Here is a 115,343-nt window from a genome sequence, read left to right as displayed (position 1 = left end):
GTCGACGCCTCGATCGGGGTCACGCCGCTGCACGCGGGCGACACCCGCACTCCGGAGGCCGTCCTGCACGATGCCGACGTCGCGATGTACCAGGTCAAACCCGCCGCACACCACGACGGTCCCGGCTCGATGCGCCGAACGGACAATACGCACGCCTCGTGAACTCGCGTTCACCTGCGGTTACAGCGAGTCACCCCAACGCCAACTAGACTCGACAACTCCGTTTTCCCTTCGCATGCGGCCTCGTCCGGCCGATTGTGGTGACAAGGAGTTCCGTCTTGCCCGACCGCCTCACCGAGGATCTCCCGGCGACCGGCCACGCCGCCGAACTGGCACGCGAACAAACCAATCTGACAACGCTGTACGAACGCCTGGACGCGATGCGCGAATACGCCCAACGACGTCTGCGCACGGTGCTGCTGGAAACCGGCGGCACCCCGCAGGCCCGCAGCGAGCGTGAATCGTTCACCCAGCTGTACAGCGAGGATCTGGCCAAGTACGACGCCGCCGAGCACGGATTGTGCTTCGGCAGGATAGATCTGTCGGCCGGATCGGACGGCGTCGCCGAACAGCGTTACATCGGCCGGCTCGGCATTCTCGACGAGGACGACGACTACGCCACCCTGCTGCTGGACTGGCGCGCACCGCTGGCGCGGCCGTTCTACCTGGCCACGACCGCGACGCCGGACGGGGTCACCCGGCGTCGCCACATTCGATCCCGCAATCGCCGGATCACCACGGTCACCGACGAATACCTGGACCTGGATCTGGCGCAGGCGGAGGGCGCGATCGAGTCCGACACCGGGGTGGGCAGCGAGAGCGCCCTGCTGTCCGCGTTGAACGCGGCGCGCACCGGCCAGATGACCGACATCGTCGAGACGATCCAGAGCCAGCAGGACGCCATCATCCGGTCCGAGCACAAGAGCGTGCTGGTGGTGCAGGGCGGCCCGGGTACGGGTAAGACGGCCGTCGCGCTGCACCGCGCGGCATATCTGCTCTACACCTACCGCAAGCAGCTGGACAAGGCCGGTGTGCTGATCATCGGCCCGAATTCGACGTTCCTGGACTACATCGGTCAGGTGCTGCCCTCGCTGGGCGAGACCGGGGTGCTGCTGTCGACGATCGGCAATCTGTATCCGGGAGTCCGAGCGACACTGGAGGATTCGCTGCGCGCGGGCGAGCTCAAGGGTTCGCTGGACATGATCGACGTCCTGAAGAAGGGGGTGCGCGACTGGCAGCAGACGCCACCCGAGCCCATCCGGATGACCTTCGACGGGTACGAGATCACCCTGGACCGCAAGATCGTCAGCAAGGCGCGCGGGCGGGCTCGTTCCTCGCGGCGGCCGCACAATCTGGCCCGGCCGGTCTTCGCCGCCTCGGTGGTGGACGCGCTCACCGATCAGCTCGCCCAGACCATCGGCAAGGACCTCACCGGCGGCCAGAATCTGCTGAGCCAGGCGGATCTGACCGAGATCCGCGACGAGATGCGCGCCGACACCGAGATCCAGCGCGCCATCGCCGGGCTGTGGCCGATCCTGACGCCGCAGGAGGTGCTGGCCGGGCTGTGGGCCGATCCGGCACGCCTGGCCCGCGCCGCCGACCGATTCTCACCCGAGGACCGCAAGGAACTGTTCCGTCCCGACGACGGCAATTTCAGCGCGGCCGACGCACCCCTGCTGGACGAGCTCGCCGAACTCCTCGGCGTGGACGACGCGGAGGAACGCGAACGTTCCCGGCGTCGCTGGCGCGCCCAGCTGGCCGAGGCCCAGGACGCGCTGGACATCCTGACCGGTTCGGCCCCACAGGATCTCGAGGACGATCTGGATCCGGAGATCCTGATGGCTTACGACCTGATCGACGCCTCGCAGCTGGCCGAGCGACAGAACGTGCGCACCCACCAGACCACCGCCGAACGCGCGGCCGGGGATCGCACCTGGACGTACGGGCACGTCATCGTCGACGAGGCGCAGGAACTTTCGGAGATGGCCTGGCGAATGGTGATGCGGCGCATCCCGAATCGCTGGGTCACCATCGTGGGCGACGTCGCCCAGACGGGCGATCCGGCCGGTGCGTCGTCCTGGCAGCAGATGCTGGAACCCTATGTCGCCCAACGCTGGAGGCTCACCGAACTGACTGTCAACTACCGCACCCCCGCGGAGATCATGGCCGTGGCCGCGGACGTTCTGGCGGCCATCGACCCCGGCGCCACAGTCCCCCGCTCGGTGCGCGAATCGGGTTGTCCGCCCGAGGCTCTGCACGTATCCCACAGCGAATCGGTCGCCACGGTCGCCGATCTGGTGGCGGCCGAGGCCGATCGCCCCGGCATCACCGCGATCCTGGCTCCACACGCCGTCCTCGGCGATTACACCGACCTGGCGAGCGAGACGGTCCGCGTCCTGACCGTCGCCGAGGTGAAGGGCCTCGAATTCGACGCGGTGATCCTGGTCGATCCCCAGGACATCCTCGACGAATCCCCCCGCGGCCTCAACGACCTCTACGTCGCGCTCACCCGAGCCACCCAGCGCCTGTCGGTGGTCTACTCGGGCGAACTGCCCGAGGTTCTCACCGCATTGAACTGAATAGTCGTATGGCCGTGTCGATGCGTCGCATCGACACGGCCATACGTGCATCCACACTCACGACAACACTTCACACACCGCAACCAACCTGATGTGGCAGCGCAGCCCGCACAAAAAGTGGGGTACCGCGCCACCAGCCCACCTCGAACGTGCTCAGCGGCGAAGCGTCTCTGTGCGCCGGAAGAGTCAGGCCAGCAACGACGAGCCATTCGGACGCCGAAAAACCCGCCGGAGCGAAGCGGAGGCCAGAATCACCGCACGGTGTGGACGATGAGGACATCGGAGCGGGACTTGCGGGCGACGTCCGAGGGAACCGAGCCGAGCAGGCGACCGGCGAGAGTGTTCAGTCCGCGGTTACCGACGACCAGCAGGTCGGCCTGGACCTCTTTCACCAAGGACAGCAGCGATTCGACGGGCTCGCCGACGATCGCCTTCTCCTCCACCTCGGTGGCGCCCGCCGCGTGGGCCTTGTCCCGGGCGACGCGCAGGATCTCGTTCGTGGGCGCCGAGCCGCGGACCTGGTACGCCTCGTCCTTCAACACATCGGTCGCGGCGGCCACGTCGCGGTCGTCGGTCGGGTAGTAGGCGCAGGCGACATACAGGGTCGCGCCCGAGGCCCCGGCCAGGGCAGCGGCCTTCTCGACGGCGACGTACGACGAGTCCGAGCCATCGGTACCGACGACAATGGACCGGTAGGCGGTGGTCATCTCTCCTCCAAACGTACAAGTGGTCGGATGCCGGCGCATTACGTCCGCGACTGCGGGCGCCGCGCGGCAACTGCGCTAGACCATAACCGCTACCGAGTCGGAAAAATCCGAAATTGCATCACATCACATCCGGCTGCCGGGTATCGCATGCCACACATTCGCCGGTGTCCCTCGCGAGGGCCTGAACTACCAGCGCGAATCCGGACACCGCCGACCATCGCGGCGACGTACGACGCAATCGCGAACGGTCTTGCGGCCCTGGGATTCTCATCACAGTCGCGCTGTCGGGCGCACGGTCGGGGCCAGTGGCTGCGGGTACGTCCGGTGAGCGCGGACCCGGTCGGGAGTGAACGGCATTTACCTGAGCGCCCGACAACCGCTGGTAGTTCGCCCGGAAATCCCGGGTAATTGTCGTGAATTGCACCAAAGTTTCGTCATCTCGGCCGATGCTGGGCGATAACGGCCGTCGTGGTGGACAAATGCGTCGTGCGGCGGTCAATCCACCGATCGCGCGTATTCCAGGGGCGCCATTCCGACCTCCAGGGCGAACTCACGAGAGAAGTGCGCCTGATCGAAGTAGCCGAGGTCCAACGCCAGAGCCGCGAGATCCTCGGTCCGGCCGTCGGCGAGCAGCTGCGCACCGTCCTGCAGGCGGTAGCGGCGCAGCACCCACTTCGGATTCGCGCCGACATAGCGCCGGAACAAGCGTTGCAGGGTGCGGATCGGCACATCGAAGCGTTCGGCGACCTGATCGACGCGCAGCAGATCGCGGTCGGACTCCATGGCCGCGATCATTCGCAGCAGCAGCCGGTAGTTCTCGTCGACGACGGCCGTGCGCGCCCGTTCGGCGAAGAAATCCTCGACCACATCGCGGCGCTGCTCGGTAGCGGGCACGGCGAGCACTCGCTCGGCCAGGCCCGCCGCCTGCGGCAGCACCTCCACCAGGTCGATCGCGGCGTCTCGGAACGAGGCCACATCGAGTCCGGTGAACGCACCGAAGCCGCCCGGCCGGAACTTGACCGCGAATGCCTCGCCCTCCTCGGCCAGCTCGCGGGTGAACTTCGTGGTGCACACGCCGTTGACGAATCCGCCGATGCTCGCGGTCGATCGTTCGAAGGTCAGATTGACGCTCGGGAACGGCAGCACCTCGGCCACGAACGGCGGACTACCGCGCAGATCCCACCGCACTTCCCAGTACCACTCCACGAACCGGGACATCTGCGGACCCGCGGGCACCCTGGTCAGGGTGCGGTGCCGAGCCTGCGCGCGGGGGTGCAGAATCCCCTTGGCGATCTCCGGCGGCGGTATCGGAACACGTTCCAGCGCAGGATCTTTCGCATCCTCCCCGACCGCGTTCACCGGTTCGCCCCGCACGCTCGGGCACGCTGTCGCGTTCTTACAAGATCCACCGCGGGCGAACCGGCAGAGTCGTGCCCATGACGAACACCGTGAATCCGATACCCGAGGGCTACCACTCGATCAACTGCTTCCTGGCCGTACCCGATGCCAATGCGGCCATCGAGTTCTACGGCGCGGTCTTCGGCGCGGAGGTGCTGAGCCGCAACGACCTTCCCGACGGTCAGGCAGCGCACGCCGAACTGAAGGTCGGCGATTCGACCTTCCAGATGGGTATGCCGATTCCCACCGAGGGAGTGCAGGCTCCAGCGGCCGACTGGGTGCACACCAGCATCGTGCACTACTGCCCCGATGTGGACGCCGTGGTCGCGCTCGCCCGCGAGCACGGCGCCAAACGCGTGGAGGACCCGCAGACCTTCGTCACCGGCGACCGATACGGCCTGGTCATGGACCCGTTCGGACACCGGTGGGTGGTCATGACGCGGGTCGAGGACGTCTCCCGCGAGGAGGGCGAGCGCCGCGTGAACGAGTGGATGGCGAGCCAGCAGAGCTGATCCGCAGCACCGGGCACGGCCCACGCCGCCACGGCGGACACCGGAACCCAGGCACACCTTCCCTGTGTGCACAATCTCGTGCACGTGTGCCTGGGCCCCGGACTCCGCCGGGACGACCGAGTCGAAACCCAGTGGAACGGTACTCATTTCAACCCGGCCGCGTCCATTCCGCGCAGTTCCTTCTTCAGATCGGCGATCTCGTCGCGCAACCGACCGGCGAGCTCGAATTGCAGCTCACGTGCGGCGTTCATCATCTGATCGGTCATCTCCTTCACCAGATCGGCCAGCTCGGCACGCGGCATGGACTTGACGTCGCGGCCCTCGTAGACGCCCGCACTGACCGCCCGGCCGGGCTCCCCCTGGGCGCGACGGCCACGGCTGGCATTGCGACCCGAACCGCCGATCTCGACCTCCGTCTCGTCGGCCTCGCGATACACCTGGTCGAGGATGTCGGCGATCTTCTTGCGCAACGGTTTCGGGTCGATCCCGTTCGCCTCGTTGTAGGCGACCTGTTTGGCGCGACGCCGCTCGGTCTCCCCGATGGCGTTGCGCATCGAATCGGTGACCTTGTCGGCATACATGTGCACCTCGCCCGAGACGTTGCGGGCGGCGCGGCCGATGGTCTGGATCAGGCTGGTGGTACTGCGCAGGAAACCTTCCTTGTCGGCGTCCAGAATCGCCACCAGCGACACCTCGGGCAGGTCCAGGCCCTCGCGCAGCAGGTTGATGCCGACGAGTACGTCGTATTCGCCCAGGCGCAGCTGTCGCAGCAGTTCCACGCGACGCAACGTATCGATCTCCGAGTGCAGATAGCGCACGCGCACACCCAGTCCGAGCAGATAGTCGGTGAGATCCTCGGCCATCTTCTTGGTCAGGGTGGTGACGAGGACCCGTTCGTCCCGCTCGGCGCGCACTCGGATCTCGTGCACCAGATCATCGATCTGCCCCTTGGTCGGTTTGACCACGACGTGCGGATCCACCAGACCGGTCGGCCGGATGACCTGCTCGACGAATTCACCGGAGGTCTGCCCGAGCTCGTACGGGCCCGGCGTGGCCGACATGTAGATCGTCTGGCCGATGCGATCCGCGAATTCCTCCCAGGTCAGTGGGCGGTTGTCCACCGCGGACGGTAGCCGGAAGCCGTATTCGACGAGGTTGCGCTTGCGCGACATATCGCCCTCGTACATGCTGCCGATCTGCGGCACGGTGTTGTGCGACTCGTCGATGATGAGCAGGAAATCCTCGGGGAAGTAGTCGATCAGGGTGGCCGGGGCCGATCCGGCCGCGCGGCCATCGATATGGCGTGAATAGTTCTCGATGCCCGAGCAGAAGCCGACCTGCCGGATCATCTCCAGGTCGTACTGGGTGCGCATGCGCAGGCGCTGCGCCTCGAGCAGTTTGCCCTGGCGCTCGAGTTCGGCCAGGCGATGTTCGAGCTCCACCTCGATATCGGCCACGGCTCGTTCCATCCGCTCCGGACCGGCCACATAGTGCGTCGCCGGGAAGATCCGGACCATATCCACCTGCCGCACCACATCGCCGGTCAGCGGATGCAGATAGTAGAGCGCCTCGATCTCGTCACCGAAGAACTCGATGCGGATCGCGAGCTCCTCGTAGGACGGGATGATCTCGACCGTATCGCCGCGCACCCGGAACGAACCCCGGGTGAAGGACATGTCGTTGCGGGTGTACTGCACATCGACCAGCAGCCGCAGCAACCTGTCCCGATCGACCTCGCCGCCGACCTCCAACTGCACGGACCGGTCCAGATAGGACTGCGGGGTGCCCAGGCCGTAGATGCAGGACACCGACGCGACCACCACCACGTCCCGGCGGGACAGCAGGCTCGACGTGGCCGAATGGCGCAGCCGCTCGACGTCGTCGTTGATCGAGCTGTCCTTCTCGATATAGGTGTCGGTCTGCGCGATGTACGCCTCGGGCTGGTAGTAGTCGTAGTACGAGACGAAGTACTCGACCGCGTTGTTCGGCAGCATCTCGCGCAACTCGTTGGCCAACTGCGCGGCCAAGGTCTTGTTCGGGGCCATGACCAGCGTGGGGCGCTGGGTGCGCTCGATCAGCCAGGCGGCCGTCGCGGATTTACCGGTGCCGGTGGCGCCGAGCAGGACCACATCGCGCTCCCCCGCCTGCAACCGGCGGTCGAGCTCCTCGATCGCGGTGGGCTGATCACCGGCGGGCCGGTGCTCGCTGATCACCTCGAACCGCCCGTCGGCCCGCTCGATCTCGCCGATGGGCCGGAACTCCGAATGCGCCAGCGGTGTGTTGCCCTCGGCGGGCAGCTCGGATGCGAAAGCCATGGTTCACAGCGTAGGACCACCCACCGACAACAATCACCGCTCGATGCCGCCCCGCCTGCACCCCCGCCCGCGCCGCGCGCCCCGATGGCCGCCCGCGGTTATCCGCCGGGGATCACCGAATGTCCGAATTGTCCGGTGCCACAAGGGAGTTCGTGATTCGTGGCGAATTCGTCACGACGCGCGAGAAGTGTGTTTACGGTCCCACGCGCCAGGCAATCCCGGTGTACTGTCGGTCCGGTTTCCAGGAAGTTCCAGATAGGGGCAGTGCAATGACGAGTCTTCACCCATTGCGCAATGCAGCACGCAACCTGCTCTCCACCGTGCACGCGCACGGCACGCCGCAGCATCCGAGCCCTGCCGCCACACCGGCGCGCACCCCGCGCAAGCCGCCGATCGAGTACTTCGACATCGCCGACTGCACCAAGACCGACGCCCGCGGCTTCGTCCACGCGGTGGAGAGCTACCACGCCGAGCCGTGGGGCCTCTATCTGGTGCGCGCGGCCGACACGCCGCCCGATCGTTTCACCGAGACCTGGCTACTACCCGCTCCGGCGGTGCGGATCACCATGAGCCACCCCAACAACGCACACGACCGGGATCCGATCTACCACGTCCACGTCGGCGAGTACGCGCGCATCGAGCCCAAACGCTGGCGCGCGATCCACCACTACCTCGACATCGTCTCCCGCAACGGCCACACCCCGGAACTACACGGCCTGGACGACCTGTTCGCCGCGCACGACGCGGGCTATGTCGACGCCGCCGAGGCCCAGCGCATCATCGAGCGTGCGAATACGGTGGTCTCCGGCATCGTCGCCCACGACCGCCACCTGGAACGCTGGCTCGGTTCCCAGGGCATCACCCTCACCTGGTTGTAGAAGCAATCCTGGACTGCCGGGCGATGCCCGGTACATTCTGAGGGTATGACCCAGGTGCCCGCGGTTCATCTGCATCGACCCAAGATCGAATACTTCGATATCCGTGAGCTCACCAACACCGATCCGAAGGGGTTCGTGCGAACCGTGGAGCGGTATCACGTCGAGCCGTGGGGGCTGTACATGGCCCGCACGGCCGACCATCGCGAATTCCACTTCCTGGAGTCCTGGATCCTGCCCGCGGTGTCGTTGCGCGTCACCGTCTTCCACTACACGCCCGCACACCGCCGGGATCAGGACTACTACATCGATATCGGTGAATTCGGCGAGATCGCACCGGGCCGGTGGCGATCGATCGACCACTATCTGGACCTGGTCGTACGCACCGGCCGGGGTGTCGAACTGCTCGATGTGGACGAGTTGCTCGCCGCGCACGCCGCCGGATACCTCGATCTGCCCCAGGCACAGCAGGCGATCGAGGTGGCCACGGCCGCGATCGACGGCATCGCCCGGCACGGATACGACTTCGGCCGCTGGATCGAACAGTCCCAGGGCGTCACGCTGACCTGGCTGTAGCCGGTCAGCCCGCCTGTTCGGCCCAGGCCAGCACGCGGGGATAGACCTCGTCGAACCACGGGGTCTTCACCTCGAGGTACGCCTCCGTCGCCGCGGCGCCGGTCAGCCCGGCGGCACTCGCCTCGGCCTTGCGCTTCACCGCCAGATATTCCTCGCGCGCGGCGGGCTCGGCGCGCAGCCAGTCCCGGAAGGCGAGCGCGAAGCGCTGTCCGGGCCAGCCGTCGACCCGGATGTGCACATGGGCCGGTCGGCCCGGATCGGCATTGCAATGTATTCGTTTGGCCCACATCGCCGGATCGGTCCCGGCCTTCGGATCGTCGGTGAGATATGGCGCACGCGGAAATCCCGCGTTCTCCAACGCATCTCGCAGCCCGTCCGCGGCCTCCAGATCCGCCACGGTGATCTGGATGTCGATGACGTCCTTGGCGGGCAGGCCGGGCACGGCCGTCGAGCCGATGTGATCGATGCGCAGCGCGGCAGCGCCGCCGGTCAGGGCGAGCCGGGCGATGATCCGTTCCGCCTGCGCGGGCCACGCGGGATCCGCGGCGACCAAACGGACCGCACCGCGCTCGGGCAGGCTCCGGGTGCGCAGATTGTGCTCGAACGGCACCAGCCGCTCGTCCCACAGCGCACTCACCTGCGGTTCCAGATCCTCCGGAACCCCCGAATTGTCCAGCAGCACATCGGCTGCCGCCCGCCGCTGCTCATCGGTCGCCTGAGCCGAGATCCGCGCCAGGGCATCCGCGCGGGCGATCCCGCGGAACTCCTCGAGCCGGTGCACGCGCGTCTCCAGCGCCGCCTCGACCACGACGACAAGATTGGTCATCGCCCCGACACCGTTCTCGACCAGCAGCGGAATGTCCTGCACCACAATGCCGTCCGCGGGCGCGGCGGCGATGATCTCCGCCGTGCGCGCACCGACCAGCGGATGGGTGATCGAGTTCAGCGTGCCCCGGGCCTCGTCGCTGGCGAATGCCTTGGCCGCCAACGCGGGACGATCGAGACTGCCGTCCGCGGAAAGGATGTCCGCCCCGAATGCCTCGACCAGCGCCGCCAGACCCGGTGTGCCCGGCTCCACGACCTCGCGGGCGATCGCGTCGCTGTCGACCAGGACCGCGCCCCGCTCCACCAGCAGCCGCGCCACCGTCGACTTACCCGCTCCCATGCCTCCGGTGAGACCGATACGCAACATCGGACCAGTCTCGCATCCGGCCGGCGCGCCGACCTGCCCGCCCCGGCTCCGCCCGTCGGCGACATCGGCGCAAACGTGCCGAACACCCACACCCGCAATATCTTTCACGCCGCCACGAACACATTTCCCATTCCGTGACGGCAGCGATATCAATTCGCAACTTCTTCCGGTCGATACCGACCTGTGGTCCGAGAATTTCCGACACGAAAGGACACAAGTCGATCAAAATCGACGATCACACACTTTCGTTCCGCTAATGTTTCGCCGCAGGCGATCCAGGCCGAAGACGAGCAAGCGAAGGAACAGCATTGGGCATCCGAAACATCCAGACGGGTCGCCACCGACTGGGCATGCAGGGCGGTGTGCACTGCCTCGAAATCCCCGCCGTGGCGACCGCACTGGCCGCATACCGGCGCACCTGGCTCACCGCGCTGATCAATCCGGCCCGGCACAGCTGGGCCGCCATGCGGCGACGCACTGCCCTGGCCGCGGCGCCCTGGGTTCCCGCGACCGCTATCGGCTGACGAATCCGGCTCCCGCCGTTCGCTTTTCCGATCCGCGACCGTCGCGAACTACACCCGCCCGCTCGGTCGCCGTCTGGTGCCGGGTTCTTGTGTCGGCATCGCATTGGGCGGCACCGGGTAGGGAGTCCCTTTGTCGGCCGTGCCGAGTGCCATATTCGGGCCGCACTGCGCCAATGCCGCGGCCGTGCGGGCATTCGGATCGGAGATGCGCGGCGGGACCTTGTCGGGTGCGGACGCGAAATCGAAGGCCGAGGTCATATCGCCGGCGACCCGGCGCCGCCAGGCCGTCAGATTCGGCACGTCGACACCGAAACGGCGCTCCAGCAAACGCAATTGGGACGTGTGGTCGAAGGTCTCCGAGGCGACCAGTCCGCCGCGCGAGTACGGCGAGATGACGAAACACGGTACGCGGTAACCCAATCCGATGGGCCCGGCGACGCCCTTCGCCGCGGGCACCCGCTTCAGATCGGCGGAGAGGTACTCTCCCCGGGTACCGGGCGGGGCCGTCGGCGGGGTCACGTGATCGAAGAATCCGCCGTTCTCGTCGTAGCTGACGATCAACGCCGTCTTCTCCCACACCTTCGGATTCGAGGTGAGAATGTCCAATACCTGCATGATGCCGACCGCGCCGAATGCGGGCGGCAACGCCGGATGCTCGCAATTCATCAGCGCCGGGATCACCCAGGACACCGAGGGCAGCTTGTCCGCGGCCACGTCGGCGGCGAAATCGCTCGGATAGACCGGGGCCTTGCCGCGCCGCGCGAGTTCGGAAGTCGGGTCGGCGGCCTGTTTGAAGCAGCTCAGCATGCCGTCCAGGAAGACCGACGAGACCGGCCCGGCGTCGCGGTTGTTGTACATCTTCCAGCTCACCCCCGCTTCGGAGAGATTCTCCGGCATGGTGCGCCAGCTGTAGACGTTCTGCGGCAGGACCGTCGGCGTCTCCACCAGCGGGCCACCGGCGACACCCTCGGGATCGATGTGCGCGGACATCCAGTACAGCCGGTTCGGATCGGTCGGACCCAGGACCGAGCAGTGGTAGTGGTCGCAGATCGTGAACGCGTCGGCCAGTTCGTGATGGATCGGGATGTCCTCGCGGGTGTAGTAACCCATTGCGGCAGGGCCGTTTCCGGCGCCGACGCTCGCGATGGACATCGGCATCCACCGATCGTTGCGACCACCGTGCCAGGACTCGTGCATCCCCTGCCAGCTGTGGTCCGGATCGTTGATGCATTCCCCGTCCAGGCTCGCACCGCGGGTGGTATCGAGCCGGAACGGCAGGATGAATCCGTTCGCACTCGGTCCGACGCCCGGCGCGTAGCCGTACTGCCGCCAGGCCGCCGACTTGTCGGCGAAACCCCGGACCCCGGACATCGTCCCGAAGTAGTGGTCGAACGAGCGGTTCTCCTGCATCAGCAGCACGATGTGCTCGATATCGCCGAGCCCGCCCGTACCGGCCGGATCGGCCGCGTACGCGCGCTCGATGATCGGATTCGCCAGCGAGGCCAACGCCGCGACCCCACCCGCGGCCATCGCCTTGGCCAGGAAATCACGCCGATTGATGCCGTCGAAGAGACCCATGCCGCCCCGAACCCTTCCGGAATTGTGAAATTTGCTCAGTTTCAATACAGCCGATGAGGCTACGGCACAACCTATCCCGTCGCAGGCCGTCCCGTGCACACGGTCCACCGGCCGACGGCCGTGTCCCGATCGAATGGTTCGGACGCGGTACAGAATGGGCGAGGGCCCCGGTTCCAATGAACCGGGGCCCTCGCTCAGCTAGGCGAATTACGCGTTGCCGGACAGCTTCTCGCGCAGCGCGGCGAGCTGCGCATCACTGGCGAGCGAACCACCGGCCGACTCCGAAGAGGAGGAGGACGACGACGCGTTCGACTGCGCGCCACTCTCGGAGGAGTAGTTCGACGAACCACCGTTCGCGGCCTCGGCGGCGGCGTCGGCGGCCATCTTCTCCATCTGCGCGGTGTGCATCTTGTGGCGACGCTCCGCCTCGGCGTAGCGGCCCTCCCACTCCTCACGCTGCTTCTCGAAGCCCTCGAGCCATTCGTTGGTCTCGGGGTCGAAGCCCTCGGGGAAGATGTAGTTGCCCTGCTCGTCGTAGCTGTCGGCCATGCCGTACTTCGACGGGTCGAACTCGGCGTGGTAATCCTCATTCGCCTGCTTCAGCGACAGCGAGATCCGGCGGCGCTCCAGGTCGATGTCGATGACCTTGACCATCGCGTCGTCGCCGACCGCGACGACCTGGTCCGGCACTTCGACGTGACGCTCGGCCAGCTCGGAGATGTGCACCAGGCCCTCGATGCCCTCCTCGACGCGCACGAACGCACCGAACGGAACCAGCTTGGTGACCTTGCCGGGCACGATCTGGCCGATGGCGTGGGTGCGGGCGAACTGACGCCACGGGTCTTCCTGAGTCGCCTTGAGCGACAGCGAAACCCGCTCGCGGTCCAGGTCGACGTCGAGCACCTCGACGGTGACCTCCATACCGACCTCGACAACCTCGGACGGGTGGTCGATGTGCTTCCAGGACAGCTCGGAGACGTGCACCAGACCGTCGACGCCGCCGAGATCGACGAACGCGCCGAAGTTGACGATGGAGGACACGACGCCCTTGCGGACCTGGCCCTTCTGCAGCTGGTGCAGGAACTCGCTGCGGACCTCGGACTGGGTCTGCTCCAGCCAGGCGCGACGGGACAGAACCACGTTGTTGCGGTTCTTGTCCAGCTCGATGATCTTGGCCTCGATCTCCTTGCCGACGTACGGCTGCAGATCGCGGACCCGGCGCATCTCGACCAGCGACGCCGGCAGGAAGCCGCGCAGGCCGATGTCCAGGATCAGACCACCCTTCACGACCTCGATGACGGTGCCCTTGACGGCCTCGTCCTTCTCCTTGAGCTCCTCGATCGTGCCCCACGCCCGCTCGTACTGCGCGCGCTTCTTCGACAGGATCAGGCGGCCTTCCTTGTCCTCCTTGGTGAGAACGAGGGCTTCGACCTCATCACCCACGGAAACGACCTCGTTCGGGTCGACATCGTGTTTGATGGACAGCTCGCGGGAAGGGATGACGCCTTCGGTCTTGTAACCGATGTCGAGCAGGACCTCGTCGCGATCGACCTTGACGATGGTGCCTTCGACGATATCGCCGTCGTTGAAGTACTTGATCGTCTTGTCGATTGCGGCGAGGAAGTCCTCGGCGGAGCCGATGTCGTTGACGGCTACCTGCGGCGAGGTGACGGTGGTGGGCATATGTTGGGTTGCTCCGGACGGATTGTGGTCGGTAGTGGACATTGGAACTTTCGGTTTTGCTGCTAACTCACAGCCACGGGAACTACGTTGGACCTGCACAGCACATCGCCGCGACACAGCACAACGCTGTACTCATTACCTGGACTCACAGCTCACGAGTGGCATCAGCGTTCACGTACCGGGTACGCGAGCACGGAAGACACTCGCGGGAAACAGCGTACGCGACGTTCGTTGTACCAAGCAAACAAGGGTCCCCCGGCAGGTCGATACCCTTCCATCATGCCTCGAGACCGACCCGATTTCTCGTCCGAAGATCGTCACGCGCAAGCCAATACCCTGCTCCGCACGACCGGAGTGAGCCGTACCCGCCTCGACTCCCACGCCAGCGAGCGGGCGAGCCGGGCCTGGTGGGACGCGGACGCCGCACAGTATCACGACGAACACGCCGAATTCCTCGGCGTGGACTCTCCCGACGGCGAATTCGTCTGGTGTCCGGAGGGTCTGCACGAGGGCGACTGGCATCTGCTCGGTGACATCTCGGGTAAGCGAATCCTGGAGATCGGCTGCGGATCGGCCCCGTGCTCGCGGTGGCTGGCCGCGCACGGCGCGCATCCGGTCGGGCTGGACCTGTCCCGCGGCATGCTCGAACGCGGGCGCGCCGCGATGACGCGGAGTGGTCCGCGGGTGCCACTGGTACAGGCCGGCGCGGAGGAGTTGCCGTTCGCCGACGAATCGTTCGATCTGGCGTGTTCGGCATTCGGCGCGGTGCCCTTCGTCGCCGATTCCGCCCGGGTCATGCGCGAGGTGGCACGGGTGCTGCGGCCCGGCGGGCGCTGGGTGTTCTCGGTGAATCATCCGATGCGCTGGATCTTTCCCGATGATCCGGGGCCGGACGGGTTGCGCGCGACCATGCCCTATTTCGACCGCACCCCGTATGTCGAGGTCGACGACGAGGACAACCCGACCTACGTCGAACATCACCGCACCGTGGGCGACCGGGTGCGCGAGATCGTGGCGGCCGGGCTCGTCCTGGTGGACCTGCTCGAGCCCGACTGGCCGGAGTGGCTCGACCGCGAATGGGGGCAGTGGAGCCCCCTGCGCGGCGAAATCTTCCCCGGCACAGCCATTTTCGTGACCGAGAAGCTCCCCGGCTGCTGCGCGTCTTCAGCGGGTCGTTGAGCGCGTATTTCCTTGTGCGCCTTACGACTTCGGGATCGGCATCGTCTCCGGCGAAGCGGGAGCGGACGCGATCGGCATGGCCTCGGTGGGCGCGCTCTCGCTCGCCGCGGCGGTCGTCGCCGCACTGGAGCCGGAGCTGCCGCTCGCCTCGGCCGCGCCGCTCGCGCCGGCGGCGGACGGGCCGGTGAAGGCGGGAAGGGCGGCATAGCGGGGGTCGATCTTGGCGGTGCGGCTGGCGTGCACGATCCAGGCGCGGGCGCGGGTGAGGGCGTGGCCGGGGAACATCGAATCCCAGCGCATGTCGTCGGCGGCGTTGTAGGGCAGTTTGCCGCGGACCTCGGGAGCGTACGGGTGGGGCGGGAACATGTTCGGGAAGCCGACCTTGGGCACGACCGCCGCCTCCCGGGCGCCGGGCCGCCCGTTCTCCGGGCACATGATCTTCAGGATCGCGCTGCAGGTGGCCTTGGGCACCACGATGCCGGCGGTGAATCCGAGGCCGGACTCGCGGTCCGGCAGCGGGAACTTCTCCAGCCGCAACAGCGCGGGCTGACCGTTCACCGTGATGGAATGCGCCTCGAGCAGACAGCCGAACTCGGCCTGCAACTCGGTGAGCCGGCGGCGCAGCGTGTCCTCGTCCTCGAGCGGCGCGGGCAGGTCGGGCACCGCATCGATGTAGGTCAGCGTGATGATGTCACGGGTCTTCGGATCCCCCCAGGTGTTCTGGTCGAGCTGTTGCAGTCCCCCGGTTTCGAACGAGATTGGCACGCGACCACGCTACCTATCCGTGATGTACACGCATGTCCTGGGGCGTTTTGTGCTCAATACGTGACGTGTTGGTAACCAATCCTGGACAAAACCGACGTTTAGTTTGTTTCGCCCCGGGCAGCGCAGGAAAACGGCAGCGGGCCGCGGTTCGTGAACCGCGGCCCGAGCCCCTTTCCCGCACCCGCGCCCGGTCAGTCCGGGCCCGGCGCGGCGCGCGGCTTGGGCGGCCGGCCCGCCTGCTCGAGGGCCTTTCGCAGCGCGTACTCGATCTGGGCGTTCACGCTGCGCAGATCGTCGGCCGCCCACTTGGCGATAGCCTCGTGGACGGCCGGATCGAGCCGCAACAGCACCTTCTTGGGCTCGCGCGCAACCATCAGGAGTACAAAGTACCGGTGTTGACCACGGGCTGTGCGGCGCGATCACCACACAGCACCACCAGCAGGTTCGACACCATCGAGGCCTTGCGTTCCTCGTCGAGATCGACCATGCCCTCGTCGGACAGCCGCTGCAGGGCCATACCGACCATGCCCACCGCACCGTCGACGATGCGGCTGCGCGCCGCGACCACCTGACTGGCCTGCTGGCGCACCAGCATGGACTGAGCGATCTCCGGCGCGTAGGCCAGGTGGGTGATCCGGGCCTCGAGGATTTCGATACCGGCCATCGCGGTGCGCTCACGCAGTTCGGCGGTCATCTCCTCGGCCACCTCGGCGCCGTTGCGCAGACTGGTGCGCGATTCGGGAGCCTCGGCCCCGGAAGCGGCGGCCTGCGTCACCGCGTAGTGCCCCACGGACGCCGTGTCAGGTGCGGCATCGTAGGGGTGCGTGGTCGCCAGATGCCGGACCGCGGTCTCGGACTGGGTGCGCACGTACTCCTCGTAGTCGTCGACCGAGAAGGCCGCCTTGAAGCTGTCGACCACGCGATAGACGACCACGGCCGCGATCTCGACCGGATTGCCGTCCGAATCGTTGACCTTCAGCTTCTGGGTCTCGAAGTTGCGCACCCGCAACGAGATTCGCCGCTTGGTCGTCAGCGGCACCACCCAGAAGAAGCCGGCGTCGCTCACCGAGCCGATGTACTTGCCGAAGAACTGCAGAACCTTCGCCTCGTTCGGCCCGACGGTCGTCAGCCCGGTCAGCGCCAGCACCGCGATGCCCAGCACGACATACCCGACCACGGCTCCGGCGCCCGCCCCGGCGCCGCCCCCGTTCGCCGCCGAGCCCGATCCCGCGACCCCGCCGATCAGCCCGGCGATCCCCACGACGAGCAACACCACCAGCATCAAGAACCCGTTGCCCCGAAAGGCTCGCCGCAACTCCATGACATCCTCCCAATATTGAAGTGATATCACGACAATATCCTTCTGATGTCGCGGGTGTCCAGGGGCAGCCGTGCCCCGAATCGCGGGGGCAATCACATCCGTGCGAGCCGCAAATGGGCAGGCCGCCACTGAATGTGGCCCGGGCGAAGACGCTCACGTGCGAGCCGGGCGGATGTTGCGGTTGTAGCGGAACAGGTTCGCCGGGTCGAGATCCGACTTCAGGGCGGCCAGGCGGGCGAATGTCGCGGGACCGTAACCGGCGCGGGTCTGGGACTCGTCGGCTCTCTCACCCGCACCGTAGAGGAACGTGGGGCTCTGGCCGATGGTCCAGGCGGACAACGCTTTTGCGATCAGATCGTGGTGGTCGCCTACCACAGTGCCGCCGGTTTCGGGGCCGGTGATGAATCGGGCGAGGTATTCCGCGTCGCGGTGATCCACCGCGACATTCGCCGGGCCCGGACGACGCAGCGCACCGCCGAGATGGCGGAGACCGGCGACCACCGTCACCGGGCCGTCGGGTCCGGTGACGTCCAGAAACGCCTCTGCCGCATCGGCGGTCAGTTCCGGCAGCAACGCGTTGGTCGCGGTGTAAGCGTGCGGGAAAGGCGGGTCGCTGTAGATCGTATGGGTGTCGCTGTAGGGCATCACGCGCAGATCGTCGATCAGGCGGGGGCCGATCGAGCGCAGCGGGCCGACGAGGCGTTCACCGGCGCGATCCGAACCGGTGTACGCGATGTTGACGGTGGCGATGTACCTGCCGCGCAACGGTTCCGGGATCACCGGAATATCGGGCATGGTCATCATGGTGATCGCCGAGGTCATCTCCTCGGGCAGGTCCCAGGTCCACTGCCGCCATCCCTCGAGGGCCGGTTCCACGAGTCCGGTGTCGAAGATCAGCCGACCGCCGTAGACCGTGGTGATCGGGAAGAGTTCGAGCTCGAGCGCGGTCACCACGCCGAAATTGCCGCCCGTGCCCAGGACAGCGCCGAACAATTCCTCGCCCAGGGTGAACCGGCGCAGTCTTCCGTCCGCGGTCACCAACTCGATCGCCCGGACATGGTCGGCGGCATAACCGAAGGTCCGAGCCAGGATGCCGAGGCCGCCGCCGAGGTGATAGCCGATCACTCCGACGCTCGGAGACGACCCGTTCAGCGGTGCGAGACCGTGCGCGACGGCCGCCTCGATCAATGCCTCGGCCTGCACACCCGCGCCCACCCGGGCGGTGCGGGCGACCGGGTCGACGGTGATCTCCCGCATTCGCCGGGTACTGATCAGCACCCCACCGTCGGCGGCCACCGACAGGCCGTGCCCGGTCGCCTGCACCGCCACCGGAAGTCCTTGCCGCGCGGCGTATTCCACCGCACTACGAACATCCTCGGCATGCAGTGCGCCGACCACCACGGCGGGCCGGTGGGTGTAGGCGGTCTGGAAGCCCGCGATCTCCTCGTCGTATCCGCGCGTGTCCGGAAGAAACAGCGGACCGGTGACCACGGGAAGTTCGGGATTCGAGTACGTAGTCGTCATATTTCGAACTCTGCCCGCGCACAAATCAGAAGTAAAACAGATAGATCTTCTCATCAGTATAATTATCAGTTATGGAACTGCGGCAGCTGCGTTACTTCGTCACCGTGGTCGAAGAGGCCAATTTCACCAGGGCCGCCACGCGGCTACATCTGACCCAACCCGGGCTGTCCGCCCAGATCCGGCAGTTGGAGAAAGAGGTGGGCCAGCCACTGCTCGAGCGCTCCGGGCGATCGATCACCCCGACCGCGACCGGCGCCGCGGTGCTGCCGCACGCGCGCGCGGCATTGCAAGCGGCACAGCGGATTTCGCATACCGTGGACGAGTTCACCGGTCTGCTGCGCGGCCACGTCCGGATCGGGCTCATCTCCGGCGCGGCCCTCGGCGAGGTGGACATCGCGGCGGTGCTGACGACCTTCCACCGAGATCATCCGCAGGTCGGGATCACCCTGACCGAGGATGCCTCCGAACGCATGCTCGACGCTGTGTGGCGCGGCGATCTCGATATCGCACTGGTCGCGCTGACCGGGGCCGAACTCGATCCCGGCCTCGGCGCGGACATCGTCCTCGACACCCGCGTCAACGCCGCCGTCGCCGCGAATGACCGGGAATTCGGCTCCCGGACAACACTTTCGGACCTGCGCGACCGTCCGCTCATCTGCCTGTCCCGCGGCACCGGCATCCGCGGCGTCCTCGAACGCGCCTGCGCTGCCGAGGGTTTCGAACCACGGGTCGAATTCGAGGCTGCCGCACCACCATTGCTGATCCGCCTGGCCGCCGGCGGCCTGGGCGTCGCGGTGGTCCCAGACCTCGCACCCGAACAGGCAGCGGCCGCGGGCGTGCGCATGGTCGAGATCGAACCCGAACTACGCGGCCGCCTGGCCCTGATCTGGCGCGCCGACCGCGCCGCCGCCCCCGCCGCGAAGGTACTGCTCGGCCAACTCCGCATCGCCCTGGCCGCGCCGCATTCGCACCCACGCTGAGCCGGGCTCGGAGCACATTTCACCGAGCCGAACGCCCTCGAAGTGCCTCACGAAAGTCGCCATCGCGCAACAGACCTCGGCCACCTCGCCCGCCGGAACGAGCCACACGATCCGCAGCCCGACATCCTCCGACTGTGCGGCCTCGAGGCCGCACACCTTCCGCTGCGCGCCAGTGGCGCTACGCGAACCAGCCGGTTGCCTCGAACTCCGGTGCCGCGCTACAGGATTCGGGACAGGAACGTCTTCGTGCGCTCGTGCTGCGGATCGGACAGGACGCTGCGGGGATCACCCGACTCCACCACGATGCCGCCATCCATGAAGACCAGCTGATCGGCGACTTCGCGGGCGAAACCCATCTCGTGGGTGACCACCACCATGGTCATCCCCGACGCGGCCAGCTCACGCATCACGCCCAGCACCTCGCCGACCAGTTCGGGATCCAGTGCCGAGGTCGGTTCGTCGAAGAGCATCAGCTTGGGGTCCATCGCCAATGCCCGCGCGATCGCGACCCGCTGCTGCTGACCGCCGGAGAGCTGCGCCGGGTAGGAACCCGCCTTGTCCGCCAAGCCGACTCGGTCCAGCAGTTCCTCGGCGCGGGCGATCGCGTCGGCCTTGCGGATCCTCTTCACCTGGGTCGGCGCCTCGATGATGTTCTCCAGGGCCGTGCGGTGCGGGAACAGGTTGAAATGCTGGAACACCATGCCGATATCGCGGCGCTGCCGCGCGGCCTCGCGCGGATGCAGCTCGTAGAGCCGTCCGCCCTTCTCGCGATAGCCGACCAGATCCCCGTCGACGTACAGCCGTCCGGCATTGACCTGTTCGAGGTGGTTGATGCAGCGCAGGAAGGTGGACTTGCCCGAGCCGGACGGACCGATCAGGCACATCACCTCCCCGCGCGACACCTCGAGCGAGATGCCCTTGAGTACCTGCAGCGAGCCGAAGCTCTTGCACACCTGCTGTGCGCTGATCATCGAAGTGTCCTGAGCGCGGGCGTAAGCGGTTGTGGCAGAGGTCATTTGCCTGGCTCTTTCACGACTGTGGTCTCGGCCAACGCGCGCAACTGCCGGGCGGTCAGCCGCCGGGTCGCGCCGCGCGAATAGTACCGCTCGAGGTAGTACTGCCCGACCATCAGCACACTGGTGATCACCAGGTACCAGGTCGCCGCGACCAGCAGCAGCGGCACCGGCCGGAAGTTGACGCTCGAGATGTCGTGCGCCCGGCCGTACAGATCGGTGGTCAGCGGAATGGCCGTCACCAGCGACGTGGTCTTGAGCATGCTGATCAGTTCGTTGCCCGTGGGCGGGATGATCACCCGCATCGCCTGCGGCAGCACGGTGCGCCACATGGTCCGCGACCACGACATGCCCAGGGCGTAGGACGCCTCCCGCTGCCCCTCGTCCACGGAATTGATTCCGGCGCGGACGATTTCGGCCATATACGCCGACTCGTTCAGGCCGAGACCGATCATGGCGAACAGGAAGGGCGCCTGCCACTGCTGCACGTTCCAGTGCGTGAAATGCGGTCCGCCGAAAGGGATTCCGAGCTCGATGACCTTGTACAGCGACGGGAACAGGCCCCAGAAGAGCAACTGCACATAGACCGGCGTCCCACGGAAGATCCACAGGTACCCCCACGACACCGAGCGCAGCACGGGATTGGGCGACAACCGCATCACCGCCAGGGTGACGCCCAGTACCACGCCGATCACCATGGCCAGCACGGTCAGCTCGAGGGTGACCAGTGCGCCCTCGGTGATCCGCACATCGAACAGGTAATCGCGGTAGGTGCTCCACTGGTAGCCGTCGTTGGTGGCCGCGCCGTAGACGAACAGGGCGAACAGGACCGTGATGACGACCGCTGCCACCCACCGGCCCGGCCGCCGCAGCGGCACCGCCTTGATCGGCGCGGGCTCGGCGGGTGCGGCGACCGCCCCGGCGGCGCGCGCGTTGTCCGGGTCCGGTGAACTCACTAGATCAGCCCTTGGCTCCATTGATGACCGACTTGGTGATCGCGCCCTGCTCGACTCCCCAGTTCTGGCAGATCTTGCGATAGTCGCCGTCGTCCATCAGATGTTGTACCGCGGCCTGCAGCACAGGTCCCAGCGCCGAGCCCTTGGCCACCGGCCAGCCGTACGGCGCGGAGGAGAAGATCGGGCCGTCGGTCTCGATCTTGTCCTGGTTCTGCTTGACCGCGTAGGCGGTCACCGGCGAATCCGCGGAGAAGGCGTCCACCTGCCCCAGCACCAGCGCGTTCGCCGCGGCGGCCTGATCGTCGAAGGCCACGATATCGATCTTGGCCTTACCGGCGTCCGTGCACGCCTTGCTCTTGGCCGGGAGCTCGTCGGTCTGCTGCACGGTCGTGCGCTCCACCGCGACCTTCTTGCCGCAGGCGTTGTTCGGGTCGATGGACGCGCCCTTCTGCTGGGCCCACTGACTGCCCGCGGAGAAGTAATCGACGAAATCGACCGACTTCTCGCGATCGGTGTTGTCGGTGAACGAGGACATGCCCAGGTCGTACGTGCCCGCCTGAATGCTGGGAATGATCTTCTCGAAATCGGCCTGCTGATAATCGGCCGTCAGCCCCAGCGTCGTGGCCACCGCGTCCATCAGATCCACGTCGAAGCCGACGATCTTGCCCGAGGACGGATCCCGGAACTCGTTGGGCGAGTAGGGAACATTGACCCCGACGACGAGTTTGCCTGCCTGCTTGACCTTATCGGGCACCTGTGCCGCGAGGGCGTCGACCTTGCTGACCTTGACCTTGGCCACCGCGGGGGCGGTGCTCTCGGTGTTCTTGGCACAGCCCGTCAGCAGCAACGCACCACCGGCGACAACACATGCGGCTCGCAGAATGTACCCGCGAGCTCCGGATCGAACAGACACAGCAGCCCTCCATGTTTGGGTGAGCGATAACACGACATCGCCCGCCGTTCGAAATGTATGCGATTCGGACCGGCTGCGCCGGTTGGTTACCGAAGGTTAATCCTCGCCGAGTGCGACGACCTCCCATACACGCCGAGTCCGGGACCCTATCACCACCGATGCACGCGTGCGCGTACTTGCTCTGTGAACTCGCTGGTAGAAGCGAGCCCGCCCAGGTCGGCCGTGGCGATACCGGCCTCGAAGACCGCCGCCACCGCGCGTTCGATGCGTTCGCCCGCCCGCGCCAGCGTCGGCTCCGCGCGATGAGATCCCAACCAGCGCAACAGCATTGCCGTGGACAGTTGCAGCGCAGCCGGATTGGCTCGGTTGCGTCCGGCCAACGTCGGCGCCGCGCCGTGCACGGCCTGGGCCATCGCCTGGGTGCGTGAGCAATTGAGCGAGGCGGCGGTACCGAGCGAGGCGCCGAGTTCGGCGGTCAGGTCGGACAGGATGTCGCCGAACAGGTTCTCGGTGACCAGCACGTCGTAATCGCCTGGCGCGCGGACCAGATGAGCGGCGGCCGCGTCGACGTGCTCATCGTCCACCCGAACGTCCGGATAGCCCGCGGCCACCTCGTAACACACGTCGCGGAACAAGCCCATCGTCATGGGCAGCACATTGGCCTTGTGCACGATGGTCAGATGTCTGCGCCGAGCCGACGCAAGCGCGCACGCCTCGTGCGCGATCCGGACACTGGCGTCGCGGGTGATCACCCCGACCGACATCGCCACATCGGGCGTCGGCCGGAATTCACCCGAACCAGCGAACATATTGCGATCGGCGTAGAACCCCTCGCTGTTCTCCCGCACGATCACCAGATCCGTCTCCGGCGCGACCGCCCGCACCCCCGCGAACGCCCGCGCGGGACGGATGTTCGCGAACAGGTCGAACCGCTTGCGGATCGCCCCGCCCGGCGGTGCGAGCGTGCGGAATTCCGGTGGGTACGAGGCGTTGTCGTGCGGACCGAGAATCCAGCCGTCCAATCCCGCCAGCGCCTGGAGCGTCACCAGCGGCAGCGGATCATTGAACTCGTCGATCGCACTCAGTCCCATGGGCAGCCGCACCCATTCCACAGCGGGCCCACCCGCCGCCGCCAACGCCTCGTCGGCCACCTCCCGGGCAGCGCGCACCACCTCCGGCCCGATGCCGTCACCATTGATCAACCCCAGCCGAACCGTCTCCGAAGTCACCACCCCATCCTCAACTTCCATCCCACCCGGCCCACACCCGGGTCACCTCTCCCCCTTCCAAGCAACCTTCCAGCGCAACGCTCCACCATGTCTTCATTGCCCCACGCCACCCACACTGCCCACGTCATCCCCGCCTTCCCGACCGCCCGCCACCGCCCGCCCACCACCGACTACCGACCACCGACCACCGACCACCGACCACCGACCACCGACCACCGACCACCGAGGGTGACTACCAGGCAAGAGCCTGCGATAGGCGTTCCCCATTCGACAGCGTGCCCTAGCGGCGCTAGCCGCCCCCGCAACGATTGATCTCGCAAGCACCTGGGTAACTTGCCGGGAACACCGAAACCCGATCACATCCCAACCGCCGCCCCGAAGCCTCACTCCCGAGGCAGCCGACGACACGCTGAAGGCGCGGAGAGACGGGGGAGCGGGGAGCGGGGAAGGTAAGTGCGGCGTCCTGTGTTGTACAGGGCGTTACCGACAGGAGAGGACCCCATGGCCACCCAGACATTGACCGCTCAGAACTTCGATGAGGTCGTCACCGGAAACGACGTCGTGCTCGTCGATTTCTGGGCCGACTGGTGCGGACCGTGTAAGCAGTTCGCGCCGACCTATGACAAGTCCTCGGACAAGCACCCCGACGTGGTGCACGGCAAGGTCGACACCGAGGCCGAGCAGAGCCTGGCGGCGGCGGCCAACATCCGCTCGATCCCGACGATCATGGCCTTCCGTGAGGGTGTACTGGTGTTCGCGCAGCCCGGCGCACTCCCCCCGGACGCCCTCGAGGATCTGGTCACCCAGGTGAAGGGACTCGACATGGACGACGTCCGCAAGCAGATCGCCGAGCAGTCCGCGCCGCAGGGCGAGTGAGGCTCGGTCCCCGTCACAACACGCATCTCGCCCCCGCCGCGTCGTTCGCGGCGGGGGCGAGTCGTACGGGTATCAGTTGGCGAACGAGTTGACGCCCGAAAGCATCGCCCGCACAGAGGATTCCGCGCCATCGTCGGCGAGGGCGGCACCCCAGCCGCAGCGGCCGTTGAACTCGCACCGCACGAAAGTCGCTATGCCCGAAGCGGTCTGCCGCTGGTGGAACTGCAGGATCTCGATCGGATAGCCCTCCTCGTAGAGAGCCGAGGTGAGCGCGCCCACCGGATTGCCGGTGGACACGACGGTCCGCAGGTGGTCGTTGAATTCGAGGGTGGCGGTGTAGGTAGCCGAGGCATGCGGCTGCCCGGCGGGTATCCAGTCGCCGAGTTTGACCGGGCCCGCAAGATCGCAGTACCGCTCGTGGAACTCGGCGGGGGTCAGTCCGGCGCTCTCGGCGCGCAGGGCGCGGGGGGCGGCGGTGATGAAGGCAGTGTCGATTGTCAGTGTCATTTGACTAGGTCTTCCCGAGGCGTGTCGTATCCGATTGACAGAGGGGACCAGCGCAGTGAAAAGGTTCTACGGCCGCAGCGAGGGGCCGGTCCGAATCAGACCCCGCTACGGCGGAGAACTACGAGAAGTCGACCGGTAGCCACCATCGCGGTCAGCGGCATTAGCGCCGCACAGTCGCGGTCGGCGACATTGCGAGCGGCGCTGTGGCTAGCGGCGGGATTCGGCACGGCTTCGAGAATATGGACTGTTACCTCCGATGGCAACCACATCGGCGCGTAACCGATGGGTAACTTCGTCACAATCGTCCGTAAACGGCACACCAACGGCCGACAACGACCCCAGCAACTCGATCGACGTGCGAAAACCAACGCTCGAGGCCCCACCAGAGATAACGGCAACCTTCAAGCAATCGCGACGCAGTGTCTGTTCAGCCCAGATTCGTCACACCGATTCGCGCGACGGATACATCGTCGTTATCGCCGCGCGATCACGTTCTCAGGCTTCTCGAAGGTCGCTATCATCCGGCCCTAAGCCGGGCAACGCACGATTGGTCAGGTAAGAGCCACATCGGGGCGGGTCCACCGGCCCGAACGGACACGGCGCGCGCCATGCGCCGACCGACTCCGTGGCCGCCGGGCGTCCCCCTCATCCGACCGGCGGCCACGGTTTTCTACTGTCGCTAGTGCGCGGCGGCATCCCAGCTGCGCCCGACTCCCACCGAGACCTCGAGCGGCACCGACAGCTCGATGGCCTTCGACATATGTTCGCGCGCAAGGGCTTCCAGCTGCTCGCGCTCACCCGGAGCCACCTCGAAGAGCAGTTCGTCGTGGATCTGCAGCAGGGTGCGCGAGGCGAGCCCGGCCTCCTTCACCGCGCGCTGCACGTTGATCATGGCCACCTTGATGATGTCGGCCGCGGTGCCCTGAATCGGCGCGTTGAGGGCCATCCGCTCGGCGGCCTCGCGACGCTGGCGGTTGCTCGAATCCAGATCGGGCAGATAGCGACGACGGCCGAACAACGTCTCGGTGTATCCGACCTTGCGGGCCTGCTCGACCGCCTCGTGCAGGTAGTCGCGAATCGCGCCGAACCGGGAGAAGTAGACCTCCATCTGCGCCTTGGCCTCCTCGGCGCTGATCTTGAGCTGCTGGGACAACCCGTAGGCGGACAGTCCGTACGCCAGACCGTAGGACATCGCCTTGATCCGGCGGCGCATCTCCGGGTGCACCTCGGTGATCGGGATGTCGAACGCCTTGGAGGCGACGAAGGTGTGCAGGTCCTCCCCCGAATTGAACGCCTCGATCAGCCCCGCGTCCTTGGACAGGTGCGCCATGATCCGCATCTCGATCTGGCTGTAGTCCGCGGTCATCAGCGACTCGCAGCCGGGCCCGACGACGAAGGTGTCGCGGATGCGGCGGCCGGTGTCGGTGCGGATCGGGATGTTCTGCAGATTGGGCTCGGTCGAGGACAACCGGCCCGTCGCCGCGATGGTCTGATTGAAGGTGGTGTGGATGCGGCCGTCGTCGGCGACCGATTTGAGCAGGCCGTCCACGGTCACCTTCAGCCGGGTCGCGTCGCGATGGGCGAGCAGATGCTCCAGGAACGGATGCTGGGTCTTCTCGAACAGCGACTCGAGCGCATCGGCATCGGTGGTGTATCCGGTCTTGGTGCGCTTGGTCTTGGGCATCTCGAGTTCCTCGAACAGCACCACCTGCAGCTGCTTGGGCGAGCCGAGATTGATCTGCTTGCCGATCACCTCGTAGGCCGCGCTCGCGGCGTCGGCGACGCGATCGGCGAATTCGGATTGCAGCTGCTCGAGTTCGTCGACGGCGACGGCGATACCCGCCTCCTCCAATTCGGCCAGCACACCCAGCAGCGGCAGTTCCATCTCGGTGAGCAGCCTGGTGGATTCGATGCGCTCCAGCTCGACGTCGAGGGCCTGCGCCAGATCGGCCACCGCGCGGGCACGCAGGATCTCGGCCTGGGCCAGCTCGGCGTCGACCTGGCCCTCCTCGTCCAGCAGGGACAGCTGCGGCTGCGCGTCCGATTCCACGCGCAGCTCGCGGGACAGATAGCGCAGCGACAGATCGTCCAGGTTGAAGGTGCGCTGGCCGGGGCGGACCAGGTAGGCGGCCAGCGCCGTATCGCTGGCGAGCCCGGCCAGGCGCCAGCCACGCCCGCGCAGCGCGTGCATGGCCGCCTTGGCCTCGTGTACGGCCTTGAAGGTCTTCGGATCGGCCAGCCATGCACCCAGCGCCGCCTCGTCCTCCGGAGTCAGCGCGACCGCGTCGAAATAGCCGCCCTCGCCGTCGGCCGCGGAGATCGCGATCGCGGTGACATCACCGTTCACCGGAGTTCCGGTGCCGACGACCGAAATACCGTGGCGCACACCGGCCTTGGCATGCTCGGTCAGCCAGTCGGCCACGCCGCCCGGTTCGATCGCCCCGCCGCTGATCTCGAATCCGCCTTCGGCCTCGGGCTCGGGCGCGGCGAGGGTGTCGAACAGCCGATCGCGCAGCACGCGGAATTCCAGGTCGTCGAACAGACGGTGGATCCGGTCCCTGTCCCAGGGCTGCTGGGCGAGCTGATCGGGGGTGTACGGCAGCGGGACGTCCTTGACCATCTCGGTCAGCTGACGGTTGAGCACGACGCTGGACAGGTTGGCGCGCAACGCATCACCCACCTTGCCCTTCACCTGGTCGACCCGATCCACCAGCGTGTTCAGATCGCCGTATTCGCGCACCCACTTGGCCGCGGTCTTCTCCCCCACGCCCGGAATACCGGGCAGATTGTCGCTCGGGTCGCCGCGCAGGGCCGCGAAATCCGGATACTGGCCCGGGGTCAGGCCGTACTTCTCCTGCACCGCGTCGGGGGTGAACCGGGTGAGTTCGGAGACGCCCTTCTTCGGGTACAGGACCGTGACGTCGTCGGTGACCAGTTGCAGCGAATCCCGGTCGCCCGTGACGATCAGCACCCGGTACCCCTGCGGCACCGCCTGGGTGGTCAGGGTGGCGATCACATCATCGGCCTCGTAGCCGTCGATCGCCATCACCGGGATGCCCAGCGCGCCCAGGACCTCCTGGGTGATCTCCACCTGACCGCGGAACTCGTCGGGAGTCTGCGAGCGGTTGGCCTTGTACTCCGGATACGCCTCGGTGCGGAAGGTCTTGCGGCTGACGTCGAACGCGGCGGCGACGTGGGTGGGCTTCTCGTCGCGCAACAGGTTGATCAGCATCGCGGTGAACCCGTACACCGCATTGGTGGTCTGCCCGGTGACCGTCTTGAAATTGTCCGCGGGCAGGGCGAAGAACGCGCGATAGGCCAGCGAGTGCCCGTCCAGCAACAACAGGGTCGGCCGCTCGCCTTCGGTGGCTGCGGGCACGGTGCTCGGGCGCTGATCGCTGGTGGCTGAAGTCACGGCACAGAGTCTAGGGACAGGCACCGACACGTGTTGCCGGACCTCCGCGGATCCGCGTGCGCCGGATCGGGTAACCGGATCGGGCGGGGTCCGGCCGCACATCGCGCGGCCGGGCCCCGCACCGGTTACGCGACGCCCAGGTACGCCGATTTCACCGCCGGATCGGTCAGCAGCGCACGGCCGCCGCCGGTCTTGGTGATCTCGCCGGTCTCCAGAATGTAGGCGCGGTGACTGCGGGTCAGCGCCTGCTGCGCGTTCTGCTCGACCAGCAGCACGGTCGTGCCGTTGGCGTTGATCTCGCTGATGATCCGGAAGATCTGCTGGATCACCATGGGCGCCAGGCCCATCGACGGCTCGTCCAGCAGCAGCAGCTTCGGCCGGGCCATCAGCGCGCGGCCGATCGCCAGCATCTGCTGCTCACCGCCGGACATGGTGCCGCCCACCTGTTTCCGGCGCTCGGCCAGACGCGGGAACAGCTCGAAGACCCGATCGAGCGTCTGCGAATATTCCGCCCGCTGCTTGAACGGCCGTGCGTGACAACCCATGTCGAGGTTCTCCTGCACGGTCATGCCCGGGAACACACCGCGGCCCTCCGGGGCCTGGATCAGGCCCTCGACCACCCGCTCGTGCGCCCGCATCCGGCTGACGTCCCTGCCCGCGAACGTGATTCGCCCGCGACCGAGCGGCAGCAGTCCGGACAGCGCGCGCATGGTGGTGGTCTTGCCCGCACCGTTGGCGCCCAGCAGGGTCACCAGCTCGCCCTGTGCGACCTGCAGCGAAATACCGTGCAGCGCTTGGATTCTGCCGTAGCTGACGACCATGTCCTCGACCACCAGCAGCGGTTCGGAACCGCCCTGTCCCGGACCGCCGGTGATCAGCGCGCTCGGTGATACAGCGCCGGATCCCGTCGCCGCCGGGCCGGATCCGGCGTTCTCGGGCATCCGGAACGGCACATCGGGGTCCGCGCCCCCGGCGCCTGCGGGGCGCGGATCTTCGTCCAGGTAGACCGGAAGCACCGCGGTGTCGGCCGCCGCGGCCGGGTTCGCGAATACCGAAGGTTCGGACTCGCGGGAGGCATCGGCCAATTCCGCCGCTGCCTCCTCGTCCGGCACACCGAGGTAGGCCGCGATCACCGCGGGATCGTCCCGGATCTGCTCGGGCAGCGCGTCGGCGATCTTGCGCCCGAACTCCAGCACCACGATCCGGTCGGTGACGCCCATGACCAGCCGCATATCGTGCTCGATCAGCAGCACGGTGAAGCCGTCGTCACGGATCTTGCGGATCAGATCCATCAGCGCGGACTTCTCGCTCGGATTGAATCCGGCGGCGGGCTCGTCCAGGCACAGCAGCTTCGGCTCGGTCGCCAGCGCGCGGGCGATCTCCAGCCGGCGCTGATCGCCGTAGGACAGATTGCGCGCCTTCTCCACCGCCCGGGGAGCGATGCCGACGAACTCCAGCAGCGCCATACCGCGTTCGATGGCGTCGCGTTCCTCGCGACGATGCCGCGGGCTGCGGAACACCGCGCCGGGCACCGAGGTGTGGTGCCGGGCGTCGGTGCCGACGACCACGTTCTCCAGCGCCGTCATCTCCCCGAACAATCGGATGTTCTGGAAGGTCCGGGCGATGCCCAGCCGGGTGATCTGATTGCGCTTGGTCTTGGTCAGCGGTTTGCCGTCGAAGAACACCGTGCCCGCCGACGGCCGGTACACCCCGGTGATGGCGTTGAAACAGGTCGTCTTGCCCGCGCCGTTGGGCCCGATGAGCCCGAGGATCTCGCCGCGGCGGATCTCGAAACTCACCGAATCCAGCGCCGTCAGACCGCCGAACCGCATCGTGAGCCCGTCGGTGCGCAGCAGCGGCTCACCGACCGCGGTCTCGATTTCCCGGTGCGGCGCAACGACTTCCGCCACGACCTGGGTATCAGCCAGCTCCGGAACGACGGCGCCGACGTCCACCACACCGGCCTTACCCGCCTCCGGCTCGGCGGCATATCCCGCCGACATGTCCTCGTTGTCGAACAGCGCGCCACCAGCGCCCGGCCCGGTCATGCGCCCGCTCCCGTCACCTCGGTGGCCCGCGCAGGCCGCACCGCTCGATACACCTGCCTGGAGTACATGAGCAATTTCTGCCGCGCCGGGAACAGCCCCTGCGGACGGAAGATCATCACCACCACCAGCGTGAGACCGAAGAACAGATATTTGAAGTCGCCCAACGACTGTCCCGCCACGTTCACCGACATGAACCGGTTCGGCAGGTACACGATCAGGAACGCGCCGACGATCACGCCGAGCTTGTTGCCCTGACCGCCCAGCACCACCGCGCACAGGAACAGCATCGAGTTGATGACGTTGAATCCGGTCGGATTGATGAACTGCACCTGACCGGCGTACAGCGCGCCCGACAGACCGCCCACCGCCGCGCCGATGGTGAACGCCCACAGCTTGAATTTGAAAGTGGGCACGCCCATGATCTCCGCGGCGTCCTCGTCCTCGCGGATCGCGACCCAGGCGCGGCCGACGCGGCTGCGCTCCAGATTGCCGACCAGCATCAGCACCACGACCACCAGCAGCATGCCGATCCAGAACCACCAGACACCCGAATTCGCGCGATCCAGCAGATTCCCGGAATTCCGATCACCGAGATTTCCGGACGAGAAATAGCCGCCGGTATGAGTCTTCGACTCGCCCAGATGCGGATACGAGATGGCCGACAACCCGAGGCTGCCGTTGGTGATCCCGCCCAGATTGTCGGCGAGCAATCGCACGATCTCACCGAATCCGAGGGTCACGATCGCCAGATAATCACCGCGCAGTCGCAGCGTCGGGGTGCCCAGAATCAGGCCCGAGGCCGCGGTCGCCAAAATTGCCAGCGGCACGCACAGCAGCCAGGCCCATTTCGAATCGAAAACACCGGAGTCGCTGTGGAACGGGCTGTTCGGGCTGGTCAGAATTCCGACCGTATAGGCGCCGACCGCATAGAAACCGACATAACCCAGATCGAGCAGGCCGGTCTGACCGACCACGACGTTCAGGCCGATCGCGATGAGCGCGTACATCGCGAACTGCGCCATCACCCCGCCGAAACTCGTGCCGGGGGTGTTGATCCCCGGCGGCGGGAACAGCGCGATCAGCCCGAGCACGATGACCGCGGGCACGCCGAACGCCCATTGCGCGGGCCGGGACAACCCGCTCCACCAGCCGCGAATCGCATCACCCACACCGCGCGGCTGCTGCGGTGCGGTGGAGGTCACCGGAACCTTCGTCGCCTCACTCATACCCGGGCCTTCCCAAGACTCTCGCCCAGGATGCCGGTCGGACGGAGCATCAGCACCGCCACCAGCACCACGAACGCGACCACGTCGCGCCACTGGGTACCGAACAGGATCTGGCCGTAGTCCTCGGCCAGGCCCAGCAGCAAACCGCCCAGCAGCGCGCCGCGCAGGTTGCCGATACCGCCGAGCACCGCGGCGCTGAACGCCTTGACGCCCAGGATGAATCCGCCGTTGAACACGATGCCCTGCGGCACCTTCAGGGTGTAGAGCGTCGCGGCGGCGCCGGCCAGCAGACCGCCGATCAGGAAGGTCAGCATGATGACCCGCTCGCGCGAGACGCCCATCAGCGTCGCGGTGTCGGGGTCCTGGGCGACCGCGCGGATGGCGCGGCCGAATCTGGTCCGGTTGATCAGGATCTCGGTGAGCGCGGCCAGCGCGACGGCCGCCAGCACGATCACGATCGCCACATTCGTCACCGAGGCGCCGAACAGGGAGAATTCCTGTTTGGGCTCGACGAGTTTGATCGGCTGCTGCGGATTGGTGCCGCCCAGCCCGTGCACGAATTTCGGCAGGACGTAATGCACGAACTCCTGCAGCACGAAGGACATGCCGATCGCGGTGATCAGGAAGATCAGCGGTTTGGCGCCGCGCTTGCGCAATGGCCGGTAGGCCACCCGCTCCAAGCCGACGGCGGTCGCACCGGACACCGCCATGCCGATCAACATCGCCACCAGCAGGTAGACGATCGTCATCAGCAGGCCCTCGGAATAGGTGTTCCCACTGGCGGAGAATCCCAGCAGCTCCAATCCGACATACTGTCCGAACATGCCGAACATGAACACTTCGGAATGGGCGAAGTTGATGAGCCTCAAGACACCGTAGACCAGGGTGTAGCCGACGGCCACCAGCGCGTAGATCGCGCCGTAGCTCAAACCGTCGACGGTGAGCTGCCAGAACTGGTCGGCCACCCCGGAAATGTTGAAATCAATGGTCCCGGCATACAGCGCGGGATCCGCCAATACGGTTACAGACATTCGACACTCTCGTCATCGTGGGAACAGCGCGCCCGGGTCCCGGTGCGGACCGCCGGAGCGGAAATCACGGGTGCCCCCGCCAAGGTGATGGCAGGGGCGTGCACCGGGACGATGGGTTCGCCTTCCGGTGCACACTGTTCCCGATACGGGGTAGGTCCCTACTTGACCTGGTACATCCAGATCAAGGCGTTCGACAATTCACCCGTGCTGTCCCACTTGTAGTGACGGGCCAGACCCTGGCCGTCGTAGTTGCGCACGAAGTCGAGCACCTCGGGACGGGTGACCTTGCCCGCGTCGATCGCCTTCAACACGATCGTGGTCAGGTCGTACGCCTCGACCGAGTACACGCCCGGCTCCTGGTTGTTCAGGGCCTTGTAGGCGGTGGCGAAGGAGTCCGGCGCCGGGCCGCAGGGGCAGGACAGCAGCGCGCCCTTGCTGGAGTCGCCGGCCTGCTTGACGAACTGCGGGTCGTTGGTGCCGTCGTCGGAGACGAAGGTCGCGGTGACGTTGGCCGAATGCAGTTGCTCCACCAGCGGGGCCGCCTCGGCGTAGTACCCGGCGTAGAAGATCGCGTCCGGCTTGGCGGCGGACAGCTTGGAGACCGTCGCCGAGAAGTCCTTGTCGCCGGTCTTCACCTGGGCCGCGCAGGATTCGTCGGCCGAGGAGCCGAGCGCCGCGGTGACCGACTTGGCAAGGCCCACACCGTAATCGGAGTCGTCCTGCACGACGCAGATCTTCTTGAAGCCGCCGGCGCCGGTCAGGTAGTGCGCGACCGAGGGGCCCTGCAGATCGTCGTTGGCCAGGCCGCGGAAGAAGGTCTTCCAGCCGTTCTTGGTCAGCGAGGCGTTGGTGGCCGAGGAGGTCAGCGCCGGCAGGCCGGCGTCGCTGATGATCTGGCCGGTCGCCTTGGTCTCGCCGGAGAACGCCGGACCGATCAGCGCGGTCACCGACTGGTCGCTGATCACCGTCGGGATGACCTGGCTGGCCTTCTGCGGATCACCCTCGGTGTCGAAGGGCTTGGTCTGCACCTGGCAGTCCGGGTTGGCCTTGTTGTGCTGCGCGACAGCCAGTTTCACGCCGTCCACGATGTTGATACCGAGCGCGGAGTTCGCACCGGTCAGCGCACCGGCCATCGCGATCGCCGTGGTGGGCGCGCACTTGGCCTTGCCATCGCCCGCGGGATCGGCGGCCTTGGCCGTACCGGTCTGCGTCACCGACTTGCCCTGGCTATCGATCTGCACCAGCGATTTGATCGACAGGCCGGTTCCACTCCCGCCACCGGCGCTGCTCGACGTCGATTTGCTGCTGCAACCGGCCACGGCCAGCACGGCCGCCGCCCCGATCACCAACGCACCGCGAACCACGCGAGTTCGCGTGGTGCTCCGCGTTATTGAACCAAGCACGATTCACCTCTATGTTCTTCGATCCCCCGGGGTTGCCGAGAGGGCCCACCATGTCGGCCAAGCTCAGAACATAGCGTTGTGACGTTAGCTCCGCATCACATTCGAGCCATCGGAGCTACTTCGATCCCGAATATTCGTCAAGATCGTGTTTCCATCTTGTTACTCGATGGCAAATGTATCGCTACTAAGACTTGGGTGCGAGGTTCTCCAATACGACCTCGGCAACCGCCTTCATCGTCGTACGGCGGTCCATCGCGGTTCGCTGTATCCACTTGAAAGCCTGCGGCTCGGACAATCCCTGAGTCTGCATCAGCACACCCTTGGCACGCTCGACGAGTTTGCGGGTCTCGAGCCGTTCGGACAGGCTCGCGACCTCGCTCTCGAGCGCGGTGATCTCGTGGAAACGGCTGGCCGCGAGTTCGATCGCGGGCACCAGGTCGGATTTGGTGAACGGCTTGACCAGATATGCCATCGCGCCCGCGTCCCGGGCCCGCTCGACCAGATCACGCTGGCTGAATGCGGTCAAAATCACAACGGGGGCAACGCGATTGCTCGCGATCTCCGCCGCGGCATCGATACCGTCGCGCCGCGGCATCTTCACATCCATGATCACCAGATCCGGGCGCAGCTCACCGGCCAGATCGACGGCCTGCTGACCGTCGCCGGCCTCGCCGACGACCTGATAGCCCTCCTCGGTGAGCATTTCCACCAGGTCCATCCGGATGAGTGCCTCGTCCTCGGCCACGACCACACGCTTGGCGGCGGTCGCCCCATCCTTCTTCGCGCCCCCTGTTGACGTTCCCATAGACAGACCCCTCGTGTTCCGATGCCGATACCCGATGCTCCGATACAGTCCGACGCCGCCCTCGACGGACCGCTACGCATCCGAGTGACCTAAAGCGTACCGTTCGACAGCGCCGAGAACCCACCTACCCAGCGCGAACCGGGGCAGTATCACACCGATTCGGTTCCCGGGACGGTCACCAGCTATGATTTGCACCCGGTGCGCCGAGTTGGCGGAACAGGCAGACGCGACGGTCTCAAAAACCGTTGTCCGAAAGGACGTGTGGGTTCGAGTCCCACACTCGGCACCAAGCTCTCTTCATTCAACATGTGTCGCGTATTACATTGCCGCGCATCGGAATCCGAACTCGCCGCGAGGCGGATCGATGGCTCTTCCCCGAAACCGGCCGCATCTCGCGGACACCGCGGCGAACCGATCCGGCGGGGTACCGGGACCGGATCCGGGCGCGACCGCGCGCCTGCCGTCCAGCAAATCACCGGACAATCGACAGCGGACGAAATCGCGCGCAAAATGCCCCCGCGAGCCGCCACCGGGCGCGACGATCGAACCGATCACCCGCGTATTACGTGCAAACCTGAGAGGGGCGTATCCGGCCCCGGCTCGATGGGAGGTCGCGAATGCGGGTGAATCGACTCACCGCGGATCTGTCCGAATATCCCGATCTGGTCGTCATCTATCTGGGCATGCGCGTGCGGACGCCGCGCGGCATGCTGCGACTGCTGGGATTGGGACCGGAACTCTATCGCTCACACCGCGATCGCCCCGACGGGCTGCTGCTGCACGAGGATCTGATCTGGTCGCTGTTCCCGCCGCACTGGGGTGCGCGCCAGTACTGGCGCGATCTGGACAGCCTCGAGCGCTGGACCCGCTCGAACCCGCATCGAGACTGGTGGCAACGTTTTCTGCGGGACTCCGGCGGCACCGGATTCTGGCACGAGGCATACTTCATGCGCGGCGGCATCGACACCATGTACGACGATATGACGACCCCGACCGGGCTCGCCCGCGTCGCGCCGACGGTGTCGATGCGCGGGCGGCTGTTCTCCACGCGCGGGCGGGTCGAACGCGAGGATCCGAAAGCCGAACCGGTGGTCGATGAGAATGCGTATTATTCCGAAGACTCCGGCCGAAAATAATCGACCGAGTTCCGCGCCATTCAGCGAATGACAAGCAAACTGTTCTCGCGCGACTCGCTACACGAAAATGAACATCTGGCGACAATGGCAGATTTCCGCTATTGCCGTCTTCTCGCCGCGCCCGCGGGCGCATACCGTACCTGCCATGCATGTCCTGTTCGTCTGCACCGGCAATGTGTGCCGCTCGGTGATCGCCGAACGCCTCACCCGCGCACTGGCGGACGAACACGGACTGTACGAGCTGACCGCGGAGAGTGCCGGCACCCGGGCACTGGTCGGATTCGGTGTGGAACCGCTTGCGGCACAGACGATCACCGGACTCGGCGCGAATGCGAGCGGTTTCCGCGCCCGCCGGCTGAAGCCGGAGATGGTCGACCGCGCCGATCTGGTCCTGGCGATGACCGAACAAATTCGCGACGACATCGTCTCGCACGTCCCGGGCGCCCGGCCCCGTACCTTCACCCTGCTGCAGGCGTACCGCATCGCCAAGGTCAGCGGCGCGCGCACCGTCGCCGAGATGGACCGCGCCCGAAACGATCTGGCACTGGTGGGCCGGGAGAACATCGCCGATCCGGTGGGCCTGTCGCCGGAGAAGTACTGCGAGGTCGGCGATCACATCGCCGCAACCTTGGCGCCACTGCTGCTGACGCTGTGCGTCCCCACCGACGACCGCGGCCGACCGCATCTGGTGGTGCTGCCGGGCGGACGACAGGACGAGCCGCCGGTCATCGACACCACGCGAATCGACCGACAGGCCTGAGCAATTCGCGCCGACACTCCCCGACGGGGGCGTCCTCCCCGTTTCCGGCGGGGAGCGACTACACTGCCGGGCGAATGGCTCAGCCAAAGGTTCGACACAAGAACAGGACTCAGACATGCCGAAACGCATTTCGGATGTTTCGCTCCATGTTTACGTGACACCCGTAACACTCGATCGTGTCGTGGCCACCGTACGCCAGGTGGTCGACGAACACGTGGCCGATCGCGATCTGTTCGCCTGGCGGTTCACCCTGCCGATCGACCCCGACCAGCCGAGCCACGCGGTTCTGGAAACCCAATGGCGCCTTGACAATCCTGGCGCCGATCCGGGCGATCGGCACGCCTACGAGATCGCCCTGAGCCTCGTCGGCGATGCGAAACTGCTCACCGAGGCCAATCTGGCCCAGCTGGAGACCCGCCTGATGCTGTGCATCTCCGCACAGGACGCGGTCCCCTACGAGATCCACACCCTCCACAGGGAGAGTTTCGACTTCGAAGAGAACCGCGAACTGATCTAGCGCGGGGCGGCGGGCTGCCTCGGCGGGAAGTGGCGGATGACGCCCTCCTGCACGACCGTGGCGAGCAATTCGCCTGCGCGGGAGTAGAAGTGACCCATGGCCAAGCCGCGCTGCCCGGCGGCGACGGGCGACTGGGTCGCGTACAGCGCCCACTCGTCGAAGCGGAACGGGCGGTGGAACCAGATGGAGTGGTTCACCGTCGCCGCGACGATCCGGTCGAGGCCCCAGGACAGGCCGTGCGTGGTGATGATCGAATCCAGCACCGTGGTGTCCGACGAATAACCCAGCGCCGCAACGTGAATCAGCGGATCGTCGGGAAGGGTGCCGTCGGCTTTCATCCACACGCGGTTGTGGTTGAGGGTCTCACCGGTGCCCTTGAGGATCCACGCCGGATCGTTGGTGTACCGCATATCGATCGGATGCGGAGCCTGGACGAACATCTGCAACCGGTCCTCGAGGCCCTCGAAGGACTCCTCGACCCGCGGCAGCCCGTCCGGGTCGGGCACCTGGGGCTGCGGGGTGGCGTGCTCCAGCCCCTTGCCGTAGTCCTGGAAGGCCGCCAGCATGACGAACAGTTCCTGATCGTCCTGATAGGCGGTGACCGTGCGATTGGCGAAGGCGCGGCCGTCCCGGTGTCGTTCCACCCGGTATTCGATCGCCTTCTTCACATCGCCGCCGCGCACGAAATGCGCGTTGACCGCGTGCACCGGACGCCCGGGGCCGACGGTGCGCCCGGCGGCGATGATCGCCTGGGCCACCAGCTGTCCGCCGAAGGTCCGGCTCCACACCTTCTCCGGGTGCTGACCGAGGAACGTGTCCTCACCGGTCTGCTCGAGGTCGAGCAGACCGAGCAGCACATCCAGATCACCAGTTCCCGTAGACACCGATTCGCCCAGTGACGCGTTCAACTAGTGGTCCTCCTCGCCGATACGGTGCACATGGATCAGGTTGGTGGAACCGATCGTTCCCGGCGGGGAACCGGCCACGATGACGACCAGATCGCCCTTGGCGTACCGGTTCAGCGACAGCAGTTCCTTGTCCACCTGCCCGATCATCTCGTCGGTGGTGCGCACGGTCGGCACGATGAACGTCTCCACGCCCCAGCTCAGCGACAGCTGGCTGCGCACCTCCGGCAGCGGAGTGAACGCCAGCAGCGGCAGCGGGGTGTGCAGACGGGCCAGCCGGCGCACGGTGTCACCGGACTGGGTGAACGCGACCAGCGCCTTGGCGTTGAGCCGCTCGCCGATATCGCGGGCGGCGTAGGAGATGACACCGCGCTTGGTGCGCGGCACATGGGTCAACGGCGGTACCCGCGTGGAGGTTTCGGATTCCACGGCATGCACGATGCGTGCCATGGTACGGACCGTCTCGATCGGGTATTCGCCGACCGAGGTCTCGCCCGAGAGCATCACCGCGTCCGCGCCGTCCAGCACCGCGTTGGCGACATCGGACGCCTCGGCGCGGGTCGGGCGGGAGTTGGTGATCATCGACTCCAGCATCTGGGTCGCCACGATCACGGGTTTGGCGTTCTCCCTTGCCATCTGGATGGAACGCTTCTGCACCAGCGGCACCTGCTCGAGCGGCAACTCGACGCCCAGATCGCCGCGGGCGACCATGATCGCGTCGAAGGCCAGCACGATCGCCTCGAGGTTGTCGATCGCCTCGGGCTTCTCCAGCTTGCCGATCACCGGAACCCGGCGGCCGACGCGGTCCATCACGTCGTGCACCAGTTCCACGTCCGCCGGGGAGCGCACGAACGACAGCGCGATGAAGTCCACGCCGAGCTCGAGCGCGAACTCGAGATCGGCAATGTCCTTGTCCGACAGGGCCGGAACCGAAACATCCATGCCGGGCAGCGACACGCCCTTGTTGTTCGACACCGGGCCGCCCTCGGTCACCCGGCAGACGACGTCGTTTGCCTCGACGCGCAGGACGGTCAGCCCGACCTTGCCGTCGTCGACCAGCAGCCGGTCGCCCGCCTTGGCGTCGGCGGCCAGCTCCTTGTAGGTGGTCGAGACGCGGTCGTGGGTGCCCTCCACGTCCTCGACGGTGATGCGCACCTCCTCACCGGTGGCCCACGTCGTCCGGCCGTCCACGAACCGGCCGAGCCGGATCTTGGGGCCCTGTAGATCGGCGAGGATGCCCACGGCGCGGCCGAGATGATCCGCGGCCTTCCGCACCTTCTCGTAGTTCTCAGCGTGATCGGCGTGTTCGCCGTGACTGAAATTAAGCCGGGCCACGTCCATGCCGCTTTCGACAAGTTCGCGGATCCGGTCCTCGGAGGCTGTGGCCGGCCCGAGGGTGCACACAATCTTTGTCCGTCGCATCACGGCTGCGAGCCTAGTCCTGCCGAGTCCGCTTCGCCGAGTGGGCATACCCTTCGCTATCGACAGCACGAGCCTATGATCCCGCTCACCCCGCGAGATGTCCGGCCGCCCGGGTCCCGACACGAGTTTGCGCAAATCCGAGCCCCAGAAAGATCATCCGGCAATCGGCGGCGGCCACGCCGTGCGGCGCGATGGGCCCGATGGTCGGAGCGGCCGGCTGTTGCACCATCAGCAACGGTTCGGCTACTGAATGGTTCGGTTCAGCGAGGAGTTCGATGAGCCGAACTCCTAGGTGTCGCCGACTGTTCGCACCGTCAGCTTTCCTGCAACGGTCGGCCGTAGGTGTCCGGCACATTGCCCAGGAAGATCATGATCGCGTCGATCAGCGGCCAGATGCCGCCCAGACCGCAGGTGAAGATGGTGACCAGCAGCTGCGCGACGGCAATACCGTTGTAGCCCAAGTAGAACCGTCCGGCCCCGAAACCACCGAGGAACAGCTGCAGCAGGCCCGCCACCAGTTTCGACTTGTCCGAGTAGGGCATGCCGTACATGTCGCGGCCGAAGGGCGCCTGCGGATCCATCCCGGGCTGGCCGTACGGACCGGCCGGATAGCCGGGCTGCGGATATCCGCCCGGCTGTTGCCCGTACACCTGCTGGTTGTACGGATTGGACTGGCCGTATGCGTCCTGCGGCTGACCGTAGGCATCCTGCGGACCGTACTGCGGCTGACCGTAAGGCTGCGGCCCGCCCATACCCGGGCCCGTGCCCGGTGCGCCGTAGTGCGGCCCGTAACCGGGCTGCTGATAAGGGTCGGTCACTGCTCCACCCCGCTGCGCTCGCTCATCTGTCCTCCTCGTCCGCGGGCCGCACCACGTCGGCCCGCCTCACCCCGCCCCGCCGCATGGTGGCGGATCGGATGCCGCTGCGGCGTCCTACTCGGCGGATTTCGCCGACGTTCCCGTCGACTTCGCTGTCGCGGACACCGTCGACTCGTCATCGTCGGCGGACTCGATTTCGCTACCGGAGCTTTGCTCGGTCTCCCCCGATTCACCGCCCGGCTCAGCTTGCCCCGCTTCCGCCCGCGACGCATCCGATTTCACGGCATCCTCGTCCGGAGCCGGTGGCGCGTCGTCCGCGCGGGCATCATCGGCGTGTTCGACGTGCGTCGAATCCCCTTCGGACTCCGCCGATTCCGCACCGTGCGCACGCAATGCGCCGAACTGCCACGGCCACGGGCGTTTTCCACCGGGTTGCAGGGTCTCGGCGGCCTCGCGCCCCTTGGTGGCGAGTACGAAATAGGCGATGGCGCAGACGAATACGATCGTCGAGGTGAACGAGTTGATCCGGATGCCGAAGATGTGCGTGGCGTCGTCGTCGCGCAGCAGCTCCACCCAGAACCGGCCGAAGGTGTAGATCGCGACGTAGAGCGCGAACAGCCGCCCGTGGCCGATCCGCCAGCGCCGGTCCGCCCAGATCAGCAGCGCCACGCCGATCAGATTCCACAGCAGCTCGTACAGGAAGGTGGGTTGCACGACGCGCTGGACGACGCCGGTGGACACACCGTTCATCATGTCCAGCTGGCCGTTGTGGTCGAAGCGAAGATAGATCTCCAGGCCCCACGGCTGGGTGGTGTCGCGGCCGTACAGCTCCTGGTTGAAGTAGTTGCCCAAGCGGCCGATGGCCTGGGCCAGCAGAATGCCCGGCGCGATCGCATCACCGAAAGCGGGCAGCGGAATCCGGTACACCCGGCAGCCGATCCAGGCTCCGATGCCGCCCAGCAGCACCGCACCCCAGATACCCAGACCGCCGTCCCAGACCTTCAGCGCGTCCCAGGGGTCCTTACCGGTATCGAAATACCGGTACCAGTCGGTGCACACGTGGTAGAGCCGGCCGCCGACCAGACCGAACGGCACCGCGAACATCGCCACGTCCAGCACCGCGCCCGCGCGGCCGCCGCGCTGCTGCCAGCGCCGCTCACCCCACCAGATCGCGACGATGATGCCGATGATGATGCACACCGCGTACGCCCGCAGCGGTAGCGGCCCGAGATCCCAGACCCCCCGCGGTGGACTCGGAATATAGGCCAGCACGGAACCGTGCACGGCACTGTTGGCAACAACACTCTCGGCCAGGACTGGGTTGGTCACGGGCCCACCGTAACGGAAACCGCTCGCGCCGCACTCAGCGCGGTCGGCCGGACGCCGGTGTGCTAGGAGACGACGGCCGCCGAACGCACGCCCTCGGCGAGCTCCGCGGTCAGCGCGCGCACCTGATCCAGCCCCTGACCGGTGGCGGTGACCAGGGCCGAGCCGACGATCACACCATCGGCGTAAGCGGCGATCTCCGCGGCCTGCACACCGCTGCGCACGCCCAGGCCCACGCCGATCGCGATATCCGAGTGCGTCCGGATCCGCCCGCACAACTCCGGCGCCATCGAGGACACCGCGGCGCGCGCGCCGGTCACGCCCATCGTCGAGGCGGCGTAGACGAATCCACTGCTGGCCTCGATGGTCTTGACCAGACGCTCCTCGGTGGAGGACGGCGCGACCAGGAAGATCCGGTCCAGGCCGTGCGCCCGCGAGGCGGCGAACCAGTCGTCGGCCTCTTCCGGAATCAGATTCGGGGTGATCATGCCCAGACCGCCCGCGGCGGCCAGATCACGCGAGAACCGGTCGACGCCGTATTGCAGCACCGGATTCCAGTACGTCATCACCACGGCCTTGCCACCGGCCCGCGTGATCGCCTCGACCACCGCGAACACGTCACGCACCCGAACGCCGCCGCGCAGCGCCTGCTCGGCGGCGGCCTGGATGGTGGGTCCGTCCATCACCGGATCGGAGTACGCGACGCCGACTTCGATGACGTCGCAACCGGATTCGACCATCGCGGTGCAGGCGGCGATGGATCCGGCCAGATCCGGATACCCGGCGGGCAGGTAGCCGATCAGCGCGGCCCGGCCCTCGGCGCGGCACGCCGCGAACATATCGGCCAACCGGCTCACTTCTGCTCCTCCTGCGGCTCGTCGTCGAACAGCTTGAACCACTTCGCCGCGGCGCTCTTCAATGTCACTGCCATGTCCTTGTCACCGCGACCGGCGATCGCAATCATCGCGCGTCCTCGTCGAACAGCTTGAACCACTTCGCCGCGGCGCTCTTCAATGTCACTGCCATGTCCTTGTCGCCGCGACCGGCGATCGCAGTCATCGCGCGTCCTCGTCGAACAGCTTGAACCACTTCGCCGCGGCGCTCTTCAATGTCACTGCCATGTCCTTGTCACCGCGACCGGCGATCGCAATCATCGCGCGTCCTCGTCGAACAGCTTGAACCACTTCGCCGCGGTGTCCATATCCTTGTCACCGCGACCGGACAGGTTCACCAGGATGACCGCGCCCTCGCCCAGTTCGCGACCCAGTTTCAGCGCACCCGCGACGGCGTGCGCGGATTCGATGGCCGGGATGATGCCCTCGCTGCGGGACAGCAGCAGCAGCGCGTCCATCGCCTCGGTATCGGTGATCGGCTGGTATTCCGCGCGGCCGACGTCCTTGAGGTAGGCGTGCTCCGGGCCGACGCCCGGATAGTCCAGACCGGCGGAAATCGAGTGCGACTCGATCGTCTGCCCGTCCTCGTCCTGTAGCAGATAGGAGTACGCGCCCTGGAACGCGCCCGGCGTGCCGCCGGTGAATGTGGCTGCGTGCCTTCCGGTTTCGACGCCGTCACCGGCGGCCTCGTAACCGATCAGGCGCACGCCCGCATCATCGATGAACGGATGGAAGATGCCGATCGCATTGGATCCGCCGCCCACGCAGGCCGCGACCGCATCCGGCAGGCGGCCGGCCTGCGCCTGGATCTGCGCCCGCGCCTCGAGTCCGACCACCCGCTGGAAATCGCGCACCAGCAGGGGGAACGGGTGCGGGCCCGCGGCGGTGCCGAAGGCGTAGTAGGTCTCGTCCGCATTGGTGACCCAGTCGCGCAACGCCTCGTTGATGGCGTCCTTGAGGGTCTGCGAACCGGTGGTCACCGAGACGACCTTCGCGCCGAGCAGCCGCATCCGGGCGACGTTGAGCGCCTGGCGGGCGGTGTCCACCGCGCCCATGTAGATCACGCAGTCCAGGCCCATCAGGGCGCAGGCGGTCGCGGTGGCGACGCCGTGCTGGCCCGCGCCGGTCTCGGCGATGACCCGGGTCTTGCCCATCCGCTGAGCCAGGAGGGCCTGTCCCAGCACATTGTTGATCTTGTGGGAGCCGGTGTGGTTCAGATCCTCGCGCTTGAGGAAGATGCGCGCTCCCCCGGCGTGCTCGGCCAGGCGCTTGCATTCGAACAGCGGCGAGGGACGTCCGGCGTAGTCGCGCTGCAGCCGGTCCAACTCCCCGAGGAAGTCCGGGTCCACGCGGCACTTGTCGTACTGGGCGGTGACCTCCTCGATCACGGCCATCAGCGCCTCGGGGACGTGCCGTCCGCCGTAGATGCCGAAATGCCCGCCCGCATCGGGTTCGTGGCTGCGCTGCGTGACGCCCTCGCTGGCCTGGGGCAGTACCGGTTCGTGAGTCCGGGTCATCGCGCCGCACCCCGGCGCAGCGGGCGCGGGCAGGACGGGTGGGTTCCGGCCGTGGCCAGTTCCGAGACCGCCGCACGCGGATCACCGCTGGTCACCAGGCTCTCGCCGACCAGGACGGCGTCCGCGCCCGCACCGGCGTAGGCCAGCAGGTCCGCGGTGCCGCTGATGCCGGACTCCGCGACCCGGATCACCTCGGTGGGCAGGCCGGGCGCGATCCGCGCGAACACGTCGCGGTCCACCTCGAGCGTCTTGAGGTTGCGGGCGTTGACGCCGATGACCGAGGCTCCCGCCTCGAGTGCGCGGTCGGCCTCCTCCTCGGTGTGCACCTCGACCAGTGCGGTCATGCCCAGCGATTCGGTGCGATCGATGAGCGAGGACAGCACGTCCTGTTCCAGGGCGGCCACGATCAGCAGGATCACATCCGCGCCGTGCGCGCGCGCCTCGTGGATCTGATAGGGACCGACGACGAAATCCTTGCGCAGGATGGGCAGGTCGACGACCGCGCGCACCGCGTCGAGGTCGTCCAGGGAGCCGTTGAACCGGCGGCCCTCGGTGAGCACGCTGATGATCCGCGCGCCGCCGTCCTCGTACGACTTCGCCAGGCTGGCGGGGTCCGGGATGTCGGCCAGGTCGCCCTTGGAGGGACTGGACCGTTTCACCTCGGCGATCACTCCGACGCCGTCCTGATGCAGCGCGGCGAGCGCGTTGCGCGGGGACGGGGCCGCCGCGGCGGCCTTCTTGACGGCCTGGAAATCCAGGTGGGCTTCCCGTGCGGCCACATCCGCGCGGACCCCGTCGAGAATCGAGTCGAGTACCGTCATCTGGCTCGAATCCTTTCTGGGGAGACGGAGTTGATGCCTGAGAATCCCCCCAGGCCGTTGTCTCTCACCGAACTTGATAAAGAGTAAATGGCTATGTTCGTGACGCCGACGGCGGGGTGTTCCGCGTCGCACCTGGGCCGATATGACTCACCGGTCACGTTCGGCCTCGTCGTCGGTGGGGTCCGCTCCGGCGTCCAGCGCATCCCACAGCACACGTTCGGACAACTGCTCCTTCGATGCCGAACCCGCTTGCGGCGCACCGGATTCCGCCGCCCCGGCCGGAGTCTGCCCGGAAGTTGCGGAGGCCGCGTCCGCGACGTCACCGCGCTGCCGGGCGACCTGCTCGGCCGCGGCCGCCCGCCGGAACACCGGATTATCGTATTTGCCCGACAACCGGGCCGTGGCCTCGGGCATCCGCGCGAGCAGCACACCCGCGAGGAAGGCCAGCACCGCACCGATCAGACTCAGTGCCGCCGGGAACGCCGCGGTGGTGACGTGATCCACATGGGCGCGGGCGGGTAGCTGAGCCAGCGTCGCGGCGCGCTCGGCCGTCCTGCCGTGCTGGGTCAGCAGGGCGAACCCGGGCACCGCGGCCACCGCGGCCAGCAGCGCGACCACCACCCCGACCAGCCGCCGCAGCCAGCCGCGCGTCGCGAAGACCGCCGCAACACCGGCCAGCAGGACCAGCGCCACCGGGGTCAGCGCGCCGAACCACACACCGCCGTCGAGCCGATGGGTGGCCGGTTCGGTGAGCCCGTCGGAGGACGTGATCGTCACCCACGTCATCCGCGACGCGGCCCACAGCGCGGCGGCCGCCAGCACCAGGAGCACCACCGGCCCGATCGGATTCTTCCGCCGCCCGGCCGCTCGAGGCTGCTCGGGCGCGTCGTCGGGCGGCACGTCATCGGCACGACCGCTCGGCACCCGGCCGGCATCGGCGCGGGCCTGCGCGGCATCCGCCCTGGCCCCGGCCGCATCCGCTCGAGCCTGTGCGGCGTCGGTCCGGGCCTGCGCCGCATCGGCTCTCGCCCGACCCGCATCGGCATCCGCGCGGGCCGGTGACGCCGGGTCCTCGGGAACCGAATTCGATTGGTCCGGTCGGGATTCCGGGGAACTCATCTCAGCTCCCCGTGCCCTGTTCCGGGGTGAAGGCGCGGACCGTGCGGGCCGCCGCGACGGCCTTGAGCACCGCCATCGCCTTGTTGCGGGACTCGGTGTCCTCGTACTCGGGTTCGGAGTCCGCGACGATGCCGCCACCCGCCTGCACATAGGCGATGCCGTCCTTGAGCACCGCGGTGCGGATGGCGATGGCGGTGTCGGCGTCACCGGCGAAGTCGAGGTATCCCACCACTCCGGCGTACACCCCGCGACGCGTCGGCTCCAACTCCTCGATCAACTCCATCGCCCGCACCTTGGGCGCACCCGAAAGCGTGCCCGCCGGGAAACACGCCTGCACCGCGTCCAGGGCGATGCGGCCCTCGGCCAGCTGCGCGGAGACGGTCGAGACCAGGTGCATCACGTGGCTGTACCGCTCGACGTGGCGATAGTCGGTCACGCGCACCGTGCCGGGGCGGCAGACCCGGCCCAGATCGTTGCGGCCCAGGTCGACGAGCATGAGGTGTTCGGCATTCTCCTTCTCGTCGACCAGCAGATCCTTCTCGAGCAGCAGATCTTCCTCGGTGGTGGCCCCGCGCCACCGGGTCCCGGCGATCGGATGGGTCGTCGCGACGCCGTCCTTGACCGTGACCAGCGATTCCGGGCTCGAACCCACGATCGAGAACGCGGTGTTGCCGGAGCCGTCCGGAACGTGCATCAGATACATGTACGGACTCGGATTCGACGCCCGCAGCATCCGGTACAGATCCAGCGGGCTGCCCTCGTAGTCCATCTCGAACCGCTGCGAGAGCACCACCTGGAATGCCTCACCGGCCTCGATCTCCTTGACCAGCCGCCGCACGCCCGCGTGGTGTTCCTCGCTGCTGCGCTGACGCCGGTACTCCGGTTCGGGGCGGTCGAACACCGAGACGGTGGACTCGGCGGGTTCGGCCAGGGCGATGGTCATCCGGTCCAGCCGGGCGACCGCGTCGTCGTACGCCTCGTCGACCCGCTCGTCGGTGCCGTTCCAGTTGACGGCGTTGGCGATGAGCGTGATCGCGCCCTCGTGGTGGTCGAAGGCGGCCAGATCCGTGGCCAGCAGCATCACCATCTCCGGGACGTGCAGATCGTCCACGGCCAGCGAGGGCAGCCGCTCCATCCGTCGCACGATGTCGTAGCCGAGGTAGCCGACCAGTCCGCCGGTCAGCGGCGGCAGATCCGGGAAACGCTCGGTGCGCAGCAGTTCGAGTGTGTCCCGCAGGGCGAGCAGCGGATCACCGCCGGACGGGGCGTCGGCGGGGGTCGCGCCGTACCAGGCCGCCTCGCCGTCCACGACCGTCAGCGCGGCCGGACTGCCCGCGCCGATGAACGACCATCGAGACCACGACCGCCCGTTCTCGGCCGACTCGAGCAGGAACGTGCCCGCCCGGTCGCCGGCCAGCTTGCGGTAGGCCGAGAGTGGAGTTTCCGAGTCCGCCAGCACCTTTCGAGTCACCGGTACCACACGGTGCTCGGCCGCGAGAGCACGGAAGTGTTCGCGGGTGGTGGTGGTCGAGGTCCCCGGACGATGGGTTGCGCCGTGCATACAGCCCATCATTTCAGGGACGGGCAACCGAGATTCCCGCGGCCCATGCGCAGCATGCCCGGTTCGCACCATGCGCGGCCGCCCGGGGCGTTACCCTTACGAGCGCCGTTCACGGCCGGACGAGGTCATCGGCGGCGGATGCGCCGAACCCCCCACGAAGCCCGCTCGACGAGCTCTTCCGGGCGGGCCATCGGACGCACTCGAATCCTGGGCAGCACCGAGTACCAGGAAATGCTCTACCGGGCCGGGCCGATCGGCGATCGATGCCGAGAGGTTCCGCGCCCCGTTTCACCAGCAGCTTTACCAGCTATCATTTCATGCCCTCCGCGGGGCGCGAGTCTGATCAGCGCGGCGCGGCGGGGCAACCGAGACAGAGCGGAGTTCATAACCCGATGTACCCCTCGCAACCGATCGCACCGGAGGGTCCCCGGTACCAGCCGCTCAGCGGTACTCCCGGCCAGGCGCCCCGGACGATGCCGCGCGCCCCGCAGACCGGCGGATCCCGGTCCGACGCCCTGGCCTCGTTCGTCACCTACGCCAAAGCCCTGGAGAGCCTGGACCGGCGCAAATTCCCGGACGAGTACGCCGAGCACGCCGATCGCATCAAGGAACTCAGGCCGTTCCTGAAGGCGCACGGCATTCTGGACGTCATGCAGATCAAGAATCCGGAAGTGGCCACGCTGCTCGGAGTCTGACCGGCTTTTCGGTACCGGGCGTGTGCCGCGCCCGGTACTTCGGCAAATTCCGCCTACGCTGGTCACATGACCTCGCAAAGTGCGGAGCAATCATCCAGCACCCATACGTGGCGAAATCGTATCGTCGGCGTTGCCGCCGTGATCGTGGCGCTGGTCGTCGCCTATTTCATTCTGGCCTCGTTCATTCCGCGCTGGTGGGCGCAGCGCATCGCGACCATGTCCGGGCACGGCAGTTTCGCCAAGGGCATCTGGTCGGGTCTGGGGCTCGGCTTCTTCTGCACGGTGATCCCGCTGTTCCTGCTGATGGGTGTCGTCACGGTCTGGCGACGGCGGGCCGGGCGGTTCATGGCCGGATGTGCGGCCGTGCTGGCGCTCGTAGTGGCGCTGCCGAATCTGATGACGCTCACCATCGTCTGGGGCGGCAGCGGCGCGGCCCATGCCGGGGAGCGCGTGCTGGACGTCCAAGCGCCAGGATTTCGCGGCGCGTCGTTGATCGGGGCCATCGTCGCCGCGGCCCTGTTCCTGCTCGCACTGTTCATGCGGATGCGCGGGCGGTGGCGCACCCACCGCGCCGGGCGGCACCGCAAGAATTCCGGCTCGCCGGCACCGGCCGAGCCCGCTGACGTGGAACACAACGGGTGAGAGATGTCACGTCATTCACAACACCCGTGACCATCGAGCGAAATCATGGCAAACTACGTGTCTGCAGGTGACCGTGGATTGACCATTCAAGACCAACCAGTTTCGCTAACGAGATCACGTCACTTGGCTGTAAGAGAGGCTCGAAGTGACGAAGTGGCTGAACCCCACCGAACAGCGAGCGTGGCGAATCCTGGTCGCGCTCACGACCCGGCTGCCCGCCGCCATGGACACGCAGATGCAGCGCGAATCCGGCGTCACCCACTTCGAGTACTTCGTCCTCGAGCTACTGGCCGCAGAACCCGAACGCCGACTTCAGCTCAGCGAACTGGCCTCTAGGGCAAATGCGTCGCTATCTCGGTTGTCCCATGTGGTGACCAAATTGGAGCGGCTCGGCTGGGCCAAACGCGAAGTGTCCACGGGCCGTCGCGGCGCGGACGCGGTACTGACCGAAACCGGCTATCTGAAGGTGCAGCAGGCCACCCCCGGTTACCTCGAGGCCGTGCGCGGATTGATCCTGGACGGCCTCGACGAGCAGCAGACCGAGCAGCTGGCCGAACTCGGCGCGGCTATGGTCGCGCAACTCGACGTGGGGCTCACTCGGGGACTGGGACGCACCAATGGCCGATCCACCACCGAGGATGCCGCGCCCGCCTCGGAGTGACGCGCGGTAGAACGGACACGCCCGCTCGGCCCGAGCCGGCGTTCCCGGACCGGCTCACCCCTGATCGGTCAGCAGGACATCCGAATCCCAGCAGGTGTGCGTGCCGGTGTGGCAGGCCGCGCCCTCCTGGTCGACGATCAGCAGCACGGTGTCACCGTCGCAGTCCAAACGCACCTCGTGCACGTACTGGGTGTGCCCGGAGGTCTCGCCCTTGACCCAGTACTGCTGCCGCGAACGCGAGTAGTAGGTGGCCTTGCGGGTCGCCAGGGTGCGAGCCAGTGCCTCGTCGTCCATCCACGCCATCATCAGCACGTCGCCGGTGCCGTGTTCCTGTGCGACGGCGGCGACAAGTCCGGCCTCGTTGCGTTTGAGGCGGGCGGCGATGGCGGGATCCAGACTCACGCACACCACGCTAGCGGACGGTGATCCCCTCGCCGCGCATGGCGTCCTTGACCTGTGCGATGGTCAGGTCGCCGAAGTGGAATACGCTCGCGGCCAGCACCGCGTCCGCGCCCGCCTGCACCGCCGGGGCGAAATCCTCGACCTTGCCCGCGCCGCCGCTGGCGATGACCGGAACCGAGACCGCCGCGCGCACCGCCCGCAACATCCGCAGATCGAAACCCGCCTTGGTGCCGTCGGCGTCCATCGAGTTCAGCAGGATCTCCCCGACGCCCAACTCAGCGCCGCGAACCGCCCACTCCACCGCATCGATCCCGGTGCCCCGCTTGCCACCGTGTGTGGTGACCTCCCAGCCCGAGGGCGTGGGATCGGCGCCTTCGGGCACGGTCCGGGCGTCCACGGACAGCACGATGCACTGCGAGCCGAACCGCTCGGACATCTGCCGCAGGATCTCCGGATTCGCGATGGCGGCGGTGTTCACCGACACCTTGTCCGCACCGGCGCGCAGCAGCCGGTCCACATCGTCCACGGTGCGCACGCCGCCGCCCACGGTGAGCGGGATGAAGATCTGCTCGGCGGTGCGGGTCACCACATCGATCATGGTGCCGCGGTCGCCGGTGGAGGCGGTGACGTCCAGGAAGGTCAGCTCGTCCGCGCCCTGTGCGTCGTAGGCGGCGGCCAGCTCCACGGGATCGCCCGCATCGCGCAGGTTTTCGAAGTTCACGCCCTTCACGACGCGTCCGGCGTCGACGTCCAGGCACGGAATCACGCGCACTGCCAGTGTCATCGGTTCGCCTCCCCGGCGGCCTCGTCGACCGCGGTATCGATCATCTCCAGCAACTCCTCGTGCACACCGGGCGCGGCGGCGAGCACCGATCCCGAGGTGATGGTCCACGGCTCGCCGCGCAGGTCGGTCACCACTCCCCCGGCGGCGCGCACCAGCGCGACCCCGGCGGCGTTGTCCCACGGGTGATGTCCGAACACGACCGCGCCGCCCAGTACCCCGGACGCGGTGAAGGCAAGGTCGATTCCGGTGGAACCGTGCATGCGCACCCGGCCGGACAACCGGCTCAGCGCACCCAGCAGGTCGAAGCGGAACCGGCCCGGGATCCGCCCGCGCGAATCCATGTTGAACGCGCCGAAGCCGATCATGGATTCGGCCAGGGTTCCCGAGGCCAAGGGCGGCAACGGTTTCCCGTCCAGCAGCAGCGGACCGTCGACCGCGGCGGCATAGCGGCGGCCCAGCAGCGGCAGCCAGGTCAGGCCCAGCACCGGCGTGCCCTCGTGCACCAGCGACAGCAGAATGCCCGAGAGCGGATGTCCCGCAGAGTAATTGAAGGTGCCGTCGATGGGGTCCAGAACCCACGCGGTGCCCGATTCGACCGAGGGTCCGCCGAATTCCTCACCGTGCACGCCGATTCCGGTGCGTTCGACCAGAGCCTGCGACAGAGTTCGCTCGAGTTCCAGATCCAGGGCGGTGGCGAAATCGCCGCGCCCCTTCTCGACCTCACTCGGCGCGCCCAGTCCCTGTACGAAACGTGGTGCGGCCGAATCCAATATCTCGCTCGCGATGGTGAGCAGCGCCTGGCGGTCCGGTTGAGCGGTCATCGCCTCAGTGTCCATCGGGCGTGCGCGCGGGGCCCGCGTGGTTGCGCTCCGCTGCCGCCTCCGGCACCGGACCCCGCACCGCCTCCAGCGCCTCGGGCAACGTGAATCGCCCGGCGTACAAGGCCTTTCCGACGATCGCCCCCTCGATCCCATCGGGGACCAGCCCTGCGATGGCGCGCAGATCATCCAGGGTGGACACGCCGCCGGAGGCGACCACCGGCGCCTCGGTGGCCTGGCAGACCTCGCGCAGGAGATCCAGATTCGGCCCGGTCAGGGTGCCGTCCTTGGTGACGTCGGTGACGACGTAACGCGAACAGCCGTCCCGCTCCAGCCGTTCGAGCACCTCCCACAGATCGCCGCCGTCGCTGACCCAGCCGCGCCCGCGCAGCCGGTATTCGCCCTCGGTCAGCCGCACGTCCAGGCCGACGGCGATCCGGTCGCCGTATTCGCCGATCGCGCGGGCGGCCCACGCCGGATCCTCCAGCGCGGCGGTGCCCAGATTCACCCGGGCGCATCCGGTCGCCAGGACAGCTTTCAGCGATTCGTCGTCGCGGATGCCGCCGGACAGTTCGACCTTCACATCGAGTTCGCCGACCACCTCGGCGATCAGATCTCGGTTGGAGCCGCGCCCGAACGCCGCGTCCAGGTCGACCAGATGGACCCATTCGGCGCCCGCCTGCTGCCAGGACAGCGCGGCCTCGCGCGGCGAGCCGTAATTCGTTTCACTGCCCGCCTCCCCCTGAACCAGGCGAACGGCCTCACCATTGGCGACATCGACGGCGGGGAGCAACACAAGATTCACGGCAGTAGCCTACTGGGCAACCACGCTGCTCTCGGCCCCGGCCCGGACCCGCCGCAGGCCCGCGCCCCCGAACCGACTCCGAGCGTGGCCGGGAACGGCCCGTGCGACAGCCGAGCACTCGACTCGGCGGATCCCGGGGCGACACGCCCGCGAAACAAACCGGACCGACGGTAAGGTTTGCCCGGCCGCCCGTTGGGCAATATGAAATGGGCGCGTGTCATTGCAAGTGCGAGATCCCGGCCGACGGTCGGATCCTGTGCGTCCGGGGGCAAGGACACGGGTTTCGCAAGCATCGGTCGAGCAACAAGGGGTGCGGTCATGTCCCGGAGAACGCTGCGACACAGGGGCCTGCCTCGCCCGGCCACGGGTATCGGCATGGTGGCGCTGGCCGCGTCGGGTATCGGCGTGATCCCCGTCGGCGCCCTGCTGGCCGGACCCGCCGCCGCGGATCCGACGGATCCGGCGCAGATGGCCGCCTGCGAATTCGGCCGCCAGCTCACGACCTTCACCTTCACCGATTACGACGCCTACAACCAGCGCGTCCTGGACAACTCCACCGGCACGTTCCACGACGAGTTCCAGAATTCCAGCACGGACCGGCGCAATCACGTCGTCGAGACGCACACCAGCTCCGATGTGCTGTCGGTGGAATGCAGCACCCAGACCGCCGACCCCGACCACGCTCAGATGGTGGTGTCGGTGGACCAGACCACTCGCAGTGACGCGACCTTGGGCCTGCCTCGCCCCGAACGCACCGTGATGCACGTGCGCCTGGACAACGTCGGCGGCCGCTGGCTGGCCGAACGTGTCGACCCGGTGCCGAAGAACTGAACTGGATCCGCTAACTGGATCCGGCCGCCGCCGACCCCGACGCCGACCCGCTCAGCAGCGGAATCCCCGCCGAGCCGGTGTTGATGTACCCCAGCCACATCGGCAGATCGAATGCCGTGGCCAGCGCGTTCACAACGTCACCGCGCCCATGCCGGACTTGCTCCCGAATTCACTCACTCACAGCCCCTTTCGCCCCATGGGTCCCGACCGGGTTCGACCCTAACCGGAATCGCGCGACGAACCTACGACCTGGAAAGAAGAGCCGTGACGAGCCCGACCGGCGAGCACCGCCCGACATTCACGGCCGGCTCCTCCGGCGGTAGCCGGGGCTGCCGATCGATGCACACCCCCAAGGCCGCCGACGCGACGAACAGACGCGGAATCGGGCAGGGCTTCGGCCGGGACGCCGTCGAACACGCCCCGGCGCGGGACTACAGCGAGTTCACCCAGTTGCGCAGCAGCCGCGCACCGGCGTCGCCGGATTTCTCCGGGTGGAACTGGGTCGCGCTGAGCGGACCGTTCTCGACCGCGGCCAGGAACGGTCCGCCGTGTTCGGCCCAGGTGAGCCCGGCGGCGGGAATCGAGCTGTCCTCGTCGTTCCAGGCCCATTTCTGCGCGGCGTAGGAGTGCACGAAGTAGAACCGGGTCTGCTCGTCCATTCCCGCGAACAGCACGCTGTCCGCGGGCGGGCGCACGGTGTTCCAGCCCATGTGCGGCAGGACCGGGGCGGACAGGCGCTCCACCGTGCCGGGCCATTCCGCGCAACCCTCGGTCTGCACGCCGAACTCGACGCCGCGCTCGAACAGGATCTGCATCCCGACGCAGATGCCCAGCACCGGACGACCGCCCGCGAGCCGTTTGCCGATGATGCGTTCACCGCGCACCGCGCGCAGTCCGGCCATGCAGGCGGCGAAAGCGCCCACGCCGGGCACCACCAAACCGTCCGCGGCCAAGGCGATTTCGGGATCGGCCGTGACGGTCACCTCGGCGCCCGCGCGGATCAGGGCGCGGTTGGCCGAATGCAGGTTGCCCGAACCGTAGTCCAGCAGCGCTACAGACTTCACAGCGTCCCCTTCGTCGAGGGCACGCCGCTGACCCGCTCGTCGAATTCGACCGCGGCGCGCAGAGCCCGTGCCACAGCTTTGAATTCGGCCTCGGTGACGTGATGTTGATCGCGGCCGTACAGCACCCGCACGTGCAGCGCGATGCGCGCGTTGAGCGCGATGGATTCGAACACGTGACGATTCAGCACCGTGGAGTACGGCGCCCCGGGACGCAATGCCGACCCCGCCGAACCGGAGACCGCCGAACCGGGAATGATCGTGTGCAACAGGTGATCCGGCTCGCCGGTGTGCACACAGTAGGGCCGCCCGGACACGTCCACCACCGCGTGCGCCAGCGTCTCGTCCATGGGAATGAACGCGTCGCCGAACCGCCGGATGCCCTTCTTGTCGCCCAGCGCCTGGCCCAGCGCCTGCCCGAGCACGATCGCGGTGTCCTCGACGGTGTGATGCGCCTCGATCTCGATATCGCCCTGCGAGTGCACGCTCAGGTCGAAACTGGCGTGCGCGCCGAGCGCGGTCAGCATGTGGTCGTAGAAGGGCACGCCCGTGGAGATGTCGGTGTGGCCGGTGCCGTCCAGATCCAGCTCGACGACGATGCTGGACTCCTTGGTGGTGCGCTCCACCCGCGCGGTTCGGTGCATACTCGCTCTCGCCTCGGGACTCGTACCGGCCGACGCGTCGGCGGCCGGATCGGTGTTCACGGTCACGGGATCACCCGCTCGCTGGCCGCCAGAATCGCACTAACGCGCAGGAATTCGTCGTTCTCGGCGGTCAGGCCGATGGTCACGCGCAGATGCCCGGGAATGCCGACGTCGCGAATCAGCACGCCCTCGTCCAGATACCGCTGCCAGGCACGCGGCGCGTCGGCGAACGGACCGAACAGCAGGAAGTTGGCATCGCTCGGCGCGACCCGGAATCCCATCTCGCCCAGGGCTTTCGCGACCCGATCGCGCTGCACCGCCAATTCCGCGACGCTGGCGAGGGTTTCGTCGGCGTGCCGCAGCGCCGCCCGCGCCGCGGCCTGGGTGACCACCGACAGGTGGTACGGCAGCCGCACCAGCAGCATCGCGTCGATCACCGCGGGCGCGGCGGCCAGATAGCCGAGGCGGCCACCGGCGAAGGCGAACGCCTTGGACATGGTCCGGCTGACCACCAGCTTGGCCGGGAACCGGTCGATCAGCTCGATAGCGCTGGGGGCGCTGGAGAATTCACCGTACGCCTCGTCGACGATGACGATTCCGGGCGCCGCCTCGAGGATCCGGACCAGATCCGCCAGGGCGATGCTGTGCCCGGTCGGATTGTTCGGACTCGTCACGAACACCACGTCCGGGCGGCGTTCGGCGATGTGTGCGAGCGCGGAGTCGATGTCCAGGGTGAAGTCGGCGTCGCGCTTGGCCTCCACCCACTCGGTGTCGATGCCCTCGGAGATGATCGGGTGCATCGAATACGACGGCACGAAACCCATCGCGCTGCGGCCCGGTCCGCCGAATGCCTGCAGCAGCTGCTGCAGCACCTCGTTGGAACCGTTCGCGGCCCACACGTTCGAGGTGTCCAGGGCGACGCCGGTCTGCCGGGTCAGGTAGGCGGCCAGATCGGTGCGCAGCGCGACCGCGTCCCGGTCCGGGTAGCGGTGCAGGTCCGCCGCCGCGGCCCGGATCGATTCGGCCACGTCGTCGACCAGCGCGCGACTCGGCGGATGCGGATTCTCGTTGGTGTTCAGCTGTACCGGCACGGTCAATTGCGGTGCGCCGTAAGGGGATTTGCCGCGCAGGTTCTCCCGCAGCGGCAGATCGTCCAGGGACACGGCCGAACCCGGAATCTGCACTGCCTTCGTCATACCCTCACCTCATCGCACAACAGAGCGACCGTGCCCCGGGTGCGGCCACAGCACACGCCGGATACGGTCGGGTCGGCCGCGCTCACCGCAGAGCCTCGAATCTCGCCTGAACCGCTTGGCCGTGCGCGGGCAGGTCTTCTGCCTTCGACAGCGCGACAACGTGTCCCGCGACATCTTTCAGCGCGGCCTCGGAGTACTCCACGACGTGGATGCCGCGCAGGAAGGTCTGCACGCTCAGCCCGGAGGAGTGCCGGGCGCAGCCGGCCGTCGGCAGGACGTGATTGGATCCGGCGCAGTAGTCGCCCAGACTCACCGGCGACCACGCGCCGACGAAAATCGCTCCGGCACTGCGTACTCGGGCCGCCACCGCGGACGCGTCGGCGGTCTGGATCTCGAGGTGTTCGGCGGCGTAGGCGTCCACCACGCGCAGGCCCTGATCGATGTCGTCGACCAGGACGATGCCGGACTGCTTGCCGGACAACGCCTCTGCCACCCGGTCGTGGTGTTTGACGACCTCGAGCTGCGCGTTCACCGCGGCCTGCACCGCATCGGCCAGCGCGGCGCTGTCGGTGACCAGCACGCTGGCGGCGAGCACGTCGTGTTCGGCCTGGCTGATCAGATCGGCGGCCACGTGTACCGGATCGGCGGTGGCGTCGGCCAGGATCGCGATCTCGGTGGGACCGGCCTCGGCGTCGATGCCGACCAGGCCGCGGCACAGGCGTTTGGCGGCGGTGACGTAGATATTGCCGGGGCCGGTGATCATGTCGACCGGTTCCAGCGCGGATCCGGTGGTGTCGGTGCCGCCGTAGGACAGCAGAGCCACCGCCTGGGCACCGCCCACGGCCCAGACCTCCTGCACGCCCAGCAGTTTCGCCGCGGCCAGGATGGTCGGATGCGGCAGCCCGCCGAACTGGGCCTGCGGCGGGGAGGACACGACGAGCGAGCCGACCCCGGCGGCCTGAGCGGGCACCACGTTCATCACGACGCTGGACGGGTAGACCGCATTGCCGCCGGGCACGTACAGCCCGACGCGTTCCACCGGAACCCAGCGCTCGGTGACCGTACCTCCGGGCACCACCTCGGTCGTGGTGTCGGTGCGGCGCTGATCGGCGTGCACCTTGCGGGTCCGCTCGATGGCGACCTCCAGCGCGGTGCGCACGGCCGGATCCAGTTCGGCCAGCGCGCGGTCCAGCTCCTGGCCGGGCACCCGGATCGAGGCGGGCGTCACGCCGTCGAACTTCTGGCTGAACTCCTGTGCCGCCTCGACACCCCGATCGCGGATCGCCTCCACGACCGGCCGCACATGATGCAACACCGAGTCGACGTCGACTCCCCCGCGCGGCAGCGCGGTGCGCAGCTCGGCAGCGGTGGGAGTACGACCGCGCAGATCGACGCGGGCGAGCTCGATGCGGGATGTCATAGCGGTGTGGAATCCTTGTCTGTGCTGGTCATCACACCCGAGGCAGGATAGCCCCGGACCACATACCAGACTATCGGGTCCGCGCCACGGGTTATCCGCCGCCCGACCGGCCGCTCACCCTTCGGGCATAGTCGGGCGTCCGTTGCGGTTCGATCCGGACGTACACCGAACACCGATGAAGAAATGAGCGACGATGGTCGAAATCCCCGCCAAAGCCCGTGACCTGCTGGAGCGGCCGATCTTCGCGAGCCTGGGCACCACCCGGCCCGACGGAGCGCCGCAGGTCAATCCGATGTGGTTCGACTGGGACGGCGAACTCATCTGGTTCACGCACACCAACGCCCGGCAGAAGTTCCGGAATCTCGCCGCCGAGCCGCGGGTATCCATCTCGATCTTCGATCCGGACAAGCCGTACCGCTACATCGAGATCCGCGGGGTGGTCGACCACATCGATCCCGATCCGGCGGGCTCGCTCTACAGCAGCCTGTCCCAGCGCTACGGCGGCGGGCCGATCGTGCCGCCCGATGCGAAGGATCGCGTCAAGCTGGCGATCCGGCCGACACATGTGTCGGGATACGCCGTCACCCGGGACTGAGCGTTCACCGATGCCGGAGGCCGCCGCGCTACGCGGCGGCCTTCGCTGTCCGCCATCGCCATCGCCATCGCCATCGCCATCGCCATCGCCATCGCCATCGCCAGGATGAGTTGTGTTCGGCTGCAACTACTCTCGATGAAATACGCGGCCTTGTCCGGTAGCGCCGATATACCCGGGCGAGACGGCCGATGACGATCACAGTGCAGATCTGTCGGCGGACACGAGGCCACGGTCACCACGCGGACATATTGCGCCGCAACCGAAGACGACATCACGGCACTCGGGGAGAACAGCTGCTCTCCGTGCGCCACTGGACCGTTGGCGAACAGCAACACTCAGCGGCCGAGAACCGGTCGCCGGGACAGCTGCCGCGCGACACTCACCGGGCCAGGATGTCGTCGGGCGCAGACCTCGATGGGCCGCGCGGTTCACCCGTGACGCAGGCGCAGGATCGGCACTCCGTCACCGGTCAGGTCGTCCAGGGCGACGGTTCGGCCGACCATCGCCAGGGCCAGCGCCTCGGCGGGACCGCTGACCTCCGGGCCGACGCCGCGGGACCACTCCACATCGGTCGCGACGAATCGGAGGCCGGCGGTGTATCGGCCGGGGTGCGCGAACGGGTCCGGATGGGCCAGCACCGCCCGCAGGCGTTCGGGGGGCACGGCGCGTTCGTACCCGAGGGGACGGCGGATGTCCTGCTGGTGGACGAACATATCGGCCAGGCCGACCTTGGGGACCAGCCGGGTGATGTGTTCACCGGTGTGCTCGAGTTTGTCCAGCAACTCCTCGGTGGACAGCGCTTTCGTGCGGTCGACCAGCGTGTTGTTCACCCGATCCGGGGAGAACCGGCAGCGCACGCCCGCCATCGCGTACTCCGGCAGCGGAATCGCGTCGTACAGCAGATGCCCCACCACATCGCGCACCCGCCACCCCGCACACAGCGACGGTGACTCCCACTCCTGGTCGCTCAGGGTATGCAGAAGCGCAACCAGCTCGGCGCGCTCCTCTCTGAGCATCTGCCGTATATCCACAGTGGAAGGCTAACCGGGACAACGAGTACGGCAAACCCGAGGGTGCGCGATTGCGCCATCGGGCGTCTTCGGGACAGACCCGATACCGCTCAGGACTTCGTGTTGCTGTCGATGAGCAGTTTGCCGCTACTGCCGACGACCACGCGCAACGACACCGACCGGGAATGGCCCGCATTGGTCACATTGCCGACCGACATGTCGACCGATCCGTCCGCGTTGGTGCCAGAACCGTTGGCCCCCTTGACCGAACTCCATTTGGTCACCGGGTTCTCGGTCCAGTAGTTCTCGAAGGCCGACTCGCTGCCGTAGACCTGCTGAGCGGCGGGGGTCAACATCTTCCACGCATCGCTGAGGTTGCCGCTGTCGCCGACCAGGTCGTTGTAGAAATCGGCGACCATACTCGCCGCGGACCCCACATCGGCCTTACCCGCACTCTTGGTCTGCCCGAGAGTCGAGGCCGAGGCCTCGGTCGTCTGCGCGGCAGCACTCGTCGAGGTCGAATTCGCCTGCGCGGACGAGGATTGCGGAGGCGAGCCGCCGAACAACAGGTACAGCGCGACGCCGACGATCACCAGGCCCCCGACGAAACCGCCGACGAACAGCAGCGTCCGGCGGTTGCCCGGCTCCTCCGGCGGGGGCGCCTGGATGGGATGGGATCGGGTGGGGTGCCCGTTGGGCCGGACCGGGCGCACGGGCGGCAGGCTCGGCTCCGACGGGGCCTCCTGCGCCATCATCTCCGCGGTGGAGATCTCGGCCTGTTCGGCACGGCGATCCAGAGTGCGGGTGGCCGCGCGGCGCGGCGCGGGACGATGCGTGGCCAGCATGCGGGTCGGCACGGCGTCATCGGCCATGTCGGCGAAATCGGCCAGCTGGTCGCGGACCTCGACCATGCTCGGCCGGTCCTCGGGCTCGAAGCTGAGCAGATCCAGCAGCAGGTCGGTCAGCTGTCCGGCATTGCGGGGCTGGCTGAGCTGGCCGTTGGCCGCCGCGTACAGCAGGGCGAGCGGATTGGGGTTGCTGCCGTAGGGCGGCTCACCCTCGAGTGCGTGGAAAAGCGTTGCGCCCAAGGCGAAGACGTCGGCGGCGGGCGTCGGGTCGGTGCCGCGGGCCACCTCGGGGGCGAGGTAGGCGGCGGTGCCGGAGATCAGACCGGTCGCGGTCAGCGCGACATCGCCTTTGGCCTTGGAGATGCCGAAGTCGGTGATCTTGACGGTGCCGTTCTCACCGAGCAGCACATTGCCGGGCTTGACGTCGCGGTGCACGATCCCGGCGCGATGCGCGGCCACCAGCGCCGAAGCCACCTGCTCGCCGATCCGCGCGACCTGGTCCAGAGGCAGTGTGCCCTGCGAGGACAGCACCATCGCCAGACTCTGCGACTGCAGATACTCCATCACCAGGCAGGGATCGCCCTCGTGGTCGGTGATGTCGAAGACCACGATGGCGTTGGGGTGCTGGAACCGGGCCGCATTACGTGCCTCGCGCGAGGCACGCGCACGCACGATCTCCTTCTCACCCGGAGGCAGACTGGGCTGGGTGAGGATCTGCTTGATCGCCACCGACCGTTCGAGCCGCTCGTCGACGGCGCGCCAGACGACGCCTGTGCCGCCGCTACCAATCCGCTCGACCAGGCGGTAATGCCCTGCGATCACTTGGCCGGTTTCGATGGCACTACTCCGAATTCTCCGCGATCCATGACTTACCTTGCGCAGTCACCCGCGCGTGTTCCCGCACGAGTGTAGCGGGCCGCGCGGACGCCGCCGACGCCGGAGCGTGATCCGGCGGAAATATGTGGAACCACTGTGCGATGCGCACGAGATCACCGCGCGACCGAAACGAGATCATCGGCGGCTCAGCTCACCTCGCGCTGATCGTCGTGCCGCATACGACCACGATCATCCCGGCTCGCGGCGGTGCTCGCGCCGAGCGCCCGTGTCATGGATTTCACAGATCCGCACCGCTAGTATTCGCCCATGCGTTCGATCGATGCCGCGCAGCGGCGGGCACGCCTGGCCGTGCGGCACCGGCTCGCCGCCGCGACCAGGGTGGACGACGCCGCGGCGATCACCCGTTCACTGGTAGTACTGCACGCCACCGATCCCGCGACGGTCTTCCTGTCCGTGGCCGCGCGCAGTCGCGAGCTCGAACCCGACCGGATAGAGAAGGCCCTCTACACCGACCGGACCCTGCTGCGGATGCTGGCGATGCGCCGGACCATGTTCGTCGCCCCGCTCGACCTGGTGCCCGCGCTCCAGGCTTCGTGCGCCGACGCGCAGGCGGTCAAACAGCGCCGCACCTACGCGCGCCATCTCGAACAGGTCGTCGACGGGGATATCGGCAGCTGGCTCGCGGAGGTGGAAGAGCAAACTCACCGCGAACTGCTGGCCCGAGGCAGCGCAACCGGCGCACAGCTCGGCGCGGCGGTGCCGCGGCTGCGCACGCAGGTCGACACCGCGCCCGGCAAGCCGTACTCCAAGCCCACCGCCATCACCAGCTGGGTCCTGCTCATCCTGGGATGTGAAGGCCGGATCGTGCGGGGACGCCCCAACGGCAGCTGGGCCAGCACCCAGTACGTCTGGGAGCCGATCGAATCCTGGTTGCCCGCAGGGGTTCCCGCGCTGCCGGCCGAGACCGCCCGTGCCGAACTCGTGCGACGCTGGCTGCACGCATTCGGCCCGGCGCCGGTCGCGGATCTGAAATGGTGGACCGGCTGGACCCTCGGCGAGGTCCGAAAGACCTTGGCGCAGCTCGATATCGCCGAGGTCGATCTGGACGGCGGCACCGGCGTACTGCTCGCCGAGGATCTCGACCCGGTCCCCGAACCCGAGCCCAGCCCGGCCCTGCTGCCCGCGCTCGACCCGACGCCGATGGGCTGGCAGGACCGCGAATGGTTCCTCGGTCCGCACCGCACCGCACTGTTCGACGGCAACGGCAATGTCGGGCCCACGGTTTGGTGGGGCGGGCGCATCGTGGGCGGCTGGGCCCAGCGCACCGACGGCGAGATCGTCTGGCGCGCACTGGAGGACATCGGCCGCGAGGCCACCGAGAGCATCGCCGCGGAGGCTGCCCGGATCGAGGCGTGGTACGGCGACGTCCGCGCGATCCCCCGTTTCCGGACGCCTCTCGAACGCGAACTCACCGGATAGTCCGGAGATTTCAGCTGACGATGTGGTCGGCGAACCAGCGCATCGCCGTTCGTGCCGCGGCCGCGTCGACGCGGTCCGGGAACAGAACATATCGAGGTTCAGTCCGTCGACCAGGGTGAGCACGCGGACGACGTGAGCCGCTACGGACGGTTCGGTCTGGCCGGGCGTCGTCGTGCACGGCGTCAACAACGCCCTGGCCATATCGCTCCCGTTGCTCGCCGCATTGGCAACCGATTGAGCGTCACCGCCGCTCGCCTGTGCCCGGGTAGCGGCGGCAACGACCGCGGGCTGGACGTCATCTCCGCGTCCAGTCTCGGCTCACGCTGCCGAAGCGAGGGCGTCAGCGTCCACGACCACTCACTGTTGTTCGACCGTCTGCGTTCGCCGCAACGGTGGAAAGCTCGAATCCCTCGCACGGGACCCGGTTACATATCCAGGCCGAGGTCCAGGACCCGGACAGAGTGGGTGAGCGCGCCGACGGCGAGGTAGTCCACGCCGGTGGCGGCGTATTCGGCGGCCATGTCGAGCGAGAGTCCGCCCGAAGACTCGAGTTTCGTGCGCGGGGCGCGAGTGTTGCGGCGCTGCACGGCGGCCTGGGTGGCCCACAGGGGGAAGTTGTCCAGCAGAACCAGTTCCACGTCGTGTTCGAGTACGGCGTCGAGTTGTTCGAGGGTGTCCACCTCGACCTCGCAGGTGATGTCGGGGGCCAGCGCGCGAACCGCGCGCAGGGCCGCGACCACCGATCCGGCGGCCACCACGTGGTTGTCCTTGATCAGCGCGGCGTCACCCAGGCCCATCCGGTGGTTGACCCCGCCACCGGCACGCACCGCGTACTTCTGCAGAGAACGCATGCCCGGCAGGGTCTTGCGGCTGTCGCGGATACGGCATTCGGTGCCCGCGACCGCATCCACCCAGGCGGCCGTCGCGGTGGCGATGCCGGACAGGTGGGTCACCAGATTGAGCATCGTGCGCTCGGCGGTGAGCAGGCCGCGGGTCGGGGCGAGCACGCTCAGCACGGTGTCACCGGAGGCGACCCGGGTGCCGTCCGGCACCCGTTCGGTGACCTCGTAGTTCCGCGCGCCGATCACCTCGTCCAGCACCAGCAGCCCGACGTCGATTCCGGCGACGGTGCCCGGCTGGCGCGAGGCCATCGCCGCCTTCACCACGGCCTGCTCGGGAACCGTTGCGGCCGTGGTGATATCGGGCCCGTACCGCAGATCCTCATCCAGCGCGGTACGGATCAGGGTGCGGATCTCCTCGCGATCCAGTCCGGGATCCAAGCTCATCGGCGTACTCCTGCATTCGTCTCGTTCGGTCGATCCGGCCCCGGTCTCACGACGCCCTCGGCACCGGCGCACCCCACTCGGTGTCCTGCTCGGCCACGGCGGTGACCAGTTGCGGCCGCCCGTCCGGGCCCAGCCGCACCGGAACACTCCGGCGCAGGTCGTCGCGGGTTTCGGGGTGATCGGATCGGGTGTGGCAGCCGCGGCTCTCGGTGCGAGCGCCCGCGGCCAGCAGCATCACGCGGGCGGTGAGCGTCAACGCCGCGTCCTCGATATCGGCGATCACCCCGCTGACGTCGTGCGCCCGCTCCGGATCATCCGGAGCCTCGGGAGGATTCGCGGACACCGCGCGGGTCCCGCCGTTGCGATCGTTCAGCAGGCGCAGCAGCCGCAGCACCGCCCCGCGCAGGCCGTCACCGTCGCGCACCACACCGGCGTTCTCGGTCATCAACTCCTGCAACAACTTCCGGTCCGCGCGCGGGAACTCCCAGTCGCCGATCTCGCCGACGCGTCCGGGTTCACCGAGCCGCTCCGACGCCGCGGCGCCGGCCCGCTCACCCACGACCAGGCCCTCGAGCAGGCTGTTGGAGGCCAGCCGATTCGCTCCGTGCAGACCGGTGCGCGCCACCTCGCCCGCGGCGTACAGGCCGGGAACTGTTGTGCGGCCGTGGGTGTCGGTGGCTATCCCACCGCACTGGTAGTGCGCGGCCGGCGCGACCGGGATCAGATCCGCGCGCGGATCGATTCCGGCCGCCAGGCACGAGGCCGTGATGGTCGGAAACCGTTGCGGGAAGCCCTCGATCGCGCGGGCGTCGAGGAAGACGTGATCGGTTCCCAGCGCGCGCAGCCGGGCCGCGATCGCCCGCGAGACCACATCGCGGGGTGCCAGATCACCGCGCGGATGCACTCCGTCGGTCACCGAATCACCCTGGGAATCCACGATTTTCGCGCCCTCGCCGCGCACGGCCTCGCTGATCAGCGGCCGCCGCCCCAGACCACCCGGCGTGAACAGCACGGTCGGATGGAACTGGACGAATTCCAGGTCCGCGACGGTCGCACCGGCCCGCAGGGCCAGCGCGATCCCGTCCGCGGTGGCCCCGGGCGGGTTGGTGCTGCACGCGTACAACTGCCCCAGACCACCGGTGGCCAGCAGTACCGCGGGTGCGTGCACGACGCCGAAGCCCTTGTCCGACACCGCGACAACGCCCTGAACTCCGCGCGGTCCGGTGACGATCCGCACCGCGGCGGCGCCGAACAGCACCGGCAGGCCGGCCGCGTTCAGCGCCCGCTGCACCTCCGCACCGGTGGCATCACCACCGGCGTGAATGATGCGCCGGGTGCTGTGCCCGCCCTCCCGGGTGCGCGAAACCTCGCCGTCCCGGCCCAGATCGAAGACCGCACCCAGATCGGTCAGCGCCGCGACCGCGCCGCGACCGCCCTCGACGATCGACCGCACCGCCTCGGGTTCGCACAGTCCGACACCGGCCACGACCGTGTCCTCGACGTGGGACTCCACCGAATCCCCGTGCGGCGCGACGACGGCGATGCCACCCTGCGCGTACTGGGTGGAGGTGTCCGCCGGCCCGCCCTTGCTCAGGGTGAGCACCCGCAGTCCGCGCAGTGAGGCGGTGCGCGCCGCGGTCAGACCCGCGACGCCGCCACCGATCACCACCAGATCCGCCTCGTTCTCCCACCGGATCACCGGGGCGCTCATCGCGGTTCACCACATCCGGGGTCGGGGATGCTCACTCCCCACCGCCGGAATTACCGATCGCGATCATGCGCAGCACCGAATCACGTCCCGCCGCAGCGGTTTCCGGGTCGACGTGCACCTCGTCACGATTCTCGGTCAGGCAGCGCAGCAGCGCGGCCGGGGTGATCATCTTCATGTACTTGCAGGAGGCCCGATCGTTCACGGCCTGGAAGTCGATGCCGGGCGCGGCCTTGCGCAGCTGGTGCAGCATGCCGATCTCGGTGGCGACCAGAACCTGGTGCGAGGTCGCGGCCTTCGCGGCGTCGATCATGCCGCCGGTGGACAGGATGTGCACCCGCTCGGCCGGGAAGGCGCCCTCGCCCGCGAGGTACAACGCCGATGTGGCACAACCGCATTCGGGGTGCACGAACAGTTCGGCGTCGGGGTGGGTGCGGGCCTGTTCGGTCAGCTCGTCACCGTTGATGCCCGCGTGCACGTGGCATTCGCCCGCCCAGATGTGCATGTTCTCCCGGCCGGTCACCCGCTTGACGTGCGCGCCGAGGAACTGGTCGGGCAGGAACAGCACCTCACGGTCGGGATCGATGGAGGCGACCACGTCCACGGCGTTGGAGGAGGTGCAGCAGATGTCGGTGAGCGCCTTCACCGCGGCGGTGGTGTTGACGTACGAAACCACCAGCGCCCCAGGGTGTTCGGCCTTCCACTCGCGTAGCTCGTCGGCCGAGATCGAATCGGCCAGCGAGCAGCCCGCGCGCTGGTCCGGGATCAGCACGGTCTTGTCCGGGCTCAGGATCTTGGCGGTCTCGGCCATGAAGTGCACCCCGCAGAACACGATCGTGTCCTCGGGGGCCTCGGCGGCGATGCGGGACAGTGCCAGCGAGTCACCGACGTGGTCGGCGACGTCCTGGATCTCGGGCAGCTGGTAGTTGTGCGCCAGGATCGTCGCATTGCGCTCGCGCGCGAGTCGCTTGATCTCCGCCGCCCACTCCGGGGTCGCCTCGACACCCGTGAACCCCGACGGACCGTCGGTGACGCGCCCGGTCAACGTCATAGTCGCCATGGCATGGCTCCTTCTCTTCTGCGACCGGCGTCTCCGCCGATTTCGCACACAACCGGTTTTCGACTTATAATCGAAAACGTGCCCCATAGTAGCACCATTCACGAATCGCTCACCGCCGTGTTCCAAGTTCGTCGCTTCCGCGACACCGTCACCGCAGGTCAACACAGCAACGAGCCGGTCGACCCCAACGCGGCCCGATCGGCATCCGGCTGGCACACCGAGCTCGGGGTGCTGCTGTGGCAACGCGCGATGGAGCCGCAGACCGGCACCTGGTCGCTACCCGGCGGGCGGCTGCGCGACGACGAGGATCTGGACTTCTCGGCCCGCCGCCAGCTCGCGGAGAAGGTCGACGTGCGCGAGGTGTCCCACCTCGAGCAGGTCTGGGTGTTCAGCGATCCGGGCCGGGTGCCGCCGCCGCGACGCATCGCCTCGGCCTATCTGGGACTGGTCCCGCTCACGGCCGACCCGCAGCTGCCGGACGATACCCGCTGGTATCCGGTCTCCGCCCTGCCGGAGATGTCCTTCGACCACGGCACCGTCGCCCGGCACGCCCGCACCCGCCTGGCCGCGAAGCTGTCCTACACCAATATCGCCTTCGCCCTTGCCCCGTCGCGGTTCACCATGTCAACTCTGCGCGAAATCTATTGTGCGGCATTGGGATACGATGTCGACACGACGAATCTGCAACGAGTCCTGACCCGCCGCAAGGTGATCACGCCCACCGGCGCCACCTCCACCCCCGGCAAATCCGGCGGCCGCCCCGCCGCCCTCTACCGCTTCTCCGATGACGGCCTGCGCGTCACCGACGAGTTCGCCGCCCTCCGCCCACCCACCTGAGCAAACCCCATCGGAACACGTCGGCAAACATCGGGCGACAACACAGCTATCGGTTACGCATCCGCACCCGGACACTGCTCGCCGGCCGCCTTCCGGTCCCTCGGAGGCTGAATCCGAACGGCCGACCGCCGCGGATCGCCCGCACCCGCGAGTGAACGTCCGGTCATGCCGGTTCCGACATCGATCGCACCCGCACCCCGCCCGCCTCCCCCTACGTCCCACCATGCAACCGAACACCGGTGCCGATACGGAGTGAGTCCGCTGCCTCGGGATCGGTCCCGGACGGGCACATGCCCGAAAGCCGGTTTGCGTTCACTCGCGCCGAACACATCCTCGCGCCGCCGTACTGCGATATGTGTCCGGCCGGATACCGGTGCCGATACGGCGTGAAGCTGCCGCCTCGAACTCGGTCCCGGGACCGCGAACCGGCACCCGCTCGCCGGTGATGACGCTCATACCGTGCGCATCCTGCGCGCCGCAAAGATGCGGGACACGCTGCGCACACGCCCGGCCGGGTACCGTTGCCGTCATGAACTCGCTGATGCAGCGGATCCTCGAGATCGCACCGGTTTGGGTCTATCTGACCGTGGGACTACTGGTGTTCGCCGAGGACGCGATCTTCGTCGGATTCGTCATCCCGGGCGAGACGGCGGCGGTGATCGGCGGGGTCGCGGCCAGTCAGGGGCATGTGCAGCTGTGGGCGATGATCCTGCTGGTGGTGCTGGCCGCCATCGTCGGCGACAGCGTGGGATACGAGGTCGGCAAGCATTTCGGCACCCGGCTGCTGGGGATGTCCATGCTCGATCGCTATCGGGGACGGCTCGATCGCGCCCAGGACTTCCTGTCCCGGCGCGGCGGCTGGGCGGTGTTCCTGGGCCGGTTCACGGCGTTCTTCCGCGCGGTGATGCCCGCGCTGGTCGGCACCTCCCGCATGCCCTACGGCCGATTCCTGGCCTACAACGCCAGCGGCGGCATCGTCTGGGGCACGACCTTCGTCGTGCTCGGATATCTCGCCGGGCAGTCCTACGAGAAGCTCGCCTCCACCGTGGGCCGCGGCATGACCATCGCGGTGGTGGTCATCGTGGTCATCGGCTTGATCGTGTGGAAGGTGCGCGAACGCCGCCACGCCAAGACGATCGAGGCCGAGTACGAGGCCGGCCACGAGGAGACCGCGCCCGAGGCGCACTGAGCGCATCCTCGCCGCGGATCGCCTGTCGCTCAGTCGTTTCCGTCGAGCCGGTCGATCGTCGCGATCGACGGCGACCGGGTGCGCTGTAGATCCCGGGCGACGTCCTCGGCATCGCGCAGCACCCGAACGGCGTTGTGCCAGGTGAGTTTTCCCAGCTCGGGCGTGGACCAGCCGCGATCGAGAAGTTCGGCGATCAGGTTCGGATATCCGGATACATCGTCCAGACCCGCTGTGACGAAAGCGATTCCGTCGAAATCGCCGCCGAGGCCGACGTGGTCCACCCCCGCCACTTCCCGCACATGCTCGACGTGGTCGGCTACATCGGCGACCGTCGGCACCGGTCGCGGATACGCGGCCTCGAACGCCCGCTGACATGTCATCGCGGCCGGACCCGTGTCGAGCGGATGGAAGCCGTGCGCACGCATATTGGCGTCCGCGTCCACCACCCATCGAGTCGCCGCGGGCAGGACGAACTGCGGAACGAAGGTCACCATCGCCACACCGCCGTTGGCGGACAACGACTTCAGCACATCGTCGGGGATGTTGCGCGGGTGATCACACAGTGCCCGCGCCGAGGAATGCGAGAAGATCACCGGCGCCGATGACACCGCGAGCGCGGCCCGCATGGTGTCGTCCGAGACGTGGGACAGATCGACCAGCATGCCGAGCCGGTTCATCTCCCGCACCACCTCCTCGCCGAATCGGCTGAGCCCGTTCACCTTCGGCTCGTCGGTGGCCGAATCCGCCCACGGCACATTGTCGTTGTGCGTCAACGTCATATATCGCACGCCCAGCAGATACAGCGACCGCAACGCAGCCAGCGAACAGTCGATACTGTGCCCGCCCTCCGCACCCATGAGCGAGGCGATCCTCCCCTCCGCCCGCGCGGCTGCCATATCGTCCGCACCGAACGCCGCCCGCAACCGATCCGGATACCGCGCGATCAACGCGCGTACGAAATCGATCTGCTCGAGCGTCGCGGCGACCGCCCGATCCCCCGCCAACCTCGACGGCACATACACCGACCAGAACTGCGCACCGACCCCGCCGTCCCGCAATCTGTTCAGATCGGTATGCAGAACCCCCGACTGATCCTGCGCCAGATCCAGCACATCCAGGTCATAACGCACATGCGAGCGCATCGCCCATGCCAGATCGTTGTGCCCATCCACCACCGGCGCATCCCGAAGCACCGCACGAGCACGATCGAACAGATCAGCAGCCATCCAACAGTTCTATACCTGCCCGACCACCGACCTGCCGATACTCGCCGGACACGCGGACGAACTCCGTCCGCCGGTGCCGCTATCCGGGTTCGGCCGATCCCGCGCGGAACGTTCCGCATCCGGTCGGTCCAACTACCCGCTCAACGCTCGACATCCCGCTTGCGATGCTTCGTACCACGCCGGTACGCTCGCCCGCTCGTAATCGGTTGTGCGGCACTGGATCTGCGCAGCTCATGGCGGGCGCGCCAAGCGGCGAGGCCGGCGCGTTCGGTGGGACGTTCCGCGGACCGGGCCACCGGGCGGGCACGATCTTCCGTGTGGGCCATCGCCGACCTCCTTTCCGTTCGTCGTCGGCTACTGGTTACCCACGGTAACCGCCGACAGCTGGGACGGCTATCGCATTTCCTGTGGGACAGGGGGTTCGAGGATCGGGTCAGGGCTGCACGACGAGACGTCTGCCTCGAGGTGCGGGATGTCGCCATGCGAATTCGATCTCGCTCGAGCGGGCGGGTTCGACATCGAAGGTGAGTTCGCCGGCGGTGGCCCACCGGACGACCTGCTGGTACGAAGCGCCGAAAGATGGCCGGTCGGCACCCCTGGCAGCGCCGTAGATCTCGACGCCGGAGGTGCAGGCTTCCGGCGGGGAGGGAGGGCGATCGCGGGACCGGCCGATTCTCCGGCCTGGATCAGTCGGGTCGGTGTAATGAGGGTGAATGCGTCCGGCACGAGGGTGCGCAGCAGGAGTTCGATGGGTCTCACCGGTCACGCCCTGAATCAGCACCGACGTGCGGCGAGCGAGTGGGATGCCGAGATCACGGCCTACCCGGCGTGATTCAGCGGGAGTCGGCACCCTCGAAAGGGCCGGTGTGGCCCAGGGAGATGCCGGTGGAAACCGGGGTGCCGTACGGGCCGTAGGAGATGTCGGGGGCGCAGGGAGGGTCGGCAGGGTCCACCCCGAGATCCTCGGAGGTGCTCAGGGCCGCCAGGAGGAGAATCACCAGGGCCGCGAACAACGGCTGGACCATGACGACGGTCCACGCGCCCGCCGAGAGATCGGAGTGGATCCAGTGATCGATGAGGGTGCGCCAGCCGTCGACCGTGGGCGGCATCGCGACGACGGTGTGCAGCGGCGGATTCGACGAGTGCGGGTGCATCCATCGGGCCGCGAGTTCACCGAGCCAGGACATCAGTTCCGCGCCGACGAGCGAGGCGAACAGCAAGGCGCACTGCATGATCGGGCCGCGCACCCGGCGCAGCCGCCATACCGCCGCGGCGGTCAGCACACCGACCACGATGGCGACGCACACGAACAGGGCGATCGCGTCGAAACGGTGACCGCTCTCCCCCGTCAGCGCCGCGCCACGATCGGGCTGCACGACGACGACCCGTTCGGTCGGGGCCAGCGCCGCCCACGCGACACCGCCGAGCGCGCTGACCAGCAATACCACGAGCACCACCGTGAGTGCGGCACGCACTTCACGCCGTCGCGAGACGGACGGTTCGGCGACACCCTGATGGATCATCAGCGATGATCCAGGGATTTCGAGTCGAGCACGCCGTGCCGGGAGCACTTGGCCCACCAGCCCTCGGGGTGCACCTGCACGATCATCCGGCGTCCGCACTGCTCACAGAACCGTGGCGGCTCGAGGCCGAGTGCGGCGGCCGCGGGGACCGGATCGTCGACGCCCGCGACGATCCGCTTACCCGTGAACGGGTTGTATCGCTCTTCCATATCGACGACCACTCTGCGAAACCCCTCGATGAAGTGCAGCGGCAGGGCTGCTCGACAATACCTTTACCGTACCGGCGGATCCGCGCCGCCCGGCCGCACCGCGATCTACAGGGTTTCGTTGAGCGCCTTGATCGGCATCTTCAGCTCGCCGAGCAGGTCCAGATCAGCCTCGGCGGGGCGGCCCAGCGTGGTCAGGTAGTTGCCGACGATGACGGCGTTGATGCCGCCGAGGATGCCCTGCTTGGCGCCCAGATCGCCGAGGGTGATCTCACGGCCGCCCGCGAAGCGCAGGATGGTGCGCGGCAGGGCGAGCCGGAACGCGGCCACGGCCTTGAGCGCCTCGGCCGCGGGCAGCACCTCGAGATCGCCGAAGGGGGTGCCCGGACGCGGGTTCAGGAAGTTCAGCGGAACCTCGTCGGGCTCCAATTCCGCCAGCTGCGAGGCGAATTCGGCCCGCTGCTCGATGGTCTCACCCATGCCGAGGATGCCGCCGCAGCACACCTCCATACCGGCCTCGCGCACCATGCGCAGGGTGCCCCAGCGCTCCTCCCAGGTGTGCGTGGTGACCACGTTCGGGAAGTGCGACTTGGAGGTCTCCAGGTTGTGGTTGTAGCGGTGCACGCCCATCGCGGCGAGCTGGTCGACCTGCTCCTGGTTGAGCATGCCCAGCGAGCAGGCGACCTGGATGTCGACCTCGTTGCGGATGGCCTCCACACCGGCGGCGACCTGCGCCATCAGCCGCTCGTCCGGACCGCGCACGGCCGCGACGATGCAGAATTCGGTCGCACCGGTCTTGGCGGTCTGCTTGGCGGCCTCGACCAGCGAGGGGATGTCCAGCCAGGCCGCGCGCACCGGGGACTGGAACAGGCCCGACTGCGAGCAGAAGTGGCAGTCCTCGGGGCAGCCGCCGGTCTTGAGCGAGATGATGCCCTCGACCTCGACCTCCGGGCCGCACCAGCGCATCCGCACCTCGTGCGCCAGGCCCAGCAGCTCCTCGAGCCGATCGTCCCCGAGCCGGAGCACCTCGACGGTCTGCTCCTGGGTGAGCCCGACGCCGCGCTCGAGCACCTGCTCGCGAGCGGTCGCCAGAATATCGACGTCGGTCTTGACAGGTGCCTGGGTCACAGCACGAATCCCTTCTTCTGGCCGGGGCGGCCGCGCAACGTGAACAATGTACTTGAACGGTGTTCAGGCTAAGGTACCTGGGGACAGGAGTCAAAGCTCGCCAGAAAGGGCCCGCCCGTGCAGCTGCACCGCACCGACGTCATCGATGGCGCCGTCGCCATTCTCGACCAGTACGGACTGGCCGATCTGACGATGCGCAGGCTGGCGACCTCGCTGCACGTCCAACCCGGGGCGCTGTACTGGCACTTCCCCAACAAGCAGGCGCTGCTGGGCGCGGTGGCCGACCGCATTCTCGCGCCGATGGAGGACAACGTCGACGCGGACGACTGGTCCGGACAAGTCACCGAGCTCGCCCACCGGCTGCGCTCATGCCTGCTGGCCTACCGCGACGGCGCCGAGGTGGTCTCGGCCACCTACGCCTCCCGCCTGACCACCAGCAAGGGCCGGGAACGGTTGGCCGGGGCGCTGATTCGCGGTGGGATGACCCGCGAGGAAGCCGATCAGGCCGCCTACACGCTGCTGTACTACGTCCTGGGCGGGACGGTGGACGAGCAGTCGCGCATGCAGATGGATTCGGCGGGCGCGCTGTCCGAGGACTCCTCACCGGTCCACGAATCCCTCACCGACAGCGAAACACCCAGTGCCACAGACCGTTTCGATTTCGGCCTGCAACTGTTCCTCGGCGGTGTCCGGCACCTGCTGGGCAGCCGGGTGCGCTGAGCAGCTATCCGCCGACGATCACGCCGAGAGATACCGCTCTCGGACCGGGTCGTTGCGGACCAACTCCACGCGGCGGCGAAAGAGCCTGGAGCCCAGCGCCTTGCCTCTTCCGCTCGAGAGATCTGCCGTGCGGGCGGGCATACTGAACTCGCCCGCCCACGATCACACCGTGAGGTAGCGCTGAGACCAGGCGGGCGCGAACCACCCAGGGGCGGATTCCGCGAAACGTTCCGGAGCCCAGCGTCCCGCGCCCTCCGGGATGCTGCCGACCAGGTCCACGCCGGTGACCGCGGGCAGGTCGTCGCGGTTGCAGATCGAGGCGAGATCCGGTGCCACAGGCCAGGATCCGACGACCAGGCCGGCGCAGCGCACTCCGGCGGCGGCCAGGGCGCGGGTGGTGAGTTCACTGTGATTGAGGGTGCCCAGGCCCGCGGCGGCGACCACCAGGACCGGTGCGTTCATCTTCTGGGCCAGATCCAGCAGCGTGAAATCGCCCATCCGGACCAGTAGTCCGCCCGCGCCCTCGACCAGGGTGAGATCGGCGTCGGCGAGCGATTCCACGCCCGCGGCCGTTTCCGCGAGAGTCAGCAGCGGGCTGCCGCAGCGGCGGGCCGCGGTGTCGGGGGCGAGCGGGTCGGGGTAGCGGGCCAATTCCAGTGTGCGCGTGACGCCCCCGAGCCGGCGGACCTCCGCGAGATCGCCGGGTTCGCCCGGCAGCACGCCGGTCTGGGCCGGTTTGCAGACCGCCACCGAACGTCCGGCCGCCCGCGCCGCCGCCGCCAGCGCCGCGGTGACGACGGTCTTGCCCACGTCGGTCGATGTGCCGGTCACGATCAGAACAGTCACGAGATCCTCACTCCCACAACAGGAAACAACGCTTACGATGCGGACGCGCCGGCGGACACGGCCTCTCGATGCGGATCGCGCGCCTGCGCCAGGACCTCACCCAGAACCGTTGCGATGGTGTCCATCTCGGCATCGGTGAGATCGGCGCGCGCGGTCAGCCGCAGCCGGGAGGTGCCCTCGGGCACCGACGGCGGCCGGAAGCATCCGACGTTCAGTCCGCGCGCCCGGCATTCGCAGGCGGCGTCGTAGGCGACCTGCGCCTTGCCGAGCACCACCGACACCACCGCCGAATCCGGCTGCGGCGCACCGGCGATGCGGGCGATCTGCGCCGCCCGGGTCAGCACCCGCCCGCCCATCTCCGGATCGCGACGCAGCAGTCCCAGCGCCGCGCGGGCAGCGCCGACGGCGGCCGGAGCCAGACCGGTGTCGAAGATGAACGTGCGCGCCGAGTCGATCAGATGTGCCCGCACCCGCGCACTGGACAGCACCGCACCCCCTTGCGCGGCAAGGGCTTTCGACAGTGTCGCGGTGACGATCAGATCGGGCAGCCCGGCCAGGCCGACCTCGTGCACCAGCCCGCGCCCGCCCGCGCCGCGCACGCCGATACCGTGCGCCTCGTCGACGATCAGCACCGCGCCGTTGGCCCGCACCACCCGATGCAGATCGGTCAGCGGCGCGAGATCACCGTCGGCGCTGAACACCGAATCGGTGAGCACCAGCGCCCGCTCCTCGGTGCGCTCGGCCAGCAGCCGGTCCACCGCGTCCACGTCGCGGTGCGGAGCGATCTCGACCCGGGCACGCGACAGGCGGCAGGCGTCGACCAGCGAAGCGTGACTGCCCGCATCGGACACCACCAGCGATCCGCGCCCGGCCAAGGCCGTGACCACGCCGAGGTTGGCGGCGTACCCGGTGGCGAACACCAATCCCGCTTCCGCACCGACGAATTCGGCCAACTCGGCCTCGAACTCCTCGTGCGCGGTCGTGGTCCCGGTGACCAGCCGCGATCCGGTCGAGCCGGTCCCCCAGGTGCGCACGGCATCGACCGCTGCCGCGATCACCTCGGGATGCCGGGACAACCCCAGATAGTCGTTGGACGCCAGATCGATCGCCGCGGCCCGCGGCTCCCGCGCCCGCAGCTCCCGCCGCAGCCCGGCGCTCACCCGCGCGGTAGCCCGCTCGTCCAACCAGCTCAACGGATCGGTAGTCACAGGAGAGCAGCATACTTGAACGCCGTTCAGGGGCAAGGCCGGGTATGTGTGCGAGCGCTACCTCGCCCTATTCGCGGGCACGCCACGGCAACGCCGGGACGACCCGCCGGCGAACTCAGCTCGCGGCGGCCGCGACGACGCCCGCGGTGATGCGCGCGATATCGTCCGGACTGCTGATGAACGGCGGCATCGTGTAGACGAGATTGCGGAACGGCCGCAACCAGACCCCGGCATCCACGGCGGCATGGGTGGCCTTGGCCATATCGACGGGATGATCGAGTTCGACGACGCCGATCGCGCCCTGCACCCGGACGTCCACCACACCCGGAACCTCTTGTGCCGCAGCCAATCCGGCGGTCAGCCGGGCCTCGATCCCGGCGACCTCGCCGTACCAGTCGCGCGCGAGCAGCAACTCGATCGAGGCGACCGCGACCGCGCAGGCCAGCGGATTGCCCATGAAGGTCGGCCCGTGCATGAGCCCGCCGTGCCCGGCGCTGATCGTCTCGGCGATCCGCGAAGTACACAGGGTCGCGGCCAGAGTCAGATATCCGCCCGTGAGGGCCTTGCCGACGCACATCACGTCGGGCCGCACGCCGACCCGGTCCGCGGCGAAGAACGTTCCGCTGCGGCCGAACCCGGTCGCGATCTCGTCGAACACCAGCAGTACGCCGTGCTCGTCGCAGAGGCGGCGCAGGTCGTTCAGGTAGTCCGGGTGGTGGAAACGCATGCCGCCCGCACCCTGCACGATCGGCTCGACGATCACCGCGGCGGTCTCGTCCGCGTGCTCGGCGAGCAGGCGTTCCAGTTCGCGGACGTACTCCGGCTCGTACTCCTTCGGCGGCACGGGGGCGAAGATCTGCTCGGTGAGCACGTCGGTCCACAGCGAATGCATGCCGCCCTCGGGATCGCACACGCTCATCGGGGTGAAGGTGTCGCCGTGATAGCCGCCGCGCCAGGTGAGCAGCCGACGCTTGCCCGGCTTGCCCAGCGCCCGCCAGTACTGCAGGCACATCTTGGCCGCCACCTCGACCGACACCGATCCCGAATCGCACAGGAAGACCTTGTCCAGCCCGTCCGGGGTGTGCTCGACCAGCAACTGGGACAACCGCACCGCGGGCTCGTGGGTCAGACCGCCGAACATGACGTGACTCATCCGCTGCGCCTGCTCGGTGAGCGCCGCGTCCAGTACCGGGTGCCGATAGCCGTGTACCGCCGCCCACCAGGAGCTCATCCCGTCGACCAGTTCGCGACCGTCGGCCAGGGTGAGCCGGGTTCCGGCGGCGGAGGCGACGACCAGCGGTTCGGTGGGGGCGGGGAAACCGCCGTAGGGATGCCACACGTGGGCGGCGTCCAGCGCGGTGATCTCGTCGGGGGTCAGTGCCACGGCAATCCTTCACGAGAGCGTCCTTGAACGTCGTTCAAGTTACCATCGGCGGCCCGCTCCCCCGCATTCGCACGCGAAAACCGATCCGCGCCGGGAGATACCCAGCTATCTTTTGACGGAGTCAAAGAATATTCTGACCAAGTCAAAGATAAGCGAACCGGAAGCGGAGCACCATGAACACCGCCCTCACCCCGAGCGCGAACCACGTCACCCCCGAGCACATCGATGCCGTCCGCGAATTCAACCGCCGCTACACCCGCTTGATCGGCGTCCTGCACGAACACCTCGTCGATACCGACTTCTCGCTGACCGAGGCGCGAATCCTGTTCGAACTGGCCCACTCCGAGACCGCGGACGTCGTCGAAATGCGCCGGAACCTGGACCTGGATCCCGGCTATCTCAGCCGCATCCTCGCCCGTTTCGCGCAGGACGGACTCGTCGAGCGACAACGCAGCGATCAGGACGCGCGTCGCCAGCAGGTGCGGCTGACCGACCGGGGCCACGCGGTCTTCGCCGACCTGAACGAACGCTCCAGCCGCGACGTCGCCGACCTGCTCGCGGACCGTCCCGCCGCCGACCGGACCCGCCTGGTCGAGGCCATGCACATCATCGAAACCATTCTGGACGGCCACCAGGAACCGGTGCGCATCCGCGAACCCCGTCCCGGGGACTACGGCTGGGTGATCTCCCGCAACGCGGCGCTCTACGCGGCCGAGTACGGCTGGGACGGCAGCTACGAAACCCTCGTCGCGCGGATCGTGACCGGTTTCCTGGAATCGCACGACCCGCACACCGAGCGCGCCTGGATCGCCGAATCCGGCGGCGAACGCCTCGGCGCGGTGTTCTGCATGCGCGAGGACGACAGCACGGCCCGGTTGCGGTTGCTGCTGGTGGAACCGTCCGCACGCGGCCGGGGCGTGGGCAGCGCCCTGGTCGGGCACTGCCTGGAATTCGCCACCGCCGCCGGATACCGCGAGATGGTGCTGTGGACCAACGACGTGCTCACCTCGGCCCGGCACATCTATCAGCGGGCCGGATTCGAACTCGCCGAGTCCGAGCCGCACCACAGCTTCGGCAGGGATCTCGTGGGCCAGACCTGGCGTCGCGCACTGCGCTGATCCACCGCGCAACCCGGCTCGGGCGACCGCCCGAGATGCGTGGAACGCCACATCTCGCGGCCCACCCGCACCGGGTACCCAGCAACGCCCATTACTGTCGGAGGCATGGTTGCACCCGACGCACTCGGTGAGGCCCGGCCGCTCGGCGTCTGGCCGGGGACCGCGTACCCGTTGGGAGCCACCTACGACGGAGCCGGAACCAACTTCTCCCTCTTCTCCGAAGTCGCCGAGCGGGTGGAATTGTGCCTGATCGGACGGGACGGCGCGGAGGCCCGCATCCCGCTCGAGGAGGTCGACGGCTACGTCTGGCACGCGTACGTGCCCGCGGTCGGCCCCGGACAGCGCTACGGATTCCGGGTGCACGGCCCGTTCGAGCCCGAGCGCGGACTGCGCTGCGATCCGAGCAAGCTGTTGCTCGATCCATACGGCAAGGCGTTCACCGGCGAGTTCGGCAACGATCCGTCGCTGTACACGTTCGGCCGGGATTCGCTGGGGCACACCATGACCGGCGTCGTGATCAACCCGTACTTCGACTGGGCCGACGACCGCGCGCCGCGGCGGCCCTACCACGAGACGGTCATCTACGAGGCGCACGTCAAGGGTATGACGATGACGCATCCGCAGGTGCCGCCCGAACTGCGCGGAACCTATGCGGGGATGGCGCATCCCGCGATCGTCGAGCATCTGACCGGACTGGGCGTCACCGCGGTGGAGCTGATGCCGGTGCATCAGTTCGTGCACGATCGCATGCTGCTGGACAAGGGGTTGCGAAACTACTGGGGGTACAACAGTTTCGGCTATCTGGCCCCGCACCACGAATACGCCGCCGATCCGCGCGCCGGGGCCGCGGTCACCGAATTCAAGGCGATGGTGCGCGCGTTGCACGCCGGTGGGATCGAGGTGATTCTCGACGTGGTCTACAACCACACCGGCGAGGGCAATCACCTGGGACCGACCCTGTGCCTGCGCGGTATCGACAACGCGGCGTACTACCGTCTGGCACAGGATGATCCGCAGCACTACGTCGACTACACCGGCACCGGCAACAGCCTGAACGTACGTCATCCGCACACCCTGCAGCTGATCATGGATTCGCTGCGCTACTGGGTGCTGGAGATGCACGTCGACGGATTCCGCTTCGACCTGGCCGCCACCCTGGCCCGCGAACTGCACGACGTGGACCGGCTGTCCACCTTCTTCGATCTGGTCCAGCAGGATCCGGTGGTGAGCCAGGTCAAGCTCATCGCCGAGCCCTGGGACGTCGGCGAGGGCGGCTATCAGGTCGGCAACTTCCCGAGCCTGTGGACCGAGTGGAACGGCAAATACCGTGACACCGTGCGTGATTACTGGCGCGGCGAACCGGCGACGCTGGGCGAGTTCGCCTCTCGGCTCACCGGCTCGTCGGATCTGTACGAGGCCACCGGTCGCCGCCCCGGGGCCAGTATCAACTTCGTCACCGCGCACGACGGGTTCACCCTGCGAGACCTGGTGTCGTACAACGACAAACACAATCAGGACAACGGCGAGGACAACCACGACGGCGAGAACTACAACCGATCCTGGAACTGCGGCGTGGAGGGACCGACCGACGATCCGCGAGTGCTGGCGCTGCGAGATCGCCAGACGCGCAACCTGATCGCCACCCTCGCGCTCTCGCAGGGCACCCCGATGCTGCTGCACGGCGACGAGATGGGCCGCACCCAGCTCGGCAACAACAACGCCTACTGTCAGGACTCCCCGCTGTCCTGGCTGGATTGGTCCCTGGCACAGAAGAATTCGGAACTATTGCAGTTCACCCGTATCGCCCTGGCGCTGCGCTCGGAACATCCGGTCTTCCGCCGCCGCCGCTTCTTCGACGGCCGCCCCGGCGCGGACGACGACCGCGACGGCCGCCTGGACGCCCCCGACATCGCCTGGCTCACCCCTGCCGGTACCGAAATGACCGCCGCGGACTGGGATTCCGGATTCGGCCGCTCCCTGGCGGTCTTCCTGAACGGCTCGCGGATCAACGAGCCGGGACCGCGCGGCGAGCGCATCCGGGACGATTCGTTCCTGCTGTGCTTCAACGCCCACGACGAGCCCATCGAGTTCACCCTCCCGGGACCGGATTTCGGCACCCGGTGGTCCGTGGCCCTGGATTGTTCGACCCCCACCGGACACACATCGATCGATTACGACACACCAGCCGTGGTCGAGGTGCCGGACCGCTGTCTGCTGGTACTACGCCGGACCGACCGGCACGATGTGCAGCAGCCGGCATGGGCGAGGATGTAGGGCCGCACGCACGCCATGATGAGATCAAGACAGAGATGACAGAATTCGCTTCCCCCGAGTCCCACACCACACCGGTGCTCCGGCAGACGAACGTCCGCAGCACCTACCGGTTGCAGCTGCGACCGGACGCGCTGACCTTCGCCGATGCCCGCGCGATCGCGGAATACCTGCAGCAGCTGGGCGTCTCGCATCTGTATCTGTCTCCGATCATGACTGCGATGCGCGGCTCCACGCACGGCTACGACGTCACCGATCCGACGACGGTGTCCGCGGCGCTGGGCGGCCCGGGCGGGCTCAAGGCGCTCTCGGACGAGTTGCGCAGCCGCGGAATGGGTTTGATCGTCGACCTGGTGCCGAACCATGTCGGAGTGAGCGATCCGCGGCAGAACCCGTGGTGGTGGGATGTGTTGTGCCACGGCCGCAAATCCCAATTCGCGCACTTCTTCGACATCGACTGGAGTCCGAACAACGGCGCGGGCGGGCGCTTGGCGCTGCCGGTGTTGCAGAACGAGAACGATCCGGCCGCACTGACCGTCGATCGCAGCGGCCCGGAACCGATGCTGGCACTGCACGATCTGCGCTTCCCCATCGCCCCGGACACCGACGGGGAGAACGCGCTGCGGATCCACGACAAGCAGCACTACCGCCTGGTCAGCTGGAAGGCCGGGATCTGCACCTACCGCCGGTTCTTCTCGGTGTCGAGCCTGGCGGCGATCCGGCAGGAGGATCCGGCGGTCTTCGAGATCACCCACCGCGAACTGGCCGCCTGGTGTGAGCACGATCTGATCGACGGTGTGCGCGTGGATCATCCGGACGGGCTGGCCCATCCCGCGGCCTATCTGGCGCGCCTGCGGCGGCTGATCGGCCCGCATCGGCTGCTGTTGGTGGAGAAGGTGCTGTCCAATCGCGAACCCCTGGACGCGATGCTGCCCATCGACGGCACCACCGGCTACGACGCGCTCGCGGATCTGGGCGGTGTGCTCATCGACGCGGACGGTGAGAAGGCCCTCACCGAGCTCTCCCGCAAGTACTGCGGGCACGGCAGCAACGGTGCGTGGATCGGCAACAACGAACATCGCATCAAACGCGCTGTGGCCGAGACGATGCTGGTGCCCGAGATCCGCAGGCTCGTCGCCGCGATCAAACGCGATGCGGGCGTCAGCGGCATCGACACCGCGCCGATCAGCGATATGGCGCTGACCAACGCCACCATCGAGGTGCTCTCGTTCATGCCGGTGTACCGCACCGACTACGCACCGCTCGCGGGCATGATGACCGCGGTGGTGCAGAAGGTGTGCAAGCGCAACAGCGAACTGACCGCGCCGCTTTCGGTGCTGGTCACCGCGCTGGCGGCGAACGGCGAGGCGGCCGTGCGGCTGCATCAGGTGTGCGGCGCGGTGACCGCGAAGGCCGTCGAGGACACCATGTACTACCAGGGCGCGCGACTGGTCTCGCTGCAGGAGGTGGGCGGCAATCCGGCCCGGTTCGGCCGGTCGGTGCTGGAATTCCATCTGGCCAATTCCGAACGCGCCCAACGCTGGCCCGCCACGATGACGACGCTGAGCACCCACGACACCAAGCGCGGCGAGGATGTGCGCGCCCGGATCGGGGTGCTGTCCCAGGCCGCGGACCTATGGTCCGAATCGGTGCCCCGCTGGTTCGAGAACACCCCGCCCCCGGACGAGGCGACGGCATTGTTCCTGTTGCAGAACATGTTCGGGATGTGGCCCAACGACGGACGGCCCGCCGCGACGGTCGCGGGCCTGCGCGAGCGGCTGCACCTGTTCGCGGAGAAGGCCGCTCGCGAGGCCGGGACCAAAACCTCTTGGGAGGAACCCGATCTCGAATTCGAGTCCGCGCTGCACCAGTGGATCGACGCGGTGATCGACGGCCAGGTCGGCGGCGGACTGTCCGAGACGGTGATCAAACTCGCGCCGCACGCGTGGTCCGATGCGTTGTCGCAGAAGCTGCTTCAGCTCTGCGGGCCCGGCATCCCGGACATCTATCAGGGCTGTGAGCTCTGGGAGGATTCGCTCGTCGATCCGGACAACCGGCGTCCGGTCGATTTCGGGCATCGCCTGTCGATGCTGCAATCACTCACCGGCACACCGGAACTGGACTCCAGCGGTGCGGCCAAGATGTGGATCGTGGCCTATGCGCTGTGGCTGCGGCGCGAACGTCCCGAATGCTTCGTCGGCGGGGCGTACACGCCGCTGTTCGCCGCGGGCGACCGCGCCGGACATCTGATCGCCTATGCCCGCGGCCGGGTCGACGAGCCGCCGCAGGTGATCGTGGCCGCCACCCGGCACAGCGTCCGGCTGAACGAGACCGGCTGGGGCGATGCGGCATTGGATCTGCCGCAGGGCACCTGGACCGACCGCCTCACCGGGCACACCTTCACCACCCGCGTCCGCCTGGAGAAGCTGTTCACCCGCCTGCCGGTCGCCCTGCTGGTGCGGTAGGGGTCAGGCCCCGACCGGTTCCGCCGGGGCGGGACTCGGCGCGGGCGTGTCATCCGCGGCGGGAGCCGGTGTGGCAGTGGGGTTTCCGGTCTCCTCGACGGGGATGTGGTCACCGCACTCCTGCGCCCAGCGCCGCACGTTCGGCGGGTCGTATCGCGCACCGGGTTTCGCACAGGAGGCCAGGTACACCCGCTTGTCCTCGGGCGCTGCCAGCCGCCGCCAGGCGTCCCGGTAGAACCGCGGGTTGCGCGGATGGAACAGCAGCCCGACCAGGTTCAAGAACCGGTAGCCCAGGGTCAGGTTGTCGCTCGGATGCACCGGCCCGGTGGCGGACTCGCCGCGTTCGAAGATCTTGGCCAGCAGTTCGTCGTCGAATTCCAGGCCCTGTTCCCGCGCCTCGCGCACCATCCAGCGCAGCGACCGGTCCGACAGGCGGCTGTCGGGCATGCCGCCGCCGACATCGGTGTGGCAGCCCTCGAACCACACCTGCTTGACCCGATCGGGCCGCTGCTGGTTGACCCCGGCCTCGTCGGTGATCTCCCACAGGCAGGGTTCGTAGATGCGGCGACGCTCGTCGACGGCCAGTGCCTGACGCGCGGTGTGCACCTGCGGCGACAGCCGCAGATCGTGGAATCCGTAGTTCCCCGAGGTGATTCCGGGAACGCCCATCGCGCCGACGGTGTCGAAGACGCCGATGAATTTGATCGGCACCGGGCTCTGGCAGTGCTGGCGGCGGAATTCGGCCCACTCGGCCGGGTCCGGATCATCCGGATGCGACTTGCGCTGCCGGAAGATCCGCATCGCCTCCGGATACCGGCCCTCGATCATCGCCTCGGGTGTCAGCAACCCGATCCGGTTGATCAGACCGGTGAGACTTCGCGCGATATATGCGCCGCGGCTGAACCCGAAGACGAAGATCTCGTCGCCGGGCTCCCAGTTCAGCACCAGCTGCCAATACATGGTGGACAGCCCGGCGTCCAGGCCGAGCCCGAACATCCCGCCGAGATACTTGTCCAGAAGGTATCCGCGCGAGCCTGGCCCGTCGGTGTAGAACACCCGCTGCCCGACCGAGCCCCCGGCTGCCGCCGTGGTGTCCAGCCGGACCGATTCCGCGATCTTGACGACATTGGTCACCAGCGGATTGCTCGCCGTTCCCCAGGTGCCGTCACAGCACACAACCAAACGTTTCATCAGTGGATCCTCCCGCCCCACGCATATGCCTTGCGCGCGTAGCGAACTACCCGAATCGGCCCGGGGATCTCGCGCACAGCCACATCATTCCCCCAAAACGCCTCCCCCACACACTGGTTTTCGGCACGGGGCACTCGCATCGAGCCCCGCCCGACACGACTCGGCCGCTATCACATGCGCTTTCGCACGGGCCTCGGCCCACCTCCCCGATTCCTGTCGTACCCGGGGCATAATCTCTAGCCGTGTCAGCCTCGGGATTCGTTCACCTCCACAACCACACCGAGTACTCGATGCTCGACGGCGCGGCGAAGATAACGCCCCTGTTCAAGGAGGCCGAGCGGCTCGGCATGACCGCCGTCGGCATGACCGACCACGGCAACATGTTCGGCGCCTCGGAGTTCTACAATTCGGCCCGCAAGCAGGGCATCAAGCCGATCATCGGCATCGAGGCGTACATCGCGCCCGAGTCCCGCTTCAACACCAAGCGCGTGCAGTGGGGCGACCCGAGCCAGAAGGGTGACGACGTCTCGGGTTCGGGCGCCTACACCCACATGACGATGGTCGCGGAGAACGCGACCGGTCTGCGCAACCTGTTCAAGCTGTCCTCGCTGGCCTCGATCGAGGGGCAGCTAGGCAAGTGGTCGCGCATGGACGCGGAGATCATCGCCGAGCACGCCGAGGGCATCATCGCCACCACCGGCTGCCCCTCGGGCGAGGTGCAGACCCGGCTGCGCCTGGGTCACGAACGCGAGGCGCTCGAGGCCGCGGCCAAGTGGCAGGAGATCTTCGGCAAGGAGAACTTCTTCCTCGAGGTGATGGACCACGGCCTGTCCATCGAGACGCGGGTGCGTCAGGGGCTGCTCGAGGTCGGCCGGAAGCTGGGCATCCCCGCGCTGGCCACCAACGACTGCCACTACGTGCACGAGACCGACTCCACGAACCACGAAGCGCTGCTGTGCATCCAGACCGGCAAGACGCTCTCGGACCCGACCCGCTTCAAGTTCGACGGCAGCGGCTACTACCTCAAATCCGCCGACGAGATGCGCGCCATCTGGGACGCCGAGGTGCCCGGCGCCTGCGACAACACGGTGGCGATCGGTGAGCGGGTGCAGTCCTACGAGGACGTGTGGACCCACCGCGACCGGATGCCGATCTTCCCGGTCCCCGAGGGACACGACCAGGCCAGCTGGCTGCGCGAGGAGGTGCGCCGCGGCCTGGACCGCCGGTTCCCGGGCGGCCCGCCGCAGAAGTACATCGACCAGGTCGAGTACGAGATCGGCGTCATCCTGGAGATGGGCTTCCCGGCCTACTTCCTCGTGGTCGGCGACCTGATCAACCACGCCCGCGAGGTCGGCATCCGCGTCGGCCCCGGCCGTGGTTCGGCGGCCGGTTCGCTGGTCGCCTACGCGCTGGGCATCACCAATATCGACCCGCTGCCGCACGGTCTGCTGTTCGAGCGGTTCCTCAACCCCGAACGCGTGTCGATGCCCGATATCGATATCGACTTCGACGATCGCCGTCGCGGTGAGATGGTGCGCTACGCCTCGGAGAAGTGGGGCAGCGACCGCGTCGCGCAGGTCATCACCTTCGGCACCATCAAAACCAAGGCCGCGCTGAAGGATTCGGCCCGAGTCCTGCACGGCCAGCCTGGTTTCGCCATCGCCGACCAGATCACCAAGGCGCTGCCGCCACCGATCATGGCCAAGGACATCTCGGTCTCGGGCATCACCGACCCCGAGCACGAGCGGTACAAGGAAGCCGCCGAAGTCCGCACCCTGATCGAGACCAATCCGGAGATCGCCAAGATCTACGAGACGGCCAAGGGCCTCGAGGGCCTGATCCGCAACGCGGGCGTGCACGCCTGCGCGGTGATCATGTCGAGTGAGCCGCTCACCGACGCGATCCCGGTGTGGAAGCGCGCGCAGGACGGCGCGATCATCACCGGCTGGGACTATCCGTCGTGTGAGGCCATCGGCCTGCTGAAGATGGACTTCCTGGGTCTGCGCAACCTCACGGTGATCGGTGACGCGCTGGACAACATCAAGGCCAACCGCGGCGTCGACCTGGACATGGACAATCTGCCGCTGGACGACCCGGCCACCTTCGAATTGCTCTCGCGCGGTGACACTCTCGGCGTGTTCCAGCTCGATGGTGGTCCCATGCGGGATCTGCTGCGGCGCATGCAGCCCACCGCGTTCGAGGACATCGTCGCGGTCGGCGCGCTGTACCGCCCCGGTCCGATGGGCATGAACGCGCACAACGACTACGCCGATCGCAAGAACAACCGGCAAGAGGTCAAGCCGATCCATCCCGAACTCGAGGAGCCGCTCAAGGACATCCTCGGTGAGACCTTCGGCCTGATCGTCTACCAAGAGCAGATCATGCACGTCGCGCAGAAGGTGGCCGGCTACTCGCTCGGTCGAGCGGACATTCTGCGCCGCGCGATGGGTAAGAAGAAGGCCGAGGTCCTCGAGGCCGAGTTCGAGGGTTTCGAGAAGGGCATGCTGGAGAACGGGTTCTCCAAGGCCTCGATCAAGGCGCTGTGGGACACCATCCTCCCGTTCGCCGGATACGCGTTCAACAAATCGCACGCCGCCGCCTACGGCCTGGTGTCGTACTGGACCGCCTATCTCAAGGCGAACTATCCGGCCGAATACATGGCCGCCCTGCTCACCAGCGTCGGCGACGACAAGGACAAGGCCGCGGTCTACCTGTCCGACTGCCGCCGCCTGGGCATCACGGTGCTGCCGCCGGATGTGAACGAGTCCGAGCACAACTTCGCCTCGGTCGGCGCGGACATCCGCTTCGGGCTGGGCGCGGTGCGCAACGTCGGCGCGAACGTGGTGGCCTCGATCATCTCCGCGCGCAAGGAGAAGTCGAAGTTCACCGACTTCTCCGACTACCTGAACAAGATCGACACCGTCGCCTGCACCAAGAAGGTCACCGAATCCCTCATCAAGGCAGGCGCTTTCGACTCGCTCGACCATCCCCGCAAGGGTCTGCTGCTGGTGCACTCCGACGCCATCGACGCGGTGATGTCCACCAAGAAGGCCGAGGCGATCGGCCAGTTCGACCTGTTCGGCGGGCTGGACGACGGTGACGAATCGATGGCCTCGGTGTTCAATGTGAAGGTTCCCGACGAGGAGTGGGAGTCCAAGCACAAGCTCGCGCTGGAGCGGGAGATGCTGGGCCTGTACGTGTCCGGGCATCCGCTCAACGGTGTCGAGCATGTCCTCGCGGCACAGGCGGATACGCCCATTCCGTCGATTCTGCAGGGTGATGTCAAGGACGGCGCTCAGGTCACCATCGGCGGCATTCTGGCCTCGGTGAACCGCCGCGTCAACAAGAACGGCCTGCCCTGGGCCTCGGCCCAGCTCGAGGATCTCACCGGTGGGATCGAGGTGCTGTTCTTCCCGCAGTCGTATTCGGTGTACGGCATGGACGTGGTCGACGACGCGGTGGTGCTGGTCAAGGCCCGCGTTTCGCTCCGCGACGATCGCATCTCGCTGATCGCCAACGATCTGGTGGTGCCGGATCTGTCCGCGATCGGCGTGGAGAAACCCCTCGCCGTGACCATCCCGACCCGCTTGTGCACTCCCGACAAGGTCAGCGCCCTCAAACGCGTCCTGTCCAGTCACCCGGGCACCGCCGACGTCCATATCCGCCACGTCGGCTCCCGGGAGAAGACCACCGTCCTCAAGGTCGCCGACAACCTGCGCGTCTCCCCGTCATCGGCACTGATGGGCGACCTGAAGGCGCTGCTTGGGCCGGGTTGCTTGGTGAGTTAGCGGGACACGAAACGTTCGCGGGCGTGCCCTTCCGTTCCTGATTCCGGAAGGTCCGTCGCGGGAGTCCCGGCCGTTCTCGGAGCGCGAAGGCGATGCGATCCTGCGCCGAGGCCGGGCGCGCGGAATTTATCGCGCGGGTGGGGCGGTGCTCTCACGGACGACGAGGGTCGGCACGACCGGGGGTGGTTCGGGGACGTCGGTGTCGGATTCGAGGAGTTGGAGCAGCAACTGCATGCTGCGGCGGCCGACCTCGTCGAAGTCCTGGCGCATGGTGGTCAGGGGCGGGGTCAGGTAGGCGGCTTCGGGGATGTCGTCGAAGCCCACCACCGAAATATCTTCGGGGACACGGATTCCGCGTTCGGCGAAGGCCCGCAGCAGGCCCAGGGCCATCTGGTCGTTGGCGGCGAAGACCGCGGTCACCCCGGATTGGGCGGCGAGCACCTGGCCCGCCTCGTAGCCCGAGCGGGCGCTCCAATCGCCGCCGATCAGCGGCGGGATCTCCGCACCGGCCGCCTCCAGGGCGCGGCGCCAGCCTTCGGCGCGGTCGCGCGCCTCGAGCCAACCGGCCGGGCCGGAAACGTGCCAGACCGTGCGATGGCCCAGGTCCAGCAGGTGTCGCACGGCCAGGCGGGTGCCCTCGAATTGGTCCACCGCAGCGGCGGGGAGTCCGGCGTCCTGACCGGCCTCGACCGCGACCACGACCAGTTGGCGGGGCATGCTGTGCAGTGCGGCCGCGGTGGTCTGCTGCGGCGCGATGACGATCACCCCGTCCACCCCCTGATCGGCGAGGGTGTTGACCGCCGCCAGCACGCTGGGCCGGTCCACGGTCTCCAGGGTGGCGATGCTGACGCCGTAACCCGCTGCGCGCGCGGCCCTTTCGATACCCAGCATCATCGATGCGGGGCCGAAGAGCACGGTGTCGAAGGTGACCACGCCGAGCACCTTGGAACGTCGGCTGACCAGGCCGCGGGCCATCGCGTTGGGTCGATAGCCCAGCGCCTCGACGGCGGCCAGAACGCGTTCGCGCGTCTCGGCACGCACCTGCGGGCTGTCGTTCAGCACGCGCGAGACGGTCTGATGTGACACACCGGCCAGCTTGGCCACATCCGTCATCACCGCCGGACGGCCTGCCTTTCCCGGGGGGCGCCCGTTCCGGTCTCTCACATCCCCACCTTCCGTGCCGGACCACCGGCGTAGATCCATGACTCAGGTTAGCGCCCGCACCGATCCGTGCATCGCCCGCCCGTCCCGCGGTGAATCATCGTGCGCCTCAACCGATGCCGGAGGCGGGACGGTTCGGGTCTGCCGGGGGAAATTTCCGAACATTGGTATGTTAACGATCACAACTCGAGCATCGGGAGCCCCGGCCGCCGAAACCGATGACGAATCGGAATATGCTGCACCCCAAGCCATTCCGGGCACACGCTCGACAGCCCCGAGCTTGCCGAGACGACGGAACCGGATATCCACGACATACCCACACCCCGCCCCGGGCGCACATCGCACCATATCGACGTGCCGTTCAGCCGATCGGAGGATGCGCGATCCCCGGCGAACGATGCGAATCAGGACACCGGGCGAGCCAGGCGACCGACAATGGCGACGGTCCAGCGCACAGCGGCCACCGCCGCGGCGACGAGCACGGCGAGCTGTGCGGATCCGGTGACCAGAACCAGGACGAGGGCGACGAACAACCCCAAGGCCAGCGCCTCGAGCTTGTACACCGGCCACTGCGCACCGGCGATGTCGACCTTCTGCGCACCGCAGGTGACGATTCGCCGGGTGTTCACCACTACCATGTTGTCAGGGTACTCGGATTTCTAATTTCGGTCCACCGAACTTCTATCCGGAAATACTGCCCAACCTGCGCATCTCACTCGATACACGCCATCGATTCCGCCCAGGTCATCGCCGTTTCCGAGCACCGGCGGATTTGCCCGGGAAAGTCGACGGGCGCACGACACACCGCTTCGGGGCCCGGATAGCATGTTCGGGTGTCCCAACCGCTTGATACCGCAGAGAAGTTGTCCGGTCCGCTGCCCGAACTGAGCGCGGACGAGATCGATGCTGCCGCCAAGCGAATTTCCGACATCATCGAGCCCACGCCACTACAGCGGATCGACCGGCTCTCCGCGCTCTCCGGTGCGGAGGTCTACGTCAAGCGCGAGGACCTCACGGCCGTGCGCTCCTACAAACTCCGCGGCGCCTACAACCTGATCGTGCAGCTCACCGAGGCCGAGCGGACGGCCGGGGTGGTGACCGCCAGCGCCGGAAACCACGCCCAGGGCGTCGCGTTCGCGTGCCGGGCGATGGGCATCACCGGCCGCATCTACGTCCCGACGACGACGCCGAAACAGAAACGCGACCGAATCCGCGCACACGGCGGCGAATTCGTGAAATTGATCGCGGTCGGCGACACCTTCGACGCGGCGGCCGCCGAGGCCGCCGCCGACGTCGCCCGCACCGGCGCGACGATGGTGCCGCCCTTCGACGATGCGCGCACCGCCGCCGGACAGGGCACCATCGCCGCCGAAATCCTCGAACAGCTCGGCCGCACACCGGATCTGGTGATCATCCCGGTCGGCGGTGGCGGCTGCCTGGCCGGAATCGGCACGTATCTGCGCGAACGTTCGCCCGGCACAGCCATTCTCGCGGTTGAACCGGCCGGTGCGGCATCGATGACCGCGGCGCTGGTCGCCGGCGGACCGGTGACGCTGCCCGAGATCGACCCGTTCGTCGACGGCGCGTCCGTGCGGCGAATCGGCGATCTGCCCTACGCCGCGGTGACGAAATTCGGCGGCCGAGTCATCTCGCACGCCTCGCTGCCCCTGCTCACCGCGACCGAATCCCCCAGGGGCGCAGGCTCTTTCCGGATGATGCTGGTCGACGAGGGCGCGATCTGCACGGCCATGCTCGAGCTGTACCAGAACGAGGGCATCATCGCCGAGCCCGCGGGCGCGCTGTCGGTGGCCGGACTCGCCGAGATCGACGTCACCCCCGGTTCCACCGTGGTGTGCCTGCTCTCCGGCGGCAACAACGACGTATCGCGGTATGGGGAGGTCATCGAGCGTTCCCTCGTCCACAAGGGCCTGAAACACTATTTCCTGGTGGACTTCCCCCAGGAGCCCGGCGCGCTGCGCCGCTTCTTGGACCAGGTTCTAGGCCCTGACGACGACATCACGCTGTTCGAATACGTCAAACGCAACAACCGCGAAACCGGCGCGGCCCTGGTCGGCGTGGAACTCGGCTCCCCCGACGGCCTGCTCCCGCTCCTGGACCGCATCCACGCCTCTCCCCTCCAATGCGAACGCCTGGACCCCGGCTCACCCGCCTATCGCTACCTCACCTAGCGACTGACAGGAGATCAGGCGGCCCCGCGGGATTCGCGGACCTCCCGCAGTCGCGGAACAGCGCGTGCGCCCCGGACGACCAGCGGGAGGATCCAGCTGGAGGCGACCTGGTCCCAGGCGAAGCGATTCCAGTCCAATCGGTTGTGGACGAATCCGACGGACAGGCCCTGCCGTGGTTCGGCCCAGCCGAACGATCCGCCGAGGCCGATGTGCCCGAAACCGGCGCGGGAGCCGGTCGTCGGCATGGAGTGGTAGCCCAGGTGCCACATCATCGGGAAGTAGAACAGCGTGCGGTCCAGGCGGTAGGTCTCCACGTGGTGCACGGCGCGGACGGTGCGCGCGGACAGATATCTGTGGCCATCGATCGTGCCGTCGCCGAGCGCGCCGTACAGGGCGGCGAGGGCGGACGCGGTGCATACACCGTTGCCCGCGCCCATCTCGGTGTCGAGGATCCGCGGGTCATCGCCCTCCAGGATGGTCTCCACACCCGGTAGGAACAGTGATCGGGTCGCCGCGCCGAGGCTGCCCGGGATGCCGTGGGCGCGGCCGAAGAACAGCGCGCCGAGCGGTGCGCGCACCGCCGCCAAGCGCGAACCTTGCAGTGCCGCGACGGTTGTCGTCGACCCCTGCGGAGGCCGGCCCAAATGGATGCCGTCCACGTGGAGCGGCTCGGCGACCTCGGTGCGGAACAGTTCGGCCATGCCGCGGCCGGTGACCGCGCGAGCCAGCCCGGCAACCAGCCAGCCGAAGGTGAGCGCGTGATAAGCCGGGACGCCCAGCAGCCGGTCGGGCGAGGCCGCCGCCAGGCGCTGTTCCATCAGTTGGTGGTCCAGCACGTCGTCGGCCCCGACGGCGATCGACGGCAGCGAGGATAGTCCGGCGCGGTGGGTCAGCAAGCGCCGCACCGTGATTCGCTCTTTTCCGGCGGCGCCGAAATCCGGCCAGTACTCGGCGACGGGCGCGTCGTAGTCCAGCAGGCCCCGATCGGCGAGCCGGTGGACCACCGTGGCGGCGACGCCCTTGGTGGCCGAGAAGACGACGGCTCCGGTATCGCGCGACCACTGGGTACCGGGTGATGCCTGCCCGGTCCAGATGTCCACGAGCGGTTCGCCGTACCGCATGACCGTGAGAGCCCCTCCCGCACCGGGGCGGCCGCCAACGAAAGTCGCGAAGGCCCGCACCAGCGGTGCGAATCCGGCGGCCGCGGATCCGCTCACACCTTCGGGCAGGGCCGCGAGGCCGGAAGAGAAAGCGTCATTGCTCACATATCCACCGTACGGGCGTCCGGTACGCCCAGCTACGCTCAGTTATGCGATCGTTGCACGTCCTGGTGCTGATTCTGCTGCTCATCGCGGCCGCGGGCTGCGCACCGCAGTCTCGTCGGCCCGATGCGGAACAGGCCGCGGATCCCCTGGCGGGCGACTGGACCGGGACGCTCGAGTCCCCCGGCCAATCGCTGCCACTGGGCATCACCCTCGACGGCGACACCGCGACGCTCTCGATTCCGGTCCAAGGCCTGTTCGCGCATCCGCTCGCACAGGTGCGGACCTCGCCGGAGAAGGTCGCCTTCACCATCCCCGGAGTGCCCGGCGCGTCCGCCTTCGACGGCCGCTACGACGCCGCACGCGGGGTGATCACCGGGACGTTCACCCAGTTCGGGCACGCGCTGCCGGTGACGCTGCACCGCGGCGCGGTCCCGGTGCCGCCGCGCCCGCAGGAACCGGCCCGGCCCTGGCCGTACCGCTCCGAGGACGTGGCCTACCGCAGCGGCGACATCACCATCACCGGGACGCTCACGCTGCCGTCGGCGCCCGGTCCGCATCCGGCGGTGATCCTGCTCAACGGCAGCGGGAAGAACGACCGGAACGAGGAGGTCTTCGGTCACAAACCGTTCCTGATACTCGCCGATGCGCTGACCCGAGCCGGATATGCGGTACTGCGCACCGACAAGCGCGGCGTCGGCGGCACGGGCGGCATCGACGCCGACGCCGATTACGGCGATCTGGCCGGGGATGTCGTGGCCGGCGTGGATTTCCTGCGCTCGCACCCGGATATCGATCCGGCGCGCGTCGGGTTGCTCGGTCACAGCGAGGGCGGTTATCTCGCACCGCTGGTCGCTTCCCGGCCGGAGAACCGGATCGCATTCGTCATCATGATGGCCGGTCCCGCGGCATCCGGACAGGAGGTGCTGCTGGCGCAGAACCGCGCACTGCTCGCGGCCGCCCACGCACCCGCGGACCAGGTCGCCGCCCAGATCGGCTTCGTCGACACGTTCACCACGCTGCTGCGCAACGGCGATCCGGATCAGGCCCGCCAATACGCCATCGAACACAATGCCGCCCTCCCGCCCGAGCGACGCCAGCCCGAGTCCACGGTCGAGCGCAGCGTCAACGCGAACTTCGCCTCGTTCGTGAGCTACGACCCGGCCGCGGCGCTGCGATCGCTGCGCATGCCCGTGCTGGCGGTCTACGGATCGAAGGATCTACAGGTCCCGGCCGAGCAGAGCGCGCCGCTGGCCCGCACTCTCCTGGCCGCGGACCGCGATGCCGACGTGCGCGTCTTCGACGGCCTCAACCACCTCATGCAACCCGCGACGACGGGCCTTCCCGACGAATACGGGCACATCCCGACCACGATCGCCCCGGAAGTCCTCGATTACGTCACCGGATGGCTCACTCGGCACGTCCCACCGGCACCGTAGCGTGCGCCATGGGCGAACGTCGCACGCCGCTGTGACCGAATCCTGTTGCCGCCCTTGCTTTCCTGCTATGTTTCGGACCGGAGCTCATTGTCGTTCAGCGGCGACAATGCGGACGGTCGCATACACCATGCCCAGCGGCCCGCTCGATCGGATTCCGGACCGCAGCAGATTTCCGAACGGCGGCGGCCGGTCGTGTCGGACAGTAGACGGTTGCGCGCCGAAGCCGGGTCGGGATCCGTTCCGAAACCATTGCCGAATGTAACGCGTTCAACAGCAACCATTATCGCCTCAGCGCCAGACCTACCGTCCAGACAAGATGGCGAACGAGTACGCGGGAAGTGTTGTGTGCGAGCCAGTTTGGCGTATGGGGTCCCAGACGAGCAGCGGGTCACCCGCGATCGGCAGGTCGACAGGATGTTCGGCCAGATTGCAGGCCAGGTGGATTCCGTTGCGGTGCACGATGATCCATCGGTGGGCCTCGTCGTATTCGACCGTGAGATGATCGAGGCGCGGGTCGGCCAGGCCAGGGTGGGCGCGACGCAGGGTCAGCAGTGCGCGATAGCAGTTCAGCAGGCGGGTGTGGGTGGGCTTCTCCCGCTCGGACCAGTCCAGTTTCGAACGCTGGAAGGTGGCCGGGTCCTGCGGGTCGGGGATATCGGTGGCGACCCAGCCGTGGTCGGCGAATTCGGCTCTGCGGCCCTGCGCGACCGCCGCGGCGAGATCCGGTTCGGGGTGAGAGGTGAAGTACTGGAACGGAGTTCGCGCACCCCACTCCTCCCCCATGAACAGCATCGGCGTATACGGCGAGGTGAGGATCAGAGCGGCTTTCACCGCGAGCTGACCGTCGGTGAGATAGGCCGACGGGCGATCGCCGAGCGCCCGATTGCCGATCTGATCATGGGTGCAGGTGTACCCCAGCAGGGCACTGCCCGGCACGACGCGGGTGTCCAACGGGCGGCCGTGGGTTCTGCCTCGGAAGCTGGAATAGGTTGCGGCGTGGAAGAATCCGTTCCGCAGGGTATCCGCCAGACAGCGCATCGAGCCGAAATCGGCGTAGTATCCCTGTCTTTCACCCGATACCGCGGTGTGCACGGCATGGTGCAGATCATCGTTCCACTGGCCGTGCAGTCCGAAACCCCCCGCCGCACGCGGGGTGATCAGGCGCGGATCGTTCAGATCGCTCTCGGCGATGAGGGTCAGCGGTCGGCCCAGCCGGGCCGACAGCGCGGCGGTCTCGGTGGCCAGTTCCTCCAGCAGGCCGATCGCGCGATGGTCCACCAGGGCGTGCACCGCATCCAATCGCAGTGCGTCGATATGGAATTCGTCGAACCAGCGCAGCGCATTGCCGATGATGTAGCGGCGCACCTCGTCCGAATCGGGACCGTCCAGATTCAGGCGCTGGCCCCAGGTGTTCGATTCCGGGCCGAGATAGGGCCCGAACCTCGGCAGGTAATTGCCCGAGGGACCGAGATGGTTGTGGACGACGTCCAGCGCCACCGCCAAACCCTTTACGTGGCAGGCGTTCACGAAACGTTGCAGCCCGTCGGGACCGCCGTAGTGCTCGTGCACCGCGTACCACAGCACACCGTCGTATCCCCAGTTCCACACCCCGTTGAAGGCGTTGACCGGCATCAGCTCGACCGTGGTGACCCCCAGGTCCGCCAGATGGTCCAGCCGCTCGATCGCCGCGTCGAAGGTACCCCGCGGAGTGAATGTCCCGATGTGCAGTTCGTACAGCACCGAACCGGCCAATTGTCTTCCGGCCCAGCCGGAGTCCGTCCAGCGAGCCGGATCCGGCGTGTGCCGCGCCGAACGGCCGTGTACATCGTCCGGCTGCCGCGGCGAGCGCGGATCGGGCAGCACCGTGGGATCGTCGTCGAGCAGGAATCCGTACCGCGCAGCGGGACCGGCAGCGACCTCGGCGGACCACCATCCGCCGGTATCGGCACGCATGGGGTGCACCAGCCCGTCCACCTCGACCCGCACCCGCGTCGCCCGTGGCGCCCACACCTCGAACCGGCTCACGCCCTCACCTCGTCGGCGGTCGCCGGGACCGCCCCCACGCCGACGCGCCGGTATGCTCGCTCATTGCCCCAGCATGGCACGACGGTTTCCCGGTCGCCGATCACCACGCTTCGGATGATCCGCCCGGCACTCCGCACAGGTCGTCCCGGCAAGCCCGAGGCCCGAGTGACGAATCGAACGCGGGCACGGCATCGCCGCCGAGCCGCACATCGCTATCTCTCCGACCTCATTGCCGGACAGCGTGATTCAAGCTATTCGCCTGGTCATGAACACGCTCAGCGGGTCGGGCCGGTAGTCGCCGAAGGGCTCGCAGTACTCGAATCCGTGCGCCAGATACAGGCGGCGAGCCGGTTCGAAGAAGTCCTCCGCACCGGTTTCCAGGCTCAATCGGGTCATCCCGGCTCGCGCCGCTTCCGCTGTCATATGCCTCAGGAGTAGTGCGGCTACGCCGCGCCGGCGATGGGTGGCCGCCGTGCGCATGGATTTGATCTCGCCGTGCCGCGCGTCCAGGCGTTTGATCGCGCCGCAACCGGCGATCCGGCCGTCCTCGCGCGCGGACCAGACCGTGACCTGCGGGCGTCGCAGAGCGTCGAGATCGAGGGCGTGCACGCTCTCCTCCCGTGGGGTGACGGACCGCATCTCGGCGAGGTGTCCGCGTAACAGGTCGATGATGTCCTGGCTGGTCAGGTCGTCGATCCGGATCTCCACCCGGGTGAGGCTACCGATGTGCACGTCATTCACCCGCGACAGCACCGCTCACCGCGAGGTATTCCTGTTCCGGTCGGCCGGTGCTGCCGTACCGCAACTGCATGCGCAGTGCGCCGATACCCACCAGCGTGGCCAGATAGCGCTGGGCGGTCGCGCGGGAGACACCGGTTGCGGCCGAGACCTCCGCCGCGGACAAGGCCGTCGGCGAATCCCGCACCGCTCGCAGTACCAGATCCTTTGTGGGAGAGGCCGAAACAGCCGAGACTCCGGGCGAACCCGCGCCCGACGGGCTCGCCGGACGCAGTGCCTCGATCGCCGCATCGATGTCGCGGGGCGTGACCACGGGCACCGACAGCAGCTTGCGGTAGCGCGCGTACCCGGCCAGTCGCGCGGCCAGAGCCGCATGATCGAACGGCTTCACCAGGTAGGCCAGCGCACCGGCGGACAGCGCCGCGCGGACGGTGTCCGCCTCGGTGGCCGCGGTGAGCATCATCGCGTCACAAGAGATCTCGCGCACCAGCTCGACGCCGGAACCATCGGGCAGATACACATCGACCAGCGCCAGGTCGTACCGCGCCGCCGCGATCGCGGACCGTGCCTGCGCCAGGGTGTGCACCGTGGCTCCGACCGTGAAACCCGGTAGCGCCGAGACGATTCCGGCATGCAGATTGGCCACCCGGAAGTCGTCGTCGACGACCAGGACCCGCAGTTCGGTACTCATGCCGTGCCTGTCTCCTCCAATACCCCGGGCAACCGGGCGATGAATTCCGCACCGGGCAGCGCACATTCGCCACTGCCCGGACTCGCCAGCACCAGATCCCCGCCGAGCGCCCGCGCCACCTGTCGCGACAACGCCAGCCCCACCCCGCGCCCGCCGGGCACCCCGTTGTCCGGACGTGTCGAAACCCCTTCGGTGAAAATCGAATCCACCAGTTCGGCGGGAACGCCCGCCCCGCTGTCGGCGACGGTGATGTGCAGCGTCGAGCCCTCCTGCACGAGTTCGACCTCGACCTGTCTCGGCGGCGACGCAACGGGCGGCACATCCGTCGGAGGCTCCCGCACGCTCCTCGCGGTGCGCTCATCGGATTGCGCCAGCGGATGATCCGCGGCCGCGGAATCCGGCACGATGCCGTCCAGCGCCGACCGACCCGTATCCGCGGAACCCGAGACGTTCTCCGGCGTCGGCCGCACCTGCTCGGTCACGGCAGAACCACCCGCGCGGGCCGCCTCGATGGCGTTGTCGAGTAGATTGCCCAGGATCGTCGTGACATCAACGGGCACAGCGAGATTCGCGTCGACCCAGGTGTTCGGCCCGAGCCGCAGCAGCACATCGCTCTCGCGGGCGTGGGCCGCCTTGGCGGCCAGGAATGCCCGCAGGTACGGGTCGTGCAGGGCATCCATGCCCGGGAGCGCCGCACCGAGCGGTCCCGAACCGAGCAGCTCGTCGATGTACTGCGATGCCTCCTCGGGACGACCGCCGTGCAGCAGACCGCTGAGCAGGTGCAGCCGGTTGGCGAATTCGTGGCGCTGGGCTCGCAGCACGGTGCTCATGGACCGCACCGCATCGAGCTGACGGGTCAGCGATTCGACATCGGTGCGGTCGCGCACGCTCAACACCGCGCCCAGCTCACGGCCCTCGCGGCTCACCGTGCGCGCGGTGACGACGAGCAGCCGGTCCCCGACCGCCGCGGGCACCGGACGCGCCTGGGCGGCCCGGAACACCTCGACGATCCACGGCGTCAACCCGATCTCGTCCACACTCACTCCCGGCGCACCGTCGATGCCGAGCAGCCGCCGCGCCTCGTCGTTGACAACCGTTGTGCGCCAACCGGTATCGACCGCCACCACGCCTTCGCCGATACCGTGCAGCACCGCCGCCTGCTCGCGCACCAGCTCCGCGAGTTCCGGCGGTTGCAGACCCAGCGTCAGCTCATGCCAGCGCCGGGCCAGCAGCAGCGACCCGATCACGCCCGCGAACAGCGCGACCCCGGCGAGCAGACCGGCACGCTGGAGATCCCGCAGCAACTGATCGTGCACGGCCGCGGTCGAGATGCCGACACTCACCTCCCCCACGACCTTCGTACCATCCGGTTGCAGCACAGGCACTTTCGCCCGCACCGACTCACCGAGCGTGCCGCGCTCCTGGATCACCACCTCCGCGCCGCGCAATGCCGCCGAGGGATCGGTGCTCACCATCTCTCCCAACCGGTCGCGGGTGGGATGCGCCAACCGAATCCCCGTGTCGTCGGTGACCACCACATACAGCGCACCGGTCCGCGTCCGGGTCTCCTCCGCGATCCGCTCGAGCCGTCCCCCGGCCAGCTCCGCATCGGATTCGGCCCCGCGCGGCGCGGTAGCCGACGAGTAACTGTTCACCTCGTCCCGAACCACTGGATCCGCCGCCACGGTACGCGCGATCGCCAGCGCCCGCTGCCCGTACTCCCCGGACAGCCGCTGCTCACTGACATACGCGAACACACCGAACGCGATACCGAGCGTCAGCGCGACGACCACCACTTGCAGTAACACGATCTGCGTCCGCAACCGCACCCCGCGACCGAACACGAACATCGCCCATGTCATACCACACCCGAGCAAAACGAGCACAAGCTTCCCGGCCACCCGATGCTGATTCGCCCACCGATAACGCCCCGGCCCTGACCGGGAGGCACACGACCCACCGGATTGCATGAGGCAGAACATCTCGATGCACCCGCTCCACTCACCCGCGAACGCTGACTCGGCCGAGCCCGCCCGGTCTCGGACAACCGAAGCCGGAGAGCGAACGGATACCGAGACCAGATTCCCAGAACCCCAGCCCGTCGAGACCGATGAGGCAGAACACCCCAATCCGCCCGAGTTCCAACCACCGCAGAACGCCGACTACCGGCCAAGGCCGCCGCGCCTCAGACAACCGAAGCGGAAGAGCGAACCGAGACCAGGACCAGATTCCGAGAACCCAACCCGCCGAAGCGGTCGAGGCACAAGGGCTCAGCGCACCCGAGTTCCGCCCGCTCCGTAAAACGCGGGCACAACGGCCGGGGCCCGCCCCGGGCCTGGACTCACCGGAGCGCCGCGAGCGAAGTGGAGGCAGAAGACACTGAGCAGAATGCGCACAATGCGGGATTTGCAGGTTAGGCGGATTGTGCGCACAACAGGGTGAATGTGACCCGGGGCACTTTATGGTCGGGCGGCGACCGCACGTGAGGTGCGGCGAGAGTGTTTCAGGAGTAGGCCATGACCAACCCTGTCATCGAGTTCCGGGGCGCGACCAAGCGCTTTCCCGGGACCGGCGGTGGTATTCACACGGCGGTGCGGAATCTGCACTTCACCGTGGACCCGGGCGAATTCGTCGCCGTGGTCGGACCGACCGGCTGCGGTAAGTCGACCACGCTGTCGCTGGTGTCCGGGCTCGAACGCACCTCGGCGGGGCGCACCCTGGTGCGCGGCAAGGACGTCGACGGAATTCCCGAGGGCATCGGGTACATGTTCCAGCAGGACGCGGTGCTGCCGTGGCGCACGGTCCTGGACAACGTCGCGTTCGGGCCGCGGCTGCGAGGAGCATCGAAATCGCAAGCCCGCGAACGAGCTTCGCAGTGGGTCCGCACGGTCGGCCTGGCCGGATTCGAGAAGTACTACCCGCATCAGCTCTCCGGCGGCATGCGCAAACGCGTCGCACTGGCACAGACGCTGGTGAACGATCCCGAGATCATCCTCATGGACGAGCCGTTCAGCGCGCTGGACGTGCAGACCCGCCAGCTCATGCAGGACGAGTTGCTGCGAGTGTGGTCCGGAACCGGTGCGGCGGTGGTGTTCGTGACCCACGACCTGGAGGAGGCCATCGCCCTGGCCGATCGGGTGGTGGTGATGACCGCGAGCCCGGCGACGGTCTGCGGCGACTACCGGGTCGGCCTCGAACGTCCACGCGACGTCGAGGAGGTCCGCCTGACCGACGAATTCCGCACACTGTATTCCGAGATCTGGGGCACGCTGCGCGATCAGGTCGAGGCCGCCCGCGCGAAGGGAGCCGACCGTGTCGCTTGATATCACCGAAACAGGTTCGCCGACGGGAGAATTCGAGGCCGAGTCCGAGGAGCAGATCCTCGCCGCGGCCCGCCGCCGAGCCCTGCGGTCCCGCCTGCGCACCTGGGGCCTGCGCGCAGCGATCATCGTGCTGTGGCTGGGGTCCTGGCAGCTGACCGCCTCCCTGTGGATCGACCCGTTCTTCTACTCCAAACCGTCACTCATCTGGGGCCGGTTGGTCGAATGGTTCAGCAGCGGAACGCAGTTCGGCTCGATCTGGCTGCAGATCCTGACCACCGTCCAGGAGGCCCTGGTCGGCTTCGTGATCGGCGCGGTCGCCGGTGTGGTGCTGGGTGTGCTGCTGGGCCGCAGCCGGTACTGGGCCGAGGTCGCCGCACCGTTCATCAAGGCGCTCAACGCCGTTCCGCGCATCGTGCTCGCCTCGCTGTTCATCATCTGGTTCGGGCTTGGGCTGGAGTCGAAGGTGGCCACGGTCGTCGTGCTGACCTTCTTCGCGGTGTTCCTCAACGCCTTCACCGGGGCGCGCGAGGTGGACGGGAACGTCATCGACAACGCCCGCATCCTCGGTGCGAGCCGCTGGCAGGTGCTCTCGCAGATCGTGCTGCCGAGCGCGACCACCTGGATTCTGTCCAGTCTGCACACCGCCTTCGGATTCGCGCTGATCGGCGCGGTGGTCGGCGAGTACGCGGGCGCGAGCAAGGGCCTGGGCCTGCTGATCTCCAACGCGCAGAACACCTTCGACGCCGCGGGCATCTACGCGGGCATGATCATCATCACCGTGGTGGCGCTGGTGGCCGAGTGGGCGATCGGAGTCGCCGAGGGCCGACTGCTGAAATGGCGTCCGTCGCAGGCTCAGTCGGCGCGCGAGGTGTGAGAGATGAGTTATCGCAAGCACATCGCCGTGGCGATGCTCGCCGTCTGCTCGCTGCTGCTGGTTACCGGCTGCCGTGATTCGCGGGTCATCCCGACCGAGCACGGGCGACCGCAGATCACCATCATGATCGGCGGCATCGACAAGGTGATCTACCTGCCCGCGATGCTGGCCCAGCGGCTGAACTACTTCGCGGACAACGACGTCGACGTGCGACTGCTGGATCAGCAGTCCGGCGCGACCGCGGAGACCACCCTGTTGACCGGGGACGTGCAGGCGGTGGTCGGCTTCTACGACCACACCATCGACCTGCAGTCCAAGGATCAGTGCCTGCGTACGGTGGCCCAGCTCTCCGACGTGCCGGGCGAGGTCGAACTCGTCGCGAAGGCGCAGAGCGGAAAGATCAACTCGCCGAAGGATTTCGCCGGGAAGAAGCTGGGCATCACCTCGCTGGGCTCGTCCACCGACTTCATCACCCAGGCCCTGGCCGGGCAGGCCGGGCTCGGGACCTCGCAGTACGACCGCGTGAAAGTCGGTGCGGGACAGACGTTCATCGCCGGAATGAATCACGGCGGCATCGATGCGGGCATGACCACCGATCCGACCGTCGCGCAGATGGTGCAGGCCGGAACCGCCCGGGTGATGCTGGACATGCGCACCCAGGCCGGTACCCGGGCGGCGCTGGGCGGGCTGTATCCGGCCTCGTCGCTGTACCTGCGCTGCGACACCGTGCAGTCGCATCCGGAGATCGTGCAGAAATTGGTGAACGCCTTCGTCCAGACGCTGCGCTGGATCAAGACGCACACCCCGGAGCAGATCGCCGCGAAGATGCCCCCGCAATACGCCGCGGGAGGTAAGGATCTGTACATCCGGTCGATCCGCGATTCGATCGGCATGTTCAACGGCGACGGTCTGATGAAATCCGAAGGCGCGCAGAACGTCCTGAAGATTCTCAGCAAGTACTCGGCCAATGTGAAACCGGTGCACGACCGCATCGATCTGGCGAAGACCTACACCAACGACTTCGCAAGCCGGGTGCCCGCGGGCACTCCGTGACCCGGTCGCGGGCCGCACCACGGATGAGGGGTGGTGCGGCCCGCGCTCACGATTCGGGCCAGCCGCCGTACGGGACGGTCAGCAGTTCGAGGGCGTGCCCGTTGGGGTCGAAGAAGTACACACCCCGGCCGCCGTCGTTGTGGTTGATCTCGCCCTCGCGCTGTGCGTGCGGATCGGCCCAGTAGCGCAGGCCCCGCTCCTGGATCCGCGCGAAACCCTTGTCGAAGTCCTCTTCGGACACCAGGAAGGCGTAGTGCGCGGTGGGGATGTCCTGCACCGTGCCCGGCGCGACGGCGAAGTCGAAGGTCACCCCGTTGTCGACGGTGACGGGCAGAAACGGGCCGTACGGCGGCCCCACCTCGAGTCCCAGCATGTCGGCCCAGAACTGGGCGCTCGCGGCGGCATCGTGACAGGCGACGATGGTGTGGTTGAAGTGGATGGACACGTGGTCACTCCCTCGATCGTGACGACCCCGGCCCCGGACCGGTGCGAGTCGGCCTACGGGAGCATCGTCACCATTCGAACGTAGTCCCGAGCACCGAGCCCCCGCAATGAGCGGACCTACCTACCCCACCACGACCTTGGCGCGGCGTCTGCGCAGCGCGTCACCGGTGAACACCACCAGCGCCAGCCAGATCAACCCGAATCCGGCCCACCGCGTGGCGGGCATCGGCTCGTGCCCGACCAGCACGCCCCAGGCCATTTGCAGTGCGGGAGTGAGATATTGGAGGATGCCCATCGTGGACAGCGGCGTCCGGGAGGCGGCGAGCGCGAACAGCAGCAGCGGTATCAGGGTGACCGGTCCCGCCGCGATGAGCAGGGCCGAATGCCCGACGCCGTGGCCGAAGGCCGCGTGGCCGGTGACGCCGAGCACGACCACGCCCGCCAGCGCGAACGGCGCGGACACCAGCCCCTCCGCGGCGACGCTGCGCAGCGGGTCCAGCCGGATCACCTTCTTGACCAGGCCGTAGGTGGCGAACGAGCAGGCCAGCACCAGCGCGATCACCGGCGGGCGACCATAGTCGACCGTCAGCACCAGCACCGCCAGCACGCCCAGCCCGAGTGCGATCCACTGCGGCCAGACCAGCCGCTCCCGGAACAGCAATACCCCGAACAGCACGGTCACCAGTGGATTGATGAAGTAGCCGAGTGCGCACTCGACCACGTGCCCCGAGGTCACGCCGTAGACGTACACACCCCAGTTGATCGCGATGGCCGCCGCGGCCACCGCCGCGAGCTGCCAGGTGCGGCGGTCGATGTCCAGCAGTTCGCGGATCCGCCCGGCCACCAGCAGGACGATCAGCACCAGCACCAGCGTCCACAGGATCCGCTCGACCAGGATCTCCACCGGATTGGTGAACTCCAGCAGTCCGAAGAACGCCGGGAACGACCCCCACAGGATGTAGGCGGCGGCCCCGAACACCGCCCCGCCGCTCCGCCACCGCGCCCGCCGCCTGCCGGATTCGGACCTTGCCACCATCTCGGACCCTTGCACGCGCACGCCAGAACGGTACTTCCGTCCGGTAACAGTGTCGAGCGGATTTCGGCCGTCGCATCGGACGGCGACCAGGCGATATGCTCGGCGTGAGGGCACGTGAAAAACCTCACATCGCGTGTGCGGCCCGCGTGAGATTGCCGCAATTCACTTGCCATGCACGGTAATCGGCATGCGACAGCGGACTAACCGCTCGGCAACAGCGCGCTGATGTCCTTGGAACATGCGAATTCCCTCACTCTTCAAATCGAAGACAGCCGCACCGGAACCGGAACCGACCATCTACGAGAAGATCGGCGGGCAGGAGGCGCTCGAGACGGTTGTCGAGGACTTCTACGTCCGAGTCCTCGCCGACGACGACCTGAAGGGCTTCTTCACCGGCACGAACATGTCCCGGCTCAAGGGCCGTCAGGTCGAATTCTTCGCCGCCGCCCTCGGCGGACCCGACCCCTACACGGGTGCGCCGATGAAGCAGGTGCACCAGGGCCGCGGCATCATGATGAAGCACTTCAACCTGGTCGCGGGCCATCTGACCGACTCCCTGAAGGCCGCGGGCGTCCCGGACGACATCGTCGCCCAGATCATCGGCGCCGTCGCCCCCCTGTCCGGCGACATCGCCTCCGACGCGGCCATCGCCTGACCCGTCGGACCACCTGGTCGGCACAGCCCCCTGACCATTCACGAATCGGAGCGAAGCGGAGGCCGCAGGCACAACACGAGTGCCCGACACGGGACATTCACAATCCCAGGGCCGCGAACCAGTGCAGCGCACCGCGCTCACGGTTCGCGGCCCTTCTCGCTATTCAGCTGAGGTGGTATCTGAGCAGGATGGACAGTTGGGTGCGGACCTCGTCGAACGGGTGGCTGGATTTGAGCGCGCGGCTCTGCACGATCGCGCCCTCGACCGTGGACAGGACCATGCCGGCGACCGAGCAGGCGGTGGCCTGTTCCATTCCCGCGGCGACCATCCCGTCCGCGAGCCGGGCGGTCCACTCGGCGAACGCCTGGCCGGCGGTGGACTGCACGGCGGGATTCATCTCGTCGAGTGCGGCGGCCATCATGAACGATCCGGCGCGATAGTCGCTGGCCTCGAGCGGCCCGCGCCAGAACGCGAGCAGATCGTCGAGCCAGCGCTCGGCCGAGGACGCGGACTCCAACGCGTCGGCCATTTTCGCGACGTGCGAATACACCACGCGCGCAACGATTCTGGCGGCGGCCTCGACCAGTTCCCCCTTGCCCTCCGGAAAATGCTGGTACAGGGAGTTGCGTGAGGCGTTGCTGCGCTTGAGCAGCTCGCTCAGGCCCGCCGCGTGCACGCCATGCTCCTGCACCGTCGAGATGGTGCTGGCGATCAACCGAGCGCGCGGTCCCGCTGCCATGGGATCTCCCTCCTACCCTTGCCTGAACCGATCGGTTCATGTTAGACCTTTTCCTGTATGGACCGATTGGTTCACACCGACAGTGAGGATCCCGCATGCCCGCGCTCATCGCCACCGCCGCACCGAACGCTCATGCCGCAGCCCTGGGCATCGGCGTGTACCGACCGCGCCGGACCGTTCCCAACGCCGAAATCGTCGAGCAGATCGACTCCTCCGACGAATGGATCCGAACCCGATCGGGGATCGCCGCGCGCCACTGGGCAGAGCCCGACGAGACCATCGTCGCCATGAGCGCCACCGCCGCCCGCCGGGCGCTGGCCGCCGCGAATCTGACCGCCGACCAGGTCGACGCGGTCGTCCTCGCGACCTCCTCCCAGATGGTGCTCGGCCCCTCGGCGGGCGCGGTGGTCGCCACCGAACTCGGCATACACAACGCCGCCGCCTTCGACATCTCCGCCGGTTGCGCGGGATTCTGTTACGCCCTGGCCAACGCGGCGAATCTGGTGCGCGCGGGCCAGGCCAGGCATGTCCTGGTGATCGGCGTCGAGCGCCTGTCGGACCTGCTCGACCCCACCGACCGCACCTGCGCGTTCATCTTCGCCGACGGTGCGGGCGCGGTCGTGGTCGGTCCGGCCGACACCGAGGGTATCGGCCCGGTGGCGTGGGGCTCGGACGGCAGCCAGACCGCGGCGATCAAGCAGGACAAGGACTTTCAGGAGTACTTCGCCGAGGTCGCGGCCGCGGAGGCCAGCGGCGGCACCTCGCAGCGGCCCTATATCCGGATGAACGGCACCGCGGTGTTCCGGTGGGCGGTCACCTTCCTGGACAAGGCGTGCCGCGACGCGCTGAACAATGCCGGAGTCACCGTCGAGGATCTGGACGCCTTCGTCCCGCACCAGGCCAACAGCCGCATCACCGACGCACTGGTCAGGGCGCTCGGCATACCCGAGACCGTCGCGGTCGCCCGGGATATCGAAGACTCCGGGAACACCAGCGCCGCGTCCATCCCGATGGCGATGGAACAGCTGTTGCGATCGGGCGAGGCGAAACCCGGCGGCACCGCGCTGCTGCTGGGCTTCGGCGCGGGCCTGGCGTACGCCGGACAGGTCGTGCGGCTCCCCGCGATCGCCCCGCAGGACTGAGCCCCCACAGCTCACCCCGGCAGCTGCACGACGCCGTCCAGATACCTGCGGCATCGTCCGGCCAGCAGGACGCGATCGCCGTCGAGCACGCAGCGCAGGGCGCCACCGCGGCGCGACAGCTGCCGCGCGGTCAACGTCGTGCGTCCGAGTTCGGCGGCCCACAGCGGGGTGAGCTGGGCGTGCGCGGAGCCGGTGACCGGATCCTCGGGTATGCCGACGGCGGGGGCGAACACCCGCGAGACGAAGTCGGCCGAATCACCGCGGGCGGTGAGGATCACCGCGCGTGCCAGTTTCGGGAACGCACCCAGATCCGGCCGCGCCTCGCGCACCTCGCGTTCGGTGGCCACGACGAGCACCTCGTCCTGACCGCTGAGCGCGCGCACGGGGCGCACGTCCAGCGCGGCCACCAGCGCGGGATTCGGTATCACGTCCAGGGATTCGACCGCGGGCAGGTCCAGGATCAGTTCGTCGTCGTCGGTGCGATCCACCGCGAGCCAGCCGCTGCGGGTGAAGAACTGCACCCGGTCCGCGCCCGGATGGATGTCCTCGAGCAGATGCGCCGCGGTGGCCAGCGTCGCGTGACCGCACATGGCCACCTCCGCGCTGGGGGTGAACCAGCGCAGGTGGTAGGCGGGTCCGTCGCCCGGCGGATCGGCGGCCTCGGGCGGCAGAGCCGAAGTGTAGAAGGCGGTTTCGGCGAGATTGTTCTCCTCGGCGAGCTGTTGCAGCAGCTCGTCGGGCAGCCAGGCGAGCAACGGCATCACCGCCGCGGGATTCCCCGTGAACGGTGCGTCGGCGAACGCGTCGATCTGATGCAGCAGCACCTCCATACAGCCGAAGGTACCCGCGTCGAATCGCCGCGCGCACAATTCGATCCACGGCGCGCCGCGACGCACGATCGATTCCGGCCGGGCCCCTGACGATCGGAACGCGAACCGGAGGCCCAAAGCCGCACCGGCTCAACCCTTCCCGTCGGCGTGGTCGGTCAGCAGCCGCCCGGCCACCCCGGTCGGAGCGGAGCTGAACCACCAGGCGAATTCGACCAGCACGATGCCGATCAACCCGCACACCACCGCCGCACCGGTCAATGCGGTATCGGACGGATCGAGCTTGAAGAAGTGCCGGGTGAACGGCACCGTGAACAGAATCAGATAGCCCGCAACGGATCCGGCGATCAGCACGATCTTCCACAACGCCCACGGCCGGGCCACGACCGCCAGCACCCACACCGCGATGATCAGCAGGGTGATCAGCGCGGTCGTGCTCGCGTGCACCTTCTCGGTCTCGGTCTGCTCGGCCCCCTGATACGCGATCAGGTAGGCGATGAACGTCATCACGCCGATCACCACCCCGGACGGCACCGCCAGGCGCAGCACCCGTGGCACGAAACCCGTTCGCGCCCTTTCGTTGTTGGGCGCCAACGACAGGATGAACGCGGGAATGCCGATGGTGAACCACGCCGCGATGGTGACATGCCGCGGCAGGAACGGGTACGGCATCGGGTCGTAATGGAATATCTGCGAGCCGATTCCGGCCACGCCGACCAGGAAGGCGAGCAGCACCGAATACACCGTCTTGGTGAGGAACAGATTCGAGACCCGCTCGATATTGCCGATCACCCGGCGTCCCTCGGCCACCACGTAGGGCAGCGTGGCGAATTTGTTGTCCAGCAACACGATCTGCGCCACGGCGCGGGTGGCGGGACTGCCCGCTCCCATCGCGACGCCGATGTCGGCGTCCTTGAGTGCGAGGACGTCGTTGACGCCGTCGCCCGTCATCGCGACGGTGTGACCGCGCGACTGCAGGGCCGAGACCATGGCCCGCTTCTGATCCGGCCGCACCCGGCCGAAGGTGGTCCGCCGCTCGACCACGTCGGCCACATCGTCGCGGCGAGTGGGCAATTCGCGCGCGTCGACCGGATCCTGCCCGCCGGGCAGACCCAGCGAGGCGGCCACCGCGCCCACCGAGACGGCGTTGTCGCCGGAGATTACCTTGATCGAAACATTTTGACCGGCAAAGTATTCCAGCGTCTCACGAGCGTCCGGGCGGACCTTCTGCTCGAGTACCACGAGCGCTCGCGGGGTGACCGTGCCCGGCGCGTCGGGCGCGTCGACCGGGCGATCGCTCTCGGCCAGCAGCAGCACCCGCAGGCCCGTCGCCCCCATCTCCTGCGCGGTGGTCGCGGCCTCGGAGTCGGAGTCCAGCAGGACGTCCGGCGCGCCGAGCAGCCAGTTGCCGTGCTCGCCATAGGAACTGCCGCTCCACTTCTTGGCCGAGGAGAACGGCGCTACCGCGCTCTGCCGCCAGCCGGGAGCATCCGGACAGCCCTCGGCGATGGCCGCCACGCTGGCATTGGGCCGCGAGTCGTCCGCGGCCATGGCCGCGAGTGCCGCGCGCAGACTTTGGGCCGGGCTATCGCTCAACGCGCGAAGCTCGGCCAGCCGCATGCCGTTCTCGGTGAGGGTTCCGGTCTTGTCGGCGCACACCACGTCCACTCGGGCCAGCCCCTCGATCGCGGGCAACTCCTGCACCAGGCATTTGCGCTGCCCGAGCCGCACCACCCCGACCGCGAACGCGATCGATGTCATCAGCACCAGGCCCTCGGGCACCATCGGCACCAGCGCGGCGACCATGCCGTTGAGCGCCGCGCGCCAGGACTCGCCGTGACTGGCGAACAGCTGGTTGTAGATCGTCACCAGCCCCGCCGGAATCAACAGGTACGTGATGACTTTCAGGATGGTATTGATGCCGTTGCGCAGTTCGGAGTTCACCAGCGTGAACTTGCTGGCCTCGGCCGCCAGCTGCGCGGCGTAGGCATCACGGCCGACCTTGGTCGCCCGGTACGCACCCGATCCGGACACCACGAAACTGCCCGACAGCACCTGATCGCCCACTCCCTTGCCGATCGCGTCGGCCTCGCCGGTCAGCAGCGACTCGTCGATCTCGAGATGCTCGCCCTCCTGCACCGCACCGTCCACGACGATCTGATCGCCCGGCCCCAATTCGATCAGATCGTCCAACACCACCTCCCCCGGCGCGATCGCCCGCGCCACCCCGTCGCGCCGCACGACCGGCTGTGCCTGCCCCACGATCGCCAGTTCGTCCAGCGTCCGCTTGGCCCGCAGCTCCTGCACGATGCCCACCACACTGTTGGCCACGATCAACAGCCCGAACATCCCGTCGATGAGCGAGCCGGTAACCAGCACCAGCACGAACAGCACACACAGAATCGCATTGATCCGCGTGAACACATTCGCCCGCACAATATCGGCAACCGACCGACCGGTCCGATCAGGCACATCGTTCGTCTGCCCGACCCGAACCCGCTGATCCACCTCAGCCCTGCTCAACCCGCCAGCCCGAACCGCCCGCTCGACACTCGCCATACCCCCACCCTAAAGCGCCCACCGGGCCTACCTCCGGAAGCTGAACAGTTGCCAGATGCCGCACCGACAGAAATGCGATGATGTAGACACACGCGCACGACAGGTCGGCTGCGATCTGTCGTGCGCCGCGCGGCGACTCGGAGGAAGCGGACGATGACTGTCGAGACGGCACCGCCCCCGCATGAGCGCCCGATCAGTGTGGAAGAATTCGACGCCCTGCCTGTCGACACCGATGATCGGTACGAGATCGAGAACGGTTTCCTCCTCGTGAAGGCACGTCCCGCACCGCCGCACAGCCGTGCGATCTTCCGGTTGATGGTCCAACTCAACGCCCAAGTGCCCGAGGGATTGGAGCCGTTCTCCGAACTCGAAGCCGAGTTCACCGGACGCTCGCCACGCCGGGTACCCGACGTCGTCGTCGCTCCCGTCGAGGTCGAGGAGCAGGCTCGTATCCGCGCCGACCAGATAGCGCTGGCCGTCGAGATCGCCACCTCGGGCGAGTCGGCCGTTCGCGATTTCGCGATCAAAGCCCGCGAATACGCCGCCAACGGTATTGCGCACTACTGGGTGATCGACATCATCGATGGCGACTCCGCGGGACTGACGATCTTCACCCTCGACGCTGAGGGCAACTACCGGATCGGCCCGCGCGCTACCGGCTCGGTCACGGTGACCGAGCCGTTCCCGTTGACCATCGACATCGACGCGCTCACCGGACGTCGCAAAACCTCGTAGCGCTACAACAACTTTCACCCTTGGCGCCTGCTCACGTCAGAACGTCACCACGTCGGAGGCGCCCGGCTACCGCAGCCCTGCACGTCAACTCCGTTCGAGGCTCGCCGACGGCAGCCGGTCGAACTCTTCCACGGCCGACCGCCGACGGAATCAGCGAGCGGGGACCGGGCCGTCGTCCGGGCCGGGGGCCGCGGTATCGATCTGTTCGGGAAGTAGGGGCAGGACCGCGAACGCTCCGGCGGAGGCGTCGGGGGGTAGGGCTTGGACGGAGCGGATGTTGGGGCGAGAGGTCAACTCGCGGAGTTGGTCGAGGGTGCCTCGGATGATCAGGTTCGCCGCGCAGGCGCAGCCCGCGTGCAGGCGCGCTGCCATGACCGCGGTTGTTCGGGCGGTCCGGTCGTCGAAGGACTGGGAGGCCGTCAGCACGCCGGCAGCCGCTCGGGCCGAATCGATGACGGCCGTGTCATCGGCCGGGGTGGGGACGGTGATGGGAGGGGTGTAGACGCGGTCGATCGGGACGTGGTAGATGACCTGTGCGACTCGCAGGCCCGCAACCGATTTCGGAATACCGCCCGGGACGACACCGGTGGTGAAGGCCACCAGGGCCCAATGTTCGCCGGTATCGCTCCCCTGTAGCGAATCCTTCGCTCGTGCAAGGTAATCCGCGACGTCCTCGCCCGAATCCGGTCCCAGACGGTCGGTTCCGATAACGGAGGTGCGGGGCGGATTCGCCCAGCCCAGGATCAGGACGAGGACGACCAGAGCGACTGCGGCGCAGGTGAATCCGGCGACGCGCAGCCGCTCACGCATGACGCAGGACGTCCAGCGCATGCTCCAGGTCGGCCGGATACTCACTGGTGATCTCCACCCAGCGTCCGTCGGCGGGATGGGCGAAACCGAGCGAACGGGCATGCAGCCATTGCCGTTCCAGGCCCAGCCGCTGCGCCAGACGCGGATCCGCGCCGTAGGTCAGATCACCGCAGCAGGGATGCCGGATCGCGGAGAAGTGCACCCGGATCTGGTGTGTGCGACCGGTTTCCAGATGGATGTCCAGCAGGCTGGCCGCCTGGAACGCCTCGACGGTGTCGTAGTGGGTGACGCTCGGCCGCCCGTCGGCGGTGACCGCGAACTTCCAGTCGTTACCGCGCGCACGGCCGATCGGCGCGTCGATGGTGCCGCTGGAAGGATCCGGATGCCCCTGCACCAGCGCGTGATAGCGCTTGTCGACGGTGCGCTGTTTGAACGCCCGCTTCAGCACGGTGTACGCGTGCTCGGACTGGGCGACCACCATCACCCCGGACGTGCCGACGTCCAGCCGATGCACGATGCCCTGCCGCTCGTGCGCGCCGGAGGTGGAGATCCGGTACCCCATCGCGGCCAGCCCGCCGACCACCGTCGGCCCGGACCAGCCGACCCCGGTGTGCGCGGCGACCCCGACCGGCTTGTCGACCGCGACGAGATCGTCGTCGGCGTAGAGGATCTTCATCCCCTCCACCGGCGTGGCCTCGACCTGCAACTCTCGTTTGGGCTCGGGGAACTCCACCTCGAGCCAGGCCCCGCCGGCCAGCCGATCGGATTTACCAGCGGGCGAGCCGTCGATCTGCACCGCGCCCTCCTCGGCGAGCGCGGCCACGGCCGTACGGGACAGACCGAGCAGCCGGGACAGTCCGGCGTCGACGCGCAACCCGTCCAGGCCGTCGGGCACCGGCATGGCACGTGTTTCCCTCAAGCCCGATCACCGTCCTGCGCGCGGCGCGAGCGGGTGCCGTCCGGTTCGAAGCCGAACACGGTCAGCGCGACCAGCAAAATCGCCCCGCACACGATCGAGGAGTCGGCCACGTTGAACACCGGCCACCAGCGCGTCACCGAGATGAAGTCGACGACATGTCCCTGCAACGGTCCGGGTGCTCGGAACAACCGATCGATCAGATTGCCGACCGCGCCACCGAGCACCAGCCCCAGCCCGATCGCCCAGCTCACCGACCGCAGCGAGCGCCCGATCCGCACCACCCCGACCACGACGGCCGCGGCGATCAGCGTCAGCAACCAGGTCATACCGGTGGCCATCGAGAACGCGGCTCCCGGATTGCGCACCAGGGTCAGCCGGACCACATCGCCGATGATCGAAATCGGCTCGCCCGGCGTCATTTTCGCGACGACCAGGGCTTTTGTCCCCAGATCCAGCAGGAAGGCCACGGCCGCGATCGCCAGCAGCACCGGAAGCGTGCGCTTCGACAGCACGGCGGGATCCCCGTCCGCGGCGGAGTCGGGCTCCCCTGCGGGCTCGGTCACATCGGTCGATTCCGCACCCTCCGCGGTCACCGGCGTGTCGCCTTCGACGGCGGTGTCCCGGGGTGGCTCCTCGTGCTCGTCGGTGTGCTGCTCGCGCGGCCGGTCGATACTCACGGCCCCCATCATTCCCTATGGCGATTGTGCCCCTGTCGCTCGGCAGGGCAGCCCGGACCGCGACGGCGGCGTCAAAGCAGATTTTCAGGTACCGGTCGTAACCTGTCAGGCGTGACGGTGTTGTCTTCTCACTCTCGCACGGCCGTGCGGTCCGCGCGTCCGGGTGTGTTACTCATGGTGCTCGCGGTCGCGTTGTCGGCCATGGGCGTCGGCTGCAGCGACGTCACCGAGACCCGCAGCGAGGCCGAGATCGAGCCGCCAAGCCTCGACAAGGAGGTCACCATGCCGATCGCGGCGGTGGAGACCACGGTGGTCGAGCCGGGTGCGCAGCCGTATTCGCTGCTGCGGCGCTCGTTCGCCGTCGGCAACGCCCAGCAGGTCACCCTGCACACCGTCCACCACATCGAACAGCAGATGAACGATCAGGCTCCGCACGATTTCTCACAGCCGACGGTCACCATCCCGCTCACCGCGCAGACCGGCCGCGACGGAGTCGACCTGACGCTCGGCAGCGCGACGTCGTCCGATCCGCGCCTGGCCGAACAACTGCAGTCCGCGGACGGATCGCACGCGGGCTTCGAGATGAGCGATGTGGGCGCGATCACCTCCCTGCGGATGACGCCCAAGCCGGACACTCCCGATGCCGCCGCCGCTGCCCTGGAGCAGGCTTTCTACCAGGCCGTCTACCAGTCGATCGCATTCCCCGTCGATCCGGTCGGCGTGGGCGCGGTGTGGACCGTGCACCAGCAGGTGACCAGTGGCGTCCCGCTGGATCAGGTGACGACCGCCACGCTGACCAAGCGCGAGGGCGATCTGCTCACCATCCAACTGGACGTCACCCAGACCCCCAAGGCCAAGGTGTGGTCGCTGCCGAGTAATGCGGGCAGCCTGGACATCGTCGACTACGCGATGCACGGCACCGGCACCATCACCGTGGATCTCGGTCTGCCACTGCCGGTTTCGGGATCGGTCACGGTCGCGGGCCGCCAGTCCTACCGCGATCCGCACAGCGAGATCCTGCTGCATCAGAACATCAGCACCCAGGTGCAGTGGGGCCGGTGAGCGGAATCGACGCCGTGCCCGAGGCTCATCGGAAGTGGACCGGTCGCGCCCTGATCGCGGCCGTGGCGGTGTTCGCGGCCGGGTGCGGTTCGCATCACGGCGGCTCCTCGCTACCGGCGGTGAGCTCGGTGGCCGCGCCCTCGACGGTGACCGCGGCACCGCTCACCGATTCGGCGGCATTGCAGGCGAAGCTGTTGTCCGGCACCGATATTCCGCCCGATTACCAAGCGCTCGACGACGGCTCGGGCGGTAGCGGCCCGGGCGGTGACAGCCCGACTCCACCGAACCGATCGCACACCGACCCGGCCGCCTGCGCGAAGGTGCTCGACGCGGTGAGCGATCAGGTGCCCGGCGCGAGTGCCCATGGGGCAGTGCACTATTCGTCCGCCGACTTCGACAGCATCGACATAGATGCGGCCAGTTATCCAGGCAGTGGCGCGGCGAAGGCGTTCGCATCGGTGCAGGACCTGCTGCACCGATGCGGGTCCTATTCGGGCACCGACGCCGACGGCACCGCGGTCGGTTATCAGGTCGGCGGACTGGACGAGCCCCGCGCCGGGGACGCCTCGGTCTCCTTCCAGGTGCACACCACCAGCCAGGGCCTGACGCTGTATTCCGCGGCGACGGTCGCCCTGGTCGGCAGCACCGTCGTCCAGATCGCGCGCGCCGGTCAGAAACCCGTCGACCCGGCGGCGCTGCGCTCGATCACCGCCACCCAGATCCAGCGTCTGCAGGGCATCTCCGGCCCGAAATAAATCGGATGCGCGATGCGGCGGTTGGTTGTTACCGTCGTCGGCATGTGGATCATCCTGTTCTCCTGAGCGCTGTCCGCTCGCGCCCGCCGTTCCGGCCGGGGCGCCGCTTCTCTCGCAGTCCGACATTCATCCAGGTCGGCAATCCGCCGTGCGATGAGTCGACCATGATCCCCAGGAGGCGCCATGCCCGCGCAATCCCCGCTCCCCGAACCGAATCCCGACAACCCGAAAGCCCTGTCCCGTCGCGAACGTCGTGGCAAACGCACCGATCAACAGCAGGTCCCGGGCGTAAAACTCGGTGCACACGGGTCGCAGAACATCCCGCCCGCCCGTAAGCACAACAACTACCGCCGCGGCTGACCGAGCGCCGCACCCCGTGTCGAGCCTCGGCGGCTCGCACACGGGGTGCGGCCCGGGCGAA

102 protein-coding genes, 1 tRNA gene and 2 pseudogenes (1 of these 105 running past the window's edge) are annotated in these 115,343 nt (G+C 67.8%); 37 read left to right on the top strand and 68 right to left on the bottom strand.

Annotated elements, in window-relative coordinates; genetic code table 11:
• Together NM2_RS15075 and NM2_RS15070 are read left to right on the top strand one after the other, a co-directional pair.
• A protein-coding gene (locus tag NM2_RS15075) for a diguanylate cyclase domain-containing protein (protein ID WP_067668930.1) crosses the window boundary here: on the top strand, positions 1 to 162 show its final stretch. It extends 1,173 nt beyond the left edge of the window; only the last 162 of its 1,335 coding nucleotides appear in the window; its start codon lies beyond the left edge, outside the window; its stop codon occupies positions 160 to 162.
• Between the two features lie 116 nt (positions 163 to 278).
• Positions 279 to 2,579, top strand: coding sequence for a HelD family protein (locus tag NM2_RS15070; RefSeq protein WP_067668928.1), 2,301 nt, complete (start codon positions 279 to 281; stop codon positions 2,577 to 2,579).
• 251 nt (positions 2,580 to 2,830) lie between these two features.
• Here the strand turns inward: NM2_RS15070 and NM2_RS15065 are convergent, their stop codons facing one another.
• On the bottom strand, positions 2,831 to 3,286 hold the full coding sequence (locus tag NM2_RS15065; protein ID WP_067668926.1) for a universal stress protein: 456 nt from the start codon (positions 3,284 to 3,286) through the stop codon (positions 2,831 to 2,833).
• 495 nt (positions 3,287 to 3,781) lie between these two features.
• Positions 3,782 to 4,645 carry an AraC family transcriptional regulator gene (locus tag NM2_RS15060; RefSeq protein ID WP_245718038.1) on the bottom strand — a complete coding sequence of 288 codons (864 nt, stop codon included), beginning with the start codon at positions 4,643 to 4,645 and terminating at the stop codon, positions 3,782 to 3,784.
• Between the two features lie 77 nt (positions 4,646 to 4,722).
• Between NM2_RS15060 and NM2_RS15055 the strand changes: the two genes are divergently transcribed.
• Positions 4,723 to 5,196: a VOC family protein gene (locus tag NM2_RS15055; RefSeq protein ID WP_067668924.1), complete on the top strand. Its 474-nt coding sequence runs from the start codon at positions 4,723 to 4,725 to the stop codon at positions 5,194 to 5,196.
• Between the two features lie 143 nt (positions 5,197 to 5,339).
• Here NM2_RS15055 and uvrB read toward each other — a convergent pair whose 3' ends face one another.
• On the bottom strand, positions 5,340 to 7,511 hold the full coding sequence (gene uvrB / locus NM2_RS15050) for an excinuclease ABC subunit UvrB (protein WP_067668922.1): 2,172 nt from the start codon (positions 7,509 to 7,511) through the stop codon (positions 5,340 to 5,342).
• Between the two features lie 269 nt (positions 7,512 to 7,780).
• On the opposite strand from uvrB, the gene NM2_RS15045 reads away from it, so the two are divergent.
• Entirely contained in the window at positions 7,781 to 8,389 is a 609-nt protein-coding gene (locus NM2_RS15045; protein WP_245718037.1) for a DUF402 domain-containing protein, read from the top strand.
• Between the two features lie 45 nt (positions 8,390 to 8,434).
• The gene (locus NM2_RS15040; RefSeq protein WP_067668920.1) at positions 8,435 to 8,962 is read left to right on the top strand and encodes a ribonuclease FAU-1 family protein; all 528 of its coding nucleotides are present in this window, start codon (positions 8,435 to 8,437) and stop codon (positions 8,960 to 8,962) included.
• Positions 8,963 to 8,966: 4 nt separating this feature from the next.
• Here the strand turns inward: NM2_RS15040 and coaE are convergent, their stop codons facing one another.
• Positions 8,967 to 10,154, bottom strand: coding sequence for a dephospho-CoA kinase (gene coaE / locus NM2_RS15035; RefSeq protein ID WP_067669059.1), 1,188 nt, complete (start codon positions 10,152 to 10,154; stop codon positions 8,967 to 8,969).
• A 308-nt stretch (positions 10,155 to 10,462) separates the two neighbouring features.
• On the opposite strand from coaE, the gene NM2_RS49030 reads away from it, so the two are divergent.
• A complete protein-coding gene (locus tag NM2_RS49030; RefSeq protein ID WP_157121095.1) occupies positions 10,463 to 10,678 on the top strand; it encodes a hypothetical protein in 216 nt (71 codons plus the stop codon).
• A gap of 48 nt (positions 10,679 to 10,726) precedes the next feature.
• Here the strand turns inward: NM2_RS49030 and NM2_RS15030 are convergent, their stop codons facing one another.
• Complete coding sequence (locus NM2_RS15030; RefSeq protein ID WP_067668918.1) at positions 10,727 to 12,256, bottom strand: alkaline phosphatase family protein; 1,530 nt, start codon at positions 12,254 to 12,256, stop codon at positions 10,727 to 10,729.
• A 207-nt stretch (positions 12,257 to 12,463) separates the two neighbouring features.
• Complete coding sequence (gene rpsA, locus NM2_RS15025) at positions 12,464 to 13,939, bottom strand: 30S ribosomal protein S1 (protein WP_067668916.1); 1,476 nt, start codon at positions 13,937 to 13,939, stop codon at positions 12,464 to 12,466.
• A 279-nt stretch (positions 13,940 to 14,218) separates the two neighbouring features.
• Between rpsA and NM2_RS15020 the strand changes: the two genes are divergently transcribed.
• Complete coding sequence (locus NM2_RS15020) at positions 14,219 to 15,118, top strand: class I SAM-dependent methyltransferase (protein WP_067668914.1); 900 nt, start codon at positions 14,219 to 14,221, stop codon at positions 15,116 to 15,118.
• A gap of 21 nt (positions 15,119 to 15,139) precedes the next feature.
• Here NM2_RS15020 and NM2_RS15015 read toward each other — a convergent pair whose 3' ends face one another.
• The 4 genes from NM2_RS15015 to NM2_RS15000 all read right to left on the bottom strand — a co-directional run bounded on the left by NM2_RS15015 (position 15,140) and on the right by NM2_RS15000 (position 18,728).
• Positions 15,140 to 15,883, bottom strand: coding sequence for a hypothetical protein (locus tag NM2_RS15015; protein WP_067668912.1), 744 nt, complete (start codon positions 15,881 to 15,883; stop codon positions 15,140 to 15,142).
• A 191-nt stretch (positions 15,884 to 16,074) separates the two neighbouring features.
• Entirely contained in the window at positions 16,075 to 16,257 is a 183-nt protein-coding gene (locus NM2_RS15010; RefSeq protein ID WP_067668910.1) for a type II toxin-antitoxin system antitoxin, read from the bottom strand.
• A complete protein-coding gene (locus NM2_RS15005; protein ID WP_067668908.1) occupies positions 16,257 to 17,204 on the bottom strand; it encodes an SPFH domain-containing protein in 948 nt (315 codons plus the stop codon). Before NM2_RS15005 ends, NM2_RS15010 begins: the two co-directional genes overlap by 1 nt.
• Positions 17,205 to 17,357: 153 nt before the next feature.
• Positions 17,358 to 18,728 carry an FAD-binding oxidoreductase gene (locus NM2_RS15000; protein ID WP_067668906.1) on the bottom strand — a complete coding sequence of 457 codons (1,371 nt, stop codon included), beginning with the start codon at positions 18,726 to 18,728 and terminating at the stop codon, positions 17,358 to 17,360.
• A gap of 71 nt (positions 18,729 to 18,799) precedes the next feature.
• On the opposite strand from NM2_RS15000, the gene NM2_RS14995 reads away from it, so the two are divergent.
• Positions 18,800 to 19,708 carry a LysR family transcriptional regulator gene (locus NM2_RS14995; protein WP_067668905.1) on the top strand — a complete coding sequence of 303 codons (909 nt, stop codon included), beginning with the start codon at positions 18,800 to 18,802 and terminating at the stop codon, positions 19,706 to 19,708.
• 218 nt (positions 19,709 to 19,926) lie between these two features.
• Here NM2_RS14995 and NM2_RS14990 read toward each other — a convergent pair whose 3' ends face one another.
• The 4 genes from NM2_RS14990 to NM2_RS14975 all read right to left on the bottom strand — a co-directional run bounded on the left by NM2_RS14990 (position 19,927) and on the right by NM2_RS14975 (position 23,819).
• A complete protein-coding gene (locus NM2_RS14990; RefSeq protein WP_157121103.1) occupies positions 19,927 to 20,679 on the bottom strand; it encodes an amino acid ABC transporter ATP-binding protein in 753 nt (250 codons plus the stop codon).
• A gap of 41 nt (positions 20,680 to 20,720) precedes the next feature.
• On the bottom strand, positions 20,721 to 21,698 hold the full coding sequence (locus NM2_RS14985) for an amino acid ABC transporter permease (RefSeq protein ID WP_067668899.1): 978 nt from the start codon (positions 21,696 to 21,698) through the stop codon (positions 20,721 to 20,723).
• Positions 21,682 to 22,590 (bottom strand): ABC transporter substrate-binding protein, encoded by a 909-nt coding sequence (locus NM2_RS14980; RefSeq protein WP_245718035.1) that lies wholly within the window; start codon positions 22,588 to 22,590, stop codon positions 21,682 to 21,684. The genes NM2_RS14985 and NM2_RS14980 overlap by 17 nt, the downstream gene beginning before the upstream one ends.
• 149 nt (positions 22,591 to 22,739) lie before the next feature.
• The gene (locus NM2_RS14975; protein ID WP_439956873.1) at positions 22,740 to 23,819 is read right to left on the bottom strand and encodes an isocitrate/isopropylmalate dehydrogenase family protein; all 1,080 of its coding nucleotides are present in this window, start codon (positions 23,817 to 23,819) and stop codon (positions 22,740 to 22,742) included.
• Positions 23,820 to 24,320: 501 nt separating this feature from the next.
• On the opposite strand from NM2_RS14975, the gene trxA reads away from it, so the two are divergent.
• The gene (gene trxA / locus NM2_RS14970) at positions 24,321 to 24,695 is read left to right on the top strand and encodes a thioredoxin (protein WP_067668895.1); all 375 of its coding nucleotides are present in this window, start codon (positions 24,321 to 24,323) and stop codon (positions 24,693 to 24,695) included.
• Positions 24,696 to 24,767: 72 nt separating this feature from the next.
• Here the strand turns inward: trxA and NM2_RS14965 are convergent, their stop codons facing one another.
• From NM2_RS14965 to NM2_RS14935, 8 genes and pseudogenes are all read right to left on the bottom strand, one after another.
• Positions 24,768 to 25,202: an alpha-isopropylmalate synthase regulatory domain-containing protein gene (locus tag NM2_RS14965; protein ID WP_067668893.1), complete on the bottom strand. Its 435-nt coding sequence runs from the start codon at positions 25,200 to 25,202 to the stop codon at positions 24,768 to 24,770.
• A 679-nt stretch (positions 25,203 to 25,881) separates the two neighbouring features.
• Positions 25,882 to 28,617 (bottom strand): DNA polymerase I, encoded by a 2,736-nt coding sequence (gene polA / locus NM2_RS14960; protein ID WP_067668891.1) that lies wholly within the window; start codon positions 28,615 to 28,617, stop codon positions 25,882 to 25,884.
• Positions 28,618 to 28,742: 125 nt separating this feature from the next.
• Entirely contained in the window at positions 28,743 to 29,438 is a 696-nt protein-coding gene (locus tag NM2_RS51600) for an ABC transporter ATP-binding protein (RefSeq protein WP_245718045.1), read from the bottom strand.
• Positions 29,439 to 29,708: 270 nt separating this feature from the next.
• A pseudogene (locus NM2_RS51595) lies at positions 29,709 to 30,620 on the bottom strand (ABC transporter ATP-binding protein); the annotation flags it as partial.
• A 41-nt stretch (positions 30,621 to 30,661) separates the two neighbouring features.
• Entirely contained in the window at positions 30,662 to 31,891 is a 1,230-nt protein-coding gene (locus tag NM2_RS14950; protein WP_067668889.1) for a branched-chain amino acid ABC transporter permease, read from the bottom strand.
• Positions 31,888 to 32,922 (bottom strand): branched-chain amino acid ABC transporter permease, encoded by a 1,035-nt coding sequence (locus tag NM2_RS14945; protein WP_067668887.1) that lies wholly within the window; start codon positions 32,920 to 32,922, stop codon positions 31,888 to 31,890. Before NM2_RS14945 ends, NM2_RS14950 begins: the two co-directional genes overlap by 4 nt.
• A 158-nt stretch (positions 32,923 to 33,080) precedes the next feature.
• A complete protein-coding gene (locus NM2_RS14940; protein ID WP_245718044.1) occupies positions 33,081 to 34,271 on the bottom strand; it encodes a branched-chain amino acid ABC transporter substrate-binding protein in 1,191 nt (396 codons plus the stop codon).
• A gap of 238 nt (positions 34,272 to 34,509) precedes the next feature.
• The gene (locus tag NM2_RS14935) at positions 34,510 to 35,130 is read right to left on the bottom strand and encodes an ANTAR domain-containing response regulator (protein ID WP_067668883.1); all 621 of its coding nucleotides are present in this window, start codon (positions 35,128 to 35,130) and stop codon (positions 34,510 to 34,512) included.
• A 202-nt stretch (positions 35,131 to 35,332) separates the two neighbouring features.
• Between NM2_RS14935 and NM2_RS14930 the strand changes: the two genes are divergently transcribed.
• The 4 genes from NM2_RS14930 to NM2_RS14910 all read left to right on the top strand — a co-directional run bounded on the left by NM2_RS14930 (position 35,333) and on the right by NM2_RS14910 (position 37,543).
• Positions 35,333 to 35,419: transfer RNA gene (locus NM2_RS14930), tRNA-Leu, on the top strand.
• 328 nt (positions 35,420 to 35,747) lie between these two features.
• Complete coding sequence (locus NM2_RS14920; protein ID WP_067668878.1) at positions 35,748 to 36,266, top strand: phenylacetaldoxime dehydratase family protein; 519 nt, start codon at positions 35,748 to 35,750, stop codon at positions 36,264 to 36,266.
• Positions 36,267 to 36,411: 145 nt separating this feature from the next.
• On the top strand, positions 36,412 to 37,026 hold the full coding sequence (locus NM2_RS14915) for an arsenate reductase/protein-tyrosine-phosphatase family protein (RefSeq protein ID WP_067668876.1): 615 nt from the start codon (positions 36,412 to 36,414) through the stop codon (positions 37,024 to 37,026).
• Between the two features lie 181 nt (positions 37,027 to 37,207).
• Positions 37,208 to 37,543 carry a hypothetical protein gene (locus NM2_RS14910; RefSeq protein WP_245718034.1) on the top strand — a complete coding sequence of 112 codons (336 nt, stop codon included), beginning with the start codon at positions 37,208 to 37,210 and terminating at the stop codon, positions 37,541 to 37,543.
• Here the strand turns inward: NM2_RS14910 and NM2_RS14905 are convergent.
• The 9 genes from NM2_RS14905 to NM2_RS14865 all read right to left on the bottom strand — a co-directional run bounded on the left by NM2_RS14905 (position 37,540) and on the right by NM2_RS14865 (position 47,925).
• Complete coding sequence (locus NM2_RS14905) at positions 37,540 to 38,451, bottom strand: acyl-CoA thioesterase (RefSeq protein WP_245718033.1); 912 nt, start codon at positions 38,449 to 38,451, stop codon at positions 37,540 to 37,542. The genes NM2_RS14910 and NM2_RS14905 overlap by 4 nt on opposite strands.
• Positions 38,452 to 39,873: a pyruvate kinase gene (pyk, locus tag NM2_RS14900; RefSeq protein WP_084530996.1), complete on the bottom strand. Its 1,422-nt coding sequence runs from the start codon at positions 39,871 to 39,873 to the stop codon at positions 38,452 to 38,454. It lies immediately after the preceding gene.
• A 311-nt stretch (positions 39,874 to 40,184) separates the two neighbouring features.
• Positions 40,185 to 40,688, bottom strand: a complete 504-nt coding sequence (locus NM2_RS14895; RefSeq protein WP_067668870.1) for a TM2 domain-containing protein — start codon at positions 40,686 to 40,688, stop codon at positions 40,185 to 40,187.
• A 114-nt stretch (positions 40,689 to 40,802) separates the two neighbouring features.
• Positions 40,803 to 42,017, bottom strand: a complete 1,215-nt coding sequence (gene lgt, locus NM2_RS14890) for a prolipoprotein diacylglyceryl transferase (RefSeq protein ID WP_084530994.1) — start codon at positions 42,015 to 42,017, stop codon at positions 40,803 to 40,805.
• A 62-nt stretch (positions 42,018 to 42,079) separates the two neighbouring features.
• On the bottom strand, positions 42,080 to 42,853 hold the full coding sequence (gene trpA, locus NM2_RS14885; protein WP_067669054.1) for a tryptophan synthase subunit alpha: 774 nt from the start codon (positions 42,851 to 42,853) through the stop codon (positions 42,080 to 42,082).
• A gap of 311 nt (positions 42,854 to 43,164) precedes the next feature.
• Complete coding sequence (gene trpB, locus NM2_RS14880; protein WP_067668868.1) at positions 43,165 to 44,424, bottom strand: tryptophan synthase subunit beta; 1,260 nt, start codon at positions 44,422 to 44,424, stop codon at positions 43,165 to 43,167.
• Positions 44,421 to 45,245 carry an indole-3-glycerol phosphate synthase TrpC gene (gene trpC, locus NM2_RS14875; RefSeq protein ID WP_067668866.1) on the bottom strand — a complete coding sequence of 275 codons (825 nt, stop codon included), beginning with the start codon at positions 45,243 to 45,245 and terminating at the stop codon, positions 44,421 to 44,423. Before trpC ends, trpB begins: the two co-directional genes overlap by 4 nt.
• 147 nt (positions 45,246 to 45,392) lie before the next feature.
• Positions 45,393 to 46,364 carry a Trp biosynthesis-associated membrane protein gene (locus NM2_RS14870; protein WP_084530993.1) on the bottom strand — a complete coding sequence of 324 codons (972 nt, stop codon included), beginning with the start codon at positions 46,362 to 46,364 and terminating at the stop codon, positions 45,393 to 45,395.
• A 1-nt stretch (position 46,365) separates the two neighbouring features.
• On the bottom strand, positions 46,366 to 47,925 hold the full coding sequence (locus NM2_RS14865) for an anthranilate synthase component I (protein WP_067669049.1): 1,560 nt from the start codon (positions 47,923 to 47,925) through the stop codon (positions 46,366 to 46,368).
• A gap of 392 nt (positions 47,926 to 48,317) precedes the next feature.
• Here NM2_RS14865 and NM2_RS14860 point away from each other — a divergent pair, with 392 nt between their 5' ends.
• The 3 genes from NM2_RS14860 (at position 48,318) to NM2_RS14850 (ending at position 49,923) form a co-directional block, all read left to right on the top strand.
• Entirely contained in the window at positions 48,318 to 48,620 is a 303-nt protein-coding gene (locus NM2_RS14860) for a hypothetical protein (protein WP_067668864.1), read from the top strand.
• A 66-nt stretch (positions 48,621 to 48,686) separates the two neighbouring features.
• Positions 48,687 to 49,262 carry a permease gene (locus tag NM2_RS14855; protein WP_067668862.1) on the top strand — a complete coding sequence of 192 codons (576 nt, stop codon included), beginning with the start codon at positions 48,687 to 48,689 and terminating at the stop codon, positions 49,260 to 49,262.
• Between the two features lie 145 nt (positions 49,263 to 49,407).
• Positions 49,408 to 49,923: a MarR family winged helix-turn-helix transcriptional regulator gene (locus NM2_RS14850; protein ID WP_067668860.1), complete on the top strand. Its 516-nt coding sequence runs from the start codon at positions 49,408 to 49,410 to the stop codon at positions 49,921 to 49,923.
• Positions 49,924 to 49,977: 54 nt separating this feature from the next.
• Here the strand turns inward: NM2_RS14850 and hisI are convergent, their stop codons facing one another.
• The 4 genes and pseudogenes from hisI to priA all read right to left on the bottom strand — a co-directional run.
• Entirely contained in the window at positions 49,978 to 50,325 is a 348-nt protein-coding gene (gene hisI / locus NM2_RS14845) for a phosphoribosyl-AMP cyclohydrolase (protein ID WP_067669047.1), read from the bottom strand.
• A 10-nt stretch (positions 50,326 to 50,335) separates the two neighbouring features.
• On the bottom strand, positions 50,336 to 51,109 hold the full coding sequence (gene hisF, locus NM2_RS14840) for an imidazole glycerol phosphate synthase subunit HisF (RefSeq protein WP_067668858.1): 774 nt from the start codon (positions 51,107 to 51,109) through the stop codon (positions 50,336 to 50,338).
• A complete protein-coding gene (locus NM2_RS14835) occupies positions 51,106 to 51,930 on the bottom strand; it encodes an inositol monophosphatase family protein (RefSeq protein ID WP_067668856.1) in 825 nt (274 codons plus the stop codon). Before NM2_RS14835 ends, hisF begins: the two co-directional genes overlap by 4 nt.
• 73 nt (positions 51,931 to 52,003) lie before the next feature.
• Positions 52,004 to 52,732: pseudogene (priA, locus tag NM2_RS14830) on the bottom strand (bifunctional 1-(5-phosphoribosyl)-5-((5-phosphoribosylamino)methylideneamino)imidazole-4-carboxamide isomerase/phosphoribosylanthranilate isomerase PriA); the annotation flags it as partial.
• Positions 52,733 to 53,050: 318 nt separating this feature from the next.
• Here priA and NM2_RS14825 point away from each other — a divergent pair.
• A complete protein-coding gene (locus NM2_RS14825; RefSeq protein ID WP_157121094.1) occupies positions 53,051 to 53,563 on the top strand; it encodes a hypothetical protein in 513 nt (170 codons plus the stop codon).
• A 10-nt stretch (positions 53,564 to 53,573) separates the two neighbouring features.
• On the opposite strand, the gene NM2_RS52580 is transcribed toward NM2_RS14825, so the two are convergent.
• From NM2_RS52580 to hisD, 5 genes are all read right to left on the bottom strand, one after another.
• Positions 53,574 to 53,696: a hypothetical protein gene (locus NM2_RS52580; protein ID WP_268929580.1), complete on the bottom strand. Its 123-nt coding sequence runs from the start codon at positions 53,694 to 53,696 to the stop codon at positions 53,574 to 53,576.
• A 298-nt stretch (positions 53,697 to 53,994) separates the two neighbouring features.
• On the bottom strand, positions 53,995 to 54,627 hold the full coding sequence (gene hisH / locus NM2_RS14820; RefSeq protein WP_067668852.1) for an imidazole glycerol phosphate synthase subunit HisH: 633 nt from the start codon (positions 54,625 to 54,627) through the stop codon (positions 53,995 to 53,997).
• On the bottom strand, positions 54,624 to 55,268 hold the full coding sequence (gene hisB / locus NM2_RS14815) for an imidazoleglycerol-phosphate dehydratase HisB (protein ID WP_067669045.1): 645 nt from the start codon (positions 55,266 to 55,268) through the stop codon (positions 54,624 to 54,626). Before hisB ends, hisH begins: the two co-directional genes overlap by 4 nt.
• Positions 55,269 to 55,330: 62 nt before the next feature.
• Entirely contained in the window at positions 55,331 to 56,464 is a 1,134-nt protein-coding gene (locus NM2_RS14810) for a histidinol-phosphate transaminase (RefSeq protein ID WP_067668850.1), read from the bottom strand.
• 82 nt (positions 56,465 to 56,546) lie between these two features.
• Positions 56,547 to 57,884, bottom strand: a complete 1,338-nt coding sequence (gene hisD, locus NM2_RS14805) for a histidinol dehydrogenase (RefSeq protein ID WP_067668848.1) — start codon at positions 57,882 to 57,884, stop codon at positions 56,547 to 56,549.
• 193 nt (positions 57,885 to 58,077) lie between these two features.
• Between hisD and NM2_RS14800 the strand changes: the two genes are divergently transcribed.
• Positions 58,078 to 58,479 carry a PPOX class F420-dependent oxidoreductase gene (locus tag NM2_RS14800; protein ID WP_067668846.1) on the top strand — a complete coding sequence of 134 codons (402 nt, stop codon included), beginning with the start codon at positions 58,078 to 58,080 and terminating at the stop codon, positions 58,477 to 58,479.
• Between the two features lie 428 nt (positions 58,480 to 58,907).
• Here the strand turns inward: NM2_RS14800 and NM2_RS14795 are convergent, their stop codons facing one another.
• On the bottom strand, positions 58,908 to 59,495 hold the full coding sequence (locus NM2_RS14795; RefSeq protein ID WP_067668844.1) for a maleylpyruvate isomerase family mycothiol-dependent enzyme: 588 nt from the start codon (positions 59,493 to 59,495) through the stop codon (positions 58,908 to 58,910).
• A 104-nt stretch (positions 59,496 to 59,599) separates the two neighbouring features.
• Positions 59,600 to 61,159 (bottom strand): serine/threonine-protein kinase, encoded by a 1,560-nt coding sequence (locus tag NM2_RS14790; RefSeq protein WP_067668842.1) that lies wholly within the window; start codon positions 61,157 to 61,159, stop codon positions 59,600 to 59,602.
• A 321-nt stretch (positions 61,160 to 61,480) separates the two neighbouring features.
• Between NM2_RS14790 and NM2_RS14785 the strand changes: the two genes are divergently transcribed.
• Positions 61,481 to 62,653: a winged helix DNA-binding domain-containing protein gene (locus NM2_RS14785; RefSeq protein WP_067668840.1), complete on the top strand. Its 1,173-nt coding sequence runs from the start codon at positions 61,481 to 61,483 to the stop codon at positions 62,651 to 62,653.
• Between the two features lie 425 nt (positions 62,654 to 63,078).
• On the opposite strand, the gene nadC is transcribed toward NM2_RS14785, so the two are convergent.
• From nadC to nadA, 3 genes are read right to left on the bottom strand one after another with little or no spacing between them, the layout of a single operon-like run.
• Positions 63,079 to 63,939 (bottom strand): carboxylating nicotinate-nucleotide diphosphorylase, encoded by an 861-nt coding sequence (gene nadC, locus NM2_RS14780; RefSeq protein WP_067668838.1) that lies wholly within the window; start codon positions 63,937 to 63,939, stop codon positions 63,079 to 63,081.
• A gap of 46 nt (positions 63,940 to 63,985) precedes the next feature.
• Entirely contained in the window at positions 63,986 to 65,650 is a 1,665-nt protein-coding gene (locus NM2_RS14775) for an L-aspartate oxidase (protein WP_067668836.1), read from the bottom strand.
• Between the two features lie 31 nt (positions 65,651 to 65,681).
• Positions 65,682 to 66,707: a quinolinate synthase NadA gene (gene nadA, locus NM2_RS14770; protein WP_067668833.1), complete on the bottom strand. Its 1,026-nt coding sequence runs from the start codon at positions 66,705 to 66,707 to the stop codon at positions 65,682 to 65,684.
• Between the two features lie 78 nt (positions 66,708 to 66,785).
• Between nadA and NM2_RS14765 the strand changes: the two genes are divergently transcribed.
• Positions 66,786 to 67,544: an NUDIX hydrolase gene (locus NM2_RS14765; protein WP_067668832.1), complete on the top strand. Its 759-nt coding sequence runs from the start codon at positions 66,786 to 66,788 to the stop codon at positions 67,542 to 67,544.
• Positions 67,545 to 68,073: 529 nt separating this feature from the next.
• Positions 68,074 to 68,733: a DedA family protein gene (locus NM2_RS14760; RefSeq protein WP_067668830.1), complete on the top strand. Its 660-nt coding sequence runs from the start codon at positions 68,074 to 68,076 to the stop codon at positions 68,731 to 68,733.
• Between the two features lie 29 nt (positions 68,734 to 68,762).
• On the opposite strand, the gene NM2_RS14755 is transcribed toward NM2_RS14760, so the two are convergent.
• The 4 genes from NM2_RS14755 to bioB form a co-directional block, all read right to left on the bottom strand.
• A complete protein-coding gene (locus tag NM2_RS14755) occupies positions 68,763 to 69,959 on the bottom strand; it encodes a dipeptidase (protein WP_067668828.1) in 1,197 nt (398 codons plus the stop codon).
• An 833-nt stretch (positions 69,960 to 70,792) separates the two neighbouring features.
• On the bottom strand, positions 70,793 to 71,482 hold the full coding sequence (locus NM2_RS14745) for a DUF2567 domain-containing protein (protein ID WP_067668823.1): 690 nt from the start codon (positions 71,480 to 71,482) through the stop codon (positions 70,793 to 70,795).
• Complete coding sequence (gene bsaP, locus NM2_RS14740; RefSeq protein WP_067669043.1) at positions 71,482 to 71,691, bottom strand: biotin synthase auxiliary protein BsaP; 210 nt, start codon at positions 71,689 to 71,691, stop codon at positions 71,482 to 71,484. Before bsaP ends, NM2_RS14745 begins: the two co-directional genes overlap by 1 nt.
• A gap of 105 nt (positions 71,692 to 71,796) precedes the next feature.
• Complete coding sequence (bioB, locus tag NM2_RS14735; protein ID WP_067668821.1) at positions 71,797 to 72,816, bottom strand: biotin synthase BioB; 1,020 nt, start codon at positions 72,814 to 72,816, stop codon at positions 71,797 to 71,799.
• Between the two features lie 117 nt (positions 72,817 to 72,933).
• On the opposite strand from bioB, the gene NM2_RS14730 reads away from it, so the two are divergent.
• Positions 72,934 to 73,536 carry a TetR/AcrR family transcriptional regulator C-terminal domain-containing protein gene (locus NM2_RS14730; protein WP_067668819.1) on the top strand — a complete coding sequence of 201 codons (603 nt, stop codon included), beginning with the start codon at positions 72,934 to 72,936 and terminating at the stop codon, positions 73,534 to 73,536.
• Between the two features lie 162 nt (positions 73,537 to 73,698).
• Here NM2_RS14730 and bioD read toward each other — a convergent pair whose 3' ends face one another.
• From bioD to NM2_RS14715, 3 genes are all read right to left on the bottom strand, one after another.
• A complete protein-coding gene (bioD, locus tag NM2_RS14725) occupies positions 73,699 to 74,382 on the bottom strand; it encodes a dethiobiotin synthase (protein ID WP_067668817.1) in 684 nt (227 codons plus the stop codon).
• Positions 74,383 to 74,414: 32 nt separating this feature from the next.
• Complete coding sequence (locus NM2_RS14720) at positions 74,415 to 75,590, bottom strand: 8-amino-7-oxononanoate synthase (protein ID WP_067668814.1); 1,176 nt, start codon at positions 75,588 to 75,590, stop codon at positions 74,415 to 74,417.
• Positions 75,591 to 75,705: 115 nt separating this feature from the next.
• On the bottom strand, positions 75,706 to 76,974 hold the full coding sequence (locus tag NM2_RS14715) for an adenosylmethionine--8-amino-7-oxononanoate transaminase (RefSeq protein WP_084530987.1): 1,269 nt from the start codon (positions 76,972 to 76,974) through the stop codon (positions 75,706 to 75,708).
• Between the two features lie 173 nt (positions 76,975 to 77,147).
• Here NM2_RS14715 and NM2_RS14710 point away from each other — a divergent pair, with 173 nt between their 5' ends.
• The 3 genes from NM2_RS14710 (at position 77,148) to treY (ending at position 82,828) form a co-directional block, all read left to right on the top strand.
• Positions 77,148 to 78,092 carry a bifunctional helix-turn-helix transcriptional regulator/GNAT family N-acetyltransferase gene (locus NM2_RS14710; RefSeq protein ID WP_067668810.1) on the top strand — a complete coding sequence of 315 codons (945 nt, stop codon included), beginning with the start codon at positions 77,148 to 77,150 and terminating at the stop codon, positions 78,090 to 78,092.
• Between the two features lie 105 nt (positions 78,093 to 78,197).
• Positions 78,198 to 80,366, top strand: a complete 2,169-nt coding sequence (gene glgX, locus NM2_RS14705) for a glycogen debranching protein GlgX (RefSeq protein WP_067668808.1) — start codon at positions 78,198 to 78,200, stop codon at positions 80,364 to 80,366.
• Positions 80,367 to 80,401: 35 nt separating this feature from the next.
• On the top strand, positions 80,402 to 82,828 hold the full coding sequence (treY, locus tag NM2_RS14700; RefSeq protein ID WP_067669041.1) for a malto-oligosyltrehalose synthase: 2,427 nt from the start codon (positions 80,402 to 80,404) through the stop codon (positions 82,826 to 82,828).
• A 3-nt stretch (positions 82,829 to 82,831) separates the two neighbouring features.
• On the opposite strand, the gene NM2_RS14695 is transcribed toward treY, so the two are convergent.
• Entirely contained in the window at positions 82,832 to 84,019 is a 1,188-nt protein-coding gene (locus tag NM2_RS14695) for a T6SS phospholipase effector Tle1-like catalytic domain-containing protein (protein WP_084531017.1), read from the bottom strand.
• Positions 84,020 to 84,261: 242 nt separating this feature from the next.
• Between NM2_RS14695 and dnaE the strand changes: the two genes are divergently transcribed.
• Entirely contained in the window at positions 84,262 to 87,807 is a 3,546-nt protein-coding gene (gene dnaE, locus NM2_RS14690; RefSeq protein ID WP_281182441.1) for a DNA polymerase III subunit alpha, read from the top strand.
• Positions 87,808 to 87,933: 126 nt separating this feature from the next.
• On the opposite strand, the gene NM2_RS14685 is transcribed toward dnaE, so the two are convergent.
• Together NM2_RS14685 and NM2_RS14680 are read right to left on the bottom strand one after the other, a co-directional pair.
• Positions 87,934 to 88,971 carry a LacI family DNA-binding transcriptional regulator gene (locus NM2_RS14685; protein ID WP_245718032.1) on the bottom strand — a complete coding sequence of 346 codons (1,038 nt, stop codon included), beginning with the start codon at positions 88,969 to 88,971 and terminating at the stop codon, positions 87,934 to 87,936.
• 401 nt (positions 88,972 to 89,372) lie between these two features.
• Positions 89,373 to 89,606, bottom strand: a complete 234-nt coding sequence (locus NM2_RS14680; protein WP_067668800.1) for a hypothetical protein — start codon at positions 89,604 to 89,606, stop codon at positions 89,373 to 89,375.
• A 195-nt stretch (positions 89,607 to 89,801) separates the two neighbouring features.
• Between NM2_RS14680 and ilvA the strand changes: the two genes are divergently transcribed.
• Positions 89,802 to 91,157, top strand: a complete 1,356-nt coding sequence (gene ilvA / locus NM2_RS14675; RefSeq protein ID WP_067668798.1) for a threonine ammonia-lyase IlvA — start codon at positions 89,802 to 89,804, stop codon at positions 91,155 to 91,157.
• A gap of 14 nt (positions 91,158 to 91,171) precedes the next feature.
• Here ilvA and NM2_RS14670 read toward each other — a convergent pair whose 3' ends face one another.
• Complete coding sequence (locus tag NM2_RS14670; protein ID WP_067668796.1) at positions 91,172 to 92,422, bottom strand: serine hydrolase domain-containing protein; 1,251 nt, start codon at positions 92,420 to 92,422, stop codon at positions 91,172 to 91,174.
• Between the two features lie 44 nt (positions 92,423 to 92,466).
• Here NM2_RS14670 and NM2_RS14665 point away from each other — a divergent pair, with 44 nt between their 5' ends.
• On the top strand, positions 92,467 to 93,858 hold the full coding sequence (locus tag NM2_RS14665) for an alpha/beta hydrolase family protein (protein ID WP_067668794.1): 1,392 nt from the start codon (positions 92,467 to 92,469) through the stop codon (positions 93,856 to 93,858).
• A gap of 300 nt (positions 93,859 to 94,158) precedes the next feature.
• Here the strand turns inward: NM2_RS14665 and treZ are convergent, their stop codons facing one another.
• From treZ to NM2_RS14645, 4 genes are all read right to left on the bottom strand, one after another.
• The gene (gene treZ, locus NM2_RS14660; RefSeq protein ID WP_067668792.1) at positions 94,159 to 95,883 is read right to left on the bottom strand and encodes a malto-oligosyltrehalose trehalohydrolase; all 1,725 of its coding nucleotides are present in this window, start codon (positions 95,881 to 95,883) and stop codon (positions 94,159 to 94,161) included.
• Between the two features lie 246 nt (positions 95,884 to 96,129).
• Entirely contained in the window at positions 96,130 to 96,615 is a 486-nt protein-coding gene (locus NM2_RS14655; RefSeq protein ID WP_245718031.1) for a GNAT family N-acetyltransferase, read from the bottom strand.
• A gap of 1 nt (position 96,616) precedes the next feature.
• Positions 96,617 to 97,312, bottom strand: a complete 696-nt coding sequence (locus NM2_RS14650; RefSeq protein ID WP_067668790.1) for a response regulator transcription factor — start codon at positions 97,310 to 97,312, stop codon at positions 96,617 to 96,619.
• The gene (locus tag NM2_RS14645; RefSeq protein WP_067668787.1) at positions 97,309 to 99,162 is read right to left on the bottom strand and encodes a sensor histidine kinase; all 1,854 of its coding nucleotides are present in this window, start codon (positions 99,160 to 99,162) and stop codon (positions 97,309 to 97,311) included. The genes NM2_RS14650 and NM2_RS14645 overlap by 4 nt, the downstream gene beginning before the upstream one ends.
• Positions 99,163 to 99,828: 666 nt before the next feature.
• Here NM2_RS14645 and NM2_RS14640 point away from each other — a divergent pair.
• Genes NM2_RS14640 through NM2_RS14630 form a run of 3 tightly spaced genes read left to right on the top strand, consistent with a single transcriptional unit; the run spans position 99,829 to position 102,562 of the window.
• The gene (locus tag NM2_RS14640) at positions 99,829 to 100,635 is read left to right on the top strand and encodes an ABC transporter ATP-binding protein (RefSeq protein ID WP_067668786.1); all 807 of its coding nucleotides are present in this window, start codon (positions 99,829 to 99,831) and stop codon (positions 100,633 to 100,635) included.
• Positions 100,625 to 101,509 (top strand): ABC transporter permease, encoded by an 885-nt coding sequence (locus NM2_RS14635; RefSeq protein ID WP_157121092.1) that lies wholly within the window; start codon positions 100,625 to 100,627, stop codon positions 101,507 to 101,509. The genes NM2_RS14640 and NM2_RS14635 overlap by 11 nt, the downstream gene beginning before the upstream one ends.
• Positions 101,510 to 101,512: 3 nt before the next feature.
• Positions 101,513 to 102,562: an ABC transporter substrate-binding protein gene (locus tag NM2_RS14630; RefSeq protein WP_067668784.1), complete on the top strand. Its 1,050-nt coding sequence runs from the start codon at positions 101,513 to 101,515 to the stop codon at positions 102,560 to 102,562.
• Positions 102,563 to 102,608: 46 nt separating this feature from the next.
• Here NM2_RS14630 and NM2_RS14625 read toward each other — a convergent pair whose 3' ends face one another.
• Both NM2_RS14625 and rarD read right to left on the bottom strand, forming a co-directional pair.
• Complete coding sequence (locus NM2_RS14625) at positions 102,609 to 103,007, bottom strand: VOC family protein (RefSeq protein ID WP_067668782.1); 399 nt, start codon at positions 103,005 to 103,007, stop codon at positions 102,609 to 102,611.
• Positions 103,008 to 103,127: 120 nt separating this feature from the next.
• Positions 103,128 to 104,042 carry an EamA family transporter RarD gene (gene rarD / locus NM2_RS14620; protein ID WP_084530986.1) on the bottom strand — a complete coding sequence of 305 codons (915 nt, stop codon included), beginning with the start codon at positions 104,040 to 104,042 and terminating at the stop codon, positions 103,128 to 103,130.
• A 238-nt stretch (positions 104,043 to 104,280) separates the two neighbouring features.
• On the opposite strand from rarD, the gene NM2_RS14615 reads away from it, so the two are divergent.
• The gene (locus tag NM2_RS14615; protein WP_067668778.1) at positions 104,281 to 104,697 is read left to right on the top strand and encodes a group I truncated hemoglobin; all 417 of its coding nucleotides are present in this window, start codon (positions 104,281 to 104,283) and stop codon (positions 104,695 to 104,697) included.
• A 163-nt stretch (positions 104,698 to 104,860) separates the two neighbouring features.
• Here NM2_RS14615 and NM2_RS14610 read toward each other — a convergent pair whose 3' ends face one another.
• Positions 104,861 to 105,436, bottom strand: a complete 576-nt coding sequence (locus tag NM2_RS14610; protein WP_067668776.1) for a TetR/AcrR family transcriptional regulator — start codon at positions 105,434 to 105,436, stop codon at positions 104,861 to 104,863.
• A gap of 95 nt (positions 105,437 to 105,531) precedes the next feature.
• Between NM2_RS14610 and NM2_RS14605 the strand changes: the two genes are divergently transcribed.
• Entirely contained in the window at positions 105,532 to 106,578 is a 1,047-nt protein-coding gene (locus NM2_RS14605; protein WP_067668774.1) for a beta-ketoacyl-ACP synthase III, read from the top strand.
• An 11-nt stretch (positions 106,579 to 106,589) separates the two neighbouring features.
• Here the strand turns inward: NM2_RS14605 and NM2_RS14600 are convergent, their stop codons facing one another.
• On the bottom strand, positions 106,590 to 107,408 hold the full coding sequence (locus NM2_RS14600) for a PhzF family phenazine biosynthesis protein (RefSeq protein WP_067669035.1): 819 nt from the start codon (positions 107,406 to 107,408) through the stop codon (positions 106,590 to 106,592).
• 129 nt (positions 107,409 to 107,537) lie between these two features.
• Positions 107,538 to 109,964 carry an HAD-IC family P-type ATPase gene (locus NM2_RS14595; RefSeq protein ID WP_067668772.1) on the bottom strand — a complete coding sequence of 809 codons (2,427 nt, stop codon included), beginning with the start codon at positions 109,962 to 109,964 and terminating at the stop codon, positions 107,538 to 107,540.
• Between the two features lie 153 nt (positions 109,965 to 110,117).
• Between NM2_RS14595 and NM2_RS14590 the strand changes: the two genes are divergently transcribed.
• On the top strand, positions 110,118 to 110,699 hold the full coding sequence (locus NM2_RS14590; protein WP_067668770.1) for a Uma2 family endonuclease: 582 nt from the start codon (positions 110,118 to 110,120) through the stop codon (positions 110,697 to 110,699).
• 150 nt (positions 110,700 to 110,849) lie between these two features.
• Here the strand turns inward: NM2_RS14590 and NM2_RS14585 are convergent, their stop codons facing one another.
• From NM2_RS14585 to lspA, 3 genes are read right to left on the bottom strand one after another with little or no spacing between them, the layout of a single operon-like run.
• Positions 110,850 to 111,554: a hypothetical protein gene (locus tag NM2_RS14585; protein ID WP_245718030.1), complete on the bottom strand. Its 705-nt coding sequence runs from the start codon at positions 111,552 to 111,554 to the stop codon at positions 110,850 to 110,852.
• Positions 111,502 to 112,428, bottom strand: a complete 927-nt coding sequence (locus NM2_RS14580) for an RluA family pseudouridine synthase (RefSeq protein WP_067668766.1) — start codon at positions 112,426 to 112,428, stop codon at positions 111,502 to 111,504. The genes NM2_RS14585 and NM2_RS14580 overlap by 53 nt, the downstream gene beginning before the upstream one ends.
• A complete protein-coding gene (gene lspA / locus NM2_RS14575) occupies positions 112,425 to 113,114 on the bottom strand; it encodes a signal peptidase II (RefSeq protein WP_245718029.1) in 690 nt (229 codons plus the stop codon). Before lspA ends, NM2_RS14580 begins: the two co-directional genes overlap by 4 nt.
• 165 nt (positions 113,115 to 113,279) lie before the next feature.
• Between lspA and NM2_RS14570 the strand changes: the two genes are divergently transcribed.
• From NM2_RS14570 to NM2_RS49025, 3 genes are all read left to right on the top strand, one after another.
• Complete coding sequence (locus NM2_RS14570) at positions 113,280 to 114,167, top strand: hypothetical protein (protein ID WP_067668764.1); 888 nt, start codon at positions 113,280 to 113,282, stop codon at positions 114,165 to 114,167.
• Entirely contained in the window at positions 114,164 to 114,922 is a 759-nt protein-coding gene (locus tag NM2_RS14565; protein WP_157121091.1) for a sensor domain-containing protein, read from the top strand. The genes NM2_RS14570 and NM2_RS14565 overlap by 4 nt, the downstream gene beginning before the upstream one ends.
• A 183-nt stretch (positions 114,923 to 115,105) precedes the next feature.
• Positions 115,106 to 115,282 carry a hypothetical protein gene (locus NM2_RS49025; protein WP_157121090.1) on the top strand — a complete coding sequence of 59 codons (177 nt, stop codon included), beginning with the start codon at positions 115,106 to 115,108 and terminating at the stop codon, positions 115,280 to 115,282.
• The last annotated feature ends 61 nt before the right edge of the window (positions 115,283 to 115,343 follow it).

Source organism: Nocardia miyunensis NBRC 108239 (genome assembly GCF_001613065.1).
Lineage (GTDB): Bacteria > Actinomycetota > Actinomycetes > Mycobacteriales > Mycobacteriaceae > Nocardia > Nocardia miyunensis.
Note: the sequence above shows the minus strand (reverse complement) of the source record. Positions and strands in the feature narration are given on the sequence as shown.

Coding starts and splice junctions, on each gene's coding strand:
- NM2_RS14870 (WP_084530993.1), bottom strand. CDS start 46,364: ATGAGTTCCCCGGAATCCCGACCGGACCAATCGAATTCGGTTCCCGAG.
- trpC (WP_067668866.1), bottom strand. CDS start 45,245: ATGACGGTACTCGACTCGATTCTCGACGGGGTCCGCGCGGATGTGGCC.
- nadC (WP_067668838.1), bottom strand. CDS start 63,939: ATGAGCTTGGATCCCGGACTGGATCGCGAGGAGATCCGCACCCTGATC.
- NM2_RS14630 (WP_067668784.1), top strand. CDS start 101,513: ATGAGTTATCGCAAGCACATCGCCGTGGCGATGCTCGCCGTCTGCTCG.
- NM2_RS14775 (WP_067668836.1), bottom strand. CDS start 65,650: ATGAGCGCCCCGGTGATCCGGTGGGAGAACGAGGCGGATCTGGTGGTG.
- NM2_RS14745 (WP_067668823.1), bottom strand. CDS start 71,482: ATGATCCATCAGGGTGTCGCCGAACCGTCCGTCTCGCGACGGCGTGAA.
- hisD (WP_067668848.1), bottom strand. CDS start 57,884: ATGACATCCCGCATCGAGCTCGCCCGCGTCGATCTGCGCGGTCGTACT.
- NM2_RS14710 (WP_067668810.1), top strand. CDS start 77,148: ATGAACACCGCCCTCACCCCGAGCGCGAACCACGTCACCCCCGAGCAC.
- NM2_RS14680 (WP_067668800.1), bottom strand. CDS start 89,606: ATGGTAGTGGTGAACACCCGGCGAATCGTCACCTGCGGTGCGCAGAAG.
- NM2_RS15005 (WP_067668908.1), bottom strand. CDS start 17,204: ATGGAGTTGCGGCGAGCCTTTCGGGGCAACGGGTTCTTGATGCTGGTG.
- NM2_RS15055 (WP_067668924.1), top strand. CDS start 4,723: ATGACGAACACCGTGAATCCGATACCCGAGGGCTACCACTCGATCAAC.
- NM2_RS14995 (WP_067668905.1), top strand. CDS start 18,800: ATGGAACTGCGGCAGCTGCGTTACTTCGTCACCGTGGTCGAAGAGGCC.
- NM2_RS14965 (WP_067668893.1), bottom strand. CDS start 25,202: ATGACACTGACAATCGACACTGCCTTCATCACCGCCGCCCCCCGCGCC.
- NM2_RS14945 (WP_067668887.1), bottom strand. CDS start 32,922: ATGTCTGTAACCGTATTGGCGGATCCCGCGCTGTATGCCGGGACCATT.
- NM2_RS14985 (WP_067668899.1), bottom strand. CDS start 21,698: ATGGAGCCAAGGGCTGATCTAGTGAGTTCACCGGACCCGGACAACGCG.
- NM2_RS14865 (WP_067669049.1), bottom strand. CDS start 47,925: ATGCACGGCGCAACCCATCGTCCGGGGACCTCGACCACCACCACCCGC.
- rarD (WP_084530986.1), bottom strand. CDS start 104,042: ATGGTGGCAAGGTCCGAATCCGGCAGGCGGCGGGCGCGGTGGCGGAGC.
- NM2_RS14855 (WP_067668862.1), top strand. CDS start 48,687: ATGACCTCGCAAAGTGCGGAGCAATCATCCAGCACCCATACGTGGCGA.
- hisF (WP_067668858.1), bottom strand. CDS start 51,109: ATGACACTGGCAGTGCGCGTGATTCCGTGCCTGGACGTCGACGCCGGA.
- uvrB (WP_067668922.1), bottom strand. CDS start 7,511: ATGGCTTTCGCATCCGAGCTGCCCGCCGAGGGCAACACACCGCTGGCG.
- NM2_RS14785 (WP_067668840.1), top strand. CDS start 61,481: ATGCGTTCGATCGATGCCGCGCAGCGGCGGGCACGCCTGGCCGTGCGG.
- NM2_RS14950 (WP_067668889.1), bottom strand. CDS start 31,891: ATGAGTGAGGCGACGAAGGTTCCGGTGACCTCCACCGCACCGCAGCAG.
- NM2_RS14810 (WP_067668850.1), bottom strand. CDS start 56,464: ATGACGAAGGCAGTGCAGATTCCGGGTTCGGCCGTGTCCCTGGACGAT.
- NM2_RS14800 (WP_067668846.1), top strand. CDS start 58,078: ATGGTCGAAATCCCCGCCAAAGCCCGTGACCTGCTGGAGCGGCCGATC.
- NM2_RS14990 (WP_157121103.1), bottom strand. CDS start 20,679: ATGATCAGCGCACAGCAGGTGTGCAAGAGCTTCGGCTCGCTGCAGGTA.
- NM2_RS14795 (WP_067668844.1), bottom strand. CDS start 59,495: ATGCTCAGAGAGGAGCGCGCCGAGCTGGTTGCGCTTCTGCATACCCTG.
- NM2_RS15030 (WP_067668918.1), bottom strand. CDS start 12,256: ATGGGTCTCTTCGACGGCATCAATCGGCGTGATTTCCTGGCCAAGGCG.
- NM2_RS49025 (WP_157121090.1), top strand. CDS start 115,106: ATGCCCGCGCAATCCCCGCTCCCCGAACCGAATCCCGACAACCCGAAA.
- trpA (WP_067669054.1), bottom strand. CDS start 42,853: ATGTTCGCGGCGTGCCGCGCCGAGGGCCGGGCCGCGCTGATCGGCTAC.
- bsaP (WP_067669043.1), bottom strand. CDS start 71,691: ATGGAAGAGCGATACAACCCGTTCACGGGTAAGCGGATCGTCGCGGGC.
- glgX (WP_067668808.1), top strand. CDS start 78,198: ATGGTTGCACCCGACGCACTCGGTGAGGCCCGGCCGCTCGGCGTCTGG.
- NM2_RS15010 (WP_067668910.1), bottom strand. CDS start 16,257: ATGGTTGCGCGCGAGCCCAAGAAGGTGCTGTTGCGGCTCGATCCGGCC.
- NM2_RS51600 (WP_245718045.1), bottom strand. CDS start 29,438: ATGGTCGTCAGCTACGGCAGAATCCAAGCGCTGCACGGTATTTCGCTG.
- hisB (WP_067669045.1), bottom strand. CDS start 55,268: ATGCACCGAACCGCGCGGGTGGAGCGCACCACCAAGGAGTCCAGCATC.
- NM2_RS14595 (WP_067668772.1), bottom strand. CDS start 109,964: ATGGCGAGTGTCGAGCGGGCGGTTCGGGCTGGCGGGTTGAGCAGGGCT.
- nadA (WP_067668833.1), bottom strand. CDS start 66,707: ATGGCGACTATGACGTTGACCGGGCGCGTCACCGACGGTCCGTCGGGG.
- NM2_RS14915 (WP_067668876.1), top strand. CDS start 36,412: ATGCATGTCCTGTTCGTCTGCACCGGCAATGTGTGCCGCTCGGTGATC.
- coaE (WP_067669059.1), bottom strand. CDS start 10,154: ATGTTGCGTATCGGTCTCACCGGAGGCATGGGAGCGGGTAAGTCGACG.
- NM2_RS14665 (WP_067668794.1), top strand. CDS start 92,467: ATGCGATCGTTGCACGTCCTGGTGCTGATTCTGCTGCTCATCGCGGCC.
- NM2_RS14610 (WP_067668776.1), bottom strand. CDS start 105,436: ATGGCAGCGGGACCGCGCGCTCGGTTGATCGCCAGCACCATCTCGACG.
- NM2_RS15045 (WP_245718037.1), top strand. CDS start 7,781: ATGACGAGTCTTCACCCATTGCGCAATGCAGCACGCAACCTGCTCTCC.
- NM2_RS14760 (WP_067668830.1), top strand. CDS start 68,074: ATGAACTCGCTGATGCAGCGGATCCTCGAGATCGCACCGGTTTGGGTC.
- NM2_RS14645 (WP_067668787.1), bottom strand. CDS start 99,162: ATGTTCGTGTTCGGTCGCGGGGTGCGGTTGCGGACGCAGATCGTGTTA.
- NM2_RS14600 (WP_067669035.1), bottom strand. CDS start 107,408: ATGGAGGTGCTGCTGCATCAGATCGACGCGTTCGCCGACGCACCGTTC.
- NM2_RS15065 (WP_067668926.1), bottom strand. CDS start 3,286: ATGACCACCGCCTACCGGTCCATTGTCGTCGGTACCGATGGCTCGGAC.
- NM2_RS14570 (WP_067668764.1), top strand. CDS start 113,280: ATGGTGCTCGCGGTCGCGTTGTCGGCCATGGGCGTCGGCTGCAGCGAC.
- treY (WP_067669041.1), top strand. CDS start 80,402: ATGACAGAATTCGCTTCCCCCGAGTCCCACACCACACCGGTGCTCCGG.
- NM2_RS14650 (WP_067668790.1), bottom strand. CDS start 97,312: ATGAGTACCGAACTGCGGGTCCTGGTCGTCGACGACGACTTCCGGGTG.
- NM2_RS14615 (WP_067668778.1), top strand. CDS start 104,281: ATGCGAATTCCCTCACTCTTCAAATCGAAGACAGCCGCACCGGAACCG.
- NM2_RS14590 (WP_067668770.1), top strand. CDS start 110,118: ATGACTGTCGAGACGGCACCGCCCCCGCATGAGCGCCCGATCAGTGTG.
- NM2_RS15000 (WP_067668906.1), bottom strand. CDS start 18,728: ATGACGACTACGTACTCGAATCCCGAACTTCCCGTGGTCACCGGTCCG.
- NM2_RS14835 (WP_067668856.1), bottom strand. CDS start 51,930: ATGACCGCTCAACCGGACCGCCAGGCGCTGCTCACCATCGCGAGCGAG.
- NM2_RS14860 (WP_067668864.1), top strand. CDS start 48,318: ATGTACCCCTCGCAACCGATCGCACCGGAGGGTCCCCGGTACCAGCCG.
- rpsA (WP_067668916.1), bottom strand. CDS start 13,939: ATGCCCACCACCGTCACCTCGCCGCAGGTAGCCGTCAACGACATCGGC.
- NM2_RS14825 (WP_157121094.1), top strand. CDS start 53,051: ATGTCCCGGAGAACGCTGCGACACAGGGGCCTGCCTCGCCCGGCCACG.
- NM2_RS15020 (WP_067668914.1), top strand. CDS start 14,219: ATGCCTCGAGACCGACCCGATTTCTCGTCCGAAGATCGTCACGCGCAA.
- trpB (WP_067668868.1), bottom strand. CDS start 44,424: ATGACCCGGACTCACGAACCGGTACTGCCCCAGGCCAGCGAGGGCGTC.
- NM2_RS14935 (WP_067668883.1), bottom strand. CDS start 35,130: ATGGGAACGTCAACAGGGGGCGCGAAGAAGGATGGGGCGACCGCCGCC.
- NM2_RS14695 (WP_084531017.1), bottom strand. CDS start 84,019: ATGAAACGTTTGGTTGTGTGCTGTGACGGCACCTGGGGAACGGCGAGC.
- NM2_RS14755 (WP_067668828.1), bottom strand. CDS start 69,959: ATGGCTGCTGATCTGTTCGATCGTGCTCGTGCGGTGCTTCGGGATGCG.
- NM2_RS14920 (WP_067668878.1), top strand. CDS start 35,748: ATGCGGGTGAATCGACTCACCGCGGATCTGTCCGAATATCCCGATCTG.
- trxA (WP_067668895.1), top strand. CDS start 24,321: ATGGCCACCCAGACATTGACCGCTCAGAACTTCGATGAGGTCGTCACC.
- lspA (WP_245718029.1), bottom strand. CDS start 113,114: ATGGGGGCCGTGAGTATCGACCGGCCGCGCGAGCAGCACACCGACGAG.
- NM2_RS15040 (WP_067668920.1), top strand. CDS start 8,435: ATGACCCAGGTGCCCGCGGTTCATCTGCATCGACCCAAGATCGAATAC.
- NM2_RS14605 (WP_067668774.1), top strand. CDS start 105,532: ATGCCCGCGCTCATCGCCACCGCCGCACCGAACGCTCATGCCGCAGCC.
- NM2_RS14640 (WP_067668786.1), top strand. CDS start 99,829: ATGACCAACCCTGTCATCGAGTTCCGGGGCGCGACCAAGCGCTTTCCC.